The sequence below is a fragment of the Streptomyces sp. NPDC050448 genome (assembly GCF_040655295.1).
Lineage (GTDB): Bacteria > Actinomycetota > Actinomycetes > Streptomycetales > Streptomycetaceae > Streptomyces.
On the sequence record NZ_JBFAJR010000024.1, the window covers coordinates 1 to 110,402 of the forward strand.

Consider the following 110,402-nt stretch of genomic DNA (forward strand, 5'->3'; position numbering starts at 1 on the left):
CGCCCAGGTGATCACGTAGTTCGGGTAGATCTTCCGAGGACGGCCACCGCCACCTGGTGGAGATCGAGAAGCGGGCGCTGGTCTGCGCCTGCACCGCGTGCGCCCTCCTGTTCGACCGGCCCGGCGCCGCCGGCGGACGCTTCCGCGCCGTCCCCGACCGCTACCTCACCGACCCGGAGCACCGGCTCGACGAAGGTGCCTGGGAACAGCTTCAGATCCCGGTCGGCGTCGCCTTCTTCTTCCGCAACGCCGCCCTCGACCGCCTGGTCGCGCTCTACCCGAGCCCGGCCGGCGCCACCGAGAGCGAACTCGACCCGGCCACCTGGCACCACGTACTCGGCGACGGGGCGCTCGCCCCGCTGCTCGAACCCGACGTGGAAGCGCTGCTGCTGCGCCGGACCGAGGGCCGCACCGAGTGCTACCTCGTGCCCATCGACATCTGCTACGAGCTGGTGGGGCGGATGCGGCTGCTGTGGCAGGGCTTCGACGGCGGGGCCGAGGCGCGCGCCGCGCTGAAGACCTTCTTCGAGCAGGTGGAGCGCCGGGCCGGAGTCCCGGCCGCAGTGGGGGAGGGGCGGCCGTGACCGACTTCACCTTCGCCTGCACCGGGGTGCGCGCCGACCCGTACGCGGCCGGCCCCACCCTCGTGTTCCGGCTGCGCATCACCGCCTCCGCCGCCGTGCCCGGCGAGGCGGTCCGCGTCCACGCCCTCGCGCTGCGCTGCCAGATCCGCATCGAGCCGGCCCGGCGCGGCTACGGCACCGGCGAGGCCGCCGCGCTCCACGACCTGTTCGGTGAGCGGGCCCGCTGGGGAACCACCCTGCAGCCCCTCCAGTTCGCCCAGGTCGCGGTGATGGTCCCCAGCTTCACCGGGGAGACCGAGACCGACGTCGCCGTGCCGTGCACGTACGACATGGACATCGCCGCCGGCCGCTACCTCAGCGCCCTCGAGGACGGCGAGGCACCCCTGCTGATGCTGTTCTCCGGGACGGCCTTCACCGGGGCCGGGGGCTTCCACGTCGAGCCCGTCCCCTGGGACCGCGAAGCCCCGTTCCGGATGCCCGCCGAGGTGTGGCGGGAGATGGTCGAGCAGCACTTCCCGGGCTGCGGCTGGCTGCGGCTGCCCCGCGACACCATGGCGGACCTCCTCGCCTACCGCTCCCGCCACGCGCTCGCCTCCTGGGAGGCGACCGTACGCGCCCTGCTGGACACGGCGGCGCAGGCGCAGCCGTCGCCCCCGGACCCCGCCTGGACCGGCGCCGTACTGCCGCGGGCCGCCGGGAGGACGGCGCCATGACCACGACGGCCCTGCCCGAATCCCGGTTCGCCGTCGCCCGCCAGGTCGCCGACGCCGTCCTCTTCGAGGGCTACGTGCTCTACCCGTACCGGGCCTCGGCGGCGAAGAACCGGCTGCGCTGGCAGTTCGGCGTACTGGTCCCGCCCGCCTGGGGCGCCGCGCACGACGAGCACTCCTTCCAGCGCACCGAGCTGGTGATGGAACCGCGCGGTGCGGCCACCCTCGCCGTCGAGCTGCGCTTCCTGCACGCGCAGCGGCGAACGGTCGAGGAGGCCCGCGCGGACGGCTCGTTCGCGGCCGTGCCCGAGCTGCACCTGCCCGACCGGGTGCTCGTCCCCTGGGACGAGGGCACCGAGGAGCGGGTCGAGATGACCGTCCCCGTCGCGGAGCTGGAGGAGGGCGAGGTCACCCTGCCCTTCGTACGGCCCGCCCGCGAGGAGACCGAACCCGTCCTCGACGCCGCCGGCCGTGAAGTGGGCCGCCTGGTCCGGCACACCGAGCGCGCCGACGGCGTGCTACGGCTGCGCGCCGAGCAACTGGACGTCCCGTACCGGGCGTTCAAGCTCACGGCGGTGGTCGAGAACACGAGCGACTGGGCCCCGGACGCCGACGGCGCCGACCGCGACGCCGCCCTGCCGCGCTCGCTGGTCGCGGCCCACCTCCTGCTGGCCCTCAGCGCCGGATCCTTCCTCTCGATGACCGACCCGCCCGAGTGGGCCAAGGCCTCCGTCGCGACCTGCGCCAACCGGCACACCTGGCCCGTGCTCGCCGGCGAACCCGGCAGCACGGACGTGGTCCTGTCCTCGCCGATCATCCTCGAGGACCACCCCGGCATCGCCCCCGAGAGCATCGGGGCCATGTACGACGCCACCGAGATCGACGAGATCCTCGCCCTGCGCACGGCGGCCCTGACCGACCAGGAGAAGCGGGAGGCCCGCGGGACCGACCCCCGGGCGGCCGCCGTGATCGACCTGGCCGACACCATGCCCCCCGAGGTGCTGGAACGCCTGCACGGCGCCGTCCGGGCCCTCCGGGAGATCACCGGACCCGGTGCGCCGACCCCCGAGTCGTTCCCCGAACGCTTCGACGAGGACGCCGTGTTCAGGCCGGACACCCCCTGGTGGGACCCGGCGCACGCGGACCCCGCCGGCCCGGCGCGCGACCGGATCCTGATCGACGGGACCTCGGTGGGCCCCGGAAGCCGGATCCTCCTGCGGCCGGGCCTGCGGCGCACCGACGCCCAGGACCTGTTCCTCCGGGGCCGCACCGCCCAGGTCGAAGCCGTCCTCCACGACGTGGACGGCGGAGTGCACCTCGCCGTCACCGTCGAGGGCGACCCCGGCGCCGACATCAGGCGCGAACAGGGCCGGTTCCTGTACTTCCAGCCCGACGAGGTCGCCCCCCTGGAGGACGCGTGAGCGGCCGCATCCTGATCGCCGGCATCGGCAACGTCTTCCTCGGCGACGACGGCTTCGGCGTCGAGACCGTCCGGAGGCTGTCCGAGCCCGGGTGCCGGCCGCCCGACCACGTCGAGGTGGCGGACATCGGCGTACGCGGGGTCCACCTCGCCTACCAGCTTCTCGACGGCTACGACACGCTCGTCCTGGTGGACGCCACCGCGCGCGGCGGAGCCCCCGGCACCCTGTACCTGATCGAGGCCGCCGAAGCCGGCTCCATCGCCCCGCAGAGCCCCGTACTCGACGGGCACCAGATGTCGCCCGACGCGGTGCTGGCCCTGCTGGACACCCTGTGCGCCGGAACCGGCGGCACGCCGCCGAGGCGGATCTGGGTCGTCGGCTGCGAACCCGGCTGCCTGGACGAGGGCATCGGCCTGAGCGCCCCGGTGGCCGCAGCGGTCCCGGAGGCCGTACGGATGGTGCTGGACCTGGTCCGCCGCCCGGTCGGGGAACTGCTCGACGAAGAACACAACGCCGCCGCCAACTGAGGAGAACCCCATGAAGAAGGCCATCATCGGCGGCGCGGCCGCCGCCGTCCTCGCCGCCGCACTGACCATGGTGCTTCCCGACATCCAGCGCTATCTGAAGATCCGCCGCATGTGACCCGGCGGGCGGCCGCCCGGCCGCCCGCCGCTCGTAGTCCGCCGCCCCGGAGCCCGAATGGCGTACGGGGCGTCGGCGCGTCGGCGTGCCCGACCGCCCCGTACGGCGCAGGCCGGTCTAATGAGGCCCGGCAGGACGGAGTCCCATGCACGAGATGTCGATCGCCATGGCCGTGGTGGGCCAGGTGGAGGAAGCCGCCGGGGCCGGCGGCGCGACCGCCGTCACCTCCGTCCGGCTCCAGATCGGGGAGTTGGCCGGCGTGGTACCCGACGCCCTCGCCTTCTGCTTCGAACTGGCCTGCGCCGGAACGCTCCTCGAAGGAGCCGAGCTCGTGACGGAGCCGGTCGCCGCCCGCGCGCACTGCCGCGCCTGTACGGGTGACTGGGCGGTCGGCATGCCGCCCCGCCTGCTCTGCCCCGGCTGCGGGCGGGCGACGGAGGTCGAACTCCGCTCCGGGCGCGAGCTGCAGATCCTCAGCGTGCACTGGGAGGACGGCCCCGGCGGCGTCCGGCCCACCGCCCCCACCCGCGAACCGATCTCCGAGGAGCACTGAACCATGTGCCGTGTGGTCGACCTGAAGCAGGCGGTCCTCGCCAAGAACGACTCGGTCGCGCAGTCCCTGCGCGCCGAACTCACCGCCCGCGGCACGACGGTGGTCAATCTGCTGTCCAGCCCGGGGAGCGGGAAGACCGCCCTGCTGGAGCGTGAACTCGGCCTGGCGCGCGAGCGCGGCGTGCCCGTCGCCGCCCTGACCGCCGACCTCGCCACCGAGAACGACGCGGTACGGCTGGCGCGTTCGGGCGTCCCCGTCAAGCAGGTCCTCACCGACGGGCTCTGCCACCTCGAGGCCGGGATGCTGGGCCGCCACCTCGACGGCTGGATGCCCGAGGACACCCGGCTGCTGTTCGTGGAGAACGTCGGCAACCTCGTCTGCCCCGCCTCGTACGACCTGGGGGAGTCGCTGCGCGTCGTCCTGGCTTCGGTGACGGAGGGCGAGGACAAGCCGCTCAAGTACCCGACGGCGTTCGGGCTCGCCCACCTGGTCGTGGTGACGAAGACGGACATCGCGCAGGCCGTGGAGTTCGACGAGGCCGCCTTCCGCGCGCACGTCCAGCAGGTCAACCCCGGGGTGGAGGTGGTGCTGACCTCGGCCCGCGCGGGCGCGGGCGCGGGCGTGCTGCTGGACCGGGCGCTGGCGGTCGGCGACGGCGCCGCGGTGCACGCCCCGGTCATGGCCCGCCAGCACCACACGCACCACCATCACCACGCCCAGAGTCCCGGCCATGACCACGGCGCCGGCCACGACCACGACCACGGTCCCGGGCGCGGCCGCGGGCACGAACACGAGCACGGCCCCGGACAGGAGCACGGCCCCGCCTCCCGGCACACGCCCCCGCACTCCGGCGTGGTGCAGACCCGCTGATGGAAGCCGTACAGCGCCGCCGGGTCGTCGTGCGCGGAGTGGTGCAGGGCGTGGGCTTCCGGCCGTACGTGTACACCCGCGCGACCGGACTCGGCCTCGCCGGGCACGTCACGAACACCCCCGAGGGGGTCGTCGCCGAGGTCGAGGGCGCACCGGCGGCCGTATCGGCCTTCTGCGAGCGGCTCGCGGCCGATGCCCCGCCGCTCGCGGTCGTCGACACCGTCGACCACTGCGAGGTCCCCGTCGCCGGCGGCGCGGGCTTCACCATCGTCGCCTCCCGCTCCGGCGGACCCGCGCGCACCCTCGTCTCCCCGGACGTGGCCACCTGCGCCGACTGCCTCGCGGAGCTGGCCGATCCGGCCGACCGGCACCACCGCCACCCGTTCATCACCTGCACGCACTGCGGACCCCGCTTCACCATCGTCACCGGGCTGCCCTACGACCGGGCGCACACCACCATGGCCCGCTTCCCGATGTGCCCCGACTGTGCCCGCGAATACGCCGACCCCGCCGACCGGCGCTTCCACGCCCAGCCGGTGGCCTGCCCCGCCTGCGGACCCCGGCTGCGCCTCCTCGCCGGGTCGCCGCCGGGCGAGGCGGCCGGCGCCGACCCGGTGGCCGAGGCCCGCCGGCTGCTGGCCGGCGGGGCGATCCTCGCGGTCAAGGGCCTCGGCGGCTACCACCTCGCCTGCGACGCCACCCACGTCGGCGCCGTGGCCGAGCTGCGGCGCCGCAAGGCCCGCGGGGACAAGCCGTTCGCCCTGATGGCCCGCGACCTCGCCGACATCGAGCACCTGGTCCACCTCGGCCCGGCCGAACGGGACCTGCTCACCGGGCCCGTCCGGCCCATCGTCCTGCTGCGCCGCCGCCCCGGAGCCGCCGCGGGGGACCTCGTAGCCGACGCCGTCGCCCCGCGCTGCCCCGACCTCGGCGTGCTGCTCCCGTACACGCCCGTGCACCATCTGCTGCTCGGGCTCCCCGGCGACCCGCCCGGCCCGCGGCTGCTCGTCATGACCAGCGGCAACCTGTCGGGCGAGCCCATCGTCACCGACGACGCCGAGGCCCTGGACCGGCTCGGCCACCTCGCCGACGCCTGGCTCACCCACGACCGCCCCATCCACGTGCCCTGCGACGACTCCGTGGTGCGCGTCTGCGACGGCGAGCCGCTGACCGTGCGCCGCTCGCGCGGGTACGCCCCGCTGCCCCTGCACCTGCCGCTGTCCGTACCGGCCGCGCTCGCCGCCGGGGGAGACCTCAAGAACGCCTTCTGCCTCGGCGAGGGCCGCAAGGCCTGGCTGTCCGCGCACATCGGAGACATGGACGACCTGGCCACGCAGTACGCCTTCGAGCGCGCCGAGCAGCAGCTGGAGTCCATCACCGGCGTGAGCCCCGTCCTGCTCGCCGCCGACCGGCACCCCGGCTACCGCTCCGCCGGATGGGCGCAGCGCGCAGCCGGAGGCCGCCCGCTGGTCCGCGTCCAGCACCACCACGCCCACATCGCCTCCGCGATGGCCGAACACGGCCTCGGCGAAGGCAGCCGCGTCATCGGCATCGCCTTCGACGGCACCGGGTACGGGGACGACGGGGCCGTGTGGGGCGGGGAGGTCCTCCTCGCCGGCTACGGCGGGTACCGCCGGTTCGCCCACCTCGCCTACGTGCCGCTGCCGGGCGGCGACGCCGCCGTACTGCGGCCGTACCGCATGGCCCTGTCCCATCTGCGGGCCGCAGGCATCCCCTGGTCGCCGGACCTGCCCTGTACGGCGGCCTGTCCGCCCGAGGAACTGCGCGTACTGGAACGCCAGTTGGAGCTGGGCCTGCACTGCGCCCCGACCTCCAGCATGGGGCGGCTCTTCGACGCCGTCTCCTCACTGGCGGGCGTCTGCCACCTCGCCGGGTACGAGGCCCAGGCCGCGATCGAGCTGGAGTCCGCCGCCCTCGCGGTGCCCGGGGCGGAGGCGGACGGCCGGTACGCCTTCGCGCTGCACCGCGCAGAACCCGGCGGCGAGACGCCGGTCAGGGCCGACCCGGCCCCCGTCCTGGCGGCGGTCGTGGCCGACGTACGGGCGGGCACGCCCCCCCCGCTGATCGCCGTGCGCTTCCATGCCGCGGTCGCCGGCCTCGTGGGCGCCCTCGCCGCCCTGGCGCGCGAGCGGCACGGGCTCGAGACCGTCGCCCTCACGGGCGGGGTGTTCGCCAACACCGTGCTCTCCTGCGCCTGCGCCCGCGTACTGCGCGAGCGCGGCTTCACCGTACTGCGCCACCACCGCGTCCCGCCGAACGACGGGGGGCTGGCCCTCGGCCAGCTCATGGTGGCGGCCTGCGCCCCGCAAAACCCACAGCAAGGAGAGGGCCATGTGCCTGGCGGTACCCGGCAGAGTGCTTGACATCGGGGAGAAGGACGGCACCCGCATGGCGACCGTCGATTTCGGCGGGGTGGTCAAGGAGGTGTGCCTGGAGTACCTGCCGGACCTCCAGGTCGGCGAGTACGCCATCGTCCACGTCGGCTTCGCCCTCCAGCGCCTCGACGAGGAGTCGGCCCGGCAGACACTCGACCTCTTCGCCCAACTCGGCATGCTCCAGGAGGAGTTCGGCGACCCGTGGGAGCGGGCGGCGGCCGAGGCGGGCGCGCAGGACTGGCCCTTCGCCGACGACATCGCGCAGCAGCAGGCCGGGGACGCCGTACAGGAGGCGCAGCAGCAGTGAAGTACATCGAGGAGTTCCAGGACCCCGAGCTGGCCCGCCGCCTGCTCGACGACATCCACGCGACCGTCACCCGCCCCTGGGCGCTGATGGAGGTCTGCGGCGGCCAGACCCACACCATCATCCGGCACGGCATCGACCAACTGCTGCCCGAACAAGTCGAGTTGATCCACGGTCCGGGCTGCCCGGTGTGCGTGACCCCGCTGGAGGTGATCGACAAGGCGCTGGAGATCGCCTCCCGCCCCGAGGTGATCTTCTGCTCGTTCGGCGACATGCTCCGCGTCCCCGGGACCGGCCGCGACCTCTTCCAGGTGCGCAGCGAAGGCGGCGACGTGCGGGTGGTGTACTCCCCGCTCGACGCCCTGCGGATCGCGCAGCAGAACCCGGCGCGCGAGGTGGTGTTCTTCGGCATCGGCTTCGAAACCACCGCTCCGCCCAACGCCATGACGGTGTATCAGGCGAAGAAGCTCGGCATCGCCAACTTCAGCCTGCTGGTCTCCCACGTCCGGGTCCCCCCGGCCATCGAGGCGATCATGACCTCCCCGAGCTGCCGGGTCCAGGCCTTCCTCGCCGCCGGGCACGTGTGCAGCGTGATGGGCATGGGGGAGTACCCGGAGCTGGCCGCGCGCCACCGGGTCCCCATCGTGGTCACCGGCTTCGAACCGCTGGACATCCTCGAAGGCGTACGCCGGGCCGTACGGCAGCTGGAGCGGGGCGAGCACACCGTCGACAACGCGTACGCCCGTGCCGTCCGCCCGGAGGGGAACCCGGCCGCCCTCGCCATGCTGGAGGACGTCTTCGAGGTCACCGACCGCGCCTGGCGCGGCATCGGCGTCATCCCCGGCAGCGGCTGGCGGCTGTCCCCCCGCTATCGCGCCTACGACGCCGAGCACCGCTTCTCGGTGACGGACATCGCCACGCAGGAACCCGCCGAGTGCCGCAGCGGGGAGGTCCTCCAGGGCCTGATCAAGCCGCACGAGTGCGAGGCCTTCGGCACCACCTGCACCCCGCGCAATCCGCTCGGCGCCACGATGGTCTCCAGCGAGGGCGCGTGCGCCGCGTACTACCTCTACCGGCGCCTCGACCTCGCGCCGGCCCGGACCGCACCGCTGGAGGCGAGCCCCGTTGTCTGAGACCGTGTCCGACACCCTGTCCGACGACCTGTCCGACGCCGGGTCCGACGCCGGGTCCGGGGCCCCGCTCGACGTCACCGGCTGGACCTGTCCCGCCCCGCTGCGCGACCGCCCCCGGGTGGTGATGGGCCACGGAGGCGGCGGCGCGCTCTCCGCCGAGCTCGTCCAGCACGTCTTCGCACCCGCGTTCGGCGGCGAGGTCCTCGCCCGGCTCGGCGACTCCGCAGCGGTCACCCTGGGCGGGGCCCGACTGGCCTTCTCGACCGATTCGTACGTGGTGCGGCCGCTGTTCTTCCCCGGCGGCAGCATCGGCGACCTCGCGGTCAACGGCACGGTCAACGACCTGGCCATGAGCGGAGCCCGGGCCGCCTACCTCTCCTGCGGGTTCATCCTCGAGGAGGGTGTCGAGATCTCGGTCGTGGCCCGGGTCGCCGAGGCCCTCGGGGCGGCCGCGCGCGCCGCGGGCGTCGAGGTGGCGACCGGCGACACCAAGGTCGTGGAGGCCGGCCACGGCGACGGCATCTACCTCAACACCGCGGGTATCGGGCTCATCCCCGACGGGGTGGACCTGCGTCCGCAGCGTGTCGTACCGGGTGACGTGGTCATCGTCAGCGGCGAGATCGGCCTGCACGGCGTGGCCATCATGAGTGTCCGTGAGGGGCTCGGCTTCGGTGTGGAGATCGAGAGCGACTGCGCGGCGCTGGGCGGGCTCGTTCAGGCCATGCTCGCGGTCACCCCCGACCTGCACGTGCTGCGCGATCCCACGCGCGGCGGGCTGGCGGCCGCTCTGAACGAGATCGCGGCCGCCTCGGGCACCGGGGTCGTCGTCCACGAGCGCCGGGTGCCGGTCCCCGAGGCCGTGGGCAACGCCTGCGCGATCCTCGGCCTCGACCCGTTCTACGTGGCGAACGAGGGCAAGCTGGTCGCCTTCGTACCCCGCGAGCACGCCGACGCCGTCCTCGACGCGATGCGCGCCCACCCGCTGGGCCGCCGCGCCACGGTGATCGGCGAGGCGGTCGAGGCCCACCCGGGCCTCGTCGTGGCCCGCACCGGTCTGGGCGGCACCCGCGTGGTCGACCTGCCGATCGGGGAGCAGCTGCCCCGCATCTGCTGACGCCGGGCTGACCCCGGCACGACCCGGATGAGACGGCCCACGACCGCGACGGGGGCGGCCCGAGCACGTCCGGCGCCGCCTGACGGGCTGCTGGGTGGTCAGGCCGCCCGTCGTGCCGCGGTGGCAGCTTCATCCTGCGGCGGTGATCTGTGACATCACGGGAGCTCGGGGATGAACGGGTGATAGTCCTCCGTCTCCGGGGAGGGCAGGACGGCGTAGCTGGCCTCGGGGAGTTCGTTCCACACGCCCGGGAGGTCGCCCAGCGGTTCGGACACCACCAGCCGCGTCGCATCGGAGACCTGCCGCAGGAACGGCAGCTCCGGGTACAGCTGCCGTACGGTCTCGGCCTTGCTGCTGTAGTACAGCGAACGCGACCGGCCCGCGCTGGAGTAGCGGAAGGCCCATACGCGCTCGCCGTCGCTGACCGCGATCGTCATCTGCATCGGGTCGGCCACGCCGTGCTCCTTGCCGAGGCGTTCCACCAGGCCCGTCATCCGGGCGACCGCGCCGGGCACGTCCTGGTCGAGGCCGAACGTGACGGCCAGGTAGAACATCACCTCGGAGTCGGTGGAGCCCTCGATGCACGGGAACAGGGCGGGGTCGACGGCCATGCAGAGGTCGCGCTGCAGGCGGTGGAAGTCGGTGATCGCTCCGTTGTGCATCCACAGCCAGCGGCCGTGCCGGAAGGGGTGGCAGTTCGTCTGCTGAATGGCCGAACCGGTGGTGGCGCGCACATGGGCGAAGAACAGCGTCGAGCGGACGTGGGCGGCTAGCTCCCGCAGGTTGCGGTTGTTCCAGGCGGGGCCGATGTCCCGGAAGATCGCCGGGGTGGCGCCACCGTCGGCGCTGTACCAGCCGATGCCGAAACCGTCGCCGTTGGTCGACTCGACACCCATCTTCGCGTGGAGGCTCTGGTCGATCAGCGAGTGTTCCGGCTGGTAGAGGACCGCGTCGAGCAGCATCGGCGAACCGGAGTAGGCGAGCCATCGACACATCAGCATCATCCCTCTCCTGGGCCTCGTACGAGCCTATCGCGGCCGGGCTCCCACTGCCCCGCGGCCGGGTGCGCCGCAGCCGTCCTGTGTGCATCATCGGCACTGTGCCCGTGCTCGTCGGAACCTCCGGATGGCAGTACCGGGAGTGGGCGGGAGTCCTCTACCCCGCCGACCGGCCGCAACGGCTGTGGCTGGAGGAGTACGGCCGCCACTTCCGCACGGTGGAGAGCAACAGCGCCTTCTACCGGCTGCCCGCGCCGGAGACGTTCGCGGCCTGGCGCGAGCGCACGCCGGACGGATTCGTCTTCGCGGTGAAGGCCAGCCGCTTCCTGACCCACGTCAGACGCCTGCGCGAGCCCGAGGAGCCGGTCCGGCGGCTCATGGCCCACTGCAGCGCCCTCGGCGACCGGATGGGCCCGGTCCTCCTGCAGCTGCCACCCACTCTGCACGCCGACGCACCGGCGCTGGACGCCTGCCTCAGGTGCTTTCCGGCCGGCACGCGGGTGGCGGTGGAGCCCCGGCACGACTCCTGGTGGAACCCGGACGTGCGCTCGGTCCTGACCGAACGCGGGGCGGCGCTCTGCTGGGCGGACAGGGGATCGCGGCCGGTGGCCCCGCTGTGGCGCACCGCCGACTGGGGCTACGTCCGGTTCCACGAGGGCCGGGCGCGGCCGGCGCCGCGGTACGGGGCCACCGCGCTGCGGTCGTGGGCGGGCCGGATCGCCGGCACCTGGCCACGGGACGCGGACGTGTTCGCCTACTTCAACAACGACCGCGGCGGGGCCGCCGTCGAGGACGCCAGGGCCTTCCGGCGGCTGACCTCGCCCTGACGGGCCCGGTCCTCCGGGAGGCCCCGTGGCGGATCTGGTCATTGTCGTGCCCGGCCGCGCGTCGGGATGACGGGCCGGGGCGGGGGAGTGGGGCTGATGGGCGGGGGCGGGGACGGTTGCGGGGGATTGCGGAATTCGGCCAGGGCGTGCGGGCGGGGGGTGTTGTCCGTATCGCGTCCTTCCCAGCACGCATCCGCTGTGGTGGCATGTGCATGCCGAAATGGGAGCCGGTTTCGGTTTCGGTTCCGGTTCCGCAGGACGAAGGAATGGAGAAACGAAGATGTTGCTCCGCAGACTCACCGTCGGCGCGGCGGTGGCGGCGTTATCCGCCCTGGCCGTGCCCGCGCAGGCCAATAGCGCATACACGCCGCCCGGAAGAATCACCGTCGACGTCGTCGGCGTCAACGGCTCGGGATGCCCCCAGGGGACCGCGAGTGTCGCCGCGGCCTCCGACAACACGTCGTTCACCGTCACGTACAGCGACTACCTTGCCCAGGCCGGCTCCGGCTCCGGCGGTACCGAGTTCCGCAAGAACTGTCAGCTCGCCCTGCAGATCCACGTGCCGCAGGGGTTCACGTTCGCCATCGCCCGCGCCGACTACCGCGGCTTCGCCCACCTCCAGCGCGGGGCCTACGGCCAGGAGCGCGCGAACTACTACTTCCAGGGAATGGCGCAGACGGCCCGCACGAGCCACCAGTTCAACGGCCCGTACTCCGACAACTGGCAGGCGAGCGACCAGACCGAGTACGCGGACCTGGTCTGGGCGCCCTGCGGCGAGGAGCGCAACCTCAACGTCAACAGCGAACTGCGCGTCTACTCGGGGACGTCGAACCCGCAGGCCCTGAGCTTCATGAGCATGGACTCGACGGACGGCAGCGTCAGCACGGTCTACCACTTCGCGTGGAAGGAATGTCCCGCGGCCTGACGTGGCGTGAGCGCAGGAAACACCGATTGATGGTCAGGAGTGACAACGATGTCTCATCCCCTGTCTCGCACCCTGCTCACCGGCGGCGCGGCGGCCGTGCTGATCGCCACGGCGGCGACCTCGGCCGGAGCCACCGGCCATGCCCCGCAGATCACCGCACCCCCCGACAAGATCGTGATCGAACTCGCCACGGTGAACGGATCCGGCTGCCGGGAAGGCACCGCCGAAGTGGCCGTCGCGCCGGACAACACGGCCTTCACGGTCACCTACAGTGAGTACCTCGCGCAGGTGGGACCCAGTGCGCCGCCGACGGCATTCCGCAAGAACTGCCAGCTCAATCTCCGCGTCCACGTTCCTTCGGGATTCACCTACGCGATCGTCCAGGCGGACTACCGCGGATTCGCATTTCTCCAGCCCGGTGCGTGGGGGCAGGAGCGGGCGAACTACTACTTCCAGGGAATGCCCCAGACGACTCAGCGCACCCATCAGTTCAACGGGCCGCACAACGACAACTGGCAGGCGACCGACCGCACGGAGTATGCGGATCTGGTCTGGGCGCCGTGTGGTGAGAAACGAAACTTCAACATCAATACGGAACTGCGCGTGAATGCGGGCACGTCCAACCCGCAGACCTCCACCAGCTTCATGGCCATGGACTCCACGGACACGAGCGTGAGCACCCTCTACCACCTCGCGTGGCAGGTCTGCCCCACCCCGAAACGGCCCACCCCCTGACGGCCCGCTCCCGCTCGCGCCCCCGCCTGCGCCTCTGACGGCGTGCACTGTACCCGGCGGAATCGCCGGGTACAGCGCATGGGCCTCATGGTGCGCTCACGTCAGGGGGCGCAGCCGGGACGAGGCGTGGGGGGCCGTCGCCGGGAGGGCTGCGACGGGGACGGGGGCGGACGTGTGGGCGCTGCCCGCCTGCCAGGCCCGCCAGCCCAGATTCCAGTCGCCGAAGCCGTTGTCGAACGGCGCCATCGGCTCGCCGCCGCTGTTCACCACCTGCACGATGTCCCCCTCGCGTACCGTCTGGAAGAACCAGGCGGCGTCCGCCGTGCTCATGCCCGTACAGCCGTGGCTCACGTTCTCCTCGCCCTGCGCCTCGACCGACCAGGGTGCGGCGTGCACGTACTCGCCGCTCCACGTCACCCGCGTCGCGTAGAACACCGGCAGGTCGTAGAACTCGCTCGTGCCGGGCTTGATGCCGACGGTGTCCCCGCGCATCCGCACCTGGTACTCCTTGCCCAGCACGACCTTGACGCCGGTACGGGTCCGGAACCCCGCCTTGCCGGTGGTGACCGGGATCGTCCGGATGACCCGGCCGTTGCGGCGTACGGTCATCTTGTGGGCGGCGGAGTCGGTGACCGCCTCGATCCGGTCCCCGATGGTGAACTCCGCGGAGCCGGAGGGGCCGCCGTAGTCGTGGTCGCCGACCTCGACCCCGTCGAGACCGCTCGTCATGTGCACCTCGGCGTGCGCCGGCCAGTACGTACGCGGCCGGTAGTGCAGCGTCGAGTCGTCCACCCAGTGCCAGCCGCCCTCGACCGCCGGCTCCGAGGTCACCTGGAGTGCCCGCTCCACCCGCGCCCGGGAGGTCCGGTCGGCGGCGGGAACCGGCCGGCTCAAGGCAGCCGTCACGATCTGTCCCGCGCCGTACGTGCCGGGCCGCGGCCCGAACTCCACCGTGAGCCTGCCCTCGTCCGGGGCCGGGGAGGTCCGGAACGCCATGGTCACGCCGACCGGTGTGCCGGCCGCGTCCTGCGCGCCGACGCGGACGGTGTAGAGCTCGCCGGCCCGCAGCGGCTCGGTGTTGGTCCAGTGGCGGCTCCTCGGGGCGAGTTCGCCGCCCACGTAGCGCCCGTGCCCGTCGCGGACGGTGACATCGGTGAGCTGCCCCGCTTCGGCGAGCGCGATCTCGAGCGGACCTCCGGAGTTCGTGGGGAGGACGACCGTCCGCGCCGGCCCGCCGGCCTCGCGGGACGCGGGCCCCCGCAGCACCGACCCGGCTCCCCGGGCGGTGGCCCGTACGCGCTGCTGCCGCCAGCCGGTGCACAGGCCGTCCCGGAAGCCCTCCACCGCGCACCGGGCGGCGATGCCGCCGTCCCCCTCGTCCAGGGCCCGGCCGACCAGCAGGGTCACGGAGGCCTCGGGGCTGCCGTCCTTGGGCCCCTCGGCGTCCTGCTCCGGCGCCCGGCCCGGCGCCGCCGCGACGGCGAGGGCGGCGCCGGTCATGGCGGCCACCACACTCCACGCCCTGCTCCGTCGTGCCCGTCGTTCCTGTTGTGCACGGTGCGTCGATGACATCGCCACGCAGCCTTTCCCAGCTCGCCCACGGCCCGTTGGGAGCATCAAAACGATTGCGCGGCTAAATGATGATCATGCGCCCGGCCGGTGCGACCGAACGGGCACGCAAGAGAACTCGTACGGAGCAACGTCGGCGGCCCGGCGGCCACTTGCCGGTGCGGCCGCAGGCGCGATCAGGGCAGCGGCCGGACCCGGACCACGCGGGCCGGGTCCTGGCCGCCGCCGGAGGCCAGGATGCGTACCTCGTCCTGGTCGCTGATCTCCGCCCGGACGATGCCGGTCGCGTCCGTGTAGACCGGGTGGCCGCCCGGGCCGGCCTGGCCGGTGGCCGTCACCACGACGACGTCCTCGCTCGTGTCCGGTCCCTCGGAGAACACCAGCTCGTAGCGCTCGGAACTCATCCGTGCCCTCCTCTGCCGGGCGTAAGAGCGTCCCCCACCTCCATGATGCGCGCGGCGGCCGGTCCGCGCCGCTTACGCGTGGACGACGGCGTACCTGCCGCGGGCCTTCGCGCCGTCCGGCAGCGTCCAGTCCGCGGTGACGTGCCCCAGCGGCTGCCCGGCGGTGTCGGCCTCCTCCGGTGCGGGACGCAGGACGCGCTGCACGCTGATGGTCAGCTTCCCGGCAGGCGTCTGCACGAGCAGATCGGACGTGTCACGCCCGGCGGACACGTCCAGGAGCGCGACCGGCCCCGGGTGGCCGGCCCCGGCGGACCAGCCCGTGACGGTCGGGTCGGGCATGCCGCTCTCGCTCTGGGCCTGCGGTTCCGCCTCGCCGAGCACGAGCGCGTACAGCCGGTCCACGAGGACCGGGTCGTGGGTCCCGTCGTAGATCCACCGGCGCCCCAGCACCCCGTGCTCGGAGGTGCCGATGAGGGCGTGCTCCGCCCCGTCGAGCGGGGCTCCCCGGTAGGTGAGCGGTACGTGGTAGGTGACCGGCCGGTCTCCCGCACCGTCGGTGACCGCCATGAACTCGATCCCGACCTCGCCCTGCGGGTCGTCGAGACGGAAGCCCCCGGCCTTGGCCGGCTGGGGCGCGCTTCCCGCGTCCGGGCTCTGGTACCAGGGTTGAGCGGGAAGCCAGGAAGCGAGCAGCTCCAGCTTGCCGGGGGTCATCGTGGTCCGGTGGACGACGGCCATGGTGCGGCACCTCTCTCGGTTGACTGGTGATCATCCTGCCACCGGCGTCGCCGCGGCCTCAGGTTGCGTCCGGCTTAAGCGGCGGCGGCATCTGTGCCAAGTGCTGTACACCCCCGGTGAACAGGCAGGAAACTCAAAGGAGTTGGCGTTGACGGGCACTGCTCTACGCGCGTCATCATGGGCCGCATGAGAATCCCCCCACGCTTCGTGGCCCTCGCCGGCGCCGCGGCAGTCGCCGCCGCCCTCCTCGCCGGACCGGCCGCCTCGGCGGCCCCCGCTCCCGCCTCCGCGCCCGTCTCCGTCGCCGCGGCCGCCTCGGCCTCGGTCGGCAGCATCTGCTACTCGGCGCTGCCGTCCCAGGCGCACGACACCCTCGACCTCATCGACCAGGGCGGGCCGTTCCCCTACTCGCAGGACGGCGTCGTCTTCCAGAACCGCGAGGGGCTGCTGCCGATCCACGGCACCGGCTACTACCACGAGTACACCGTCATCACCCCCGGCTCGCCGACGCGCGGGGCACGGCGGATCATCACCGGACAGCAGTGGGAGGAGGACTACTACACCTCCGACCACTACGCGACGTTCCGGCGCGTCAACTTCGGCTGCTGAGCAGCCTGTCCGCACGCCGTCCCGGCGGGCCCTGGAGCGGGAACCCCCGCTCCGGGCGCCCGCCTCCGGGCGGTGTCATTCGAACCGCGTGGTGTCGCCCGCTCCCCGCCGTACGATCTCGGCGTCGCCACCGGAGAAGTCGATGACGGTGGTCGGCTCGGTGCCGCAGTCGCCCGAGTCGACCACGATGTCGACCAGGTAGTCGAGCCGCTCCTTGATCTCCCAGCCCTGGGTCAGCGGCTCGGGCTCGTCGGGCAGGAGCAGGGTGCTGGACAGCAGAGGCTCACCGAGGTCGGCGAGCAGGGCCTGGGTCACCGCGTGGTCGGGAATGCGTACGCCGACCGTCTTCTTCTTGGGGTGCAGCAGCTGGCGCGGCACTTCCTTCGTCGCGGGAAGGATGAAGGTGTAACTGCCGGGCGTGGACGCCTTGATCGCGCGGAACACGTCGTTGTCGATCTGTACGAACTGGCCCAGCTGGGCGAAGTTCTCGCACACCAGCGTGAAGTGGTGCCGGTCGTCGAGGTTGCGGATGGACCGGATCCGGGCGAGGCCCTCACGGTTGCCGAGCTGGCAGCCCAGCGCGTAGCAGGAGTCCGTGGGGTACGCGACGAGCGCGCCGGAGCGGATGCTGTCAGCGACACTGCCGATGGTGCGCTGCTGGGGGTTTTCGGGGTGCACGTCGAGGTACTTGGCCATTGGCCGAGCCTACGCGATCAGGCCACCGCCGGACGATCGACCGGCGACCCGCGGTACGGCATCACGGACCCGGCGCAAGATCACCGCCCGGTACGGGGCGGCCGGCCGGGCCGGACGTCCAGCCCTGCCGGTGGAGGCGTTCGAAGCCGTCCAGGAGGAGGTCCAGCGCGAACTCGAACTCGAACTGATCGTCGCAGCCGCGGCCCACGACGGAGTCCCCGTCGTGGGCCGCGGCCATGGCCAGTTCCGTGACGTGGGGGTAGGCCGCCGCGGCCTCCGGGGGAATGGTCGCCCGCCCCTGCGGATCCGGGTCCGGGGGGGCGTCGAACAGCTCCTGGGTGAACCCCAGGATGCGGCTGCCGAGCGCGTGCATCACGTGGTGGGTGAGATCGACCGAGAAACCGCCGGTGCGGAACATTCCGATCACCGAGTCCATGTACGCGAGCACCGCCGGGGTCGGGCCGGAGCGCGACCGGATCACCTGAGCCGCCCACGGATGCCCCAGCAGGGCCGCTCGCGCCGAGAGGATCCGCTGCCGCACCGCGCTCCGCCAGTCGGCCCCGGGGGCCGGGGGATCGATCTCGCCCACCACGGTCTCCACCATGCCGTCCAGGAGCTGTTCCTTGTTGGCGACGTGCTTGTAGAGCGCCATCGGCACCACCCCCAGCTCCTGGGCGAGCCTGCGCATGCTCAGTGCCTCGATCCCGATGCCGTCGGCCAGCGCGACGGCGGCGCGCAGCACCCGGTCCCTGCTCAGTGGCGCCCGGTGCGCTGCTTCCGTCTGCCGGGTCATTTCGATCAGCTCCCTCGTGGTCAATCCGCGGGCCGGACTCCCGGCTTGACGAGTGTACGGCGTACACCTAACGTACTCCTCAGGTGTACGCCGTACACCTGAGGAGAAGGGTCGGTTCCGCATGAGCTCAACCAGGAAGACCGCCGTCGTCACCGGTGTGCTGTTCCTCGTCACCGAGGCCGCCGCGATCGCCGGACTCACGCTGTACGGCCCTGTGCTGCACGACGCCGGCTATGTCGTCGGCCCCGGTGCCGACACCCGGGTGTTCCTCGGAGCGCTGTTCGAGTTCGTCCTCGCGCTGGCGGTCGTCGGCACCGGTGTCGCCCTGTTCCCGGTCCTCAAGCGACAGAACGAAGGCGCCGCGCTCGGCTACGTCTGCGGGCGCCTGCTGGAGGCCGCCGTCATCGTGGTCGGCATCATCAGCGTGCTGTCGGTGGTGACGTTGCGGAGGGAATCCGCGGGAGCGGCGAGCGGCGACGCCCCGTCTCTCGTCACGGCCGCCGACACGCTCGTGGCGATTCACGACTGGACGTTCCTCTTCGGGCCCAACTTCGTCCTGGGAGCGAACACCCTGGTACTGGCCTGCCTGATGTACCGCTCACGCCTCGTCCCGCGGCCCATCGCCGTGCTGGGACTGGTCGGCGGCGCCATGATCTGCGCCTCGGCGGCCGCCGTGCTGTTCGGCCTCTACGAGCAGGTCTCGGTCGCCGGATCGCTCGCCGCCCTCCCGGTGTTCGGCTGGGAGGTGACCTTGGCCGTCTGGCTCCTCGCCAAGGGGTTCACCCGGCCCGTTCAGCCCCCGAACACCTCCGAGAAGTGGGCGAGCAGCCCCGAAGAGGTCGGCGGGCACAGCCTGGCGCCGAGGTAGCCGTCCGGCCGGACCACGAACGCCGCAGGCTCCCGCACGCCGTACATCCGGGCGAACTCGCCCCGGCCGTCCCGGTACACGGGTACCGGCGTCGCCCGGTCGGCCTCGGTCTCGGCGAGGATCGCGCACACCCCGACCCGGCCCGTCGCGAAACCGCGCACCGCGGAGGTGAGTTCGGCGAGGCTGCCCAGCGCCGGGCCGGGCCCGTACAGCAGCAGCATGTGCTCGCGGCCGCGCAGCAGGTCGTACAGCCGCAGTGGATGGGCGGCGATGTGCCCGGCGAGCCCGCCGCAGTCCGGTGCCCGGTCGCCGGGCCGCGGCCCGGGCCCGCCGTCCGGCTCCGCCCGCTGCACCAGGGGGCTGCCCCGGTAGCCGACGAGCAGCTGCGCCTGGCGCATCATCAGCGTCTGCGCGTCCTCCGGATCGGCCTGGACGCCCTCGGCGGAGTGCCGCACGGTACGGCCGACGACCTCCTCGCCCACCGGCCGGCGCTCGGCGTCGTAACTCGCGAGCAGCCCCGGAGCCGCGGCACCCTCCACGGCCAGCGCCAGCTTCCAGGCCAGGTTCCAGGCGTCCTGGATCCCGGTGTTCATGCCCTGCGCACCGGTCGGCGGGTGGATGTGCGCCGCGTCCCCGGCCACGAAGACCCGCCCGTCCCCGTACCGGTCCACCAGCCGGTGGCTGATCCGGAACACGGAGGACCAGCGCATGGCCGACGCCGTCGTGGGCTGCGGCGACATCCGGTCCAGGACGGCCTGGATGTGGCCGAGTTCGGGCGCCCGGCCGCCCTCCAGGCCGTGCGCCACCGCGTCACCGCCCTGCGGCGGAGCGGCGGAGAGCTCGGGCGGCACCATCATCGACACCCGGTAGCGGCAGGCGCCCGGCAGCGGGATGCACACCAGCACGTCGTCGACGGCGCCCTCGGCATCGCGGTGCATGGCCCGCACCCCGTACCCGTACGGCAGGTCCCAGTCGACCTCCACGTCGGCGAGCATGAACTCCTCGGGGAAGGCGCCTCCCTCGAAGCTCAGGCCGAGCCCCTTGCGGACGATGCTGTGGGCGCCGTCGCAGCCGACCAGGAACCGGGTCCGGACCTCCTCCTCCCCGGAGGGAGTGGCGAGCCGGCAGGTCACCCCGTCGGCGTCCTGGGCGAACGACACCAGCTCGGTGCCCCGCTCGATGCGCGTCCCGAAGCGCTCCAGGAACTCCTCGATGATCCGCTCTGTTTCGTACTGCGGCAGCGCGGCGAAGCCGTACGGCACCTCGGGCGGCAGCACCAGGTCCAGCCGGGGCTGCTCGACGCCGTTCACGTACGTCAGCTGCCCGCGCATCGGGACGGCCGCCTCCAAGGCGGCCCGGACGAAGCCCATCCGGTCCCAGATCTCCAGGGTCCGCGGCTGGATACCCACCGCCTTCGCGTACGGCAGCCGCGCCGGGAGCCGGTCGACGACACGGCAGGCGATCCCGCGCCGCCGCAGCTCGGCGGCCGCCGTCAGCCCGACCGGGCCGGCGCCTGCCACCAGGACGTCCGCGGCCGCTCCATCGGTGTGCACCATCGGTTCCTCCCGGGCGGGGTCCCCGAACGAACGGATCTCTCTCCATGGTGGCCCGGGGGCCCGAACCCGGCGATCGCGGCGACCGCGGCCACGACGACGTCCTGCGCGGCGCCGCGGGCCGAGGGGATCAGGGTCGGCACATCGAGCGCCGCGCTCCGCAGGCGGGCGGGGATACCGGCCGGCCGGCGGACCGACCGGTACCGGCCCGTTCCTCAGTCGCCGATGTCCCGGCGGCGGAAGTCGTCCAGCGTCTCGCGGCGTACGAGCAGGCGGGCCGCGCCGTCGTCGACCGCGACGACCGGGGGACGGCCGACCATGTTGTAGCCGGAGGCCATGGACAGCTGGTACGCGCCCGCCACGGGGACGGCCAGGAGGTCTCCGGGGCGGACGTCGCCGGGCAGTCGTACGTCGGCGGCGAGGATGTCGCCCGCCTCGCAGTGGCGGCCGACGACGGTGGCCGTGCAGGGACCGGCGGTGGAGTGGCGGCCGATCAGGCGGGGTGCGTAGCGCACCCCGTACAAGGCGGGGCGGGGGTTGTCGCTCATGCCGCCGTCCACGGCCACGAACAACCGGTCCCCGGTGCGTTTCACGGAGAGGACCCGGTAGAGCGCCACCCCGGCGGGGCCGACGATGGCCCGGCCGGGCTCGATGGCGAGCCGGGGCACGGGCAGTCCGGCCGCCGCGCAGCTCTCGACGAGCTCGGCGCGGAGTCTGCGGGCGAGGGCGGTGAGGTCGAGCGCGGGCTCGCCGGGGCGGTACGCGATGCCGTGGCCGCCGCCCATGTCCAGCTCGGGGAGCGCGATGCCGTGGGCCTCGCGGATGCGGGCCATCAGGCCCACCACGCGGCGCAGCGCGCACACGTACGGTTTGACCTCGGTGATCTGGGAGCCGATGTGGCAGTGCAGGCCGACGAGTTCGAGCTGTGGCCGGCCGAGGATCCGGGTGATGGCGTGCTGCGCGGAGCCGTCGGTGAGGGACAGGCCGAACTTCTGGCCGTCGGTGCCGGTGCGGATCTTCTCGTGGCCGCCGGCCGAGATGCCGGGGACCACGCGGACCAGTACCTTCTGGTGCCCGTTCGGGCCGACGGCGGCGGCCAGGCGGGCGATCTCCGACGGGCCGTCGATGACGATCCGGCCGACGCCGAGCCGTAGCGCCGTTTCGATGTCGCGGGGCGATTTGGCGTTGCCGTGCAGGAGGATGCGGTCCGGCGGGAACCCGGCGGTGACGGCGAGTTCGAGCTCGCCGGCCGAGCAGACGTCGAGACCCAGGCCTTCCTCGGCGATCCGGTGGACCATGGCCCGGGACAGGAAGGCCTTGGCGGCGTAGAGCACTTCGGCGTCGGGGAAGGCGTGGCGATAGGTGCGGCAGCGCGCTCGCACCTCGCCCTCGTCCAGTACGTAGGCCGGGGTGTCGAAGCGGCTGGCGATCTCGGTCAGCGAGACCCCGCCGACCGCGAGGCCGCCGTGCGGCAGCCGGGTCGTCGACGCCGGCCAGACGGACAGCTCGTCCGCGTCGGCGGCGAGCTCGGACCGTGTGGCAGTGGTCATGGAACTCTCCCCCCTCAGACGGCCCGGGCCGGGAGCCGGCCCGGCTGGCGCGGTTCCGCCGGAGCGGCCGCCGGGGCGGCCGGCGCAGCCGAGAGCGTCGGATCGATGGTGACCAGGCCCGCGCCGAGCGGTTCGCACAGCTCGCGCAGCAGGGACTCCGACAGCCGGATGTACGGCCGGCCCTCGCCGAGCGTGGCCGCCAGCCGGTCCGTGCTGGTGAAACCGACGGCCGTCCGGGCGCCCAGCGGAGTGCGGAACAGCCGGATCACCGCCTCCGCTCCTCTTCCCGGCCGGACGGGTACGTACAGAAGCCCGGCCGGGACCCGTTCCTCGGGCTCGGGATCGTCTTCGTACCGGAACAGACACATGGGGCCCTCCCTGAGGAACCACGAGAAGCGACGGGTGACGCCCCGAGCGCGGGGAGGCGGTCCGGGGCGCGACACCGAAGCTATCCCCGCGCGCCCACCCTTCGCGTCGCTCCCTGACGCCACCTTGACGGCGAGCGGCCGACTTCATACACGCCGCTGACGCGCGCCGGGCCACGGCATAAGAAACCCGTCAGGGTTCCGGCTCCGGCTCCGGCTCCGGAACCCGAAGCCCGTCGGCAGGGCTCCCGACCCGTCGACGGCAGACGGCCCGCTCGGTGTTCACACCCTCCGAGCGGGGCCGGTACGTGCGCGGTCAGCTGCCGACGTAGGCGGCGAGGTGCTCGCCCGTGAGCGTCGAGCGGGCGGCGACGAGGTCGGCGGGTGTGCCCTCGAAGACGATCCGGCCGCCGTCGTGGCCGGCGCCGGGGCCGAGGTCGATGATCCAGTCGGCGTGCGCCATGACCGCTTGGTGGTGCTCGACGACGATGACCGACTTCCCGGAGTCGACGAGCCGGTCGAGCAGGCCGAGCAGCTGCTCGACGTCGGCGAGGTGCAGGCCGTTGGTGGGCTCGTCGAGGACGTAGACGCCGCCCTTGTCGGACAGATGGGTGGCCAGCTTGAGCCGCTGCCGCTCCCCGCCGGACAGGGTGGTGAGCGGCTGGCCGAGGCTGAGGTAGCCGAGCCCGACGTCGGCGAGCCTGACCAGGATGCGGTGCGCGGCCGGAGTGTGGGCCTCGCCGGCGCCGAAGAACTCCTCGGCCTCGGTCACCGACATCGCCAGCACCTCGCTGATGTCGCGTCCGCCGAGGTGGTACTCCAGCACCGACGCCTGGTACCGCTTCCCCTCGCACTCCTCGCACGGGGTGGCGACGCCGGCCATCATCGCCAGGTCGGTGTAGATGACGCCCGCGCCGTTGCACGTGGGGCAGGCGCCCTCGGAGTTGGCGCTGAACAGCGCCGGTTTCACGCCGTTGGCCTTCGCGAACGCCTTGCGGATCGGGTCGAGCAGTCCGGTGTACGTCGCCGGGTTGCTCCGCCGCGAGCCGCGGATCGCGGTCTGGTCGATCGACACCACGCCCTCGCCGGAAGCCCCCGACCGGACAGGCAGTGATCCGTGTACGAGCGAGCTCTTGCCGGAACCGGCGACGCCGGTGACGACCGCGAGCACCCCGAGCGGGATGTCGACGTCGACGTCCTTCAGGTTGTTCGCCGTCGCGCCGCGGATCTCCAGCGTGCCGGTGGGCGTACGCACCTTCTCCTTGACGCGGGCCCGGTCGTCGAGGTGGCGGCCGGTGAGCGTGCCGCCGGCCCGCAGCCCCTCGACGGTGCCCTCGAAGCAGACGGCGCCGCCCGCTTGACCTGCGCCGGGGCCGAGGTCGACGACATGGTCGGCGATCGCGATCATCTCCGGCTTGTGCTCCACGACGAGCACCGTGTTGCCCTTGTCCCGCAGCCGCAACAGCAGGCCGTTCATCCGCTGGATGTCATGGGGGTGCAGGCCGGCCGTGGGCTCGTCGAAGACGTACGTGACGTCGGTGAGCGAGGAGCCGAGGTGGCGGATCATCTTGACGCGCTGCGCCTCGCCGCCGGACAGCGTGCCCGCCGGCCGGTCGAGCGCGAGGTAGCCGAGCCCGATCTCCACGAACGAGTCGAGGGTCTGCCGCAGCGCGGCGAGCAGCGGCGCCACCGAGGGCTCGTCGAGGCCGCGGACCCATTCGGCCAGGTCGCTGATCTGCATCGAGCATGCGTCGGCGATGCTGATCCGCTCGATCTTCGACGACCGGGCCCCCTCGCTGAGCCGGGTGCCGTCGCATTCGGGGCAGGTGGTGAAGGTGACCGCCCGCTCCACGAACGCCCGGATGTGCGGCTGCATCGCCTCCTTGTCCTTGGACAGCATCGACTTCTGCAGCTTGGGGATCAGCCCCTCGTAGGTGAGGTTGACGCCGTTGACCTTCACCTTGACCGGCTCCCCGTAGAGGAAGTCCTGCATCTCCTTCTTGGTGTACTTGCGGATCGGCTTGTCCGGGTCGACGAAGCCGGACTGGGCGTAGACCTGCACGGTCCACTGGCTGTCCGACGTCCAGCCGGGGATGGTGAACGCGCCCTCGGCGAGCGACTTGGAGTCGTCGTAGAGCTGGGTGAGATCGATGTCGGAGACGCAACCGCGGCCCTCGCAGCGGGTGCACATGCCGCCGGTGCGGTTGAAGGTCGCCTTCACCGTCTTCCTGGCGCCGCGCTCGACGGTGATCGCACCGCTCGCCCGGACGGAGGGGACGTTGAAGGCGTACGCGCTGGGCGGCCCGATGTGCGGTGTGCCGAGTCGGCTGAAGAGGATGCGGAGCATCGCGTTGGCGTCGGTGGCGGTGCCGACGGTGGAGCGGGGGTCGGCGCCCATCCGCTGCTGGTCGACGATGATCGCGGTCGTCAGTCCCTCGAGGACGTCGACCTCGGGCCGCGCCAGCGTCGGCATGAAGCCCTGCACGAAGGCGCTGTAGGTCTCGTTGATCAGCCGCTGCGACTCCGCGGCGATCGTGTCGAACACCAGGGAGCTCTTGCCCGAGCCGGAGACGCCGGTGAACACCGTCAGGCGGCGCTTCGGGAGCTCGATGCTGACGTCCTTGAGATTGTTCTCGCGCGCGCCGTGCACGCGGATCAGGTCGTGGCTGTCGGCGCCGTGCAGCGCAGGCGACTGCGTATCCGTCCTCGTGGCCTTGCCCATCGTGTCTCCATCTGCTTCGCGGGCCCGCCTTCACGGTCTCTGCCGCCGTCGCCCGGCTCGATCCAACCAGCTTCCGGCACGTACGTCCGGTCCTTCTGCGCTTCGGCCCGTGCAGCCTCTGACGGCCCCGGCCACGCTGTCCTGTGACGGCCGGGGCCGTCAGAGGACAGCGGCGGTCATCGGTCCTGGAGCAGCCCGAGGACGTTGCCGTCGGGGTCGGTGACGGTGGCCACCAGGCGGCCGCCACCGACGTCGCGGGCGGGCTCCTTCACGGTGGCACCCGCGGCGGTCACCTCGGCGAGCTTCGCCTCGATGTCCGGCACGTGCCAGTAGGCCACCGGTGAGGTCATGCCCTGCGGTCCACCGGACGGCACCAGCCCGATGTGCTGGCCCGCGGTCTCGAAGCCGACGTAGTAGGACTCGTCGGTCTGGGGCGGTACGCCGAGCAGCGCGGCGTAGACCTCCTTGGCCTTCGCCAGGTCGGAGACGGGATGCAGCACGGTCTTGATTCCCTGGGTGGAAGAGCTGGTCATGGTCACTCCTGACGTCGCGGGGGTGCGGGGACGGTGACGTCCATGGCGATCACGCTAGCTGTGGCCGGCGGGCCCGCGCTTCTCGAATCCTGATCGGTCCGGTCGCCCGCTCCCCACCGTTCCCCACCGGTTCCCTGGTTCTCACCGGCCGCCGTGGTGGGCCAGGGCCGCGTGCGGGTCGCCGTGGTCGGCGGTGTGGTCGATGTGCACGGTGGCGGCGGTCAGCCGGGGCACGGCGTGGATGAGCGCGTGCTCGGCTTCGACGGCCAGGGCGTGCGCCTGCACCACCGTGAGGTGCGGGTCGACGACGATGTCGGCCTCGGCGCGCAGCGCGTGCCCGATCCACCGCATGCGCACCTGCCCGGTGCCCCGTACGCCGGTCACGGCGAGCAGCGCGTCGTGCGCGGCGTCGACCAGGGCCGGATCGACCGAGTCCATCAGGCGCCGGCAGACCTCGCGCGCGGCATCCCGCACCACCATGAGGATGGCCGCGGTGATGAACAGGCCGACGACCGGGTCGGCGCTCTGCCAGCCGATCGCGGCGCCGCCGGCGCCGAGGAGGACGGCGAGGGAGGTGAACCCGTCGGTGCGGGCGTGCAGGCCGTCGGCGACGAGCGCGGCGGAACCGATCCGGCGGCCGGTGCGGATCCGCTGCCGGGCCACCCATTCGTTGCCGAGGAAGCCGACCACCGCGGCGCCCGCGACGGCCCACAGTCCGGTGATCTCGCGGGGGTGGAGGAGCCGGTCCACGGCCTGGTAGGCGGCCAGGGCGCAGGAGGCGGCGATGGTGAGGACGACGACGATGCCGGCCAGGTCCTCGGCGCGGCCGTAGCCGTAGGTGTAGCGGCGGTTCGCCGCGCGCCGTCCGAGGACGAAGGCGATGCCGAGGGGTACCGCGGTCAGTGCGTCGGCGGCGTTGTGGACCGTGTCGCCGAGCAGGGCCACCGACCCGGACAGGGCGACGACTGCGGCCTGGACGGCCGTGGTCAGGCCCAGGACGCCCAGGGACAGCCACAGCGTGCGCATGCCCTGGCGGGAGGTCTCCATCACCGGATCGACCTTGTCCGTCGCCGCGTGGCCGTGTGGGGCGAACGCGTGGGCGAGACGGGCGAGCCGGCGGCGGAGCCCCGCCCGGGACGATCCGTCGTGGTGCTCGTGGTGCTCGTGGTGGTGGCTCACAGCGCGCTCGCTTTCGACGAGGACGACAGGGAAGGGGTGGACGCGGACACCCACCCGCCTATTGTGTGCGTATGAGCGCACGCATGCACCTATCACCTGCGCAGGATTCGCACCCGCAAGAACCGGGCCCGCGGGCCTTCGAGGCCGCGGCCGAGATCCTGGGGCTGCTGGCCGACCGCACCCGCCTCGCCCTCCTGCACGCCCTGGCCTCGGACGAGGCCGATGTCGGCACGCTGGCCGCGGCGGTGGGAGCGGCCCGGCCGGCGGTCAGCCAGCACCTGGCCCGGCTGCGGATGTCGGGGCTGGTGACCACCCGCAAGGAGGGCCGCCGCGTGGTCTACGCCCTGGCCGACGGCCACCTGCGGCGCCTGGTCGCCGAGGCGCTCGCCGCAGCCGAGCTTGGTCGTCCCGGCCGGCTCCGGGTGTGAGACCGGGTGGATGTCCGCAGGACACGGGGTCCTGGCTGGTGCGGTCACCGTCGCGGCACCGCTTGCGCCCGTCGCAGGCGGTGGCACGGTCACCGTCACGACGGCCACGGCCACGGCGACGACCGTGCCCCCGGACGGCCCTTCCGGGGATTTCGCGCGCATGGTGCCCATCGGTGGCGGCCGCGGCATCCGCCTGGAGTGCGGGGGAACCGGATCCCCGACCGTCGTGCTCGTGTCCGGACGGGAGGGGCCGCGGACGAGTGGACCCACGTCGTGGACCCCTCCCACCCCGCGGCCGGCCTGAAACCCGGTGCTGCGGCGGCGCTTCCGACGGTCGCCCGGTTCACCCGGGTGTGCGCCTACGACCGCCCCGGGAGCCATCCACGCGGTGGTGGACCAGGCGCGGAAACAAGTGCGGAGCCCGGCGGGCCCGGCTCGCCGGACAGGGCGGGCCGGGCCCGCCCGTCAGCGGGTGCGTACGACCGCGTCCAGCTGCTCCGCGGACCGGGCCAGGCCGGCCGCCGCCGTGGCGCAGCGGTCGGCCAGGGCCTCGATCCGCCACCGGAAGGCCTCGGCCTGCGGCCCCTTCCAGTCCAGCGCCACGGACCCCGCCCGCAGCCGTTCCGCGTGTCGGAGCAGCTCCACCGAGTGGGCCCGCAGCCCCTCCGCGGGCTCGTACCGCCGCTCCTGCCGCTCCGTGCGCGGCGGGGGAATCGCGCTCACAGGGCCCTCCAGGGGGCGAACGCGTTGGTCACACCGTCGAGGGCCGGGGCCAGTTCGGGGTGGTGGCGCAGGAGGACGGAGACCATGCCGCCCCGGTCCACCCACTCCAGGCCCTCCGCCGTGTAGACCTCGGGCCGGTAGTCGGTGGTGAAGAACCGGTCGCTCTTGAGCCGCCTGCTGGCCATCAGGATGAAGATCCGGAACAAGGAGTCGCTGAAGCCGAATCCGGCCGGCCGCGGCTCGGCGAGATTGCCGACCAGCGTGTCCACCCGGTCGAGGCGCCCCTCGTACAGCTCCTTCAGCAGCGGGGTGTCGCCCGGGTGCCCGCCGGTCAGCTCCTCGAAAGAGGTGACCGGGCGCTTGCGCAGCATCTGCCGGTACGCGTTGTAGCGGGGGATCCCGCGCTCGCGGTCGCGCAGGATGTCGACGGTGCCGAGGTCGATGTGCTCGCCGGTGAGCCGCGCCAGATTGCGCAGCGCGTCGGGGTGGTTGTGCAGGACGAGGGCGCCGGGGTGGGCGGTGCCGAAGCTGTAGAAGAGGTCGCTCATGCCGTACGCGTTGATCGCCGCACGGGTGGTCGCACCCTGCATGTCGTCGAAGCCGATGGTCGCCCGGAGGGCGCCCGCACGGTGGTCGCGGACGGCCAGCTCGTCGGGGATCAGCGGGTGCAGCCGGTACGCGGAGACGAACTCCTCCGTCATCGAGAAGGGCGCCGCGTGGTGGTCGGTCGGGGAGCCGAGGATGCCGCTGAGCATCTCGCCCTTGCCGAAGCGCCCGTACGTCCGGCTCACCCAGCGCGGCAGCACCCCGTACCAGTTGGCGTCCATCGCGCGGCGCAGGACCGGGGTGTCGAGGATGCCCGGCGTCCACTCCACCGTGTGGATCTTCGCCATGAGCGCGGTGTTGACCAGCCGCGCGGTGTGGAAGAGCCGTTCGTCGTCCCAGGTCGGGTAGTGGGCGCGCAGGTAGTCGCAGATCGCGTTGTGCTCCTTGGCGAAGAGCGTGTGCAGCAGTGACAGGCCGGTCCAGTAGTCGCTGTTCATACCGGTCCGGTCCAGGCAGGACATCCCGGGCCGCGGATCGGCGGGCAGCCTGCCGTCCTCGACGACGAGCCGCCCGTGTTCGCCCGTGCGCAGGGAGCGGCAGCGGGCCTCGTCGGAGCCGTAGATCTGCGAGCCGTCCCACCAGTGCGTGACGGTGTTCTCGTACGTGGGCGGCGCGTCGGCCGCGGTGTGGGCGACCGGGTCGGGGCGGGTGCGGTTCACGCGCATCGGGCAGCTGCCGCCGTGCTCGGCCCAGTCGTCGTCCCCGGCGAGCGGGACGGTGAACGGCTCGGCCTCCTCGTTGTCTCCGTGGTGGGCCCAGCCGTGGTTTTCGAACTGGATCCAGGCGGCGGCGAGGAGGTTGAGCGTGGGCGCGGGCACGAACCCCTTGCGGGCCAGCAGCTGCCTGCTGATCTCGCGCGGGCTCGGCGACATCAGCTCCTCGTCGGAGTCCGGGAAGACGAGGTGCAGCGGGGCGTTGCGGTCGAGCCGGGTGCCGACCCGGCCCATGTCCTCGTCGTACGGGTCGTAGCCCGAGCCGTCGTACGAGCGGAAGGGCGCGAGTGCGGAGGTCGGGCGCCGGCGGCGCTCCCCGCCGGCGCCGTACGTGTCGTACAGGTTCCGGCGGCGCAGGTCGTCGCGGAGCACCCGGAGGTTCAGCAGCCCCAGGGGGAGCGGCAGTTCGTGCCATTCGCGGGTGCGGTTGACGCGGGCGAAGGCGGCCGAGCCGAGGCGTTCGAGGAGCCCGGGCGGGCCGTACCCGGGGGCCTGGCCGGGGCGGGCGGCCTGCGAGGGGACGTCCGCGCCGGCCGGGGCCGCCGGGGTCCCCTCGCCCGGGGCCGCGGTCTGCTCGGTGGAGGTGGTGTCGGTCATGGTGTTCCTCAGCGGTCGGCGGGCAGGGGGCGGCGGTGCGCGGTCAGCGGTCGTAGAGCCGGAAGAAGCGGGCGGCGGTCACCCGGCCCCGGAACGGTGCGAGGTCCGCGTCCACGAGCGCGCTCGCCTCGGGGACCTCGTGCTCGAGGTTGTGCGCGTACCTCTCGGCGGCATGGCACAGCGGGAAGGCGTGCGTGTCGTCGGTCCAGGTGAACTCGGTGAACCGGTCCGGGAGCGCGTAAGGCGAGACCGAGGAGCGGCCCTCCAGGCTGGGCACCACGTCGTGCTCGTTGACCAGCGAGTACACGCGGGTCCGCGGGTCCGCGGGTCCGCGGGGCGCTTGCCGTCGATGGGGGAGCCGACCGCGACGACGTGCGTGACCTGGTGGACGGCGCAGAAGTCCCGGTCGGCGGCCAGGTTCATGGCGGTGATCCCGCCCAGGCTGTGGCCCACCAGGGCCAGTTCGGAGCCCGAGGGGATCAGCTGGCGCAGCGCCTTGGAGACGGCCCTGGAGTACGGGGTGGCAGGCCTCGCGACCGCGTGTACGGCGCCCAGCAGGTCCTGGGGGCTCTCGTCGCTGACGCCGGACATCCCGGCGAGCTGGACGACGTACCGCACCACTGCGTCGGGTCCCACGACCTGCTGGACGAGCAGCGTTCCGTCGGTGCCCACCGCGTCGATGTTGCGGACGTACCCGGCGATGGTGCCGGTGGTGTCGAGGCGTTCGGCGAGGGCGGGGGAGGGGACGAACGGTTCGGCCCGTCCGGGGCCGCGGTCGAGGAAGGCCCAGACCCGGGCGCTGACGCCGAGGATCGGTTCGGCGCCGGTCAGAGTGCGGCCGGTGGCGACCTCCCAGCCCGCCCCGTCGTTGAGGGGGTTCTCGTCGGTGAGGGCGTTCCACGCCAGGATGTCGGCGAACGAGGGGGCCAGCAGGGCGAAGGTGCGCTCGGCGCCCTTGCTGCCGAGGATGGAGCGGAAGACGCGGATCGCCTCCCGCTGACGGTCCGCCTCGATCGCTCTCAGCACGCGCCCGGTGTCGGGATCGCCGAGCAGCTCGGGGTGGGTCACGGCGGCGGCCCGGATCCGGGCCTTGAGGCCCGTCACGGCCAGGCTCACCGCGAGGCTCTCCCGGCTGGTGAACACCCCGGCGAGCCAGCCGATCCGTGCGAGGCCGCGGCCGCGCGGGGCCCAGCCCAGCCCCTTGGGGTCGGTGATGGTCCGCAGCAGGCTGCGCCGGACGGCGCCGCCGCGGGCGGCCAGCGGCAGCCGTGTGCCGAGGGCGAGTTCGGAGGCGTACCGGGAGGCCTCCCCCACTCCTTCGGCGGCCTCCGCGAGCAGGCGGCACAGGTGGTGCAGGGAGTCGATCTCCGGTTCGTGCCCGGTGACGGCGGTCGTGGCATCGGTCATGCAGGTGCCCTCCGGGGCATGGTGGGGAGGTGGGGGTGAGTGCGGGTGGGGTGCCCGCGGCGTGCGCTGGACGTGCGGTGCGGGCCCGGCGGCTGCCCCGCACCGCCCCGCCGCACGGGCTCAGCGCAGGGCGAGGGTGAGCCGGATGCCGGCCGAGGAGAGGATGCCGGGCAGCGGAAGACAGGGGTCCACCGCGGGCCGGCCGCCGCTGACCCGACGCCCCCGCAGCACCGCCGCGGTCAGCTCGGCCGCCGTCAGCACGCCCAGGTGCTCGCCGGGGCAGCGCCCGCCACCGTGGCTGAAGGGCGCCATCCGGACGTCCTGCGCCGCCCCGGGCCGCAGCCAGCGGGCGGGCACGAACTGGTGCGCCGCCGGGACGTGTTCGGGATCCCGCTGATGGAACAGGGCGGGGACCAGCACCGCTGTTCCCGCCGGATAGTGGACCCCGCGCCACTCGGTCTCGGCACGGGTGACCCGTACGAGGTCCGGCACGAGCGGGAACAGCCTCAGCGTCTCCTGTACGCAGGCCCGCATCCGGGGCAGGTCCGCGCCCCCGCCGTCCACCTCGGCCCGCAGGGCCTCCTGCTCGGCCGGATGCGCGGCGAGCAGCAGCAGGGTACGGGCCACGGTCGGGCCGACGGTGTCGAGGGCGAGCAGCCAGTGGTGAGCCTGGCCCACGGCGTCCAGTGCGGCGGCGCCCGGTCCCGCGGCGGCCGGGTGGCTGCGGGCGAGCGCGGCCAGGGTGTGCGGCTCCGCCCGGGCGGCGTACTCCTCGACGCGGGCGGCGGCCTTGCGGTACAGCGCCTCGGCGGCCGTGGCCCGACCCTTGCGCATCCGCATCCAGTTGGCCTCCTCGCGGATCGCGAGCAGCCACCGGGCGAGCTCCTCGTCGCCCGCGGCCGCGTCGCCGAGGACCATCCGGCGCCCGATCCGGGCCACCGTACGGCGCAGCAGCGGGAAGCCGAGCTCGCAGCGCTGGACCAGGGCGGGCGCCTCCTCGGCGATCAGGGCCTGGAACTCCTTGCACGAGGGGTGCACGGGCCGGTCGGCCGCGAGCACCTCGTCGTTGACGCGCCGGCGCTCCTCGCGGATGTCGCCGTGGGAGCAGATGACGCCCGTGGGCTCCAGCAGGGACAGCCCCCTGTACTTGTCGGGCGCGTCCATGGCGAGGGTGCGCACCGGCAGTTCGTAGAACCGCCGTACGTCGGCCTGGTCGAGCAGGACCAGCAGCGGCCCGGACAGGCCGCGCACCTCCACGGGCGCCCCGCCGTGCCGGGCCCGCATGGCCCGCAGGGTCGCGGCCGACCAGCCCTGCTGGCCGAGGGCCGCGTACGCCGCGACGACCCGGGGCCGCAGGTGGAAGGCCCCCCGGACGAACGCGGGCAGCGTGTGGGTGGCGGCGAAGCGGACGGTCTCGGCGCGCCCGGCCCGGGCGGGCTGCGGCACGGCGAGGGCTGCGGGGCCCGCGGCGCCGGCCGGGGCCCCGGCGGTGGAATCGGCGGCGGTGTTCGGCATGGCCTCGGTCATGCCTCCACGACCTTGCCGGGGTTGAGCAGGTTTTCGGGGTCGAAGAGCCGCTTGAGCCCGCGCTGCAGTTCCAGGCTGACCGGGTCGAGCTCGCGGGTCAGCCATTCCCGCTTGAGGGTGCCGATGCCGTGCTCGCCGGTGCTGGTGCCGCCGAGGGCGAGGCCCGCGGCCATGATGTCGTCGTACGCGGTCTGGGCGCGGCGGAACTCGTCCGCGTCCGATTCGTCGAAGACGACGGTCGGGTGCAGGTTGCCGTCTCCCGCGTGGCCGAGGGTGAAGATCCGCAGCCGGTTCCGTACGGCGATCTCCTCGATGGTGCCCATGAACTTGGCCAGTTCGGAGCGTGGCACGGCCACGTCCTCGATGAAGGCGGTCGGCTTCCCGCCGAGGGTCGCGGCGAACGCCCCCAGGGCCGGGGTGACCAGCCGCCGGGCCTCGATGATCTGCCGGGACTCCTCGGCTCCGGCGGCGGTGACCAGGTTCTGGGCCCCGGCCTCCTTGCACAGGAGGGCCATGGCCGCGAGGTCGTGGCCGGGATCGGCGGTGTCGCTCTCGATGATGAGGGTGGCGGCGGCGCCCGGGGCGAGCATGGGGTGCCCGTGGTCGGCGACGGCCTGGGAGGTGGCCCGGTCGAGGAGTTCGAGGGCGGACGGGACGTGGCCGGCCGCGGTGATCGCGGCGACGGCGTTCCCGGCCGCCGTGAGGGTCGGGAACTGGGCGAGCAGGGCCAGGGCGGGCGGCCGTACGGGACGCAGCGCGAGCGTGGCGCCGACGATGACGGCGAGGGTGCCCTCGGAGCCGACGAGCAGGCGGGTCAGGTCGTAGCCGGCGACCCCCTTGGCGGTGTCCCGCCCGGTCCGCATCCGGCGGCCGTCGGGGAGGACGAGGTCCAGGCCGCGGACGTAGTCGGCGGTGACCCCGTACTTGACGCAGCAGATGCCGCCGGCGCCGGTGGCGATGTTCCCGCCGATGGTGCAGTGCTCCCAGGAGGCGGGGTCGGGCGGGTAGGAGAGGCCGTGCTCGGCGGCCGCGTCGCTGAGGCGCTTGGTGACCACGCCGGGCTCGCAGCGCACGAGCCGGTTGGCGGGGTCGATCTCGAGGATGCGGTCCATCCGGGCGGTGCTCAGGACGACGCAGCCGTCGATCGCGTTCGCGGCGCCCGCGAGACCGGTGCGGGCGCCCTGCGGGACGACGGGGACGCCGAGCTCGTACGCGGTGCGCATGATGTGCCGCACCTGCTCGGCGGTGCGCGGGAAGGCGACGACGGCGGGGGTGCCGGCCTCGGAGAACGGCGCCGCGTCGCGTGCGTGCGCGGCGAGGGTCTCGGGGTCGGTGTGCAGGACGTCGGCGTGGTCGGTGAGGAGGGTGCGCAGGCGGGACAGCAGGGGGGTGTCGGGGGACATGTGGGCCTTCTGGTGGTGGAGGGGCTGGAGTCCGGGCTCAGAGGGAGGGGAGCTCGGTGGTCACGGGCACGTCGATGAGCACCGGTCCGTCCTGCTGGGCCGCGGAGTCCCGTACGAGCTTGGTGAGTTCACTCGCGCCGTGGGCCCGGTGGGTGCGCACTCCGTAGCCGTCGGCGACGGCCGTGATGTCGAGACCGGGGATGTCGAGGCCGGGGGCGCCCTGGGCGTGTTCGAGCTGCGCGAACCACTGGAGGATCGCGTATTTGGCGTTGCTGAGGACGACGAAGGTGACGGGGACCTTGTACGTGGCCGCCGTCCACAGGGCCTGGACGGCGTAGTGGATGGAGCCGTCGCCGATGACGCAGACCACGGGCCGGTCGGGCGCGCCGAGCTGGGCGCCGACGGCCGCGGCGGCCCCGAAGCCGAGTCCGCCGCCCGCGGAGAACAGGTAGGAGCCCGGGGTGCTGATCCGGGTGGCCTCGTGGAACTGCGGGACGTTGGAGGGCGATTCGTTGATCCAGAGGGTGTTCTCCGGGGCGCCCTGCGCGATGGCGGTCATGGCGGCGAGCGGGCTGAGGACGCCGTCGGCGGCCTCGGGGAACCGCACCTGCTCGTGCGGCGCGGGCGCGGTCCCGCCGCCGGCCGGGAGCCGGTCCGCGAGCGCCCGTACGGTCAGCGCCAGGTCCGCGACGACCGCATCCCCGACGGGGGCCTTGGCGGCCTCCTCGGCGTCCCGGGTGAGGAGGACGAGCTCGGCGCCCTCGGGCAGGTGGGAGCCGGGGATGTACGGGTAGTAGCGGAACACGGGCGCGCCGACCACGACGACCAGGTCGTGCCCCGAGAGCTGCCGGCCGAGCGGGTCGATCGCCGGGACCAGCTCCCCGCGGAACTGCGGATGGCTGCGGGGGAAGGAGACGCGGGCCGAAACGGGCGCCGCCCACACGGGCAGTCCGGTGCGCTCGGCGAGCGCGAGGACCGCGTCCCAGGCGCCGGAGGCGTCGACGTCGTCGCCCACGACGAGGACGGCGGAGCGGGCGCCGGAGATCCGGTCGGCGAGTGCGGCGACCGTGGCCGCGTCGGGCGCGGCGGCGTGCGTGATCCGGCGAGCTGCGGCCGCCTGGCCGGCCCGGTCCTGCGCCTCGGTGAGCTCCGCGTCGAAGTCGTCCATGGGGAGGGACAGGAACACCGGCCCGTGGGGCGGGGTTTCGGCGATCTGCACGGCGCGGGCCAGCGCGGCGGGGACATCCGCGGGGCGCGGGGGCTCGTACGCCCACTTGACGGCGGGCTGGGGGAGCAGCGTGGCCTGGGGGTTGGAGAGCAGGGCCTCCATGGTGAGCATGGCGCGCACCTGCTGGCCGGCGGTGACGACCATCGGGGTCCGGTTCGCGCGGGCATTGAGGATGGCGCCCATCGCATTGCCGGTGCCGGGACCGGTGTGCAGGTTGACGAGGGCGGTGGTTCCGGAGGCGAGTGCGAAACCGTCGGCCATACCGACGACGACGGCCTCCTGGAGGCCGAGCACGTACCGGAAGTCATCGGGGAACCGCTTGAGCATCGGCAGTTCGGTCGAGCCGGGGTTGCCGAAGACCGTGGTGACACCACGTGCTCGTAGAACGTCCAGGACTGATTCGCGAACCGTGCGCATGGGGTGTCCTTCCGCGCAGCCGGGGGCACTGTCGGTGATCAATCCAGCACACTGAGTTGATCTTTACAAAAGGCCTCCACGGTCCACCCGCGCCTGCTATGCCCCCGCTGCGGACCCGCCTCGGTACCGGCCGTGCGGCCGGGCGTGGTTGACGCCGCGTCCACGGGCCGGGCCGGATGTCCCCCCGATGGGTGGACGCGCGCATTCACCCCACGGCGGGGCGCGCCGACTTCGGCCGACGCGCGAGCCGGGTCATCGTGAGCCGTGGCCACTCATCGTGGTGACGTCGATCGGGCGCTCGTGCACGAGGTCGAGACCGGACGGCAGCGCGCGCAGCCGGGCCGGGTCGTGGTGCCGGCACACGGCGCCGTCACTGGTGGTGGACACCCCGCACGGGGTGCCGAACTCCGCGGCGTGGGCGGCGTAGCGGCCCGGTTGCGTGCGTCGTCCTGGAGGACCATGTCGCTGGCGTACAGCAGGCACCCGGGGGGCCTGCACCCGGACCGGCTCGGCGACCGGATCGCGCTGCGCGTCGTCGTCCGGGACGCAGGTCAGGACTTCCGCGGTGAAGGCTGCCGCGGGGCCGGCGGGGCTCAGGGGCGGAACCGCAGCGGATGGTCCGCCGGGACCTCCACCACGGCGATGCGGACACCGTCCGGATCGGCGATCCACATCTCGATCAGGCCCCAGGGCTCCCGCAGGGGCGGCCGCAGCACCTCGGCCTCCCGCATCCGCAGCTCCTCGTACACCGCCTGCACGTCGGCGACTTGGAGCCACAGCCGGAGCCCGGGCGACGGCGGGCTCTCCGCGCGGCCCGAGACCTCGAGGAAGCCGCCGCCGAGGAAGTAGACCGTGCCGCGTTCCGGCCCGGTGCCGAACTCCCGGTAGACCGCGAGCCCCAGCGTGCCGCCGTAGAAGGCGCGCGAGCGCTCCGGGTCCGTGGGGGTCAGCAGGATCCTGCTGCCCAGTACGTGCACCATGCCGGCGAACCTAAGGCCTCTCCGGAACGTGCGCCGCACGCAGGGGCCGCATGGCCCAGCGGATGCCCCCGGTCAGGGCGTGCCCGGCCGGCCGTATGCACGCCCGGTCCAGGAGCGGCAGGTACGGGACGCCGAGGAGATCGCGGGCCCACGGCGGCAGCATCCCCACGGCGTTCGCGGCCAGGACGGCGTACGGACCGCGGGCGGCCGGCGGCAGGGGCGGGCGGTACAGGATGAAGCGGGCGGCCTCGCGCGCCTCGCGGGTGGCCCGCAGCTCCGGCCGGTACGCCGCGAGCCGGGCGGTGAGCGCGGCCCGGTCGCGCGGCGGGTCGACCGCGCCCAGGGCCACGGCCACCCGGGCGGTGTCGGCGAGGTAGGCGTCGCAGCCGGCGCCGTCGAGGGGGTGGGCGCCGTACCGCTGGTGCGCCCGCAGGAAGGAGTAGACCTCGGCGATGTGGACCCAGCCCAGGAGATGCGGGTCGGAGGCCCGGTACGGCCGCCCGTCGGCGGACACCCCGCGCACCTGTTCGTGGACGGCGCGCACCTGGGCGACCGCCTGCTCGGCGTCGTCCGCGGTGCCGTACGTCGTCACGGCGAGGAAGGTGCTGGTGCGCTGGAGCCGTCCCCACGGGTCCCCGCGGTAGCCGGAGTGCGCGGCGACGGCAGCCATGGCCAGCGGGTGCAGCGACTGCAGCAGCAGGGCGCTGAGCCCGCCGATGAACATCGAGGCGTCGCCGTGGACGGTACGGATCGGGCGGTCCGGGCCGAACCAGCGGGGGCCGGGGGTGCCGTGGATGCGGGCGCGGTTCTCCGGGCCCGAGGGCCCGGCGACACGGGCGAACAGACTGCGGCCGAGTTGCTCCCGCAGCCGGTCCAGGGCAGGTGCCGGAACGTTCATCGGTCCATTGTCGTGCACCGGCCGCCCGCACATCCGGACTTTCGGGCATCCCGCAGCCGGGCGAGCGCGCGGGGCGCCTCGCGGGTCCGGGAGGGGGCGGGGAGCGGGATCCGGACCGGGTCCTGGCCCGCTTCGACCGAGTGCGGTGGCCGGCCCCGCCGGGCCGGCCGCCGCGTCACAGCTCCGGGACGGCGGCGTCGAGCGCGGCGGTGAGGCGGTGCAGCCGGGTCTGGAGGTCGCGGATCTCGGCGAGCTCGAAACCGGTGGCGGCCGCGATCCGGCGCGGTACCTCCGCCGCGCGTGCGCGCAGCGCCGTACCGGCCTCGGTGGGGCCGACGTGTACGGACCGCTCGTCCTCGGTGCTGCGCTCGCGGTGGACCAGACCCGCGGCCTCGAGGCGCTTGAGCAGGGGGGACAGCGTCCCCGAGTCGAGCCTCAGGTGGTTCCCGAGCTCCTTGACGGGCGTCGTGCCGTGCTCCCAGAGCACCAGCATCACCAGGTACTGGGGGTAGGTCAGGCCGAGGTCCTTGAGGACCACGCGGTAGAGGCCGCCGAAGGCCCTGCTCGCTGCGTTCAGCGCGAAGCAGATCTGGCCGTCCAGGCGGAGGAAGTCCTCCTCGCGGAGGGTTTCGGTGGGCTGCTCGGTCATGGACGCAAGTGTAGCCGGGCGCGACTTGCGAGTCATTTAGTTGTGCACAACTGAATTGTGTGCTCTAGTGGTGGAGGTCAGCCGATCACCGGCTGACACGGTCACCACCGCGAGAGGAACCCCCGATGGACGCGCTGTACACCGCTGTCGCCACTGCCAACGGCCGCGAAGGCCGCACGGTCAGCTCGGACGGCCAGATCGACCTCGCGCTCGCCATGCCTCCGGCGCTCGGCGGCAACGGCCAGGGCACCAACCCCGAGCAGCTCTTCGCGGCGGGCTACGCGGCCTGCTTCGCCAGCGCGCTCGGCCTGGTCGGCCGGCAGGCCAAGGTCGACACCGGTGAGGTGTCGGTCACCGCGGAAGCCTCGATCGGCAAGGACGACACGGGCTTCGGCCTGGCCGTCACCCTGCGCGTCGAGCTCCCGGAGTCCCTCGCCGGCGAGACGGGCGCGCTGCTGGTCAAGCAGGCCCACGAGGTCTGCCCCTACTCCAAGGCCACCCGCGGCAACATCCCGGTCGAGCTGGTGATCGAGTAGTCCCGATCGGGGGCCCTGTCATCAGGGCCCCCGGCCCGGCCGACGCCCTGTGAGGGCCGCCGCCGACGCGGCGGGCAGTCCTCCGGTGCGTCGAGGTCCCCGGGCGGGCACCGGCACCACCGGCCCGCACCGTTGAGCGGGGCCGACTCTCCTGTGGATCTCGGGGGCGCCTCAGGGGCGTATCAGGGCGTTCCCCGAGGGCGGGGCGATCCCGGCGCCGACATGATCAGGGCATGTCGAACACACCTTGGCAGCGGACGGCGTTCACAGCCGGTCCGCTCTGCATGACGGCCTACGGGCTCATCCGGCTGACCGACGAGGAACACGGCCCCGGATTCGCCTGGTCTCTGGGCCATCTCTGTTTTCTGGCCAGCGTGTTGTGCTTCATCCCGATCGTGCTGGAGATGCGGCGGATGGCGGTGCGGGGGCGCGGCCCGGCCGCCCGGGGGCTGGCCGGCGCCGGGGCGGTGACGGGCCTGCTCGGCACCGCGGCGGTCGTCGCGCAGGCGGTCGTCGATCTCTTCGTCGGGTTCCTCAGTGAGGACCACGAGGCCATGCGCGAGCTCTTCCGGCGCGTCAAGAGCCACACGGGTGTGGAGCCCGCCGTCTACACCGTCGGTCCGCTCCTGTTCTACGTCGGCCTGTTGCTGCTCATGGCCCAGCTCGCGGCGCTTCGGCGGATCGCCGCCTGGCAGCCCGCCGCGGTGGTGGCGGGCATCGTGGCCACGGGCGTCAGCCTGGACCTGCTGCCGCCGGCAGGGCTGTTGTTCCTCCTCGCGTTCGCACCCCTGGGGCGGCAGGCCGGTGATCCGGACCGCCGCCCCCTCACGGCTACGGCTCCATCAGGCAACTGACCGGGCACACCGGGTCCCGGTCCGGATCGCGCTCGGTGAGCCGGGCGGTCACCCGCCCCCAGGCCGCGGGATCCGTACCGAGCCGGTCCCCGACCAGGGCGGCGACCTCGTCCACGGCGGCGCGTATCTCCGCGGGCGCGTCGCCGCGCCGCCGCGCGGCATTGAGGTAGGACAGGATCCGGGCGGCCGGAGCGGCCTCGTGGACCAGGTCCCGTCCCGTGAGCCCGCCGGTTGTCAGCAGCCGGTCCACCCGCACGGTCAGCGGCTCGCGGTAGACGCCGCCCAGCGCGTGGCGGGCGCGGGCACGGCTCCGGGTCGTACGTCTGCCCGGACGCCGGCTCGGCGAGCTGCTCCGCGTACCGCAGCTTGAGATCGCGCGGGGCTTCCGGCCGGTTCACCAGCCGGTCCCGGTACGGGATCGGCTCGCGCAGGTGCTCGGCCTCCAGACCCGCCCAGTCCGGTTCGCGGGGAAGCTCCCGATCACCGAGTCCGTCTGCCAGAGCCCTTCGCTCCGGCGCAGCCGTTTGACACGGTCCGGACGGCGTCGGGGCCGCGGCGCTCCCACACCCGCAGCAGGGCATACCGCACTGCCATCCTGCGGGCACCGTCCGTCAGCGCCCTGGCCACGAGCTCCGGAGCACCGCAGCCAAGGAGCGGGCCGAGCCAGGTCTGGGGGACATACGAAGCCGGTGACGGTACCGCCGACCACTGACAACGCCGTCGGCTCCGGGCCGGAGCCCGGAGCCGACGGACAGGGCCACTGGGCCACCGGGCTATTGGACCCCGGGTATCTGCCGGGCCTTGAAGGCGGCGCGGACGGTGTCCCCGGCGCCCTGTCCGTACATGCGCTGCGCCGTTGCTATCGTCGTCAGCGCCGCGTCCTGGAAGGACGTGTCGGGGCGGAAGCCGAACTGCGCGTTCACGATGATCCGGTCGGCAGTCCGTGCGCCCAGCGCCCCGCGGATGTCGAAGAGGGCGCGGGACCAGATCTCACCGTCCGCGTGGACCTCGCCGACCCGGTCGGCGTACACCTTGTTCCCGTCCACCCGGCGCAGGCAGTGCGGAGCGGTGCTGTAGGAGCTTGAGTCCCAGTCGCCCACACAGGCCAGGTCCGCCTTGCGCGGCCATCCGTACGCCGCGTCCGCGTACGCACCGACCTCGACCGCCAGGTAGTCCCCGAACGCCTCGCCGATCGCCCCGGCCTCCGGCGACGTACCGAAGCCCGGGACCTGCGCGTTGTGCACCGCGTGGCCGTACTCGTGGACGATGACCTCGGCGTCCTCGGCGTCGTCGACCCCGCCCTTGCCGAAGCGGATCTCGGCCTTCGTGTCGCTGAAGAACGAGTTGTCGGCCCCCCATTGGTTGATGCGGACCGGCTGCGCGCGGTCGTTGGCGCCCGGCAGCTCGCTCCCGAAGCCCAGGCCCTGCAGGTACTCCTGCGCCTCGTTGACCCAGAAGTAGGCCATGACCTGCTCGAACTGGTCGTCGGCGCGGTTGTACGCACCCACGTCCGCGAGCTTCGCAGAGGTGCCGGTGTCCGAACGGACGTACGCCCACTTCCCCGAGAGCGAGCCGCTGCCGTCCAGGTTCCGCAGCGCGGCCAGGGTGTAGGCGGAAGCGGGCACGGCCCCGGCGGAGTCCTTGTCGTCGGCGAGCGTCTGATCGCCCGAGGACTGGACGGGGTTGACCATGAAGAGGCGGGCCTGGGGCAGCCCGGCCGCGGGGGTGGCGGCCGTCGAGGGCGCGGCCGAGACCGGGCCGGCCAGAGTGAACAGCGCTGCGGTGGTGGTGGCCGCGGCGATCAGGCCGCGGGATGTGCGGCGAGCCATGTGCATCCTCCCGTAGTGGGGATTGGCGGGGTTGCGGCCGTGATCCTTGCGCACCGACAGCCCCTTTGACCAGGCTCCGGACCAAACTTCGCGACCGCCCCTCGATCACCGCTGCTCACACCCGGCGCTGACCACCGGCTGCCAGCGGCGCGCCCGGACCCGGCCGCGCCCCGGGAACCCGGCCGGTGAACAGCTCGTCCGGGAGGGCGGTCAGGCCGAGAAGGCCCAGCGCGGTGTCGGTGGTGACCCGGTGCCAGGCGCGCGCCTGACGGAGCATCGTGTGCCGCCCGAACGGCATGACGATGCCTCCGGCCGGCGCCCCCCGCGCACGGGCGCGCCGCACGTAGTCCCACGACGCCTGCGCCCCGGTGACACGGTCCGCTTCGTCGTGCAGGAGCACCACGGCCGTGTCACCGAGATGCATGACCGGTTCACCCGGCGGGCACCACGGCGCGAGCCCGACCACGCCGCGTACCAGCGGGTCGGCTGCGGCCCGCAACGCGGCACGCCCTCCCATGGAATGCCCGACCAGCACCACGGGCAGCGGCCCCGCAACGCAGCGCAGTTCGCGCAGGGCCTGCCAGACATCGTGGACCGGGTCCGCGCGGTGGCCGTTCCAGCCCTGGTGCACGTAGCGGACCTCCGCCACCACCACGCCCCGCGCCGGCGCGGCGGCCGCGATCGCCCCCGCGAAGGGACGCATCCGCAGCCCCGGCAGGTTCGGCCGCGGCGGCGCTTCCAGCCCCACCGGACGGCCACCGTGCAGCAGGAGCACCGCGGCGGTCGCGTCCCGCGGCACCCGGCGCAGCGCCAGCGCGCCCGTCGGCTTCCTCATACGTGACCTCGCCGGGGCGGCAGCGGGAGGAACCCGCTGGTTCGGGCGATGTAGGCGCCGTAGCCGGGACGCTCTGCCATGTGGGCCTCCAACAGGCGTTTGCCGCTCCCCTTGGTCAGCAGCAGCGTCATGGCCACCGGGGACACCAGGCACAGCAGGGCAGCCTGCCAGGTGCCGCATGCCATCAGGTAGAGCCCCCACCAGACCAGGAAGTCGCCGAAGTAGTTGGGGTGGCGGGTCCAGGCCCACAGACCCCGGTCCATGACCGTGCCGCGGTGCGCGGGATCGGCCTTGAAGCGGGCGAGCTGAAAGTCCCCCACGGCCTCGAAGGCCAGGCCCAGCGCCCACAGCCCGCCGCCGAGCACCGTGATGACGCCGATGGGGGAGCCCGCGTACGAGGCGCCCTGGACGGGCAGGGAGACCAGCCAGACCAGGCCCGCCTGGAGCAGGTACACCTTGAGCAGGGCGCGCACATGCCGATGGCCCGGCCCCCGGGCGAGCAGCTTCGTGTAGCGGGGGTCCTCGCCGTGCCCGCGGCCGCGCCACGCGATGTGCACCGCCAGCCGCACCCCCCAGACGACGGTCGCGGCGGCGACCAGGAGCCGCCGGCCGCCGTCCCCGTACCCGGACGACAGGGCGTACGAGACCGTCGCGACCGCGGCGAAGGCGAGTCCCCAGGCGATGTCCACGGTCCGGTGCAGGCGTCGGGCCGTACCGACCGCGAAGGCCAGGAGCAGCACGGCGGCGGCCGTGGCGGCGGCAGCGGCCAGATTGCTCCGGAGGGCCTCCCAGGAGGCGGGGTTCACTGCCGTGCCCCCGTCGAGATGTCCTCCGTCAGGAGCAGTTGCCGGACATCGAGGTAGCGGGCCCGGAACCCGGCTTCGGAGTAGGCGAGGTAGAACTCCCACATGCGCCGGAACGTCGCGTCGAAGCCGAGCGCCGCCACGGCGTCCGCCCGTTCCGCGAAGCGTTCCCGCCACAGGCACAGGGTCTGCGCGTAGTGGTCGCCATACCCCTGGTCGGAGACGATCCGCAACCCCGCGCCGGCCGAGTGCGCCTCAATGGCCTCGCGGGAGGGAATGAGGCCGCCGGGAAAGACGTACTTGCTGATCCAGGTGTGCGTACGGGACGTGTGCAGCATCTGTTCGTGCCCCATGGTGATGGACTGGAGCGCGATCCGGCCGCCGGGCGCCACCGCATCGCGCAGGGCGGCGAAGTACGTCGGCCAGAAGTCCCTGCCGACCGCCTCGATCATCTCCACGCTCACCACCGCGTCGTACCGGCCCTCCAGGTCGCGGTAGTCCCGCAGTTCCACGTCCACCTGGTCGGCCAGCCCCGCGGCGGCGATACGGCGGCGGGCGAGGTGCTGCTGCTCGGCGGAGAGGGTCACGGTCGTCACGCGTGCCCCGCGGGCGGCCGCGCGCAGGGCGAGTTCGCCCCAGCCGGTGCCGATCTCCAGCAGGCGCTTGCCCGGGCCGACGCACGCGAGGTCCAGCAGCCGGTCGATCTTCCGGTGCTGCGCGGCCGCCAGGCTCTCGCGGCGCGCGGGGAACGCGGTGAAGACGGCGGACGAGTACGAGAGGGTCTCGTCGAGGAAGAGCGCGAACAGCTCGTTCGACAGGTCGTAGTGGCGGTGGATGTTCTGCCGGGCCCCCGCCCGGGAGTTCAGCTGCGCCTCGGGCCTGCGCTGCGCCCACGCTCCGCGCAGCCGGCGCAGCGGGGCGGGCACGAGGTCGTCCACGTGCGCGGCGAGGACGGTCAGCAGGCCGGTCAGGTCGTCGCTGTCCCATTCGCCCGCCATGTAGGACTCGCCGAAGCCGATCAGGCCGTGCGCCCCGATCCGGCGGAAGAAAGCGTCCGGGTCGTGGACGGTCAGCGACGGGCCGCTCCCGCGGGGCGGCTCGGCGCCGAACCGGCAGCGCAGGGGGAGCGCCGTCACGGCGCGGCGGACCAGCCGGCGGGCGGCCGCCGTGTGCCCGAAGGGAGCCGCCGGCGGCCGCGCCACGTCCGGCCACGCCTGTGCGTCGGCGGAGTACCGCTCCGCGGGTTCGTCGGCGGTGCGGGGAAGGGAAAGGGTCACGGGGCGATGCCTTCCTGGGGTGCGCGGTCGGGTCGGGGCTGGACGGGCAGCCCGCGGAGCAGCAGGCGGATGGCGTGGCGGCGGATCCCGGCCCAGACGGCGGCCGTGGACCACGGCCGCCGGGCGACCGCGCGCAGCAGGGCGAGGGAGGAGGCGGGGCGGTGCCGGCCGTGCAGGGTCGCGGTGAAGGGCCGCTGCCCGGCGCGCTCGAGCTGGACGGCGAGCTCGAGCCGCTCCCGCGGCTCCGGCAGGCGCATGCGGTAGTGGCCGTCGACGGGGAAGAACGGCGAGACGTACAGCTCCTTCGCCGCCTCGGCCCGGCCGGCGCCGTCGGTCCGCAGCAGGTAACAGTGCCGCTGCCCGTACGTGTTGTGGACCTCGGCCACGACGCAGACGAGAGTTCCGGCGCGGTCGTGGCACCAGTACAGGGTCAGCGGGTTGAAGACGTACCCGAGGACCCGGGCGTGGGCCAGCATCAGGACCCGGCCGCCGTCGAGGTGCACGTCCCGGGAGGCCAGGTACGCGTCGAGGCCGGCCCGGATGCCCGGTGCGGCGGCGGTGAAGTGGTCGCGGGCGTCGAAGCGGGCCAGGGGGCGCAGCGGCCACGGGAGCCGGGGGAGCGCGTCCAGGTCCACGAGCCACATGTACGTGCGGTGCCGGAAGGAGTGCCGCACCGGGGCCGTCCGCGCGTGCGAGACGACGCAGTCGTACAGGGCCGGCACGGCGACGGCCGGGAGGGCCGGGGCTGTCGGGGCCTCCGGGGCCTCCGGGGCTGCCGGGCCCGCCGGGCTCGTTCCCGGCGCCATGGCCGGGGTCACCATCGGACACCCAGCGCGGCGGCGGCCTGCACGCCCGAGCGGCAGCCGTCCTCGTGGAACCCCCACCCGTGGTACGCCCCGGCGAAGGCGGTGACGGACGTGTTGAGGCGGGGCAGGGCACGCTGCGCGGCCACCGATTCGGGCGTGTAGACCGGGTGCGCGTACTCCATTCGGGCGAGGACGCGCTCGGGGTCGATCCGCCCGCCCGCGTTCAGGGTGACGACGTAGCCGGTGTCGCCCGGCAGCCGCTGCAGCCGCGTCATGTCGTAGCTGACGCGGACCCCTTCCGCCCCCGGGCGGCAGTCGGGGAGGTGGTAGTTCCAGGAGGCCCGGGCGCTGCGCGAGCGGGGCAGCAGCGTGGTGTCGGTGTGCAGCACGGTCGGGTTCGCCTCGTACCGGAAGGCGCCGAGGATCCGCTGCTCGTCCCGCGTGGCGTCGGCCAGCAGCCGCAGGGCCTGGTCGGGGTGCGTGGCGATGACGACCGCGTCGTAGGCGTCGGTGATGCCGTCCTCGGTGCCCACCAGCACGCCGCTCGGTATGCGGTCCACCCGGACGACCGGGGTGGCGGTCCGGACGTTGCTGATCTCCTTGGCGGCCTTGTCCACGTAGGCCGCGCTGCCGCCGGTGACGGTCCGCCACCGCGGGGAGCCCGCCACGGACAGCAGCCCGTGGTGGTCGAGGAAACGGAACAGGTACGTGGCCGGGTACTCCAGCGCGGTGTCGGCGGGGCAGGACCACACGGCCGACACCAGCGGGGTGATGAAGTGCGTGACGAAGTACGGGGAGAACCCGCCGTCGGCGAGGAAGGCGCGCAGGGTGTACCGCTCCGGGCCGCCGCCGACCGGTCTGCCCCCGGCCAGCAGACGGCGCGCGCGTCGGTGGAAGAGCGGTACCTCCGCCAGCAGCCGCAGGTAGCGGGCGCGCAGGGCCGCCCGCCCGGTGAACAGGCCGGCGGGCCCGCGGGCGCCGGCGTACTCCAGGCCGCAGCCGTCGCACCGCACCGACATGCTCATCTCGGAGTCCTGCGTGGCCACGCCGAGCTCGCGGAAGAGCCGGAGCAGCAGGGGGTAGGTGCGCGCGTTGTGGACGATGAACCCGGAGTCCACGCGCACCGTTCCGCCGCCCCGGGCGGGCAGTTCATGGGTGTGGGCGTGGCCTCCCAGCCGGGGGTCCGCCTCGTACAGCGTGACGTCGCACGCCTTTTGCAGGACGTAGGCGGCGGTCAGTCCCGCCACCCCGCCGCCGATCACGGCCACACTCTTCGTACGCACAGTTCCACACTCCCCACCGGTCGCCACGCCGTCGTCCGTGACGGCGGTTCACCTTTGCTTCGCAGCCGGGGCGTCCGCGGATTGGTGGCAGTTGCCGAGACACGGAACCGGGAGCGGAAGGCAGGAGCAGGAGGGGAAGCGGAAGCGGAAGCCGGACGAGACGGCCGGCGGGCCGGGGCCCCGGCCGGAGCAGCGAGGCCGCCAACTCGGCGGCGGCAAGGGCTGCGCAACCCGACAGGAGGCCGGCAGCGGCACCTGCCGTGGTCCGTATCGACCATTGCGGGAAGGGCAGGCCAATCCGTACGGATGTCCGCTCCGAAGACCGGTCAAGAACGAGAATCTGGCACCATCCGGAGCGGTCGGCCCTCTTCGTGAAGGGCCGGTCCTTTCGACACCGAAGGACTGTCATGCGATGGACGGACCCCGGCGGACCATCCGCCACCACCGGGCGTCACTGCACCCCTCACCCGCACCCGCGGCTGCAACCGCATCCGCAACCGCAGGGAGGGGCGAGGACCCGGTGAGGCAACCGCTGCCCTTCGGCGTTCCCGACGCCGTGGGCCCCCGGCTCGAAGACCTGATGTCCCGGGTGGCCCGCGGGGACAAGGACGCGTTCTCCGCCCTCTACGACGCCCTGTCCGGGACCGTCTTCGGCATAGTCGTCCGGGTCGTACGCGACCGCGCCCAGTCCGAGGAGGTGGCGCAGGAGGTGATGATCGACCTGTGGCGGCAAGCCGCCCGCTACCGCCCCGAACAGGGCAGCGTGCGCACCTGGGCCGCCACACTGGCCCACCGCCGGGCCGTCGACCGCGTCCGCTCCGCCCAGGCCGCGATCAACCGTGAACACGACCAGGCCGCCCGTGACCAGGCGCGTCCGTTCGACGAGGTCGCGGAACAGGTGGAAACCCGTCTGGAGAGCGAACAGGTACGGCGCTGCATGCGCGGCCTGACCGAGATTCAGCGCCAGGCCGTCACCCTGGCCTACTACCAGGGCCTGACTTACCGCGAGGTCGCCGAGACCCTGCGCACTCCGCTGCCCACGATCAAGACACGCATGCGCGACGGGCTCATCCGGCTGCGCGACTGCATGGGGGTGACCACATGAAGCACGACGGGGAACTGCACACCCTCACCGGCGCGTACGCCCTCCACGCACTCACACCGGCGGAGCACGAGGCGTTCACGGCGCACCTCGCCGACTGCCCGTCCTGCGGGCAGGAAGTGGCAGAATTCTCCGCCACCGCCGCCCGCCTGGCCGCCGGGGCCGCCCTGCCGCCGCCCGCGCGCATGAAGGACGCGGTCCTGGACGGCATCGACTCGGTCCGCCAACTGCCGCCGCTGCTGCCCTCGGCGGCGGGCAAGCCGATGACGCTCACCGCCGTCCTGCGCCGCAGGGCCGTTTCGCTGGCCCTCGCCGCGAGCCTCGCCGCGGCGGCCGTGCTCGGGGGCGTCACCGTCTGGCAGAGCCAGCGCACCGATCAGGCACGGCAGCAGGCGGAGGCCTCCGAACAGCGCCTCCAGGACTTCAGCGCCGTGATGGCCGCCCCCGACGCCCGTACGGTGCACGGCCGCACCACCGGCGGCGCCACCACCTCCGTGGTCAGCTCCAAGCTGCAGAACAGGGCGGTGTTCATCGGTGCCGGGCTCCCCGACCCCGGTGAAGGCAGGACGTACCAGCTCTGGTTCGACGACCACGGCACCATGCGCCCCGCCGGGCTCCTCGCGCACGACGGGGCCACGCTCATGCAGGGCGGCATCCAGGGAGCCTCCGGGGTGGGGCTCACCCTCGAACCAGCCGGCGGCTCCGCCCAGCCCACCAGCCGCCCCCTGCTCCTCCTCGCCCTGCCGGCCTGACCGCACACCTCGATGACCGCGACGGCCGGCCCCCGGGCCGGCCGTCGCCGTGAGGGGAGCACGGGCTTGCGCAGTTCGACTGTGCGCCATCCCTCGATAGGGGCATGTTCATGTCGCCCTCCTACGGTCGGCGTGCCCGAGCAGCACTTCCGAGGGGGACCTCCCGCACATGCGTCGCAGTTCCGCAAATACAGCGAAGACACTGACCGTCCTGGCCCTTGCCGGCGCCGTGGCCGCCGGTACGGCCGTCGCCGCCAACTCCGCCACCCAGCAGGGCGATCAGGGGAGGGAGATCCACAACGTCATCTACCTCCTCGGCGACGGCATGGGCCGCACCCATGTCACCGCCGCCCGCGACCGCTACTACGGGGCCGGCGGCAAGCTCACCATGGAGACCCTCCCGTTCACGGGCGCGGTCGCCACGTACGCCGTGGAGAAGGGCAGCCAGAAGCCCGCGCTGGTCACCGACTCCGCCAGCTCCGCCACCGCCTGGTCCTCCGGCGTCAAGACGTACAACGCCGCCATCGGCGTCGACGCGTACGAGAAGAAGACCGCCACGCTGATGGAGCAGGCCAAGGCGGCCGGCTTCGCCACCGGCGACGTCTCCACCGCCGAGGTCACCGACGCCACCCCGGCGGCGCAGTTCAGCCACGCGCTGCTGCGCGGCTGCCAGGGCCCGGTCTACTCCGACGCCGCCTGCCTCCCCAAGAAGGAGGACGGCACGTACGAGCCGGCGCCCCAGGACAAGACGCTGATCACGCCGATCGCCGAGCAGATCGCCCGCAACGGCACCGCCGACGTCATCCTCGGCGGCGGCCTCGCCCGCTTCGAGCCGGACGACCAGAAGGCGCTGCAGGCCCAGGGCTACCAGGTCCTCGGCAGCTTCGGCGACCCGGCGCTGCCCGCCCAGACCGCCGCCAGCCAGAAGGCCGCCACCAAGAGCGACCTGGACAAGGCCAACGGCAAGAAGGTCGTCGGTCTGTTCAACCGCGGCAACCTGACCGTCGAGCAGGCCAAGGCCTCCCTGCCCGCGGACGCCCCGCAGAAGCAGGAGCCGACGCTCGCGGACATGACCAAGAAGTCGATCTCGCTGCTGACCGACCGCAAGCAGCAGGACCGCAGGAAGAACAAGGGCTTCTTCCTCCAGGTCGAGGGCGCCCAGATCGACAAGCGCTCGCACGCCAACGACGCCGCGCAGACGCTCGGCGAGGTCAAGGCCTTCGACGACGCGGTCAAGGCCGCGTACGAGTTCGCGAAGAAGGACGGCCACACCCTCGTGATCGTCACGGCGGACCACGAGTGCGCCGGCTTCAACATCATCGAGCACGGCACCTACACCAACGCCGAGGCCGTCGCGCCTCCGGCCAACGTGGACGCGGGCAACCCGGCGAACAACAGCGCCCCCTCGCGCACCGTTTCGGGTGCCAAGGACCCGGCCCGCTCCAGCGGTGCCGTCAACGGCGCGGGTTCGGGCGACGCGAAGAACTTCGCCCCGGCCACGTTCCGTACGCCCGACGACCCGGCGGGCGTCAAGGACGGCAGCACTGACGCGAGCCTGTGGCTGACGTACCTGTCCGGCAACCACACCGGCGCCGACGTGCCGATCTTCGCCTACGGCCCCGGCGGCAGCGCCTTCGCCGCCAGCCAGAACAACACGGAGCTGTACGGGAAGATGTACCGCGCTCTGTTCAACCGGGCTCCCCAGCAGCACTGACCCTCGGGCAGCCGGGGCCGGGAGGGCAGGTCCCTCCCGGCCCCGGCCCCTTCAGGAGCGTACCGATGAGAATCCTCCCCCGCGGAGCGGCCGCCGCGCTGGCCGCCACCGCCTTCCTCGTGTTCGCCGCCGGCTGCTCCGGCAGCCCGGACGCCGACGGCGCCAAGGGCGGCGCCGGGAAGCCGGCCGGCTCCGCCGCCCAGGTCGCGATGCCCGCGCCCAGCGGCGCACCCGCACCTGCGGCGGTCCTCGCCCCGCCGGCCAAGCCGGGTGAAATCCGCCTCGAGCCGGGCCCGTTCACCGACCGGGTGCAGCTGACGGCGCTCACGCTCGTGCCCGCCGGGAAGCCGGGCGTCACCGGGCACCTGGCCATCACCTCGGACGTCAGCGACGTACTGAGCCTGGACCTGCGCGCCGCGTACTACGACGCGGACGGCCGGCTCCTGGGGACCGGCACCTTCCACTACCAGGAGGAAGGCACGGACGGGCCCGGCGGTGACCACCACGACGGCCCGCGCGCGGCCGAGAACGGGATCGACTTCACCGTGCCCGCGGATCAGCTCACCGGCACCCCGTCCAGCGCCGTCCTCTCCCTCCCGGTCCTGGTCAACGAATAGGGACCGGCGCGCGGCGTCACGAACCGACGGCACGAGTACCCCGTACGGCCGCTTCCGCCGTGCGGGGCTTTCGCGTCCGGCCGCACCGGCCGGCCGCGACACCCGATCGGGCGCACTGCCTCCGGCCCGCGTTCACCGGCGCGCCCCCCGGGTAGACCGTGCGCATCGCGGACGGTTCCGGCCCGACCGGCCGACGCGGACGTCTCCCGGTGGAGGGATGCTGATGAAGGTGGAGGCCGCGGTGGCCGTCGGCGCGTACCTACGGCGGGAGCGGGACCGGCTGGTCTCACGGGAACCGCTCGTACGGCGGGACCGGCCGGGGGCGGTGAAGGCGATGCGCAGTGCCTCGCGCCGGCTGCGCAGCGTCTGGCACACGCTGACGGAGACGGAGACGGAGACGGAGGCAGGCAGCGGAGGCGCAAACGGCGGGCTGCTCGCCGAGTGCACCTGGCTGGGCGAACACCTGGGCGTGGTCCGGCATCTCGACGAGACCGCGCACCGCGTACGGCGGCACCCGGGGATGGCCGGCCCTCCCGCGCGCTGGGCGATCGAGCGCCTCGCGCGATCGCGGGACCCCGCGCGGCAGGAACTGCTGGGCGTTCTCGACGGGGCCCGCTACGCCTCGTTGGTCGCGGTCCTGGACGCGAAGGCCGACGCCCCGGTGCCGGAGTCGGCCGCCGTCGGACTCGGCGGCCGGTTCTGCGCGGCGTGGCCGCCGCTCCTCGACGAGCTCGCGGCAGCGGCGGCCATCACGGACGCCGAGGCGCGGGCGGACGCGCTGCACGAGGTCCGCAGGGCCGCCAAGCCCCTGCTGGACACCGGCCGCAGCGTGGCCCGGGCGTACCCGGACCTGCTCCGGCATCCGCTGCGCCGCCTCACCGCGCTCCACGACCTGCTGGGCGAGCACCAGGACAGCACCGTCTGCCGTCGTACGCTCGAGCCGTGGCCGGCCGAGGCGCCCGACCGGGTCGTACGGGAGGCCCTGCGCGCGCTGGCGGAGCACGAGTGGGTCACCGCCGCCGCGGCGGAATCACGCCTGCCGGCACTGCACGAAGAGCTCACCGCCCTGCGCCCCGGCAGCTGACCCCGCACACCGCGTCATGCCGTCACACCGTCATGCCGTCAAAGACGGGGCTTCGCGCGGACGTGCATGCGCTCGCCCTGTCTCCCGAAGAGGCTGAGGATCTCGACGGGCCGTCCATCGGCGCTGCTGAACCAGTGGGGCAGCCGGGTGTCGAACTCGGCGACCTCGCCGGGGCCGAGGACCAGATCGTGTTCGGCGAGCACCAGCCGCAGCCGGCCCTCCAGCACGTACATCCACTCGTAGCCCTCGTGCGTACGGAGGTCGGGCTCGGCACCCCGGTCTGAGATGACCATCTTGTACGCCTGGAGCGGGCCCGGGCTCCGCGACAGCGGGACGAACGTACCGCCGTTCGCCAGCGTACGGGGTGTCAGCCGGACCCGGGGATCGCCCACTTCGGGCGCGCCCACCAGGTCGTCCAGGGGCACGTGGTACGCACCGGCCAGCGGCAGCAGCAGCTCCAGGCTGGGGCGGCGCTGCCCGGACTCCAGCCGGGACAGGGTGCTCTTGGAGATGCCGGTCGCCTCGGAGAGCGCGGCCAGAGTGAGGCCGCGCTTGGCACGCAGCCGCTTGAGCCGGGGGCCGACCTCGTCGAGCACCGCCTGGTACGGCGGCGGTGTGTCCGATGGCGTGTCCGATGGTGTTTCCATGCGGGCATTCCACCTCGCCGTCCCGGAAACAGCAACAAGAATTGTCGTCACGGATCCGCGGGGGCAGGCTCCACGACATGAGCCCACACAGTGATTCCAGCCCCGCACATGCACATGCACACGGGCACAGACACGGTCACGACGACGGACGCCACTCCACCGACATCGACTGGGCCGTCATGGCAGCCCAGCTCGAGAGCAGCGGCGAACTGCAGCTCCCGGTCCTCCGCCGGACGGCGGCCCACCTGAGCGAGCTGCTCGGCCCCTCGACGGAGGTCCGGCGCATCCTCGACATCGGCAGCGGGCCGGGCGTGATGACCTGCGTGCTCGCCGAAACCTTCGCAGACGCCGAGACCGTCGCCGTGGACGGCACGCCCGGGCTGCTGGACCGCACCCTCGCCCGCGCCGAGCGGCTCGGCCTCGGCGGCAGGGTGACCGTACGGCACGCGGAACTGCCCGACGGCCTGGACGGCGGTGACGGGCTCGGCACGGCGGATCTGATCTGGAGCAGCAAAGCCGTGCACCACCTCGGCGATCAGGAGGGCGCACTGAAGGCCCTCGCCGGTCTGCTGAGGCCCGGCGGGGTGCTCGCCGTGGCGGAGGGCGGTCTGCCGATGCGCTTCCTCCCGCGCGAGATCGGGATCGGCAGACCGGGTCTCCAGGCCCGGCTCGACGCCGCCCAGGAGCACTGGTTCGAGATCATGCGCGCCGAGCTCCCGGGCAGCACCGACGTCGTCGAGGACTGGCCCGCGATGCTCGGCCGTGCCGGGCTCACCCGCTGCGGCGGATTCACCTACCTCCTCGACCTGCCGGCCCCGCTGGACGGGACGGCCCGCGCCTTCCTGCACGCCCAGCTGACCCGACTGCGGGAGGTCGCGAGCGACCTCCTGGACGCGGAGGACCTCGAGACGCTCGACGCACTGCTCGATCCCGAGGCGCAGCAGGGCATCCTGCGCCGGCCCGACGCCTTCCTCCTTTCCGCCACCACCGTCTTCACGGGCGTGCGCGCGGCCGCCGGCGAGCGGAGTGCACGATGAAACCGCTCGGTGCGGGGCGCGTCCAAGCGGTATCCGCGAGTGCCGAGAGGACGATGCCCTCGGTCCGGTGGGCCCTCGCCGGCCTCTCCTTGTCCATGCTGCTGTCCTCGCTTGGCACCAGCACCGCCAACGTCGGCCTGCCCACACTGGCGCACGCGTTCAGCGCCTCGTTCCAGCAGGTCCAGTGGATCGTCCTCGCCTATCTCCTCGCCATCACGACCCTGATCGTCAGCGTCGGCCGGCTCGGTGACATGATCGGCCGCCGCAGGCTGCTCCTGTCCGGGATCTCCCTGTTCACGGTGGCCTCGGTGCTGTGCGGCCTCGCGCCCTCGCTCTGGCTGCTGATCGCCGCCCGCGCGGCGCAGGGCCTCGGAGCGGCCACCATGATGGCCCTCACCATGGCCTTCGTCGGCGAGACGGTCCCGAAGGAGCGGACCGGCAGCGCCATGGGGCTGCTCGGCACCATGTCCTCGGTCGGCACGGCCCTCGGCCCCTCGCTCGGCGGCTTGCTGGTCGCCGGCCCGGGCTGGCGGGCGATCTTCCTCGTCAACGTGCCGCTGGGCGTCCTCGCACTCCTCCTGGCCCGCCGCCACCTGCCCGTCGACCGGCGGAACGCGCAGACAGGCCGGGGCCGGTTCGACCACGTGGGCACGCTGCTCCTCGCGCTGACGCTCGGGGCGTACGCGCTGGCCATGACCGTGGGGCGCGGCAGTTTCGGTCCGCTCAACATCGCTCTGCTGTCGGCCGCCGCCCTCGGAGTGGGCCTGTTCGTACGGGCCGAGGCGCGAGCGGCATCCCCGTTGATCCGGTTGGCCGTCTTCCGCGATCCGCTGCTGAGTGCGAGCCTCGCCATGAGCACGCTCGTCTCCACCGTGATGATGACGACGCTGGTGGTCGGGCCGTTCTACCTCTCCCGCGCCCTCGGGCTCGACGAGGCCCTGGTGGGACTCGTCCTGTCGGCCGGTCCGCTCGTCGCCGCGCTGACCGGTGTGCCGGCCGGTCGCATCGCGGACCGTTTCGGCGCACAGCGCATGACCATCGCGGGGCTCGCAGGCGTGGCCGCAGGCTGCTTCGTGCTGTCCCTCACGTCGGCGACGCTCGGGGTGGCCGGCTACATCGTTCCCCTCGTGGTCACCACCGCCGGGTACGCGGTGTTCCAGACGGCCAACAACACCGCCGTCATGGCGGACGTCAGCCCGGACCAGCGGGGCGTCATCTCCGGAGTGCTCAACCTGTCCCGCAACCTCGGGCTCGTCACCGGCGCATCCGTGATGGGCGCCGTGTTCGCGCTCGCGTCGGCGACGACCGACGTCACGACGGCGCAACCCGACGCCGTGGCCCACGGGATGCGGATCACGTTCGCCGTCGCGGCGGCGCTGATCGTCGCCGCGATCGCCCTCGCAGCGGGAGGCCGTTCTCTCGCACGGCGCCGCCCGGGTGGATGATCCGGCGTCAGCGAGGCCCCTCGCACCATTCCAGCGCCAGGCCGGCCACCATGAGTTCCATGGCACGAGCCTGCGCGCCGGACGCCGCGTCACACCAGTCGACGGCAGGCCGCACACCTACCCGTTGGCGTGACAGCAGCCGTCCCGCAGCATCAGGTGCCGTTCCCGGCGCCAGTCCACGCGGTCGGCCCATCGGTGGGCCGGGCCGTCGGCCTCCGGGGTGCAGGCGGCCACGAGGTCGCCGGTCGAGTGGGGTACGCCGCCCCTGAGCACGCCGGATGTCCGGACCAGCGTGTCGAAGTCGGTGAACGGGTCTCCGTCCACGACCGTGAGGTCGGCGATCCTGCCGGGCCGGACCGTGCCGAGTTCACCGCCGAGGCCGAAGAGCCGCGCCGGCAGGACGGTCACCGTGCGCAGGGCCTCGGCCGGGGACAGCCCGCCCCGGTGCAGGGCGCGCAGCCCCAGGTGCAGGGAGAGCCCGACCGGGACCAGCGGGGCGTCCGCGCCGAGGGCGACGAGGCCTCCCGCGGCCAGCAGCCTCCGGTAGATGTCGGTCTCCCTGCGCAGCGTCGCCGACTGGGCCGCCGTCGGGGCGGTCCCGGCGGACCGGCGCACCAGATCGGCGTCCCAGGGCGCCATGACCGCCGTGACCCGCCGGTCGTCGGCCAGCCCCGGATCGGCCCCGAGCAGCGCGGTCGCCGCGAACGGCCTTGCGGCCCGGGCCCCGGCCGCCGCCGCGGGTCCCGCCCCGAGGACCTCCGCGGCGCCGACGGCACCGCCGCCGCGAGCAGCCGGTGGCGGGACAGGGCCCGCGGGTCGATGCCGTCGTGCGCGTTCATCAGCTGCCACGTCTCCGCAGTCGGGGGCCGGGGGCCGGGGGCCGGGGGCCAGGGGTTTGCCGCCCGGCTCAACGACCGGCCGACCCCGCGGTCACCACGTGGGGGACGGGGGCCCGCGTGACACGGCGCACACGTGCGGGCCGAGTGCCGGTGCGGCGGTGCGGGCACGTTCAGGGGGCGACACAATGACCACTGTTGTTCTCTTTGATCCAGTACGGAGGAGTGGGCGGATGCTCAACGAAAGAGCGGGGCAGCAGGCGCGCCCGGAGGACCTGATCGACGTGGCCCGGCTCGTGACCGCGTACTACGCCCTGCACCCCGATCCGGCGGATCCCGGCCAGCGCGTCACCTTCGGCACGTCGGGACACCGCGGCTCCTCCCTCTCCACGGCCTTCAACGAGGACCACATCGCCGCGACCAGCCAGGCGATCTGCGAGTACCGGGCCCAGCAGGGCATCGACGGCCCCCTCTTCCTCGGCGCGGACACCCATGCCCTGTCCGAACCCGCCCGGGTGACCGCCCTCGAGGTCTTCGCCGCCAACGACGTGACCGTGCTCGTCGACGAAGCCGACGGCTACACCCCGACGCCCGCGGTCTCGCACGCCATCCTCACCCACAACCGCGGGCGCACCTCGGCCCTGGCCGACGGAGTGGTGGTCACCCCCTCGCACAATCCGCCGGCGGACGGCGGCTTCAAGTACAACCCGCCGCACGGCGGGCCCGCCGGCTCCGAGGCGACCGGCTGGATCCAGGAGCGCGCCAACGAGATCATCACCGGCGGCATGAAGGAAGTTCGGCGGCTGCCCTTCGCACGGGCCGCGGCGGCGCCGACCACGCGTACGTACGACTTCCTCGGCGCGTACGTGCGCGATCTGCCGTCCGTGCTCGACCTGGACGCCGTACGCGCCGCGGGCGTGCGCATCGGGGCGGACCCGCTCGGCGGGGCCTCCGTGGCGTACTGGGGGCGGATCGCCGAGGAACACCGCCTCGACCTGACCGTGGTCAACCCGCACACCGACCCCACCTGGCGGTTCATGACGCTGGACTGGGACGGCAAGATCCGGATGGACTGCTCCTCCCCGTACGCGATGGCCTCGCTGATCGAGGGCCGGGACCGGTTCCGGATCGCCACCGGCAACGACGCGGACGCCGACCGGCACGGCATCGTGACACCGGACGGCGGTCTGATGAACCCCAACCACTACCTCGCCACCGCGATCGAGTACCTCTACAGCCACCGCGGGCAGTGGCCGGCGGACGCGGGCATCGGCAAGACGCTGGTGTCCTCGGGCATGATCGACCGGGTGGCCGCCGACCTGGGCCGCGAACTGGTGGAGGTGCCCGTCGGTTTCAAGTGGTTCGTGGACGGGCTCCGCGCAGGCACCATCGGCTTCGGCGGTGAGGAATCGGCCGGGGCCTCCTTCCTGCGCCGCGACGGCTCGGTGTGGACCACCGACAAGGACGGCATCATCCTGGCCCTGCTGGCCTCCGAGATGCTGGCGGTGACGGGGCAGACCCCGAGCGAGCGGTACGCCGGCCTCACGGCCCGCTTCGGCGAGCCGGCGTACGCCCGGATCGACGCCCCGGCCACCCGGGAGGAGAAGGCGGTACTGGGCCGGCTGTCCCCCGAGCAGGTCACCGCCGACACCTTGGCGGGAGAGCCGGTCACGGCGGTGCTGACGGAGGCTCCCGGGAACGGAGCCGCCATCGGAGGCATCAAGGTCACCACCGAGCACGCCTGGTTCGCGGCCCGCCCGTCGGGCACGGAGGACGTCTACAAGATCTACGCCGAGTCCTTCCTGGGCCCCGACCACCTGGGCCGCGTACAAGAGGAGGCCCGGTCCGTCGTATCGGCGGCACTCGCCGACTGATTTCCGCCTGTGGGGAATCGGCCGGGAGGCGCCGAACGCGGACGTGGTGGACGTGGTTGGACGGGGGAAGCCCCCTCGGCCCCCCGGTGACGGCCCCCCGGTGACGGCCCCCCGGTGACGGCCCCACGGCTTCCGGCCACCCCGGCAGGGGACCCGGCAGTGCGGGGCGGCTGCGCCCGGTAGGGCGCGGTTCCACCCGCGCACCGGTCGGGTGTCCGGCATCGCACGAACCTCCCACCCCGGCCGGAAAGTCTCAGTAGGGTGGCGGACTCCGGGAGGTCGCGCGGAGGGAGCGGGTATGCGAGGCGGTACGGTCGCGGTGGTGGGCGGCAGCATTGCGGGCTGCGCGTTGGCGTCGGCGGCGGCCCGTGCGGGAGCCGACGAGGTGGTGGTGCTGGAGCGCACCCACGGACGGCTGGCGGACCGGGGACTCGGGCTGTGCATCCACGACGGGCGGGCCGCCGAACTCGCCGCCACCGGCGCGCTGCCCACGGGCATCGCCGCGCACCGGCTGACCCGCCGCAGCTGGGTGGTCCGGGACGATACGGCGGCCGGGCCGGCCGGGAGGGTGTTCTGGGAGCAGCCGTTCCTGTTCCACTCGTACCACTGGGGTCTGCTGTGGCGGGGGCTGCGGGCGGCGACACCCGCTTCGGTGGTCTACCGGCAGGGCGCGGCGGTGACGGGCGTCGCCGGCGCCGGCGAGCGGGCCGAGGTACGGCTGGCGCAGGGCACGACCGAGGCGTTCGACCTGGTCGTCGGCGCCGACGGGTACCGCTCGGTGGTGCGTGAGGCGGTCTGCCCCGAGTCCCGGCCGGCCTACGCCGGTTACGTCTGCTGGCGCGGGAACTTCGACGCCCGGCGGCTGGAGTCGCTCGGCGACGGCGGCTGGTCCCCCGAGTCGGTGACCACCGTCTGTTTCGCCGGCGGAAGCTGCGTCGTCTACCGCATCCCCGGACCGGACGGCCCCCGGGTGAACTGGGTCCTGTACGCCATGCCTCCGCAGACCGGGCGGCTGCCGTTCAACGATCCGACGAGCTTCCCCCCGGGGCAGGTCACCGAGGAACTCACCGCCCACCTGGGCGCGTTGCTCGACCGTGAGTTCCCGCCGTACTGGGCCCAGGTGATCGCGCTGACGGATCCGGCCGACACCTTCGTCCAGCCCATCTACGACCTCGAGACCGCGCGTACGACGGCCGGTCGCCTGCTGCTCGCCGGCGACGCGGCGACCGTGGTGCGCCCGCACAACACCAGCGGGGCGGCCAAGGCCCTCCAGGACGCCACCGCGTTCGAGGACGCCTGGCGGCGGGCCGGCACCTGGGACGAGCTGCTGCACGCGTACCAGGCCGCGCGGGGTGCGGCAGGGCGGGAGCTGGTCGCCCTCGCCCGTCGCCTCGGCCGGGGTCAGGTGGAGCAGCCGCCCGTCTGGGCCACGATGGACCGCCGAGAGGCGGAGTCGTGGTGGCAGGGGCAGCTCGGCGGGGCGGCCGACATAGGCGGCCAGGCCATGACCCCGTAGAGCGCCGCCGGCGGACCGCGGGCATGCCCCGGTCAGCCGGTCAGCCGGTCTTCGCGTATCCCGAGGCCTCGGTGATCAGGCCGTTCTCGACGCGCATCACGTTCACGCAGCGGACGTAGTCCTTGTCCCCGGGGCCGAACAGGAACCTCCAGCGGATCACGGACACCTCGCCCGCGACGAGTACGTCCTCGATCACGAAGGAGTGGGCGGGGTCGGTGGCGAACCCGGCCCAGAACCGGACGCAGTCCTCCGCGCCCTCCAGCCGACTGCCCTCGGGCGCGGGGGAGATGCCCTCCATCACGCAGTCCTCGGCGACGAGGGCGGCGAGACCGGAGGGGTCGTGGTGCTGGAAGACCTCGTTGAAGCGCTCGATGACCTCGGCGGTGGTCAGCGGTGCAGGTGCAGGCGCAGGCGCAGGTTCGGGTGCGGACACGGATGTGGATACGGATTCGGATGCCGACATGGTTCTTCCTCCTGGGCGCTGCCGGTCCGCCGTGGACGCGGGTGGACCGGGGTACGAGGGGATGCTGTACCGGACAGGTGGATCGTCCGCCGCACCGCACCCGCCCGGCAATTCCCTGGGAGGAATGACCTGCCCCGGCACGGCGGTCAGCGCACCCGGGCCGCGACCCCGTCGGGCATGCAGGCGCGCCCGAAGCCGAAGCGCTGACGTCAACAAGGTCGGCGCCGACGGACTCCACCACATCGCCGACGTCGTCCGCAAGCAGTACCACCAGGAGGCGGTGCGCATCTTCCGCGGCTCAGGCCAAGGCTTTCAAGTCCTGGTACTGGAACCCCAACGGATCAAGAACCGGGGCAGCCGCCGGGGCTCCAACCGTTCGACGCTCACCCGTCGCCGCGCCCTCGGTCAGCGGGCGCGGGCGACCGGGGGGCGCCCGTACGAGCGGCCGCCCGCCGGGTGGCCGACCCGTCCCGCCACGCTCCGGCGCCGGCCGATCCCGCTCGGCAACACGCCGGGCACTGAGCGGGGCGGCGGCTTCGCGGCCTACGCTGGAGACGGCGGCCGTCCGCGGTGAGCGGCCCGGGCGGCCGCCCCGGTGGCTGCGGGCACGTACCCCTCCTTGAATCCCGCGCCCGCGGCGCCGGCCCGGCGGGCCGGGGGAGCCGCCGCGGTGGGAGAGTGGATGCCATGTGCGGTCGATATGCCTCCAGCCGGGCCCCCGAAGACCTGGCCGGCTTGTTCGAGGCCCGCTGGGATCCCCGGGAGACGCTGGCGCCGAGCTGGAACGTGGCCCCCACCGACCAGGTATGGGCCGTCCTCGAGCGCCCCGACCGCGGGACCGGGGAGGTGGAGCGCCGGCTCCGCACCCTGCGGTGGGGCCTGGTCCCTTCCTGGGCGAAGGACCCGGACGGGGGCGCCCGGATGATCAACGCGCGGGTCGAGACGGTGCACGAGAAACCTGCCTACCGCCGTGCGTTCACCCGGCGCCGGTGCCTGCTGCCCGCGGACGGGTTCTACGAATGGCAGCCCGTGGCCGCCACCGCCACGGAGAAGGCGTACAAGCAGCCGTACTTCATCGCCCCCGAGGACGCCGGGGTGATGGCCATGGCCGGGCTGTACGAGTTCTGGCGCGACCCGGCCGTGACCGACGAGGACGACCCGGCCGCCTGGCTCACCACCGCCACGATCATCACGACGGAGGCCGTCGACGCGGCCGGCCGGATCCACCCCCGCATGCCCCTGGCGGTGGCCCCGGGAGACCACGATGCCTGGCTGGATCCCGGCCACCAGGACGTGCACGCCCTCAGGGCACTGCTTCACACCCCGGCCGACGGCCGCCTCGACGTACGGGCGGTCTCCACGGCGGTCAACAGCGTCCGTAACAATGGCCCCGAGCTGCTGGACGCCCCCGCCCCATCCTGAGCACGTCCCGTCCCGGGGCGGTCGGCGGGCCCGTACGGCCGGGCCGTGTGCTCCGGCGCCCTCGGGCCCCGGGGTGGTGGCCCTGCGGCTCCGCAAGCCCGCGCAGCGGAGGCCGGCCGAATCGCCCGCCTCCGCTGCGCTGCCTGATCACACCCCGGCGGCGGTGACGATCGCGTCGGTCGCGAAGCCGAGGAGCAGGCCGAGCAGGATGCACCAGGCGGTCAGTTCCTTGGTCGCCGCGCTGCGCCGGGCGACGGCCAGCAGCTCGATGACGACGTACAGGATCGATCCGGTGGCCAGGCCGAGGAAGGCGATCGACAGCGTGTCGTTGACGAGGTGCTGTCCGAGCAGGGTCCCGAGGAAGGTGGGTCCGCCGCCGACGACGCCCAGCAGTGCGAGTGTGCCCCACGACGGGCGTTCGCCCTCGGCGGCGAGCGGGGCGACGATGCCGAAGCCCTCGGTGGCGTTGTGCAGGCCGAAGCCGACCACGAGCAGGACGGCGAGCGAGATCTCGCCCTGCGCGGCGGAGTTCCCGATGGCGAGGCCCTCGGCGAAGTTGTGCAGGCCGATCCCGGTGGCGATCATCAGGGCCAGCTGGCCTGCCTGCGAGCGTACGGCGGGAGCGAGCTCGGTGGCTGCCGCTGCGCCCGGCCCGGCGGGCAGCGCCGCCTTCGCCCGCCGCCCCGCGGCCCACCGGTCGTAGTGCACGAGCCCACCCAGCCCGGCCGCCAGACCGGCGGCGAGCACCAGCCCTCCACTGACCGAGGAGCCCCACTTCCCATCGGCCAGCGCCCCGTCGATCGGCTCCCAGGCGTGGCTGAGTATGTCCCACACCAGGAAGATCAGAATGCCGATCGCGACGGCGTTCAGCCCGGCCTTGAGCCGGGGCGCCGCATTGCGCAGACGACCGATCGGCAGTCCGAGGAAGATGGTGAGACCCGCGATGGCGCCGAGCAGCGCGATCTGCGATCCGGACATGGAGACTCCACAGGAGAAGGGCAGCAAAAAGTTGACCCACCTCCGGAGTGAGGTAAGGCTGGGCTAACCATAGACCTCGCTCCAGCCCTCGTCTACGCGCTGTAGACGTTTTGTGTGCGGTTGCCGTTTGCGTCGTCCGGTCAGGCTCCGGTGGATCGGCGGGGGAGCGATGCCGTCGCCTTCATCAGGGCCGGGATCAGCCAGTAGGCCACGGTCGGGACCACGACCGCCGTGAGTATCAGGGTGCGCAGGACCAGCGGCAGGCCGTTCATGTACGGGCCCAGGAGGGCGAGGGTGAGCGTGATCGTCGGGTAGACGGCGAGCCAGGTGACGAAGGCGCGGCGGTGGGCGGAGGGCGGAGCGGGCGGAGTCGTCGGAACTGTGGACATGAGGTTCCCCCTGGGTGCGTGACGACTGGCGGATCGAATTTCCAACCAAGCGGTTGGAGTCTTGCACGGACTTGATCTTAAGTCCAACCATTGGGTTGGAAATTCGGTCGAGGGCACTACAGTGCGTGTCATGGCCTGGGACACAGCACGTACCAAACAACTCCTGCTCGACGCAGCGGTGGAAGAGTTCGCCGAGCACGGGTTCGACGGCGCCCGGGTTGCGCGCGTGGCCACTGGTGCAGGCGTCAACAAGGAGCGGATCTACCAGTATTTCGGCAGCAAGGAGAAGCTGTTCTGCGCGGTGCTGGAGACCGAACTGGCGAAGGTCGCCGCAGCCGTCCCGCTCACGGAGGCGCAGGCCCGTGACCTGGGCGATTACGCCGGCCGGGTCTACGACTACCACCGCGCCCACCCGCACTTCATGCGGCTCCTGGCCTGGGAGGGCCTCCAGTGCGCGGACCAGCCGGCCGCCCAGTGCGAGCGCACCGACCACTACGCCGAGAAGATCGCAGCCATCGCCGCGGCCCAGCGGGACGGCGGCATCACCGGCGAGTCCAGCCCGGCACGGCTGCTGCACACGGTGCTGTCGGTGGTCGCCTCGTGGTTCACGCTGCCGCAGCTCGCCCGTTTCCTGGTGCCGGAGAACCTGGACGCGGGGCCGGACGCGCAGCGGGAGGCGCTGGTGGCGACGGTCCGCAGGCTGACCGGCTGACCGGCTGACCGGCTGATCGGTGGACGTGAGGGAGCCGATCACACGGTGGCTCCCGCGGCGGCCGGACCCCGTACGGCCAGGGCCTGCGGAGCGCGGCCCGGATGCGCAGGCAGGCGCAGCGGACGGCTGCCCGGAGTGAGCGACCCCAGGACTCGCGGCCCGGCGGCTCCGGTGCACCCCGGGGCATTGCCTGGGAGGCCGTGCAGCGTGAGGTACCCGAGCACCGCGAACGCGTACGCCTCCTTCGCCTCAGCGGGCAGCCCCAGCTCCTGCGACACGCGTACCGCCGTGCTGCCCGCCAGCTCGTCGCGGAGCATCGCCATCAGCGTCGGATTGCGCACCCCTCCACCCGACACGAAGACCTCGGTGGCTGCGAGAGAGCGCAGCGCATCGGCCGCCGTGCGGGCGGTCAGACGCGTCAGCGTGGCGACGAGATCCTGCGGCCGGAGCTCACCGAACCCCGCGAGCCGCGCCCGGAGGTAGCCCACGTGAAACAGCTCCTTGCCCGTCGTCCGGGGAGCCGGCATCCGGTAGTACGGCTCCCCGGACAGCAGCCGGTCCAGCAGCCCCTCGTGGACGCGCCCGGCGGCAGCGCGCACGCCGTCCTCGTCGTACGCGAGCCGCCCGGCGGTCAGTTCACGGACCGCGGCGTCGATCAGCGCGTTGCCCGGGCCGATGTCGAACGCCACGGGATCGGCGCCCGCCGGCAGTACGGTGACGTTGGCGATGCCCCCGATATTCAGGGCCGCGGGCACCCCGGGGCGCCCGCGCAGGAGCATCAGGTCGATCAGGCTGACCAGCGGCGCCCCCTGCCCGCCCGCCGCCACGTCGCGCGTCCGGAAGCCGGAGACGACCGGGCAGCCGCTGCGCTCCGCGATCCAGGCCGGTTCGCCGAGCTGCAGTGTGCCGTGCACCTGGCCGTCCTCGGCCCAGTGGTACACCGTCTGCCCGTGGGAGGCGACCAACTCGGCCCGCCCTGCGCACAGTTCCCGGTCGGCGCGGGCGGCGAGAGCCGCGAAGGCCTGCCCGATCCGGGTGTCGAGGCGGCAGACGTCGGCCAGGGAGGTGGCCGCGGGCGGCAGGGCGGCGGCGAGGGCCTCCCGTACGTCGGCCGCGTACGGCTCGCTGACCATGCCGAGCGGCACGAGGTGCAGCGTGCCGTCCTCCGCGGACAGCTCGAGGTCGGCGGCAGCGGCGTCGACGGCGTCGTACGAGGTTCCCGACATCAGCCCGATCACCCTCATCGCAGCGGTTCCCGGTGGTCGCGGCCGCGCAGGGCCAGCAGCGCGGGACAGCTGAGGGCGCAGGCGCCGGCGGCGTAGTACGCGGGCACGGCGGTGTCTCCCGTCCTGGCGATGAGGGTGGTGATGACGAGTCCGGCGCAGCCGGAGAACACCGCATTGGCGAGGGCATAGGCCAGTCCGAGCCCGGTACAGCGGACCCTCCGCGGGAACATCTCGGCGAGCATGGCCGGCCCGGGTCCGGCCAGCAGGCCGACCAGCGCACCCGCGAGCAGCACGGCGCCGGCCCTGGCCCACGGCGACGCGCCGGGGGACTGGAGCAGGTGGACGAGGGGGAGGGCGAGCACCACGACGCCGAGGGCTCCGCACAGCATCACCGGGCGCCGGCCGATCCGGTCGCTGAGCGCCCCGGCGGGCAGGATCGACGCCGCGAACCCGGCATTGGCGAGGGCGGTGGCGATCAGGGCCTCGCGGAGGGAGGCACCGAGAGCCGCCTGCAGATAGGACGGCAGGACGACGAGGAAGGTGTACCCGGCCGCAGACCAGCCCATGATCCGCCCGATGCCGAGTACGACGGCGCGCGCCAGTTCCCGGGCGCCCACCGCCGGGACCGCCCCGACCGCACTCCCGGCCGCGCTGCGCGCCGGGGGAGCGCCGGGCGGCTCCTCCAGTGCCGTGCGCAGCCACAGCGCCACGGCACCCAGCGGCAGGGCCAGCAGGAACGGGATCCGCCAGCCCCACGTGTGCAGGGCTTCGGCGGGCAGGGCGGTCGCCAGGGTCGCGGCCGTACCGGCCCCGGTGAGCAGGCCGAGCGCGACGGTGAAGGACTGCCACGCGCCGTAGAGGCCGCGGCGGCCGACGGGTGCGTACTCCGTCATGAGGGAGACGGCCCCGCCGAACTCGCCGCCCGCGGAGAGTCCTTGCAGTACCCGCAGGAGCGTCAGAAGCCAGGGGGCGGCGGCGCCGATGGCGGCGCGGGTCGGCAGGAGGCCGATCGTCGCGGTGGCGAGGGTCATGAGGCCGACGACCACGATCAGGGTGGGCCGTCGCCCGAGGCGGTCGCCGAGCCGTCCGAACAGTACGGCGCCGACGGGCCGGAAGAAGAACGCCAGCGCGAAGGAGGCGTACGTCGCCACCAGCGCCTCGGCGCCGCCGGTCCCGGCGGCTCCGCTCGCGCCCGGCGTGAAGAAGTTCGCCGCGATGACGGTGGCCAGGCAGCCGTAGACGCCGAACTCGTACCACTCGACGAGGTTGCCGACCGAACCGGCGAGCAGTGCCCGACGGGACGTGGTGCGGCGGGCGGCCGCGGAGCGCAGCTCGAGAGGTCTCACCCGTGCTGCGTGCCCGCTCGCCGCCGCAGTGACGCCTGCGGCGGTGATGGTTCAGCAGATCGGCGGCGCCGCGAACGGGCGCCGCACCGGAAACCCGGGCCCGCTCGGATCACCGGGGTCCGGTACCGGGGTCAGAGGTGCTCGCCGGACAGCAGGGGTTCGCACGCGACTCCGGGGACAGGTACGGGGAGTCCGGCCGCCAGTCGCCGGAGAACTCGGCGTGCACCCCTTCGGTGCCACTCGCCCAGCAGGCGCGATCGCCCGCGTAGAGGACGAGGTTGCCGTCGTACTGCCGTCGTACTGCATCTCCGATACGTAAAGTCGCAACCCGTGGCGTCCCGTTGACGCGTCCCGGACCCTCCCTCTCACACCCAGCGGTCGACGCTGCGGAGGTGCGGACGGTCCGGACGCCGGTCCGGTTTGCCGAGGACCGTGGTGCCGAGCCATTCGGCGCCGACGAGCAGTTCGGCCGAGCGCAGTGCGATGTAGGCGTTGCGCTGGCCCATCAGGATGCAGAGCGTGTACGTGGCGTCGTCGAGCTCGTTGCGCACGTCGAGCTCGTGGGGCGCGGCCAGCGCGCGGCGGCGCAGGCCGCGGTGCCGTTTCAGCAGCTCGCCGATGGCCTGGGGGTCCGGGAGCAGCCGCGTGTACGGCTGCGTCACGGGCGCGGTGGCGGACCGGGCCGCGTCCATCGCGGCCTTCAGGGCCTTGCCGAGGGGGGCCGGCAGTTCGCGGCAGCCTCCCAGGGTGAGCACGGCCTCGGCCGTCTCGAGTGGGGTGACGCGGGTGGCCCGCGCGGTGTCCGCCAGGATCTGGCGCGCGGTGTCGGCGCCGCACGGCACCACCGCCATCAGGACCGTGACGGCCTGCTCCGCGGTGGCGTGCTCGGGTGGTGTCTCGCTCATCCGCCTGATTCCTCCGGCTGCTGGGCCGGCTTGCGCCGGTTGTGCGCGTCATTGCCTGGGACGGGGCACGGCCTCGTGCGCCGAAAGGTCCGGATCCCACCGAGGGCGGTGCCGCAGCCCGCCCCCCGCCGGCCCCACGGCCCGTGACCGGACCGGGCGTCCGTCGCCCCCGCGTTCCGGGGGCACCGCCCCCGTCGGCCGGGGCGGGCGGAGCCGTAGGCTGGCGGCAGGCAGTCCCTGCCGATTCCTCCCGGAAGGACGTACGTGATGAGTGGGAAGGCCCGCAAACTGTTCGAGGCGCTCGATCTCAACCATGACGGCATCCTGACCCGCTTGGAAGTGATCACCGCCCTGCGGACGAAGGGCCCGACCCTGGCCGCCGACGGCGACCTGCCGTTCTGGGGTCTGGGTGATGCCGACGCGTCCTCCGCGCTCTTCGACGCCGCCGACCGCAACGGTGACAACGTGCTGACATTCGAAGAATTCGCCCAGGAGGTCGACCGCCGCTTCGGCTGGTAGCCCCCGCGAGCCGGCGATGGCGGCTACGCCGTCTGCCTGTCTGCGTCCCGGCCCGGGCCGGACGCCTCCGCGGCGGCGAGCGTGGCGGCCCGCCGGTTGAGGACGACGGTGGCTGCGGCCGCACTGAGCGCGAAGGCCATCACCACCGTGGCCGGCCGGTCCAGCCGGTGCCGGGTGGCATGGTCGAGCGAGAAGCAACCGGGCCCGGAAAGGCCGAGGCAGGCCGCGACGAAGCCGAGGAAGGCCGGGTACTCGAAGCCGCCGCCCTGGGCGAAGAACCCGGCGGGCGCGTGCACCGCGGCGGCGCCCGCCATAGCGCCCGCCGCGGCGGCGCCGGCCGCCGGGGTCGCAAGCCCCAGCGCGAGCAGCGCGCCGCCGCCCGCCTCACCGAGTCCGGCCGCGATCGCGCTCTCCCGTCCCGGCGTGAATCCCATGTGCTCCATGGCGTGCGCGGTGCCCTCGATGCCGGCCCCGCCGAACCAGCCGAAGAGCTTCTGCGCCCCGTGGGCGATCAGCACACCGCCCGCCCCCAGGCGCAGGGCGAGCAGTCCGAGATCCTTGCGATGCGTGAGCGGCATGAGGACAGACCTTTCCGTAGGGCGCGGTGGCCACGACCTGGTACGTGCCGGGTGGTGCGTGTCGGCTGGTCTCAAGCTTCACGCGAGCACACCGCCTGCGCATGCGGTGTGCCGCCACCGGCGCGTCCCGGACCCCGTCCGGACGCGAGGAAGCCCGCGACGGCCGGGGTGAAAGGCCTGCGGACCGACCAGCCCGAGGTGGTGGCCGGCGTACGGCTGGATGGTCGGCCGGGCGTCCGGGAGGAGCGCCGCCGCCCGGGCGGCGGCGGCCGCGGTGGGCCACGGATCGCGTCCCCCGGCGAGCAACAGCACGGGCGCGCCGAGCCGGGAGAGTACGTCGTGCAGGGCTGTGGTGTCGGGGGAGTACCCGGCGTGGAAGGCCTCGCTGACCGGCGGCGAGCGCTGGGCCGCATCGGCCCGGCGGCCGCCGGGACGATGCCGGATCAGCTGTCTTCCATCACGGCATCGCACGAGGAGCACACCAGACTCGCCTCCTGCGGCGGGTACCACGGGGAGCCCGGCTGCCCGGACGGGGTCCACCGGGCCGCTTCCATCGCGAAGGTGTCCTTGCCGCACAGGGTCCTCGGGCCCGGCTCGGTGGACGTCCCCGGGGCGGCAGGCGCGGCATGCACCTGGCGGACGGGTGCCCCGGCGCCATGGTCCGGACCCTTGGCGGCGCGGGTCGGCCCCGGCACGTCGAGCTCGTGCACCACGATGATCCCGCTCATACCTCGACGGTAGGCGACCGTCCGGCAACCCGCTCCCTCGAGGCGGGGCGGACGCGTCCGGGCACGCCGCCTCGACCTCGGAGGGGCCAAGCGAGCGTAAGACATACAAAAGGCTATGTATTTCATTGCCTTAGAGGCATTTGCACCATATGTTCCCCAGGGATTCGAGCCCGGTTCCTTGGACGGCCGGAGCCGCCTTACCCATTCCAACCGGAGGTCTCCATGCCTTGTCGCACGACACTCACGATGCTGACCGCAGCCGCGCTGCTCTCCTTCGGGGTTCCGGCAGCGGCCGCCGACTCGGCTGCCGAAGCCACCTGCTTCGGGCGTCCGGCGACCATCACGGGGTCGGGCGCGATCACCGGGACGGAGGGCAACGACGTCATCATCGGGTCGGCGGATGCGGACACCATCGACGGGCGCGGCGGGGACGACCTGATCTGCGGCCTGGCAGGCAACGACACGATCGCCGGAGGCCTGGGCAACGACCAGGTGGACGGGGGCGAGGGCGCGGATCTCCTGCGCGGTGACCTGATCGCCACCGGGGTTCCCGTCGAGGGCGGGGGCGACGACATCCTCTTCGGCGGGCCGGGTGACGACCGTATGGGCGGGGACAGCATGGCCTTCGGCTCCAGCGCGTCCGGCGGGGGCAACGACGTCATGTTCGGCGAGGCGGGGAACGACGCCATGATCGGCGACAGCCGCGGCGGCATCAACGCGACGGGCGGCGGCAGGGACGTCATCGACGGTGGGCCCGGCAACGACAGCATCACCGGAGACTCCTCCGCCGAGGCCAGCGCGACCGGCCACGGCGCTGACGTACTTCTGGGCGGGCCCGGCGTCGACACCCTGATCGGAGACAGCAACTCGGGCCACGCCGCACACGGGAGGGGCGAGAGCGGCCAGGCCGCGAAGCCCGCGCGCCCGGGCCGCCAGAGCCGCCCGACCCCCTCGGCGAAGCCCGCCCAGAGCGCGCCGGCAGCGCCCGTCGCGGCAGCCGGCAGCGGCAACGACATCATGGACGGGGGCGACGACGCGACGGACACCTGCGACGGTACGGACGGAAGCGACGTCGCCGTTCGCTGCGAGACCACGACCAACATCCCGTAGCGGCCGACGCTCACGGGGACCGCGTGACCGCGTCGGCGTACCCGTCGTCCACGACGGCCCCCGGGGCGAGGACAGCCGTACGTGGCTTCGGGGCTTGCACCGCGACATCGACCGCTGTCAATGTCGCTACATGCCGAATGCGAGGGCCGAGGAGCCGCCCGTCCTCAAGGGCGAGCAGGCGGCACTGCGCTGCCCGCCGCTGCACGCGCACCCGCTGAGCGCCGAGGGGGCTGGGGGCCGAGCGGACGTCGAGGACGTTCAAGGCCCTCGGTGACCCCGTACGGCTGAGCCTGTTCTCGCTCGTCGCCTCCCATGCGGGCGGGGAGGCGCGCGTATGCGACCGCGGCTGCGGAGACCGTGGCGCCTCCGGTCGCCGCGGTCAGTGGATGCCGTACCGCGCGGCGATGCCGTCGACGACGATCTGCAGGCCCTCTTCGAAGTGCTCGTCGTACTCCTGGAACAGATGCGCACCGGCGGCCGCCGCGAGCGGGAAATCGGCAAGGCGCTCGCTGCGCTCCGCCACGTCGTAGCCCTCCCGGCGCTCGCCCGGGACGGGCTGGACACCCTGTTCCTCGATCACGAACCCGAGCGTGTACGAGAAGGCGGTCGTCATGGCCCGTACGGCCTGCGGCAGTTCGAACCCCTGTGCCAGCAGGGCCCGCAGATGGGCCTCGGACTGCTCCGCGTGGTCGGTTCCGGTGAAGCGCGACCCGGTGAACACACGGGCTCCGTCGCGATAGGCGAGCAGGGCCCGCCGCAGACCGCGATTGGCGACCAGCATCCGCTCGCGCCACGGCGTCGCGGAGCCGTCCTCCCCGGATCCGGCCGGGCCCGCGGCCATGCGCCGGAACATCTCGGTGGCCATCTCGTCGATCAGCTCTTGCTTGTTCTTGAAGTGCCAGTACAGCGCGGGCGCCTTCACGTCCAGCTCCTGCGCGATGGCGCGGAGCGTGAGTTTGTCGAGCCCGCTCTCGTTGAGCAGCCGCAGCGCGGTCTCGGCGACGGTCAAGCGACTGAGGGGCGGGACGCGGGGCGGCGTCTGCTGCGGCTTGGCGTTCATCGTCTGCCTGTCTCCCGGGACGGTGCACTCGTTCGAGGGTTGACAGCTTAACAACGTTAAGGGCATTCTTGCGATACGAGCTCCTTAACGCTGTTAAGGAGGGGTTGGGTTAGGGGAACGGGGAGATCGATGACGCAGCACGAGTACCGGCGCGAGCGCGAGCGTGGGCGTGGGCAGCAGCAGCGCGGTGGCGCGGCAGGGACCGCGGCCCTGGGCGGCGGGTGGAGCGACGTCCTGATCGTGGGCGCCGGTCCCACCGGCCTGGTCTTGGCCTGTGACCTCGCCCGGCGCGGAGTGCGCGCGCTGGTCGTCGAGCGGTCGCCGGAGCTGTTTCCCGGTTCCCGCGGCAAGGGCATCCAGCCGCGGACCCTGGAGGTCTTCGACGATCTCGGCGTCCTCGAGGAGGTCCTGAGGTGGGGCGGCCCGGCGCCGATCGGCATGACGTGGCAGGACGGCAGCCGCGCCGGGGAGTACCGCATGTTCGACGAGGCGGAGCCGACCGAGGACGCGCCCTATACGGGGCCCTGGATCCTGCCCCAGTGGCGCACCCAGCGGATCCTGCTCGACCGGCTCCGCGAACTGGGCGGTGACGTCGTGTTCGGCTTCGAGCTGACCGGCCTCGCCCAAGACGCCGACTCCGTCACGGCCGCCCTGATACCGGCGGGAGGCGGGAGCCCGGTGACCGTCCGCGCGGGGTACGCCGTCGCCGCCGACGGCGGCCGGTCCACGGTCCGCCGGCTCGTCGGCATCGAGATGACCGGTGAGCGCGTCGATGCCGCCCCGATGCTCGTGGCCGATGTGGTCATCCCGGCGCTCGACCGCGAGAACTGGCACATCTTCCCGCCCGCCGCGGACGGCACGGGCTTCGCGGCCCTGTGCCCCTTGCCGCATGCGCCGGAGTTCCAGTTCGTCGCCCAGTCGGCGGCGGCCGGTACCGAGGTCGAGGCGCAGGACGTGCGCGCTCTGGTTGCCGCATTCACCCACATGTCCGCCGAGGACGTCACCGAGGTGCGGTGGGCATCGGACTTCACCGTGAATGCCGCTCTCGCCGACCGCTTCCGTGACGGCAGGGTCTTCCTCGCGGGCGACGCCGCCCACATCCATTCGCCGGCAGGCGGCCAGGGACTCAACACCAGCGTCCAGGACGCCTACAACCTGGGCTGGAAGCTTGCCGCCGTCCTGCGTGACGGAGCTCCCGAGGCGCTGCTGGACACGTACGAGGAGGAGCGACTGCCCAACGCCGCCGCGATGCTCGGGCTGTCCACCCGGATCCACCGCGGCGAGGAGAGGCGCGGCGCCGCCACCCGCCAACTCGGCCTCGACCAGCGGGACTCGTCGCTCACCCGCGAGACACGCACAGGTCTGGCCGAGGACGCCCTCACCGCGGGAGACCGCGCGCCCGACGGCAACCGCGACGGGCTGCGGCTCTTCGACCTCTACCGCGGCCCCCACTTCACCCTGCTCGCGGTCGACACCCCGCTGCCGGACCGCCTGCCGCCCCTCCCAGGCCTGCGTACCGCGCGGACAGGCCCGTACGAGGCCTACGGGCGTGGCCTGTACCTGGTCCGCCCGGACGGCTACATAGCCTGGGCCGGCCACGCCACCGACTCGCTCGAAGATCCGGCCGACGACCTCCAGGCCTGGGCGGCCCAGGTCGCACAGCCGCACCGGGTCGTCGGGGTGCGCTGATCGCGCTCCTCGGGCGCTGTTCCGAGGGGGCGGCCGCCCCCGGCTGCTCAGCCGTGGCTCAGGAGCACCTTCAGCAGCTCCTCCGGGGCCTCCCGCATCACGTTGTGTCCGCTCTCGATGGCGTACGTCTGCCATTGCGGCGAACCGCTCAGCCGCTCGTACACCTCCGCGAAGGGAGACGGCGTGGGCCACTGGGTGGCGTAGACGTACGACTTCCGGTCGAAGCGGCTCAAGTCGCCCTCCAGGCGCACCGCCTGGAGCAGCGAAGCCAGCGGGTGCGGGGTGGCGCGCGGGTCGAAGAAGGGGAGCGGGGCGCTGGTATAGCCGTTCTCCGCGGTGCCGGACAGGTACCACTCGCGCTCGTTGTCGGTCACCAGGGACCAGGTGGACTGGCCGTCCTCCGGGACCATCGCGTCCACGTACACCAGCCCCTTCACCCGCTCCGGGACCCGGTCGGCCGCGCCTGTGATGACCATGCCGGCGTAGCTGTGGCCGACCAGTACGGCGTCGGTTATGTCCTCGTCCGACAACAGGTTCACCACGTCCTCGATGTGGGTGTCGAGGTTCACCGAGGCGGTCAGCAGGTGCTTGCGGCTGCCGAGGCCGGTAAGCGTCAGAGGGTAGGCCTCGTGTCCGCTCCGGCGCAGTTCGCGGGCGAGCGGTGCGAAGGTCCAGGCGCCGTGCCAGGCACCGGGGACAAGGATGTAGGTCGTCATCGTGGGTCGTCTCCCTGGATTCTTCAGAGTCGGGTGGTCAGGACGATCTTGCCGCTCGTGCGGCCGGACTGCGAAACCTCGTGTGGCGTGCCCGCCTGCGCGAGCGGCAGGATCTCCGCGATGTGCGGGAGCAGTTCGCCCCCAGCGCCGAGCGCGGCGGTCTCCCGCACGCCGGGGCGATCGGCCTCCACCGCCATGAACACGGCCCGGACCCCGAGCAGTTCCGTCTCCTCCGTGAGGGGGCCGCCGCCTCGGCCGGCGAGGCGGCGGCCCGGAACGCAATCGCGCCGACACCCGTCTACCTGACCACCTTCACCCTCACCCCCGACGGCAAGCTCACCGGCAGCCACCGTTGGGGCACCCGCTACGGGCGGATGTAGGGGCGGGTCAGGATTTCCATGTTGTGCCCGTCCGGATCGGCGAAGTACGCGCCGCGACCGCCGAACAGGCGGTTGATGTGGCCCGGTTCGGTGTGGTGGGGGTCGGCGTAGTAGGTCACGCCGACCGTCTCCAGGCGGGCGATCACGGTGTCGAACCGGGCGTCGGGTACGAGGAACGCATAGTGCTGCGGCTGAATCGGCTCGTCGGTCTTCGCGTAGTAGTCGAGCGTCACACCGTTGCCGAGATCGACGGGCAGGAACGGGCCGAACGGAGCGCCGACCTCCAGCCCCAGGATCGCGGCGATGAACTCGGCCGACAGCTGCCGGTCCCTGGCGTGGACGACGGTGTGGTTCAACTGGACGGCGTTCGCCGACGGTTCGGACGGGTACGGGTACGGGTACTGCTGAGTGTTCGGCATGAGGGGTGTGTCTCCGGGTTTCGGGATCCGCTGGAAAGGCGCCACACGCGGGCGCCTGGGCGCAAAAACGCGGAGAAGGGGCGGGCTCCTGGCCCGCCTCGTGCTCATGCCGAGGCCGGGAACCCCATTCGTGTGTGGCCCAAGGCCGACCCGGCAGTCACCCGGTCCACCTTAGTGATCACCACGGGCCGGGACAACGCGAATTTCCCGCCGTCCTCATCGGCGCGTCCTGGCCGCTGCGCGCACCAAGGCGCGCTCCTGCAGGCGGAGCCGGGGCACCGTCCCCAGCCCCAGCGGACCCCACGCCACGAGTGCCGCCACGGCTGCGGACGCCCCCGTGACGGCCGCGAGCGCGTAGGCCCCGGTGGGCGCCGTCCCGCTGGGCAGCACGATCACCAGCAGCCCCAGCATCGCCAGCCGCGCCGGGGCGCCCTCCAGCAGGCGCCAGGCGGCCGCCGCCAGCGGAACCGTCCCCCACAGCACGTACCACGGCTGCACGACCGGAGCGGTCACCACCAGACCCAGCATCGCCATGCCGGTCGCGTACTCGGGACCCGTACGCGGGGCACGCCACACGCAGAAGGCCACCGCGCACACGCCCAGCAGCATCCCCGCCGACCGCGCGGCGGCGATGGCATCGGCCGCCGTACCCACGCCGAAGCCCTCGGCGAACAGTCCGAGCACCCGGCCCACGTCCGTACTGGGTGAGAGCACCGTGTACACCTGCGTCGGGCCCCGCAGCGTCGACAGCCATCCCCAGCCCTGACCGCACACACCCACGCCCAGCACCAGCGCCGCGACGGCCACCAGCGAGATCCCCGCCGCCCGCGACCAGCCCGAACGCCGGTCCGGCCGCCCGCCGACGGACCACGCGCCGGCACACAGCAGAGCGACCGCGGCGGGAAGCTTGACCAGCGCGGCCGACGCGAGGGCGACGGTGCCCAGCACCCAGTGCCCCCGGCGGAAGGCCACCAGCCCCGCCACGAGCAGACCGAGCATCAGCGCCTCGTTGTGGGCCCCGCCCACCAGATGCACCAGGGCGAGCGGGTTGAGCACCGACGCCCACAGCGCCCCGGCCTCTCCGGCGCCCCACTGGGACGCGAGACGCCGTATGCCCCACACGATCAGCCCCAGCCCCACCAGGGCCACCAGCCGCATCCCCAACACCGCTGCCACCGTGTGGTGCTCGCCCGTGACGGCCACCACGGCCCGCGTCGCCGCGACGGCCACCGGCCCGTAGGGCGCCGGTGCGTCCTGCCACATCTCCGGCACGTTGCCCGCGAGCGGACCACCGAGCGCCGCCGGCCCCAGCCGGTACACGTCCCAGCCCCGGCCCGCCAGCGCGCCCTGCGCGACATAGCTGTACGCGTCGTTGCTGAACAGCAACGGGCCCGGTACGAGGGGCAGAACCCAAGACCACAGCACCGAGTGCAGCTGCCCGCGGCCGACGGACTCCCCGTCCCGCAGCAGCCCGCCCAGCCGCCACCAGGCGATCACGAGCAGCACCAGCCCGGCGTACGAGGCCGCGGCTCCCAGCACCGTGTGCGCCGGACTCCGCTGCGCCCACACCCCGTCGGGCACTCCGAGGGGCAGCGCACCGGCCGACCAGCTCCCGGCCGCCAGCAGCACCGACCCGAGTGTTCCGAGCAGTCGGCAACCCCGGACCGTGACCCCCACCTCCGCCATGGCGGCAGCCTAGGGTGGACGTGGCCGGTGACCGGCCCGCGCGAGGCGTCGGGGAAGTGAACTTCGGGGGTCGTTCCTCCCCCGCGCCGGCCGACTCCGCGTAAGCGGGCGGCGCCGGCTCCGCCGGGACGCGGTCAGCGGGTCATGCCGAGGGGCCGAGACGGACGGGCAGGGTCCGGTGGCCGTTGCTGATCAGGGAGGGGACGGGCAGCAGCTGGTCGGCGGGCACCGCCGGCTCGAGCGCCGGGAAGCGGTCGAAGAGCGCTTCGAGCGCGGCCGCGACCTCCAGCCGGGCCAGTGGGGCGCCGAGGCAGAAGTGGACGCCGTGCCCGAAGGCGAGGTGGTCCTTCGTGACCCTCGTGACGTCGAAGGCATCGGCATCCGGGCCGTGCCAGTCGGGGTGCCGGTTGGCGGCGGCGTACGAGGCGAGGATCGCCTCCCCCTTGGCGATGGTCCGCCCGTCGGGAAGGGGGATGTCGGCCAGCGCGAAGCGCATCGGCAGATGCTTGACGGCCGATTCGTGGCGCAGGGTCTCCTCGACGACGTCACTCCAGCTGCTGCGGCCGGCGCGGACGTGGCCGAGCTGGTCGGGGTGCGTGAGCAGGGCGGTGACCGCCTGGTCGATGACGTTGACGGTCGTCTCGTACCCGGCGCTGATCATCAGGATCAGGGTGTCGCTCAGCTCGGCGTCGGAGAGCGCGGAGCCGTCGCCCTCCTCGTCGCGGGCGGCGATGAGGAGCGAGGTCATGTCGTCGCCGGGCACGGCGCGCTTGGCGGCGATGAGCTGTTCGAGGACCTCGTAGACCCGGACCGTGTTCGCGGCGGCCTGTTCGGGGGTGAGGGTCGTGTCGAAGACCCCGTCCACCACGGTACGGAAGTCACCGCGCTGCTCGTCGGGGAGGCCCATGAGGTGCCCGATGACCGCGATGGGCAGCGGGTAGGCGAGCCGTTCGCGCAGGTCTGTCACCTCATCGGGCGGGAGGGCGGCGAGCTCGTCGAGGAGGCCGGTGACGATGGCCTCGACGGTGCTGCGGAGCAAGGCGACACGGCGCGCGCTGAACGCGGGAGCCACCATCCGACGGAGCCGCCGGTGGTCGGCTCCGTAGGCGGTGAACATGTTGTTCACGGCGACCCAGAGGGCGAGCGGCCAGGTCTGTACGGCCTGGTCGAACTCCGGCCAGTGCGCGCGGGCGTCCTTCGACACGTCGGGGCTGGTGAGCAGCTCCTTGAGGAGGGCCGGGTCGGTGACGGACCAGGCCGTCACGCCGAGGACGTCGACGCGGGCCGCGGGCCCCTGCGCGCGCAGCAGCCGGTGTTCGGCGTGCCGGTCGGCGCCGGCGGGATCGAGGACGAGTGGGGTGGTGGGTTCTTTCACGCGGGATTCCTTCGGAAGAGGTCATGGCGGTACGGAGGATCCTCCGCCTCCCCCACAACGCGCGTGGTGGGCAAGGTGTTCCACGTGCTGCGGGAACCCGGCTCCGGGGCGGGCACGGCAGCCGCGGCCGACGGGGCGGCGTGCGATACGGATGTCCGGGACGCCGCCCGTGAGAAGATCCTTTCCCCGGTGCGCTGGATCCGATCGTGGAAGGTGACGATGTTCGCGATATCCCTGGGCGACGACGGCGCGGAGCTGTGCCCGCTCGAACCGTGGCAGGCCGAGGAGTTCCTGTCCCACATGGACCGAGGGCGGGAGTTCATCGGGCAGTACAACGCGCTCCCCGATGTCGTCACGGATCTCGACTCCAGCCGGGCGTTCCTCCGGGCGTACGCGGAGAAGACCGCGGCCGACGCCGGGCGGCTCCACGGCATCCGGACCGACGGCAAGCTCGTCGGAGCGGTCCTCTTCCGCAGGTTCGACGTCGCGCAGGGCGTCGCCGAGGCGGGCTGCTGGCTGGAGCCGTCGGCGGCGGGCAGGGGGCTGGTGACCCGGGCCGTGCGCGTGATCATCGACTGGGCCGTCGAGGAGCGGGGCATCCACCGGGTGGAGTGGGTGGTCTCGGCCGGGAACGAGCCCAGCATCGCCGTGGCCCGGCGGCTCGGGATGACCAAGGACGGCGTGCTGCGCGAGAGTTACCCGTACCGCGGGAAGCGGCACGACGAGGAGATCTGGTCGGTCCTCGCCCCGGACTGGCGGGCGCACCGCACGGAGAGCTGAACGTCTCCCGGCGAGGGCCGTCGCCGGGAGACGTTCACGAGCCCGCCCCCGGGGTCAGGTGATCTGCCACCGCTGGTAGCCCGAACCGGAACTCGGCTGCTGGGTGACCAGGGCGCCGTCCGAACCGGACGCGGTGGTCAGCAGGAGCGCGCTCTTCTTGTTGGCCACCGAGTAGTCGCCGCCCCCGAGGGCGTTGATCAGCCAGCGCTGGCTGTCGCCGCCGGTGCAGGCGGCCTGGACGACGGCCGCACCGGCGGCGGTGGAGCCGCCCGAGACGTCCGCGCAGAGCCTGGACGAGCCGTTGACCATGGAGTAGGAGCCGTCGGCGTCGAGGGCCAGCTGCCACTGCTGGTTGGGTCCGCCGTGCGGTGTCCAGGTGATCAGCTGGGTGCCGGAGGCGCCGGAGCTCGCCGGGTCGTCGAGGGCCTTGCCGGCTGCGCCGAGGGTCCTGGTGCCGCTCAACGAGCCTCCGTACACCTCGAATTCGTACAGCGAATAGCCGTACGCGGTGCCGCGCCGCGTCCCGTACACACGGATGTAGCGGCCGGACCCGGACAGGCCGGTGAGCTCCTGGACCCCGCCCGCGCCGGTCGTGGTGGAGTACACGGTGCGCCAGGTGGCGGCGTCGTCGGAGAGCTGGATCTGGAAGGCCTTTCCGTACGCCGCCTCCCAGCGCAGCACCACACGGCTCACGGCCTGGCCGGAACCGAGGTCCACCTGGAGCCACTGCGGGTCGCTGTAGCCGCTGGACCAGCGGGTTCCGGGGTCGCCGTCGGTGGCCGAGGAGGCGGGGAAGTCCGCGGTCTCGGTGCTGGAGGCGGTGGTCGGCCGGTTGCGTGCGAGGTTGCCGGGCTGGGCGAGGCCCGGCCAGGCGGGATTGTGTCCGACCGCGGCCGCGATCGGGGTGAAGGCGGCGTACGTGCTCGCCGGCTTCGGCGATCCCCAGGTCTGTTGGGCCAGGGCGCGCAGCGGGTACATGATGCCCGCGGCGATCTGCTCCTCCGTCTCGGCGGTCGGGTTGTCGCACCACACGTGGATCAGCGAACCGGGGTTCTTCGAGGGGTCGGTGAGGGTGGCCCCGCCCTCGAAGCGGTCGGGGGTCCAGGTCTCGTACATCCACTTGGTGTCGGGTTTGGCGCCCCCGAGCACGTAATAGGTCGGCGTCCAGGACTCGTTGGCGACGGTGTGGCCGGCCGCGGCCAGCTGCTGCGGGGTGAGCCCGTAGCTGTACCAGTACTCGACGAGGATGCCGGCGTTCGGGGTGACGGTCCCGTCCCCGGCCTTGATGCCGTCGTTCCACATCCGGGTGGTCTTGCCGGCCGCCCGGACCAGGTCGTCGGCCCAGTTCACGAACCCGTAGTAGGTGTCCTTGGCGGTGGCGTTCGCGCCGTAGTGGGCGCGGGCGTAGCCGAGCAGCTGCGGGTACTTGGCGTAGTCGGTGACGTATTCGTCCGCGCCGATGTGCCAGTACGGGGCCGGGAACAGCGGCAGGTACTCGCCCACCAGGTCCTTGATCAGGGCGTACGAGGCGGGCAGCGAGAGGTCGATGAAGTCGGGGCTGGCCGTGCCGGAGCTGTTCTTGAGCCTCAGCTCGGGGTGGGCGGCCAGGATCGCGTTCATGTGCCCCGGGGTGTCGATCTCCGGAACGATCGTGACGTGGTACTTCAGCCCGAGCGCGACCAGGTCGGCGATGTCCTGCTTGGAGTAGTGGTCGGCGGAGACGATCTCCGGATGGGTGGAGCTCTCGAGGCGGAAGCCGAACGTGTCCGACAGGTGGAAGTGGAAGTAGTTGAGCTTGAGGTAGGCCAGTTCCTTGATGTGCTGCTTGACCCAGTCGACGGTGAAGAACTTCCGGCCCTGGTCGATCATGAGCCCGCGCTCCGCCTTGGCGGGCCAGTCCACCGCCGTGCCGGCGGGCACCGAGGCCGACTGGTGCAGGAGCTGGAGCACGGTGCGGGTGCCGTAGAACGCGCCGGTGTCGGTCCCGGCCCGGATGCCGACGGACTGCCCGACGGTCAGCCGGTAGCCCTCGGCGGGCAGGCCGGCATCACCGAGGCTCAGCGCGATGTCGCCGGGTGCGGCGCTCCCGGTGACGACGCCGACGGGACGCCCGGCCAGCGCGCCCAGATCCTCGGCGAGTGTGGCGGCCTCGTCGGAGAGCTGGGCGGTGTAGGCGGGGTCGACGACGATACGGCTCGCGGTGGTGAAGGCGTACGTACCGGTGCCGGCCGTCCACTGCCGCAGTGCCGGAACGGTCTGCGGCGGCCCGGCGGCGGCCTGCGCGGGCCCGGCGGCGGCGACACCGGGTAAGGAGAGTGCGGCCACCGTGCAGACGGCGGCGGTCAGCAATCTGAGCAGACGCATGGCAAGTCCCCAAGTCTTGGGAGGGAAGGGGAGTTCAGGCTTGCTCCTCCGTCCGGCGGTGGGCGCCGGGGGAGTGGGCCAAAGTGCAGCGCAGTGTCGGATGCATGTCAATAGGTGCTCGAAACCCCGGAGGTGCGAGCACGATCGCGCACTCCACCCTCCAGTGAAGGCAGTTCGGCTCCTGGTGCGACGAGTCCTGACCGAGGATCGATGCGACGGTGAGCGAACAGCGAACAGCGAGCCGCGCCTGTCGGCGGCAGCCGCCGCCGGCAGGCCCTCGGCGTCACCCCCCGTACGTCCGGCGCAGCGTGGCTTGTAGGGTCTCGTGCAGGGAGAGGGGGATCGCGTGGGACAGGTGCGGGTTCTGTTGCTGGACGCGGCTCCCGGCGGGCTGCTCGACCGGGAGCTGGAGCGGCTGACCGGCCACGGGCTGGCCGTCACGCTGAACCTCCGGCGGGTGGCCGACCAGGCCGCGGCGCGGGCCGCTTGGGCCGGCCGGGTCGACTTCACCGACTTCGACCCCTTCGACGAACCGGCGCTGATCGCCGAGACCGTCCGGGACGGGTCCGGCCACGACGCGGTCAAGTCCCGCGCGGGCGTACCGCTCCGCGCGGCCTTCCTTGCCGCGGCGACCGACCCCGCCTTGGCCCACCGGCTCCGGGTGATCGGCCGGGCCGGGGCGGGCACGGACCACGTGGAACTGGCCGCTGCCGCTCGTCACGGCGTCGCCGTGACCCACACCCCGGGGTCCAACGCCAACGCGGTCGCGGAGTTCGCCCTGGCCCAGCTCCTCGCCCTGACCCGAAACCTCCCGGCGTACAACGAGGCCGCACACCACGGTCGTTGGAGCTCACCGGACGGACCCGCGGTGGAGTTGCCGGACCTGACGCTGGGCATCGTCGGGTTGGGCCGGATCGGCCTCGCCCTCGCCGGACGGGCCGCCGCGCTCGGCATGGCGGTGCAGGGCCTCGCGCGGCGCCCGGCCGAGACTCCGGTGCCCCGGGCGGAGTCCCTCGCCGCCCTGCTCGCCACCAGCGACGTGGTCTCCCTGCACCTCCCGCTCACCCCGCAGACCCGGGGTCTGATCGGCCGGGCGGAACTGGCGCTGATGCGGCCGGGGTCGATCCTGCTGAACACCGCCCGGGGCGGGATCGTCGACGAGGAGGCGCTCGCGGACGCCCTCCGCGATCCGGCACACCCCATCGCGGCCGCCGCCGTCGACACCTTCGCGCACGAGCACGCCGCCTTCGCCTCGCCCCTCTTCGGCCTGCCGAACGCCCTGCTCACCCCGCATGTCGCCGGGATGACACGGAGCGCCATGGCGACAGCGGCGATCCGCTGCGCGGACCAGATCGCGTCCCTGCTGGCCGGCCGCCCGGACGGCGTGCCGGTCGTGACCGCCCGCGCCGACGCACCGCGGTGACCACGAGCACCAGGAGCACCGCGAGGCCGTACGCCGTGGCGCTCACCGCCTCGCGCGAGCCGAACACCTGGCCCGTGACGTAGACCGCGGGGCCCGCGACCGCGATGCCGAGCCACTCCCAGCGTCCGTCCAGCGCCACGAGTGCGACCAGCAGCAGGGCGTACCACGAATAGCCGGGCGTGAGCAGCGCGAACGCCCATCCCGTCACCAGCAGGGAGCCGCTCCACGGACGGCGGGGATCCCCGCGCCACAGGACGTAACCGCACACGCCCGCCATCGCGGCGAGCAGCACCGGCAGCGCCCAGTCGTCCGGCAGCACCAGCCGCAGCAGTGCGTAGCGGGAACCCGAGGAGGGGTCCTCGTACCCTTCCTCCTCCACGTAGCCGCCGAGGTAGCCGAAGACGGAGCCGCGCGACAGCAGGACGTACGGCAGGTACGCGAGCGCCGTGAAAGCGGCGGCCGGCAGCAGCACGGCGGTCGCATCGCGCACCCGCCGAACGCCGGACAGGGCGCCCGGGAGGACGATCGCCGGCATCAGCTTCGTGGCGACGGCGGCGCCGAGCACCAGCCCGCCGGCCGCCCGGCGCCCGAGGTTCTGCGCGGCGACCAGCCCGAGACCGGCCACGGCCAGCAGCACCCCCAGGACGTCGACGTGCGCGTTGTTCACCGCCTCGACCGGTACGGCGGGGCACCACGCCCAATACGCGGCCCTGCGCAGGTCCGAGCCCCGGCGGCGCAGGATCAGCAGCAGCGCGCCGGTCACCCCGAGGGACAGCACCCCGGCGCCGGTCTGGAGCGGCTTGTGCCGGGCGCCGTCGGGGGAGAGCCGGTCGACGGCCAGGAAGTACGCCTCGGCGACCGGAGGGTAGATGGTGTGCACGGCGGGCCGGTTGATCCGGGTGCAGTGCGGAGTGCCCCCGGTGCCTGCGGTGTTCTCGGCTTGCGGGATCCGGGCCCGGTCCGGGCCGGTGCAGGCGGCGGCGCCCGTGGGGAAGAGCCACGGATCGCGCAGCCGCCTCAGCGCGGGGTCCTGGGGAGCGTGGTCGTACGGGGAGATGCCGGCGGACTGGACCCGGCCGTCCCAGGCGTAGCGGTACGAGTCGGTGCTGGTCCGGGGCGCAGCCACCAGCCCCGTCGCCGTCACCGCGACGGCCCCCGCCAGCACCAGCGGTACGACGAGGGCGGCCGGGACCCGGCGCAGCGCGAGCAGGGCGACGGCGAACAGTGCCCAGCAGGCGGCGTACCGCCAGGACAGTCCGGCGGGGTCGGTGAAGTAGCCGTCGTAGCGGATGGTCCACACGAGGACGGCCGCGAGGGCGGCGAGGGCGGAGATGCCGAGAGCGGTGCGCAAGTTCACGTCCGCAGCGTTTCAGGGAACGGCCGCAATCGGGGTCCGGCGCCGCCCATGTCCGTGTTTCGTAAGGTGTCCGAACCGCCTCTGAGTGCCGTGTCCGGGGTGTCATGGGTCCATGCGCTTCCCTCTTCCTCCCGACCCGCCCGTCACCTTCAAGGCGCGGTTGCACGACGCCCGTACCGCGACCGCCATCGGCCGCTGGCTCGGGCTCGCCTTTGCCGTCTGCTTCGCGACCGGTGTGCTGAGCCACTTCTTCCAGCACCCGCCGCACTGGCTCGCCGACCGGCTGCCGAGCCGCCCGTACTGGGGATACCGGTTCACCCAGGGACTCCACGTGGTCTCCGGGATCGCGGCGATACCACTGCTGCTGGCGAAACTGTGGGCGGTGTACCCACGGCTGTTCGAATGGCCGCCGCTGAGGTCGGTGCGGCACGCGCTCGAGCGGGCCTCCGTGGCGGTGTTGGTGGCGTCCGGTGTGTTCGAGCTGTTCAGCGGGCTGCTCAACACCTTCCAGTGGTACCCCTGGCCGTTCTCCTTCGTGCCCGTGCACTTCGCGCTGTCCTGGCTCCTGCTGGGCGCGCTCCTGGTGCACATCGCCGTGAAGTGGCCGGAGATCCACGCCCATTGGACCCGCCGCTCCCCGGGGACGCTCGCGCTGCCCGAGTCCGACGGCCCGGACCGGCGCGCGCTGCTGGCCGCGGTCGCCGCGGGGGTGGGGGCCGTGACGCTGACGACCGCCGGGCAGTCCGTGTCCGCGCTCGGCCGGCTCGACCTGTTCGCCCCGCGCGATCCCGCCGCCGCACCGCAGGGGCTCCCGGTGAACCGTACGGCGAACGCGGCCCGGGTCAGCGCGGCTTCCGTCCAGGACTGGCGGCTGACCGTCGCCGGCCCGCGCCCGTACACCCTCACCCTGGACGAACTGCGCGCGATGCCGCAGTACGAGGTGACCCTGCCCATCGCGTGTGTCGAGGGCTGGAGCCGGTCCGCCCGGTGGACCGGGGTGCGGGTGCGCGACCTGCTGGACCGCGCCGGAGGCGGCCCGGGCGCACGAGCCCGGGTGGTGTCGCTGGAGGCGGTCGGCGCGTACCGGGTGATGGAGATGGGCCGCCAGTACGCCCAGGACCCGCTCACCCTGCTCGCGCTGCGCCTGAACGGCGAGGAGCTCTCCCTGGACCACGGCTACCCCGCGCGGATCATCGCCCCGAACCGGCCCGGCGTGCTCCAGACCAAGTGGGTCGGCCGACTGGAGGTGGCGTGATGGCGTACCGGTACGTGGTGGCCGGCCTCGGGCTGGTCATGATGGCCCTGGGCGGCGCCCTGCTGCTCGAGCAGCCCTCGCCGTGGCGGATCGGCCTGTGGCTCGCGGGCGCGGTCGTGCTGCACGACGGGCTGATCGCGCCGCTCGTGATCGCGGTCGCCGCGCTCACCGGCGCCGCCGGCCTGCGCCTGCGCGGGATACCGCGCGCCGCCCTGATCGTCGCGGGCTCCCTGACCGCGATCGCCCTCCCGCCGCTCCTGCGCCCCGGCGGGGTGGCCAACCCGACGGTGCTGCCGCTGGACTACCTGCGCAACTGGCTGCTGACGATGACGGCCATCGCCGTGGCCGCGGGCCTGTACGTCGGGACGCGGGCGGCGCTGCGCGGGGCGCGCCGGCGGCCCTGAGCGGCAGGACACACGAAACAGGACACACGAGAGCGGCTGACGCGGATCCATTCCGCGTCAGCCGCTTCCGCGTGTTCGCCGGCGCCGTCCGGCGCCGTCCAGCGTTCCGGTCAGCGTCGCAGCTGCACGAACGCGCGGCCCGAGGCATGCCATGTCACCGCTCGGGTCCAGCCCGCGGCTGCCGCTTCGGCACGGAGCGCGCGGGTACCGAGCCGGGCCCACAGGAACGCCGCCCCGCGGCCGCCCCGACCGTCCTCGACGTGGACCTCGACGCGCTCGTCGACGTCCACGGTGGCCACCTCGACCAGCAGCGAGCCGCCCGGGGCCGCGAGCCCGGCCGCGCGGCGCAGCAGCGCGCCGGGGTCGCCGCCGATGCCGATGTTTCCGTCGATCAGCAGGACCGTGCCCCAGCGGCCCTCGCTGGGCAGCGGGTCGAACACGGACCGGCACAGGGCGCTGCCGCCGGCGCGTACGGTACAGGCCACTGCCTCCGGGGTGACGTCCACGCCCAGCGCGGCATGCCCGAGGCGCGCCAACGCCGCGACCAGGCGGCCCGGTCCGCACCCTATGTCCAGGACCGGGCCGTGGCAGCGGGACAGGACGGTGGCGTCGGCGCTGTCGGGCTCGGCGCACCAGCGCTCCACGTCCAGCGGCAGCAGCCAGCCGTCGCTGCGGCGCAGGTAGAGCGGGCCCTGGCCGGCGCGCAGGGCGTCGGAGTACGGGTCGGCCCGCCAGGCCTGGGCGGGCTCCACCAGTTGCGCGGTCATCGTACGGCCGCGCACAGCTCGGCGTGCAGGGCGGCGAAGCGGGTCTCCGGCGCGGCGGCCGCGACCAGCGCCGCATCGTCCGGAGTGTCGACGTCGCGAAGCGCCGGGAGGTCCCGTACGGCCCGCCCGGACGCGGTCAGCCTCCGGCGCTGCACCTCCCCGGTGTGCGCTGCGGACATGGGGACGCCGAGCAGCAGCGCCGGGTCGGGTTCGGCGAGCCCCAGGGCCCAGAAGCCGCCGTCCACGGCCGGGCCGAACCAGGCGTTCGTACCGGTGAAGTCGAGGCCTTGGGCGAGGAGTTCCGGAGTGACCTGGGGGGTGTCCATGCCGATCAGGAGCGCGGGGCCGTCGTGCAGGGCGAAGGCCGCGGCCAGTCGGGCGTCGAGCCCGCCCGCGCACTGCGGGACGACCTCGATGCCGTCCGGCAGCCAGGGCCCCGGCGCCCCGTCGAGGTAGAGGACGCGGCGCCGGGCCGGCGTGGCGAGGACGGCGGCCAGCGTGTCCTGGAGCGCGGCGCGGGCCAGGCCGGCGGCCTCCTGCGGGGTGAAGTGCGGGGTGAGACGCGTCTTGACCCGGCCTGCGAGCGGGGCCTTGGCGACGACGAGGAGAGTGCCCGTGTGATTGCTGCCGTGCGTGCTCATGCGGAGACCTCGTCCGCCGGGACGGACCGCGTACCGGGCGCCTCGGCCAGCACCCGCCGCATGTCCCGCACCGCGTGCCAGGTGCCCCGCCAGGTGCCGGTGACCTTCGACTTCCCGGAGCGCGGCAGGTACGGCACGTCCGTCTCGGCCACGCGCCAGCCCGCGTCGGCGGCCCGTACGACCATCTGGAGCGGGTAGCCGCTGCGCCGGTCGGTCAGGTCCAGGCCCAGCAGTGCCTTGCGGCGCGCGACCCGCATCGGTCCGAGGTCGTGCAGCCGCAGCCCCGTACGACGGCGCAGCATCCCCGCCAGCGCGAGGTTCCCGGCGCGGGCGTGTGCGGGCCACGCACCGCGGCCCTGCGGACGGCGTCGGCCGAGCAGCAGGTCGGCCTCGCCGGCCGCGACCCGCGCCGCCATGGGGGCGAGTAGCCCGGGGTCCAGGGAGGCGTCGCAGTCGCAGAAGCACACGAGGTCGGCGCGCGCGGCCAGCAGCCCGGCATGGCAGGCGGCGCCGAAGCCGCGCCGGGGTTCGGACACCACGGTCGCCCCCAGGCTGCGGGCGATGTCGGCGGAGCCGTCGGTGGAGCCGTTGTCGACGACGATGGCCCGCCATCCGTCCGGCACCCGCGCCAGCACCCAGGGGAGCGCCTCCGCCTCGTCGAGGCACGGCAGTACGAGGTCCGCCCGGGGCGGCACAGAAGCAGATTCAGTCACGGTCCACACCGTAGGAAGCCGGAGCGGACGAAAGGGGCTTTCACTCCTTACGAAACGCGGACGCCGTACCGGTTCGGGGGAGGGCGCGGTACACGCCGGCCCGGGCGGATGTCAGGCTGGAGCCATGGCAGTCAGCAATGCGCAGAGTACGACGGACGAGGGCCAGAGCACCTTCGACACCGGCGGGCCGGGAACCCCGGACCGGGTCATGGGGAGCGTCCTGGTCGTGGACGACGACCCGACCGTCTCGGAGGTCGTGGCCGGATATCTCGACCGGGCCGGCTTCGCCGTGCGTCGGGCCGCCGACGGACCGGCCGCCCTGCGCGCCGCCGAGGAGCAGCGTCCGGACCTGGTGGTCCTCGACCTCATGCTGCCGGGCATGGACGGGCTGGAGGTCTGCCGGCGGCTCCGGGCCCGCGAGGGCGGCGCCGGTCAGCGCGGTGGCCAGGGCGGCGATCAGCGGGGTGATCAGGGCCGGGTCCCGCCCGTCCCGGTCATCATGCTCACGGCACGCGGCGACGAGGACGACCGGATCCTGGGCCTGGAAGTCGGCGCGGACGACTACGTGACCAAGCCCTTCAGCCCGCGCGAGCTCGTCCTGCGGGTGCAGTCCGTACTGCGCCGGGCCGTCCCCGCCCCGCCGGCCGAAGGCCCCCGTCTCAGTGCGGCGGGGCTGAGCCTGGACCCGGCGGCCCGCAGGGTCAGCAAGGACGGCAGGGAGCTCGCCCTCACCCTGCGGGAGTTCGATCTCCTCGCCTACTTCCTGCGGCACCCCGGGCAGGTCTGCGACCGGGAGCGGCTCATGCGCGAGGTCTGGGGCTGGGACTTCGGCGACCTGTCCACCGTCACCGTCCACGTCCGCAGGCTCCGCGGCAAGATCGAGGACGATCCGGCGACTCCCCGGCTGATCCAGACCGTCTGGGGCGCCGGCTACCGCTTCGACGCCCACCCCGCCCCGGCGACGCCCGCCACGGACCCGAGAACGGCGGATGGCCATGAACATGCGTGACCAGGATCTGCTGCTGATCGCCCTGTACGCGCTCCTCGGCGCGGGCGGCGCCGGAGCGCTGGGCGCCCTCCTCCTGCGGATGCTGCGTCGGCGCAGCGTCGCCGTATCGCTCGCCGTCGTGACCGCCGTCGCCGTGCTCGCGATGCTCGCCGGCACGCTGGCCGTGGCCTGGGCGATGTTCCTGTCCTCCCACGACCTGACCGTGGTGACGGTGGTCGTCGCGGTGGCCGCCGCCGTCTCGCTGGGTACCGCCCTGCTGCTGGGGCGCCAGGTGGTCCTGCGCTGCCGTGAGCTCGTCGCCGCCGCGCGGGTGTTCGGCGAGGACGGCACCTTCACGACTCCCTCCGTACCGGCCCCCGCCGAACTCACCGCGCTCAGCCGCGAACTGGCCTTGACCAGCGAACGTCTGAACGAGTCCCGGGAGCGCGAGCGGGCCCTGGAAACCTCACGGCGTGAACTGGTGGCCTGGATCTCGCACGATCTGCGCACCCCGCTCGCCGGGCTGCGCGCCATGTCGGAGGCGCTGGAGGACGGCATGGCCGCCGACCCCGCCCGCTACCACCGGCAGATGCGCACCGAGGTCGACCGCCTCAACTCCATGGTCGGCGACCTCTTCGAGCTCTCCCGCATCCACGCGGGCGCCCTCAGCCTCAGCCCCACCCGCATGTCCCTCTACGACCTGGTGGGCGACGTCCTGGCCGGCACCGACGCCCTCGCCCGCGAGCACGGCGTACGGCTGGTCGGCGACGGCATCGCACCGCTGCCGGTGGAGGTGGACGGCAAGGAGATGACCCGAGTCCTCTCGAACCTGCTGGTCAACGCCATCCGCCACACCCCGGCCGACGGTACGGTCGCGATCTCGGCGGAATCCCGTGAGGGGGCGGTGGTGCTGTCGGTCACCGATGCCTGCGGCGGCATCCCCGAGGAGGACCTCCCGCGCGTCTTCGACACCGGCTGGCGCGGCACCCAGGCCCGCACCCCTCCGGCGGGCGCGGGCCTGGGCCTGGCGATCGTCCGGGGCATCGTCGAGGCCCATGACGGGCACGCGCACGTCCGCAACGTCTCCGGCGGGTGCCGCTTCGAACTGACCCTCCCCGCCCCCGCCTAGAGGCTCAGGGGGTGTCCGCCCCGGCCGCCGGCTCCGTCATCCCGGCGGCGAACGGCACCTGCGGACGCCGGCCCGGTTCGCGGCGCAGGCGCGCCGAGTCGGCGGTGATGTGCCTGACGTCGCCCAGCCGGTACTCGCCGGTGACGACCGGGTCAGGGCCCCGCACGCGGCGGCCGGGGCCTCGGCCATGTCGCGGCCGGGCCGGTCGCGGGGCAGCGCGGCTCGAACCGGCCCGCCGCCGGATCGGCCTCGGCACGCGGGCCGGGCCGGACCACGCCGTGGGTGGAGCACGCCGTGGGCGGAGCACGCGTACCGCCTCTCGCCGTAGACGACCATCGCCCCGCGGAGCAGCGGCCTGCCCACCCCCGCCTCGGCCATGTGGGCCGGCGGTACCGCCGTACCGAGCTCGTTGGCCGACACGTGGCCGGGTGCGTCCCCGAAACCCGATTCGTGCTGCCGCACGGGCGCGTCGATGATGGGAGGGGGACCGAGGATCCGGAGCTGATCATGGCTGGTTGGCAGGTCAGGGACTATTCGGTGGACGATCTCGAAGCGGTGGTGCGCGTCGAGGCGGAGAGCGGAACCTCCGACGCGTCCCCGCTGTTCCGGCTCTCCGACGCCGTCGCTGCCCTCCAGTCCCTCGACCCGGCCGTCGTCGCCATCGCGGACGAGGTGATGGTCGGGGCCGCGGTGAGCCGGGTCGAAGGCGACAAGGCGTGGATCCTGCGGATCTGCATGCTCCCCTCCTGGCGGGGGCAGGGGCTGGGCAGCGCACTGCTGTCGGCGCTGGAGCGCCGGCTGTTCGACGATGGTGTCCGCACGGTGTACGCCGTCCTGCCCGGGGACGAGACCGGGGCCGTCGCGCTGCGCAACCGCGGCTTCGCAACCCGCTCCGGCCTGGTCTTCTTCGAGAAACACGCATCGGTGACGCCGCAGGCGATCAGCCTGCTGACCGCCATCGGGGCGGAGCTGCCCGCCAAGGGCCTGTGGAGCCGGGTCGCCGGCATGGAACGGGAGAAGCGGTTCATCGAGCGCCGCCTCGTACTCCCGCTCGCCCATCCCGAGCTGGCCGCCCAGCACGGCGTGGAACTCCCGCGCGCCGTCATGCTGTTCGGCCCGCCGGGGACCGGGAAGAGCACCTTTGCGCACGCCGTCGCGGGCCGCCTCGGATGGCCCTTCCTGGAACTGTTCCCGGCTCGCCTCGCCGCGGAGTACGGGCTGGCGACAGGGCTGAGCCGACGCTTCGACGAGATCGCCCGGCTCGAGCACGTCCTGGTCTTCATCGACGAGGTCGAGGAGGTCGCCGGCGAGCGCAGCGGAGCCGACGCGACCGCCGTCGGCGTCGTCAACGAGCTGCTCAAGGCGATCGTCCGGTTCCGCGCGCGGGACGGCAGGCTGCTCGTGTGTGCCACGAACAGCGTGACCACGCTGGACTCGGCCTTCCTGCGGCACGGGCGCTTCGACTACGTGGTCCCCATCGGCCCGCCCGACCGCGAGGCCAGGGCCGCCCTGTGGGAGAGCTACCTGGCACGGTCGGGAGCCGAGGCCGACGTGGCGGCCCTCGCCGCCGCGAGCGAGGGCTTCACCCCCGCGGACATCGCCCATGCGGCGCGGACCGTCTCCCAGGCCATGTTCGAGCAGTCGTACGACACGGGTACCCGGGTCGAACCCACGACGGCGGACTACCTGGAGGCGATCCGCTGCACGCAGGCCACGGTCAGCAGCGCCATGGCGGAGGAGTTCGCGCACCAGACCGAGAACTTCGCACGGCTCTAGCCCCCGGCCGGGCAGCCGTCGTCCGTCCGGGCACCCGGGCACCCGGGCACCCGGGCATCCGGCTTCCGTGACAAGGTGAACGGATGACGAAACACCGCGAGAGCTCCGCCCGTCACCACCCCGCCGTCGGCTCCGAACCGTGGTCGGACACGACCCGGGTCCCCGACGATCTCCTCGCGGCGAAGTCACGCCTCTACGACCCCTGCGGATTCACCTGCTCACAGCCGGTTCCCGAGGCCGAGGGCGCCGCGTACGCCGCGCATGGATTCACCGTGGACGGCCGCTTCGTCCGGTTCCGCGCAGCCAAGACGACGCCCACCAAGGTCGGCCAGTTCGTGACCGTGTGGAAGAGGTCCCCGGGCGGGCCCATCCAGCCCTTCGACGCCGCGGATCCCGTGGACCTCTTCGTCATCAGCAGCCGGGACGATGACGGCTTCGGCCAGTTCGTCTTCCCGATGGATGTGCTCCGCCGGAACGGTGTCGTATCGGTGGACGGTTCCGGCGGGAAGCGGGGCTTCCGCGTCTACCCGCCTTGGGTGACCACCGCCAACCGCCAGGCCGACCGGGCGCAGGCGTGGCAGGTGGAGCACTTCCTCCACCTGCCACAGGAGGGCCCCGTCGACCCGGACCGCGCCGGGGCGCTCTACCACCCGTAGGCGCGCGGGTCAGCCGGTGGCGGCGGGCGAACGCGTCGGGGCCTCGCGCTGGTGCGGGACGGGGTGAGGCCCGGACGTCTGGAGCTCGTCCCGGTGGAGTGCGACCGTCCGGGTGGGGGCGGGGATCGAGATGTCCTCCGCCCGGAACCGCTGGTGCAGGCGCTTGATGAACTCGTGCTTGATCCGGTACTGGTCGCTGAACTCGCCGACGCCCAGGATCACCGTGAAGTTGATCCTGGAGTCCGCGAACGTGTGGAACCGGACGGCCCCTTCATGGTCGGGGACCGCGCCGTTGATGTCGGCCATCACGCTGTCGACCACCTCGAGGGTCACCCGCTCGACGTGCTCCAGGTCGCTCTCGTAGCCCACGCCCACCTGGACCGGGATCGACAACTGCTGCTCGGGCTGCGTGAAGTTGGTCATGTTCGTCCGCGCGAGACGCCCGTTCGGGATGATCACCAGGTTGTTCGACAGGTTGCGGACCACGGTGTTGCGCCAGTTGATGTCGACGACGTATCCCTCCTCACCACTGCTGAGACGGATGTAGTCACCGGGCTGGACGGTCTTCGAAGCGAGGATGTGAACGCCGGCGAAGAGGTTGGCGAGGGTGTCCTGCAGCGCCAGGGCCACCGCCAGACCGCCGACGCCGAGGGCGGTGACCAGCGGCGCGATGGACACGCCCATGGTTTCGAGCGCGACGAGCACACCCATCACGAGCACCACGATCCGCGTGATGTTCACGAAGATGGTCGCCGATCCGGCCACTCCGGTCCGCGACCCCGCCACGGACTGGACGAGACCCGAGATGACCCGGGCGGCGCTGAGCGTGGCGATGAGGATGAGCAGAGCGGTCAGGGACTGGTTCACGAACCCCAGGACGCGCGTGGTGAGCGGCAGGGTCGACGCGGCCACCGCGACGCCCGCGATGACGGCTGCCCAGGGTGCGAGCGTGCGCAGCGCGTCGACGATGATGTCGTCCCCGCTCCACCGTGTCCGCTCGGCATGCCGGCCGAGCCAGCGCATCAGGGCGCGCAGCAGCAGCCCGGCCAGGGCACCCGCGGCGACCGCGATCCCGGCCACCAGCCAGTCGTGCAGGACGAGTTCCCGGTTCAACGGACGCCCTCCGCTTCGCGCCGGACCCGGGGAGCGGCGACGGGCGCTACGGGCCGTCGTATGAGGTGTGTCGTCACCTTGTCACCTGTCAGTTTGTCGTGCATGGAGCCGCGTTCGGGTGCGTGTACGCATTCCGGAACGGGCTGCCATCCTGCCCCATGGGCGAGGGGCCACTGCAGGCGGGCCGGTGTCGGGGGGAGTCGCGGCAGGGGGCGGTTCGCACGACATCGTCCGTCAACAGCGAGCGAACGTCCGCGCACGAGTCCGGGGACCGCTCACACCCTGTCCACCGGGGCGGTCAGCTCGTCCGTGGAGCTCGGTGGTACCGGCAGCGACCGGGTGTTGATCATGTCACCCGACTCGAGGTCCCCGTGCCCGAGAAGTCGACGTGGATGCGGAGGCCGTAGGAGCAGGAGGGGTCGAGATCGGGCACCTGCACGGTGAAGGGATCCGGCCGCCCGGAGACAGGCGGACGTCCGTCCGGATCTGGGCGCCACCACGGTGGAGGGCGCATCGGCCGCGGACACGTACCGGACCTCCACCAGGAGACGGGCCGCCACGGTCGGCGGGGTGTCCCGGCCGGCCCGCCGGGAGCGCGACCGGCCGCGGGGGCGGGGGCGGGGGCGGCTGACAGGAACATGCTCGTGGCCATCCGTTCCACGCCCCGCAGGTCATCTGTCATCCCCTACCCGTTCGGGTCTGCCACCCGGCCCGGCCGGCAGGCCTATCGGCGGCCGGCGGCCGCAATCGTGGCCGTCGGTGTGTTCCAGCCTGAGACCCTGATCCGGGGCGGGGCCCCGTGCAGATCGGCGGTGCGGTACGTCGCCGTCAGGGTCGCCGACTCACCGGGCCAGAGGCTGATCTGATTGTCGGACCACCGGACGGGGAGGACGGGGGTGTCCTTGCCGTCGACCAGATGGAGGTCGGTGAGGAGGGCCGGGGTGTTCCCGGTGCCGGTGTTCCGCACCGTGACGGTGGTCGTGGAGGTCGCCGGCACGTCGGGGCGAACGGCCGTCGCCGCCGTGGCGGACACGGAGGCCTGAGCCATGGACCGCAGGCCGGTGAGGTCGGCGTAGGCAGTGGTCGGGGTGTGGTACCAGTCGCTCTCGTCGTAGTCCAGGACATCGCGGCGTGTGGAGAGCCAGTACACGTTGCGGCTCACCTCGCGGCCGACGGCGTCCGTCAGGACCAGCCGCGCGAGATGGGTGGTGGACAGCCCCTCCACCGAGGCCGGGAGGGTCAGGGCGATCGCCTTCGCGCCGCCCCCGCCCACGCCGAGACCGGTCACGGTCCGGTCGTACTTCTGCGTCCCGTCGGTGTTGAAGAGGGACACCCGCGCGGTCAGCCCCGACACGGCCGCCGGGCGGCGGTTCACGACGGCCACCGTGCGGTCGTCGTAGGAGTACTGGACGTGCAGCGGCTCGTTCGCCTTCTTCGCGCCGAAGTAGGCGCCGCCCTGGTCGAGAAAGCGGTCCACCAGCTGCCAGTGCAGCGAGGTCCAGCCGCTGTTGAACATCCAGTAGACGACCCCCGTCGACGGCTTCGAGCCGTCGGTGGCGTTGCGCGCGTACGCCTCGTACTGCGCGCGGACGTTCTCGTACTGGGCGAGCTGCGCCTTGGCGACGTAGTCCTCGAGGCTGCGCGGGGCGCCGTACCGGGCGGTCAGCGCATCGTCGTACAGCCCCAGTGTGGCGTAGGTGCGGGAGGGGGACCGGTGGTACTGCGGCGCGGCCGGCTCCTTCCAGAGGGCGGTCAGCTCGGCCGGGGACATCATGCGGCGCAGGGTGTCGAGGGTGGGGATGTCGGGGCCCGCGCTGGTCTCGGAGTTGAAGCCGGTGGCTCCGCCCTCCCGTTTGTCGTACCAGTAGCCGGGCGGCACCCAGTCGTAGGGGCCGGGCATCCGCATGCCCGAAGGGCCGGTGAGCGGCGCCGACTTGGCGGACGCGGCGGAGACCACGGGGGTGGGCCAGTCGGCGGCCTTCAGCGCGTCGACGTAGCCCTTCTCGATCTCCGCGTCCGGAGCGAAATCGCTGCCGATGAGGAAGGAGATGACGCTGGGGTGATCGCGCAGGCGCGCGGCCTCGGCGGCCATGGAGGCCTTGGCGACCGGGTAGTCGGCCGCGGTCCAGCTCTCTCCCGCCTCGCTGCCGTTGACCTCGCCCTCCCATTTGGTACAGCACTGCCAGCCCGGCAGGGTGAGGATCCCGTACCGGTCGGCGAGGTCGAAGAACTCGTCCGGTTCGAGGTGCCCTTCCAGGCGCAGGGTGTTGAGGCCGAGGTCGCGTGCGTACGCCAGCCGGTCCTCGGTGTAGCGGCGGTCCCAGCGGAGCAGCTGGTCGGGGGACCAGCCGGCGCCCCGGATCAGCAGCGGGCGGCCGTTGACGGAGTACTGCCGGGCGCCGTCGTCGTTGAGCGGAGCCCGCACGCTGCGGATGCCGAAGTCGTGGCGGGAACGGTCGGACACGGCACCGGCACCGGCACCGGCACCGGCACCGGCACTGGCACCGGCACCGGCGGTGGCCCCGGACCCGGACACCGTCACCGCCAGGTCGAGTTCGTACAGCTCCTGCGCGCCCATCCCGGCGGGCCACCACACGCGCGGCGAGCCGAGATGCAGCTGCGGAGTGTCGGCCGGGGTGAAGGCCACCGTCTTCGTCTCGTGGGCGCGCAGGGACACGTCCTGGCGGAAGGCGATGCCGGTGCCGATGGTCCCGGAGACAGTGGCGGTGACGGCGTCCGCCGAGTCGTTGCGCACCTTCGCCTTGACGGTCAGGTCGGCGGTGGCCAGGGACGGCAGCGCCAGGCCGGTCAGGACGTGCGCGTCGCGCAGGGCGACGGGCCCGCCGCGCCGTACGAGCACGTCGCGGACGATGCCCATGTTCTCGTCCGGGGGCGGCTGCAACCAGTCGAGCCATCCCATGGTGAGGTTCTTGCGGGGGTTGTTGGGCTCGATGCGGAAGGCCACCGCATTGGCGCCGGCCCGCACCAGGCCGGTGACGTCGAGCTCGTGACGGGTGTACGCGCCGACGACCGCGGACGCCGTGGCGACCTGCTTGCCGTTGACGAACACGTCCGCTGCGGAGACGACCCCGCTGAAGTCCAGGTACGTGCGCGAGGAGGTGTCGTCGACGGTGAACTCGGCGCGGAACCACCACGGTACGGTGAAGTCGGCCGCCGGAATGCGCTGCTGATTGGTGGAGTAGAAGGGGTCGGGGTACTTGCCGCCCGCGACCAGGGCCGCGAGCACGGTGGACCGCGGTCCGGCCGGGTACCAGCCGGTCGTCCGGTAGCCCGGGGCGGAGACGACGGCCGCCGCGTCGGAGACCTCGGCCGTCGACCGGATGGCGTACCCGGACAAGGCCGTGGTGCTCCCCGGCTCCGCGGGGACGGCGGTCACCGCCCGTACGTGCGCTGCCCGAGGGGAGGGAGCCGCGGCCGGAGCACCCGCGATGAGTGCACCCAACAGGCCGAGTACGGCCAGGGCGGCGGTTTGCCATCGGGCGACCGGAAGAGCACGGACGGGAGAGGGGAACACGGTGGTCTCCGGGGAGGCTGGCCGGGAATCCGCGTCATGCGCGCTGGAGGAGCGGCCCTCAACCTAACCGACCCGACGCGGCGGATCGGCGAACGCGCCGTACGCGTCCTGACCATTCCCCCCGGACACCGCCTCGCCTGCCGCGCGCGGTCACTCCGGCGCCGGAGTTGGAGAGCGGCTGCCCGGATTCCTCCTCCCACCCGCGTGTGGGTGGTTCCGGTCTACTGGGCGAGTTCGTAGTCGAACCAGATCCGGTGGGTGCCGTCGGCGTCCACCGCCATGCCGCCCGCCCCCGTGATCCCGGCCAGTGCATCCGTACCACTGGCCGGGACGATGACGAAGAACTCGCTCTGTCTGCCTTCGCCGAGCGTGGTCGCCGAATGCGCGAAGTTGAAGGTGCCCGTCCGCCCGCCCAGGGTCCCTTCGAAGGACTCCATCGCGACGTAGGTCCCGGTTCCGCTGGACTGGTCGAACGCGGCGGTGAACAGCGTGGCGGAACACCCGGCCACCTGGCCCTCGTACTGCTTCTGCATGGTGGCGACACCGACGGGCATCGCGGTCTCGATCCCCGGGTCCGGCGTCGCAGCCGGGGTGAAGCCGGCAACGGTGAACGTTCCTGAAGCTCTCATGCCCGGATCGTATGCGCCGCCACTGACATCGGCCCCGAAGCGGCCGCGAGGGCGCACCCCGCCGGCCTCAGGCCGCCAGGGCGGATGTGATCACCAGCGGCGGTTCGGCCCGCTCCGCGGTCCACGCGTAGCGCTCCACGAGCGACGGGTCCGCGATGGCCAGAGCCTCGTCCACGGTCGGCCGGCGCTGGGTGACATCGCGGAAGCGGGCGCGTTCCAGCAGGGCCGCCAGCAGGTCGAGGGGCCAGGCGTGGTTGCGTACCTCCTGCCAGGAGCCGTCGGTGCGCCGCAGCCGCAGCGGCATCTCCTCGCCCGGCCGGTACGCGGCCCCCGCCGTGCCCACGCGCAGCGAGGCGTACTCCCGCCCCGTACAGGCGGGGTCGGTGGTCAGCAGCACGAGCGGGCATCCGGGCCGCAGCAGGCGGCGGATCTCGGCGAACACCCCGAGCACGGCCTCCTCGGTCGGGAGCGAGGCCAGGACGTGATTGCACATGACCGCGTCCGCACAGCCGTCGGGCAGGCCGGTCACCCGGCCGTCCCTGACCAGGTGGAACTCCGCGACCTCCGTCGCCGTACTCCGGGCCAGCGCCAGCATCTCGGCGGACGTGTCCACCCCCAGCACCCGTGCGCCCAGTACGCGGGCCGCCCGGTCGGCCACCCGTCCGGGGCCGCAGCCGTAGTCCACGAGCACCCCGTCCTCGCCGATCCGGTGGCGGGACAGGGCCTCGAAAACGAACGGATAGCCGAGCAGCCAGTCCGTGGCCGCCTCCACCGCCGCGAACGCCTCGGCCCCGGCAGGCCCGGACCAGGCGCCGCCCTCTTGCATGTGTCCCTCTGACCCGTTGCTCACAGCTCCCCACTATCGGCCCGGCGGGCCGGGCGACGGCAGCGGCGCGCCCGTCCGGTACGCGCCGCGGCGCAGGGCCGCGGGACCGGATCCAGCGGCCGATGCGCTCCAGCCGCGCACGACGGGTCGGCCAAGTGGGGCGACTGCGCCGTTCCCCCCGGGGCGGCTGATGTTTCCGGCCCCGGAGGCCGGGCAGTGTGGTGGACCCCGGCCCCTGGCCCCGGCCCAGGCTCCGGCTCCGTGGAGCCGCACCGTCTCGAAAGGCACGCCATGACCTCGCCTGTCGGCAGCGAGCTGCTCCCCAACGCCCGTGGGCTGTTCGACATTCCCGACGGCATCGCCTACTTCAACACCGCCAGCCTGGCACCGACCCTGCGCACCAGCCTCATTGCGGGCGAGGCCGCCCTCCTCAAACGCGCGCAGCCCTGGCGGATCCAGAGCGCCGACTGGTTCAGCGCGGCCGAGCAGCGCAGAGCGCTGTTCGCGGGGCTCATCGGGGCGGCCGCAGACGACATCGCCCTCGTACCGGCGACCAGCTACGGGTTCGCGGTGGCCGCCGCCGGCCTGACGGCGCGGGCCGGCAGCCGGATCCTGGTCCTCGCCGGCGAGTACCCGTCCGGGATCTACACCTGGTGGCGGTTCGCCGAGCGTACGGGGGCCTCGACGCTCACCGTCGGCCGAGAGCCCGGCCAGACGTGGACCGAGGCCGTGCTCGACGCTCTCGATGCACACGACGACAGCGTGGCCGTGGTCTCGGTGCCCCGGGTGCACTGGACGGACGGCGCCCTGCTCGACCTGGACCGGATCGCCGAGGCCACCCGGGCTGCCGGCGCCGCCCTGGTCATCGACGCCAGCCAGTCCGCCGGGGCGATCCCGATCGACATGGGCACGCTGCGGCCCGATTTCCTCGTCAGCGTCGGCTACAAGTGGCTGCTCGGCCCCTTCGGGCTCGGCTACCTGTACGTGGCTCCGGCACACCAGGAGGGGCGGCCGCTGGAGGAGAACTGGATCCTGCGCAAGGACTCCCAGGACTTCGCGCGGCTCGTCGACTACCGCACCGAATACCAGCCCGGAGCCCGCCGCTTCGACGCGGGCGCGCGCACCGCCTTCGAACTCACCCCGATGGCCATCGCAGCCCTGGAGCAGCTGTCGGCCTGGACCGTACCCCGCATTGCCGTCACCCTGGCGGCGACCACGGCCCGCATCGCCTCGGCGGCCCGCGAGCGGGGCCTGCCCGTCCCCGCGCCGCGCGGCCCGCACATGCTCGGCATCACGGTCCCCGCCGGGCTCCAGCAGCGCGTGGTGGCCGCGCTGGAGGTGGCGAACGTGTTCGTCGGGGCCAGGGGCCCGGCCATCCGCATCAGCCCGCATCTCCACACCACCGGCGCCGACATCGACCAACTGCTCACCGCGCTGGACGCCGCCCTGAACCGGCCGTGAAGGGCCGCCGTGCGAGGCCGTGAATGCCCGCCGCGGCGTGCCAGAGGAAGACGCACACCTGTGCGCAGGATTCCGACGCCTCATCGCACTCGGGTAAGCGTTCCGGCGGTTCGGCGATCGAGTGAATCCGCTTCTCGGACTGACACGCCACGGCATGGTGCCGGGCGGACGATGCAGGGCCGATACGGTCCGGTGCGACGCATCGAGGACGAGGAGGGCCGGACATGGCCATCGCAACCGTCAACCCCGCGAACGGCGAGACGCTCAGAACGTTCGACGAGCTGGGGGCCGAGCAGATCGAGCAGCGCCTGGCGGCCGCCGAATCGGCGTTCCGGAGCTACCGTACGACGGGGTTCTCCGAACGCGCCCGCCTCCTCGACCGCGCGGCCGACCTGCTGGACCAGGACCAGGACGACATCGCCCGCACGATGACGATCGAGATGGGCAAGCCGCTCGCCGCCGCCCGGGCGGAAGCGGCGAAGTGCGCAAAGGCCATGCGCTGGTACGCGCGCAACGCCGAGGAGCTGCTGGCCGACGAGCACCCCTCCCAGGACGAGGTGGCGGACGCCGGAGCCTCCCACGCCCGGGTCCACTACCGCCCCCTCGGTGTGGTCCTCGCCGTGATGCCGTGGAACTTTCCCCTCTGGCAGGTCGTCCGCTTTGCAGCGCCCGCTTTGATGGCGGGCAACGCGGGGCTGCTCAAGCACGCTTCGAACGTGCCGCAGACCGCGCTCTACCTGGGCGACCTCTTCCGGCGCGCCGGCTTCCCCGACGGGGTGTTCCAGACGCTGCTGGTGTCCTCCAGTGCCGTCGAGGGCATCCTCCGCGACCCCAGGGTCGCGGCGGCGACCCTCACCGGCAGCGAGCCGGCCGGTCGCTCGGTCGCCGCGATCGCCGGCGACGAGGTGAAGAAGACCGTTCTGGAGCTGGGCGGCAGCGATCCGTTCGTGGTGATGTCGTCGGCCGACATCGAACGGGCCGCGGCCGTCGCCGTCACGGCCCGGGTGCAGAACAACGGCCAGTCCTGCATCGCGGCCAAGCGCTTCCTCGTGCACGCCGACGTCCACGAGGAGTTCACCCGCAGCTTCACGGCCCGGATGGCCGCGCTGGCCGTCGGCGACCCGCTCGCGGAGTCCACGGACGTCGGTCCGCTCGCCACCGAGCAGGGCCGTGCCGACGTGGAGGCGCTCGTCGACGACGCCGTACGCCGCGGAGCCACGGCCCTGTGCGGTGGGCAGCGGCCGAAGCACCTGCCGAAGGACCTGTCGAAGGGCTGGTTCTACGAACCGACCGTCCTCACCGGGATCACCCCCGAGATGCGCATCCACCGCGAGGAGGCGTTCGGCCCGGTGGCCACCGTGTACCGGGTACAGGGCATCGACGAGGCGGTGGAGCTCGCCAATGACACTCCCTTCGGCCTGAGTTCGAATGTCTGGACCCGTGACAAGGCCGAACAGGAGCGCTTCGTACGGGACATCGAGGCCGGCGGGGTCTTCTTCAACGGCATGACCGCCTCCCACCCGGCACTTCCCTTCGGCGGGGTGAAACGCTCGGGTTACGGGCGCGAGCTCTCCGGCCACGGCATCCGCGAATTCTGCAACGCGACGACGGTGTGGCACGCGGCCGAGCCCGGCAACGGCTCGTAGCCGCTGCCGCTGCCGCTGCCGCTGCCGCTCCGGATCCCACGGTGCCCGCCCCTGGCAGTGACTGCCCTCCTGGCGGTGCCTGCCCGCGGCCCGGGTCAGGCCCGGTGTGACATGCCCCCGTAGTAGCCGCCCAGCACGCGGTGGTAGTCCGCGTCCCCTAGGTGCTTCTCCTCGTCGAATTCGGGGGCGGCCTTGATCTGGTCCTTCGTGAGGCCGACATGGATCCTGCCCTCGTCCGTGTCGATACGGGTGACGGTGCCCGCCGGCAGCAGTACGTGCTTGCCGAAGATCCACGGCCCCGTGTCGACGACCAGGTAGGAGGAGCCGACGTCGTCGGAATGCTTGTCGACCTTGCCAATGCTGCCGTCCAGCGCCTCGACCTTGTAACCGGTCAAGTCGGTTCCGGCCAGGCGTCCCGATGCCTCGCGGTAGATCCACACATTGATCACGGCGATTCACTCCTTCGTCCTGAGGGACGGGGTCCATCAGCGCGCCTGCCCAAACGGTCGCGGTCCACACCTCGCTCCGACCCGCACGGCCGCACCGGTGCCGACCGGTCCCCGGAGCAGCCACACCGCGCCGTAGTGGCCCGCCGACACGGCCATGGGGAGCGTCAGCGGCGACAGGGGGCGGCCGGCCGGCGCCGGAGCGGCTTCCGGAGGGCAGAGAGCAGGCCACACGAGTGGTGCGGTCGGCCGTGTTGCGGCGTGTGGAACCCCGCAGGCGACACGATGGACCGGCTCCATGCCCGTCCGTGTCTTCGTGGGAGGCCTGTCCATGCTGGAACGCAAGCTGCGCAAGGACCGTACCGAGGTGACGTTCGTCCTGCCGGGCGACGAGCCGCCCGGCCCGGTCAGCGTCGTCGGTGACTTCAACGACTGGAAGCCCGGTATGCACACGCTGACCCCGCGTGCCGACGGCTCGCGCGCCGTCACCGTCAAGCTGCCGACCAAGCAGGTGCACTCCTTCCGCTACCTGGCAGCCGGCGACTACTGGTTCGACGACGTGCACGCGGACGCCCACGACGGCACCAACGGCCGCCTCCACACCTGAGGCCCTTCTCCCCGGACCGAGGTCCGGGGAGACACCTACGCCTCCCGGCACCACAAGGGTGCTCGGGAGGCGGGGCCCCATGGCTGAGGGCGTCAGTCCTTGAGGGTGTCCTTGATCTTCTCCTTGGCCTGGCGGGCGTCGCCCTTCGCCTTCTCGGCGCGGCCCTCTGCGGTCAGCCGTTCATTGCCGACAGCCCGGCCCGCCGTTTCCTTGAGCTTTCCCCTGGCCTGTTCGCCCTTGGCCTTGGCCTTCTGTTCTCCGGACATGGTGGATTCTCCACTGGAGGGGAACTGCGGACGTTCATGCGCCTTACCCGCAACGGCCGCCGTAAACGTACTGATCCTGAATCCGTGCCCGGCGCGCATCTGGGCCGGATGGCGCAGGCCGCAGGCCGCAGGCGGCTTCCCGGCCGCGACCCGATGCCGAGTCGTGGAATCCGCCGCGGCCCGTCGGCCCGGACCTGAGGAGGTATCACCGTGCGCCCGCTGCACATCCCTGGCCGTACCGGCGCCCGTCTCCGACTCCGTCCGGTGTGCGGCTGTCGCCGCCCTGGCGGCGGCCGCATTCGCCGGCGGCCTCGGCCCCGTCACCGCGGCGGACGGCGCCGGCGGGCCGTCGCCCCGCGACCCGTCCCTGCAGCGGCAGCTCCAGGAGCTCGTCAGTGCCTCGGGCGGACCGCCCGGCGCCATCGCGGTGCTCCAGCGGGACGGCCACCGGGAGGTCTACCGGGCCGGCGTCGCCGAGATCGGTTCCCGGCGCGCGCCCGGCATCGACGACCACATGCGCATCGCGAGCGTGGCGACCGTCGCGCTGATGGCCGAGCAGGCGACCGGCCGACGGTACGAGGACCTGCTCGCGCAACTGCGCACCACCGAGGAGAACTTCGTCTGCCGGCTGCTCTGGCGCGCACTGACCGACACATCCCGCCACCCGGATGATCGAGGAGCCGGTCATGGTCCTGCCTCCCGCGATCCGGGAGACCCCGTCCGAGGGCGTCGGACGCCGTTCGCTGCTGCTGGGCACGGCTGCCTGGTGCGCGGGGGCGGCAGGCTGCTCGCCGGGTACGGAACCGCCGCCCCTGTCCCGGCGCGCCCCTGCTGCCGCAGGACGCATGCCTGCCGAGGCCACGCCCTCGGCGAGTCTTCCCGCCGCGGCTCCGTGGCGGCCCGGCCCGGGTGAGATCGAGCCCGCGGCCAAACTGGCCGCCGTACGGCTCGTCGAGGCGCTCGGGACCTGGCCGACGGGCCAGGGCGGCCCGCGCCACGCGGCGGAGCGGGCCGCCGCGCTCGGCATCGCCGGACCGCGGGCCGCCCGGCTGGCCGCCGAAGCGGGACCACTGACACCCCCGGCGGACCAGGCGGTCGTCCGCGTGATCGACGCGCAGTACGGCGGCATCCTGCCGGACACCGCGAGCGTCCTGGTGCCGTACGCCCAGTCCACCCGTACCGGCGGGGCCGTCCACGAGGGCGGAACCACCGTCGACGTCCGCCTGGACCGCACCTCCGCGGGCTGGGCCGTCACCGCTCTGCACCCCGGGCGCCCGGGGCCCGCGGTACCGCTCCACGCCTCGGCGCGGGCGGTGCTCGCCCAGTCCCGGATCGAGCTGCCGCCCGCCTCGGCCGCGGACATCCGCAGCGGGGCGGTGCACGAGAGCGTGCTGCGCGCGATGCTCCGGCTCGCCGACACCTACCGGGTATCGGTCAGCGTGGTCCGGTCGGGGCACCCGCTCAACGTGTTCGGCACCAGCCGGCCGAGCGACCACCCGGTCGGCCGCGCCTTCGATGTCTGGCGCATCGACGGCCATCCGGTCGTCGACCCCGCGACCCCGCGCAGTCTGATCGCCGCCTTCATGCGCTCGGCAGCGGCCGCGGGCTCGTACAACGTCGGCGGGCCCGTACGCCTTTCGGGTGGATCCCTGCCGAACCAGTTCTTCTCCGACGCCACGCACCACGACCACGTACACGTCGGCTTCTCCGGCTGACGCCGCCCCGCCTCGGCGCACGGGTGAACACGCCCGGGTTCCGGGGTGGATGCTTGTAGCATTCCTGCCCATGTCGAAGCCTGACGACCTGCTCGTTGCCATCGCCTCCGCTGTGGAGTCGCAGCAGACCAACCAGATGTCGTTGACCGTCCTGGTGCAGGGCGCGGTCATCACCGGCCGCCTCGCTCCCGAAAGCGCATGGCGGCGGCGGGTGGCCGAAGTCCTGGCGGATTCGGACCGGCTCGGTCCGTTCGCGAGCCTCTTCATGGATGCCGAAGGCACGGGTGGCGTTCCCCCGCGCAGCGAGCCACGGCCGCCCTCCTACCTGCACTTCCACGTCGCCAGGATCCTCCAGGGCACCGTGGGCATTCCCGAGACCGGCGGGATGTACCGGATCGCGATCAAGGACGTCAGCGCCTGGACGATGGGCGACTTCAGCTATTCGGAACCGTGAGGCCCGCTGGCGGCGTTCCTCCGCCCGGGCGGCCCGTCTGTGCCGCTGCCGCTCTCCGGCGGCGGCGGCCTCGCCGGCGCATCCGCATTCATTTACGAGCGCCGTCCAGGCATGAAATGCGGCATTCATGGTAAGCGCAGGGTGTCCTGGTGCACTCAGGTACCGGGGCACTGGGAGGTTGCCGTGATTGTGCTCGGAGTGATCCTGTTGATCATAGGATTCGTCACCGGAATCTCGATTCTGTGGACGATTGGTGTGATTCTCGTCGTGGTGGGCCTGGTTCTGTGGCTTCTCGGCGCTGTCGGGCATGCAGTGGGGGGCCGGAGGCACTACTGGTGACGACGGCCCGTACTCCCCGGCTGCCCACACTGCCGACGAGCGGCGAAGCCGCTGCGCCATATGGGTGAGCGGGCGGTATGCCGCCGGGACCGGGCGGGGCCTGCCGAGGCACTGTCGATCGCAGGCCCAGCCGAGACCGGCGGGCCGAGGCAGGGGCCACGGAACGGGAGCAGCGGACGGGGCAGCGGAACGCGCAGACGGCGATGGCGATGGCTGCGGCGGGCCTGGGGCTCCTGCTCCAAGGCCTGCCGGCCGCAGTGGCGGAGCCGCCACGGGCCCGGCCACGCCCGCCGCGGGCGCCCGGGTCCCGCACGTGAAGGGCGTGGTGGTCAGCCGCGCGCCCTTCACGTGCGGATCCAGCCGACGACCTCGGCGAAGGTGATCGGATCCCTGGGCCCCTCCTAGAAGGTCGAGCTGGCCTGTCAGACCAAGGGCTCCTGGGTGGAGGGCAACACCATCTGGTACCGGCTGCACGGCCGGCCCGGCTGGGTCTCGGCTCGCTTCGTACACCACTACACGCCGGTCCAGTGGTGCGGTTGGGCGGCCCGGCGTGCCCGCCGCGCCGGGTCGATCGTCCGCATCGGGCACCGCACGGCTCTACCGCCCTACCGGCGGCCTGCGGTCGAGCGGCCGCGCCACAGCCTCTGGAGCTGCGGGCGCCGGGCGCGCTGCGTGCGCGAGTGCCGGTCGAGCTCCTCCACGAGCCGTTCGGAGCGCTTCTCCACCCCCAGTTCGTCCAGTACCCGGTCGGCCTCCGCGAGCAGGGCCCCGCACAACTGCCACGTCCCCGGCCTCGAGCGCGCCTCCTCCAGCAGAAGACGCGCGGCCCGCTCGCGGCTGACCTGCGCTGCCGCGAGCTCCTGCGCCAGCCGGACCTCCGCCTCCTGCGCACTTGCGGTGATCTGCGCGGTGATCAGCACGGCGAAGTTCTCGACCGCGATCGCCATGTGCGCGAACAGCTCCCGCAGTGCCTCCGCGAGGTGGTCCGGGAAGAGAGGGCCGTCCGTGCGCGTCCTGGCCAGGTCGGTCAGCGTGCGGCAGCAGACCCGCAGGACCACGGCGCAGATCTCCAGCGTGTCGAGCCCCGTACGGAGCACCAGGCGGAAGAGGAGTGCCTCCTTCACCCGAGGATTGAGGCGCAGGCTGTCCTCGGCCTGCCGTAGCGCCGAATCCACGTGCGTGATGTCGTTGTCCAGCCGCCGCGCCTCGTGCAGCCGTGCTGCCGCCCGCTCCACGGGCGTGTGCTCCGCCAGCTCGTGGCCGAGGTGGACCAGCAGGTCGCTCATGCGGCCGGCCAGCGAGGTGATCGCCTCACTCGCCGGCGCCACCCATACGGGCGGTGCGAGGAAGACGTTGAACAGGAGCCCCACGACCGCCCCGATCAGCGTTTCCAGTACGCGGTCCCAGGCAACGGCCGCCACCTGCGTCACCCCGAGCACCAGCATCGCGCTGATCGCGACCTCGGGGACGAATTCGTCGACCCGCACGAGATGGCCGACGACGAGTGAGGTGAGGATGACCAGGCCCAGGCTCCACCAGGTGAGGCCGACGAGGGCGCTGAACCCGATGGCGACGAGGACACCCGCGACGACCGAATTGACCCGGCGGATGCCGGTGGTGAGGGTGGTGTAGAGGGTCACCTGTACGACGAGCAACGCCGTCAGGGGTGCGGTCAGGGGCGCCGGCTCGCTGCTCAGCCAGAGCGCGACGACGTAGGACACCACGGCCGCCGCCGTCGACCGGAAGGCCTGTACGACGACGGGCTCCCGGCGGCGGCGGACGAGGGAGCGTACGGTGACGATGACTTCCGGCATACGTGCCAGCCTTCCCGGACTCGGCGGCACCACGCGTCACACGGATCAAGTCGCCACGTCCGGACGCGGGGCCCGACCTCCTTCCGGACACGCGCGGCCCTGCCTCGGAGCCGGTCACGCGGGCCGGGGCTAGTGTGGGTCTGGGGGAGGTCGAGGGAGGTCGGTGCCGGTGTCGACGTCAAGCCATGAGGTGTTCGGCGCGCCGTGCTGGGTCACCCTGATGGCCCGCGATCTCGATTCCTCCCATCAGTTCTACGGCGCGGTGCTGGGCTGGAGTTTCCGCCCGACCCGCCTCGGAGAGGGTTTCTCGGTCGCGCTGCAGGACGGCGTGCCGGTCGCCGGAATCGGTGCGCTGGCCCCGCGCCTCGGGGTCCCGGTGGCGTGGACGCCGTACTTCGCCGTCGATGACGCGGACGACACCTCCGCCCGGGTGCGCGAGCGCGGTGCCACGATGGCGGTGGGCCCGCTGGCCTTCGGGACCGGGCGCGCCGCGCTCGCGGCCGACCCCGACGGGGCGGTCTTCGGCTTCTGGCAGGGCGAGGTGATCCCGGACTGGACGGCACATCCCGGCGGCGCTGCCGGATGGCTCGAACTGCGCACCCGTGACGCCTTCGCCGCGGCCGTGTTCTACGGCGAGGTGCTCGACTGGGCCTGTGAGCGCGCCGGGTGCTGCGACGTCTCGTACGAGCACGGCCACGTCGTCGTCCGCCGCGGCCGCGACACCGTTGCCCTGATCAGCGGCGGAGCCGTCGAAGAGGCCCCGGATCCGCAGGTCCGGCCCCGCTGGCACGTCCACTTCCACGTGCCGGACCTCGAAGCCGCCGTGGAGACCGCCATCCGGCTCGGCGGCCGGACCGTCTCGCCCGTCCACACCTCTGCCACGGGCCGCCGGATCACCCTGATGGACCCGGACGGTGCCCTCTTCACGGTGGTCACGACCCAGGACGCGCACGCCCCGCGCTAGCGCTGCGGCAGGGCGGGTTCACGGGGGAGGTGCGCAAATCCGTTCCGAGCGTGCTCGCGGTGCCTCTACCGTGGCGCGGTGATGACTCAGGTGATCGTTCTCAACGGTGGCTCCAGCTCGGGCAAGTCCGGGATCGTCCGGTGCCTGCAGGCGGTCCTGCCGGATCCGTGGCTGGCCTTCGGCGTCGACACGCTGGTCGATGCGATGCCCGCCTCCCTGCGGGCATCGGATGCCGGGATCGAGTTCGAGCCGGACGGCGAGGTGAGCGTCGGACCGGAGTTCCGGACGCTGGAAGCGGCCTGGATCGAGGGGATCGCCGCGATGGCCCGTGCGGGCGCCCGGATCGTGGTCGACGAGGTCTTCCTCGGCGGGGCGAACTCGCAGGAGCGCTGGCTGCGGGCCTTGGGTGAACTGCGGGTGCTGTGGGTCGGCGTCAGGTGTGACGCTGCAGTGGCCGCAGGCCGTGAGATCGCACGGGGCGACCGGACCTCGGGTATGGCCGTGTCCCAGGCGGATGCGGTCCACCGGGGCGTGGTCTACGACCTGGAGGTGGACACCTCGCGTGCCGAGTCGATGGAGTGCGCACGGACCATCGCGGCACACGTCAAGTGACCGGATCGCCGCCCGCGGTCGCACGGTTCCGTCGTCAGCGCAAACGCCTGGTCACGCGACGCGCGACGATGCCATCATGATCCTTTCTCGGAGGCCGAGCCGGGGGATCAGACCTGGGCTTCGCGCCCACTCGTCTGGTTCGGCTTCGACGTGCTGTGCGAAACCGCCACCGCGGTACCCGACTGTCTGGCGCTCGCCGAGCGGTTCCGCACCCTCGTACTGGACGGCGTACCCCCGCTGGCCGCGGCCTCCGCGGACGGACGGCAGCGGTTCGCGAACCTCGTGGACGTCGCCTGCGACCGGGACATCCGGCTGGTCCCCTCATCGGCTCCGACCCACTGGCCGGCCTCCCCGCCGATCCGGCGCTGACGCGCGACCTGGACCGCACGGCAAGCCGCCTCGCGATGCTCCAACGGGCGGCCCGAGTCCTCTGGGTCCTCCGTCCGGGTGACTGCGGAACGCAGCTCTCAAGTGGCCTCGTGAAACCGGGACCCTTGGAGTGAACACGTTGCCCGCCACCCACTCGTTCGGTCCGAACCGGAGAACCTTCATGCACGCGTTCACACGCCTGGGGCGGCTGCGAGGAGTTCCACAGCCGGATGCACCCCGGAGAGGCGAGGACCGTCCAGGACTCCGTCCCCACAGCATCATGTTCAGCTGAACAAGGGCTGCCGAACCGGGGATGTCGAAGTCCTGGGGTCTCGCGCGCCCCTCCGGGGTCGCAGACGGAACGACCTAGCCGCGGGCGGCGAAGGCCTTCGTGAAGGCCAGCGGTTCCTGGACGACGGACGAGCACGTCGCGTCGGCGGAGTTCTTCGCACCGCCCGGGCACTGCTTGTCACGGGCGCCCGACCACATCGCGAGCCAGCCGAGCCCCTTGGACCGGGCGAACTCCACGAGCCGGGTGGCGTCGTCCACCTTGAAGACCTCGCTGGAGACGTCGTTGACGCCGATCATCGGCGTCACGGCCACCGTCTTCCACGCCGCCGCGTCGCTCAGCCCCAGTACGCCCTTGATCTGCGCCTGCGTCGCGGTGGCCGCCTGGATGGCGTAGCCGCCCATGTCGCCGCTGTACGCCGGGCCGTAGTCCATCGCCATGATGTTGACGGCGGAGACCGCCACCCCGTTCTGCCGGGCATTGGCGATCAGGTCGACGCCGGGCTGGGTGAGCCCCTCGGGCATCACGGGCAGGGTGAACGAGACGTCGAGCTTGGGATGCGACTTCTGCAGCTGCGCTATGGCCTGCGCACGCCGGGTGTTCGCCGCGGTGTCGGGCAGGGCAGCGCCCTCGATGTCGAAGTCCACCTTGGTCAGCCCGTACGTGTCCACCACCTTGCCGTACGCGGCGGCGAGACTCGCGGGGGAGGTGCACGCCAGGCCCAGCTCGGAGCCGGCCGCACCGCCGAACGACACGCGGACGTCCCCGCCCTTGGCCCGCAGCGCGGCGATCTGCGAGGCGACCCGGTCGTCTCCGAGGGCCGTGACGCCGCCCCAGAGCGGGGAGCAGCCGCCGCCGGAGGTGATGAAGGCGAGGTTGAACTCCTTCACACCCGTCTTGGCCGCCGTGTCCAGCAGGTCGAAGGCCGGGTAGAGCGAGGTGTCCACGTACGGCGCGAACCCGGCGGACGTGGTGGTGCCGCCGCCCGGAGGCACGGTCGGGGTCGGCTTCGCAGTGGCCGTCGCCGTTGCGGTCGCCGTTGCGGTCGCCGTGGCAGTCGCGGTGGGCGTGGCCGTCGGCTTGGAGGTGGGCGAGGCGGAGGCCGTCGGCGCGGTGGTGGGCCGGCCGCTCGGGCTGGGCGTCGGCCCGGTGGCCGGGGAGCACTTCTCCTTGTTGATCAGGCAGCCCGTCGGAGTGCCCGCGTTCCCGCTCGCGTTGGTCACGAACCCGACGGTGACCGAGCTGCCGGCCGCGAGCCCGGCCGTGTCCCACCGGGCCGGCTTGACCGTCACATGCTGCCCGTTGACGGTGTGTTCGCCGTTCCAGAGGGAGGCGAGGGCAGTGCCGGCGGGCAGGTCGAACTCGAGGGTCCAGTCCTTGAGCGTCCCGCCGCTGCGGTTGGTGATGACGTACTGCCCGGTGTAGCCCGTGGTCCAGCTGCTCGCCTTGGTGAAGGTCGCGCCGACCGAGGCTGCCTGTGCGGTACCGGTCAGCACCAGGGCGGTGCCCCCGACGGCCGCCGCGACGGCCAGTGCCGCGGCCGTCTTCGCCTTGGCGCTCGTCGTACGGCGATGGGAATTGCCAGCCATGAGGACCTGCCTCTGTGTGGGGATGAGGTTCGAGCAGCACGCTAGCGACCGGAAAACGGACAAACGTGCGGTTCGGGCCCCACTGCCGAGATCTTGAGGTCGGCTTAAGGAACGGATCGGGGAGGGTTAATGACCGCCTCAGCGTTTCAGGTAGGCCAGCACCGCCAGGACCCGGCGGTTGTCGTCCGGCGACGGTCCGATGCGGAGCTTCGAGAAGATGCCGGCCGTGTGCTTGGCCACGGCGCTCTCGCTGATGTGCAGCCCGCCGGCTATCGCCGCGTTCGACCGGCCCTCGGCCATCAGCTCCAGGACCTCGTGCTCGCGCGGAGTCAGCCCGTCCGTCAGCCCCCGGGCGTCACCGCGCGCCAGCAGCTTCGCGATGACCTGCGGGTCCATGACCGTACCGCCGGCCGCGACACGGCGGACCGCATCGACGAACTGCCCGGTGTCGGTCACCCGGTCCTTGAGCAGATAGCCGATGGCGCCGGCGCCGTCCGCCAGCAGCTCGTTGGCATAGAGCTGCTCGACGTACTGGGACAGCACGAGGACGGGCAGGCCAG

The 110,402-nt window shown here is 73.1% G+C and carries 108 protein-coding genes and 4 pseudogenes (1 of these 112 running past the window's edge); 51 read left to right on the forward strand and 61 right to left on the reverse strand.

Going from position 1 to position 110,402, the window contains the following annotated elements; genetic code table 11:
* Nucleotides 1–53: 53 nt before the first annotated feature.
* From AB0I68_RS25480 to hypE, 10 genes are all read left to right on the forward strand, one after another.
* A complete protein-coding gene (locus AB0I68_RS25480) occupies nt 54–584 on the forward strand; it encodes a DUF5947 family protein (RefSeq protein ID WP_363179774.1) in 531 nt (176 codons plus the stop codon).
* A complete protein-coding gene (locus AB0I68_RS25485; RefSeq protein ID WP_363179676.1) occupies nt 581–1,297 on the forward strand; it encodes a DUF6084 family protein in 717 nt (238 codons plus the stop codon). The genes AB0I68_RS25480 and AB0I68_RS25485 overlap by 4 nt, the downstream gene beginning before the upstream one ends.
* Nucleotides 1,294–2,715, forward strand: a complete 1,422-nt coding sequence (locus AB0I68_RS25490) for a hypothetical protein (protein ID WP_363179677.1) — start codon at nt 1,294–1,296, stop codon at nt 2,713–2,715. The genes AB0I68_RS25485 and AB0I68_RS25490 overlap by 4 nt, the downstream gene beginning before the upstream one ends.
* Nucleotides 2,712–3,242: a hydrogenase maturation protease gene (locus AB0I68_RS25495; protein ID WP_363179678.1), complete on the forward strand. Its 531-nt coding sequence runs from the start codon at nt 2,712–2,714 to the stop codon at nt 3,240–3,242. Before AB0I68_RS25490 ends, AB0I68_RS25495 begins: the two co-directional genes overlap by 4 nt.
* A gap of 260 nt (nt 3,243–3,502) precedes the next feature.
* Entirely contained in the window at nt 3,503–3,910 is a 408-nt protein-coding gene (locus AB0I68_RS25500) for a hydrogenase maturation nickel metallochaperone HypA (RefSeq protein ID WP_363179679.1), read from the forward strand.
* A gap of 3 nt (nt 3,911–3,913) precedes the next feature.
* Entirely contained in the window at nt 3,914–4,780 is an 867-nt protein-coding gene (gene hypB, locus AB0I68_RS25505; protein WP_363179680.1) for a hydrogenase nickel incorporation protein HypB, read from the forward strand.
* A complete protein-coding gene (gene hypF, locus AB0I68_RS25510) occupies nt 4,780–7,164 on the forward strand; it encodes a carbamoyltransferase HypF (protein ID WP_363179681.1) in 2,385 nt (794 codons plus the stop codon). The genes hypB and hypF overlap by 1 nt, the downstream gene beginning before the upstream one ends.
* On the forward strand, nt 7,133–7,483 hold the full coding sequence (locus AB0I68_RS25515) for a HypC/HybG/HupF family hydrogenase formation chaperone (RefSeq protein ID WP_352212733.1): 351 nt from the start codon (nt 7,133–7,135) through the stop codon (nt 7,481–7,483). Before hypF ends, AB0I68_RS25515 begins: the two co-directional genes overlap by 32 nt.
* On the forward strand, nt 7,480–8,613 hold the full coding sequence (gene hypD / locus AB0I68_RS25520; protein WP_363179682.1) for a hydrogenase formation protein HypD: 1,134 nt from the start codon (nt 7,480–7,482) through the stop codon (nt 8,611–8,613). The genes AB0I68_RS25515 and hypD overlap by 4 nt, the downstream gene beginning before the upstream one ends.
* 124 nt (nt 8,614–8,737) lie before the next feature.
* Nucleotides 8,738–9,727, forward strand: coding sequence for a hydrogenase expression/formation protein HypE (gene hypE / locus AB0I68_RS25525; protein ID WP_363179775.1), 990 nt, complete (start codon nt 8,738–8,740; stop codon nt 9,725–9,727).
* 155 nt (nt 9,728–9,882) lie between these two features.
* Here the strand turns inward: hypE and AB0I68_RS25530 are convergent, their stop codons facing one another.
* On the reverse strand, nt 9,883–10,722 hold the full coding sequence (locus tag AB0I68_RS25530; RefSeq protein ID WP_363179776.1) for a class II glutamine amidotransferase: 840 nt from the start codon (nt 10,720–10,722) through the stop codon (nt 9,883–9,885).
* A gap of 104 nt (nt 10,723–10,826) precedes the next feature.
* On the opposite strand from AB0I68_RS25530, the gene AB0I68_RS25535 reads away from it, so the two are divergent.
* From AB0I68_RS25535 to AB0I68_RS25545, 3 genes are all read left to right on the forward strand, one after another.
* On the forward strand, nt 10,827–11,552 hold the full coding sequence (locus AB0I68_RS25535; RefSeq protein ID WP_363179683.1) for a DUF72 domain-containing protein: 726 nt from the start codon (nt 10,827–10,829) through the stop codon (nt 11,550–11,552).
* 280 nt (nt 11,553–11,832) lie between these two features.
* Nucleotides 11,833–12,477, forward strand: a complete 645-nt coding sequence (locus AB0I68_RS25540) for a DUF4360 domain-containing protein (protein WP_363179684.1) — start codon at nt 11,833–11,835, stop codon at nt 12,475–12,477.
* A gap of 60 nt (nt 12,478–12,537) precedes the next feature.
* Nucleotides 12,538–13,212 (forward strand): DUF4360 domain-containing protein, encoded by a 675-nt coding sequence (locus tag AB0I68_RS25545; protein WP_363179777.1) that lies wholly within the window; start codon nt 12,538–12,540, stop codon nt 13,210–13,212.
* A gap of 96 nt (nt 13,213–13,308) precedes the next feature.
* Here the strand turns inward: AB0I68_RS25545 and AB0I68_RS25550 are convergent, their stop codons facing one another.
* The 3 genes from AB0I68_RS25550 to AB0I68_RS25560 form a co-directional block, all read right to left on the reverse strand.
* Nucleotides 13,309–14,712 (reverse strand): Ig-like domain-containing protein, encoded by a 1,404-nt coding sequence (locus AB0I68_RS25550; RefSeq protein ID WP_363179685.1) that lies wholly within the window; start codon nt 14,710–14,712, stop codon nt 13,309–13,311.
* 245 nt (nt 14,713–14,957) lie between these two features.
* Entirely contained in the window at nt 14,958–15,185 is a 228-nt protein-coding gene (locus AB0I68_RS25555) for a DUF6296 family protein (protein ID WP_363179686.1), read from the reverse strand.
* 72 nt (nt 15,186–15,257) lie between these two features.
* A complete protein-coding gene (locus AB0I68_RS25560; protein ID WP_363179687.1) occupies nt 15,258–15,923 on the reverse strand; it encodes a 1,4-alpha-glucan branching protein in 666 nt (221 codons plus the stop codon).
* 186 nt (nt 15,924–16,109) lie between these two features.
* On the opposite strand from AB0I68_RS25560, the gene AB0I68_RS25565 reads away from it, so the two are divergent.
* Nucleotides 16,110–16,532, forward strand: a complete 423-nt coding sequence (locus AB0I68_RS25565) for a ribonuclease domain-containing protein (protein WP_363179688.1) — start codon at nt 16,110–16,112, stop codon at nt 16,530–16,532.
* 75 nt (nt 16,533–16,607) lie between these two features.
* Here AB0I68_RS25565 and AB0I68_RS25570 read toward each other — a convergent pair whose 3' ends face one another.
* Both AB0I68_RS25570 and AB0I68_RS25575 read right to left on the reverse strand, forming a co-directional pair.
* Nucleotides 16,608–17,228, reverse strand: coding sequence for an L-threonylcarbamoyladenylate synthase (locus AB0I68_RS25570; protein ID WP_363179689.1), 621 nt, complete (start codon nt 17,226–17,228; stop codon nt 16,608–16,610).
* A gap of 61 nt (nt 17,229–17,289) precedes the next feature.
* A complete protein-coding gene (locus AB0I68_RS25575) occupies nt 17,290–18,021 on the reverse strand; it encodes a TetR/AcrR family transcriptional regulator C-terminal domain-containing protein (RefSeq protein ID WP_363179690.1) in 732 nt (243 codons plus the stop codon).
* Nucleotides 18,022–18,142: 121 nt separating this feature from the next.
* On the opposite strand from AB0I68_RS25575, the gene AB0I68_RS25580 reads away from it, so the two are divergent.
* Nucleotides 18,143–18,889 (forward strand): DUF4386 domain-containing protein, encoded by a 747-nt coding sequence (locus tag AB0I68_RS25580; RefSeq protein WP_363179691.1) that lies wholly within the window; start codon nt 18,143–18,145, stop codon nt 18,887–18,889.
* Here AB0I68_RS25580 and AB0I68_RS25585 read toward each other — a convergent pair.
* From AB0I68_RS25585 to AB0I68_RS25610, 6 genes are all read right to left on the reverse strand, one after another.
* Nucleotides 18,814–20,445, reverse strand: a complete 1,632-nt coding sequence (locus tag AB0I68_RS25585) for an FAD-dependent monooxygenase (RefSeq protein WP_363179692.1) — start codon at nt 20,443–20,445, stop codon at nt 18,814–18,816. The two genes, AB0I68_RS25580 and AB0I68_RS25585, sit on opposite strands and share 76 nt — an antisense overlap.
* Before the next feature lie 212 nt (nt 20,446–20,657).
* On the reverse strand, nt 20,658–21,992 hold the full coding sequence (gene lysA / locus AB0I68_RS25590; RefSeq protein ID WP_363179693.1) for a diaminopimelate decarboxylase: 1,335 nt from the start codon (nt 21,990–21,992) through the stop codon (nt 20,658–20,660).
* A gap of 14 nt (nt 21,993–22,006) precedes the next feature.
* Complete coding sequence (locus AB0I68_RS25595; protein ID WP_363179694.1) at nt 22,007–22,360, reverse strand: SAV_915 family protein; 354 nt, start codon at nt 22,358–22,360, stop codon at nt 22,007–22,009.
* A gap of 313 nt (nt 22,361–22,673) precedes the next feature.
* On the reverse strand, nt 22,674–25,079 hold the full coding sequence (locus AB0I68_RS25600; RefSeq protein ID WP_363179695.1) for an excinuclease ABC subunit UvrA: 2,406 nt from the start codon (nt 25,077–25,079) through the stop codon (nt 22,674–22,676).
* 176 nt (nt 25,080–25,255) lie between these two features.
* Complete coding sequence (locus tag AB0I68_RS25605) at nt 25,256–25,612, reverse strand: VOC family protein (RefSeq protein ID WP_363179696.1); 357 nt, start codon at nt 25,610–25,612, stop codon at nt 25,256–25,258.
* 141 nt (nt 25,613–25,753) lie between these two features.
* A complete protein-coding gene (locus AB0I68_RS25610) occupies nt 25,754–26,791 on the reverse strand; it encodes a cation diffusion facilitator family transporter (RefSeq protein ID WP_363179778.1) in 1,038 nt (345 codons plus the stop codon).
* Between the two features lie 71 nt (nt 26,792–26,862).
* Between AB0I68_RS25610 and AB0I68_RS25615 the strand changes: the two genes are divergently transcribed.
* Nucleotides 26,863–27,219 carry a metalloregulator ArsR/SmtB family transcription factor gene (locus tag AB0I68_RS25615; RefSeq protein WP_363179697.1) on the forward strand — a complete coding sequence of 119 codons (357 nt, stop codon included), beginning with the start codon at nt 26,863–26,865 and terminating at the stop codon, nt 27,217–27,219.
* A 465-nt stretch (nt 27,220–27,684) separates the two neighbouring features.
* On the opposite strand, the gene AB0I68_RS25620 is transcribed toward AB0I68_RS25615, so the two are convergent.
* The 10 genes from AB0I68_RS25620 to AB0I68_RS25665 form a co-directional block, all read right to left on the reverse strand.
* Nucleotides 27,685–27,942 (reverse strand): hypothetical protein, encoded by a 258-nt coding sequence (locus AB0I68_RS25620; RefSeq protein WP_363179698.1) that lies wholly within the window; start codon nt 27,940–27,942, stop codon nt 27,685–27,687.
* Nucleotides 27,939–29,858, reverse strand: coding sequence for a peroxidase family protein (locus AB0I68_RS25625; protein WP_363179699.1), 1,920 nt, complete (start codon nt 29,856–29,858; stop codon nt 27,939–27,941). Before AB0I68_RS25625 ends, AB0I68_RS25620 begins: the two co-directional genes overlap by 4 nt.
* 78 nt (nt 29,859–29,936) lie before the next feature.
* Nucleotides 29,937–31,265, reverse strand: coding sequence for an alpha/beta hydrolase (locus AB0I68_RS25630; protein WP_363179700.1), 1,329 nt, complete (start codon nt 31,263–31,265; stop codon nt 29,937–29,939).
* A gap of 120 nt (nt 31,266–31,385) precedes the next feature.
* The gene (locus tag AB0I68_RS25635; RefSeq protein WP_363179701.1) at nt 31,386–32,792 is read right to left on the reverse strand and encodes a cytochrome P450; all 1,407 of its coding nucleotides are present in this window, start codon (nt 32,790–32,792) and stop codon (nt 31,386–31,388) included.
* Complete coding sequence (locus AB0I68_RS25640; RefSeq protein ID WP_363179702.1) at nt 32,789–34,195, reverse strand: FAD-linked oxidase C-terminal domain-containing protein; 1,407 nt, start codon at nt 34,193–34,195, stop codon at nt 32,789–32,791. The genes AB0I68_RS25635 and AB0I68_RS25640 overlap by 4 nt, the downstream gene beginning before the upstream one ends.
* A gap of 37 nt (nt 34,196–34,232) precedes the next feature.
* The gene (gene mdlC, locus AB0I68_RS25645; RefSeq protein ID WP_363179703.1) at nt 34,233–35,840 is read right to left on the reverse strand and encodes a benzoylformate decarboxylase; all 1,608 of its coding nucleotides are present in this window, start codon (nt 35,838–35,840) and stop codon (nt 34,233–34,235) included.
* A gap of 252 nt (nt 35,841–36,092) precedes the next feature.
* Nucleotides 36,093–36,227, reverse strand: coding sequence for a hypothetical protein (locus AB0I68_RS25650; RefSeq protein ID WP_363179704.1), 135 nt, complete (start codon nt 36,225–36,227; stop codon nt 36,093–36,095).
* Between the two features lie 206 nt (nt 36,228–36,433).
* Nucleotides 36,434–36,820 carry a VOC family protein gene (locus AB0I68_RS25655; RefSeq protein WP_363179705.1) on the reverse strand — a complete coding sequence of 129 codons (387 nt, stop codon included), beginning with the start codon at nt 36,818–36,820 and terminating at the stop codon, nt 36,434–36,436.
* A gap of 10 nt (nt 36,821–36,830) precedes the next feature.
* A complete protein-coding gene (locus AB0I68_RS25660; RefSeq protein WP_363179706.1) occupies nt 36,831–37,718 on the reverse strand; it encodes an oxygenase MpaB family protein in 888 nt (295 codons plus the stop codon).
* A 175-nt stretch (nt 37,719–37,893) separates the two neighbouring features.
* Entirely contained in the window at nt 37,894–38,367 is a 474-nt protein-coding gene (locus AB0I68_RS25665) for a MarR family transcriptional regulator (RefSeq protein ID WP_363179707.1), read from the reverse strand.
* 125 nt (nt 38,368–38,492) lie between these two features.
* Here AB0I68_RS25665 and AB0I68_RS25670 point away from each other — a divergent pair, with 125 nt between their 5' ends.
* Entirely contained in the window at nt 38,493–38,903 is a 411-nt protein-coding gene (locus AB0I68_RS25670) for an organic hydroperoxide resistance protein (RefSeq protein WP_054220897.1), read from the forward strand.
* Nucleotides 38,904–39,136: 233 nt separating this feature from the next.
* The gene (locus AB0I68_RS25675; RefSeq protein WP_363179708.1) at nt 39,137–39,757 is read left to right on the forward strand and encodes a hypothetical protein; all 621 of its coding nucleotides are present in this window, start codon (nt 39,137–39,139) and stop codon (nt 39,755–39,757) included.
* On the opposite strand, the gene AB0I68_RS25680 is transcribed toward AB0I68_RS25675, so the two are convergent.
* From AB0I68_RS25680 to AB0I68_RS25710, 7 genes are all read right to left on the reverse strand, one after another.
* A complete protein-coding gene (locus tag AB0I68_RS25680) occupies nt 39,735–40,013 on the reverse strand; it encodes a hypothetical protein (protein WP_363179709.1) in 279 nt (92 codons plus the stop codon). The two genes, AB0I68_RS25675 and AB0I68_RS25680, sit on opposite strands and share 23 nt — an antisense overlap.
* A gap of 517 nt (nt 40,014–40,530) precedes the next feature.
* Nucleotides 40,531–41,586 carry a M4 family metallopeptidase gene (locus AB0I68_RS25685; RefSeq protein ID WP_363179710.1) on the reverse strand — a complete coding sequence of 352 codons (1,056 nt, stop codon included), beginning with the start codon at nt 41,584–41,586 and terminating at the stop codon, nt 40,531–40,533.
* A gap of 115 nt (nt 41,587–41,701) precedes the next feature.
* Complete coding sequence (locus AB0I68_RS25690) at nt 41,702–42,421, reverse strand: alpha/beta hydrolase (RefSeq protein ID WP_363179711.1); 720 nt, start codon at nt 42,419–42,421, stop codon at nt 41,702–41,704.
* Nucleotides 42,418–43,227, reverse strand: a complete 810-nt coding sequence (locus tag AB0I68_RS25695) for a DUF1295 domain-containing protein (protein WP_363179712.1) — start codon at nt 43,225–43,227, stop codon at nt 42,418–42,420. Before AB0I68_RS25695 ends, AB0I68_RS25690 begins: the two co-directional genes overlap by 4 nt.
* Complete coding sequence (locus AB0I68_RS25700; protein ID WP_363179713.1) at nt 43,224–44,501, reverse strand: cyclopropane-fatty-acyl-phospholipid synthase family protein; 1,278 nt, start codon at nt 44,499–44,501, stop codon at nt 43,224–43,226. The genes AB0I68_RS25695 and AB0I68_RS25700 overlap by 4 nt, the downstream gene beginning before the upstream one ends.
* Nucleotides 44,498–45,307 (reverse strand): DUF1365 domain-containing protein, encoded by an 810-nt coding sequence (locus AB0I68_RS25705; protein WP_363179714.1) that lies wholly within the window; start codon nt 45,305–45,307, stop codon nt 44,498–44,500. Before AB0I68_RS25705 ends, AB0I68_RS25700 begins: the two co-directional genes overlap by 4 nt.
* An 8-nt stretch (nt 45,308–45,315) precedes the next feature.
* Nucleotides 45,316–46,590 (reverse strand): FAD-dependent oxidoreductase, encoded by a 1,275-nt coding sequence (locus AB0I68_RS25710; protein ID WP_363179716.1) that lies wholly within the window; start codon nt 46,588–46,590, stop codon nt 45,316–45,318.
* A 580-nt stretch (nt 46,591–47,170) separates the two neighbouring features.
* On the opposite strand from AB0I68_RS25710, the gene sigK reads away from it, so the two are divergent.
* The 5 genes from sigK (at nt 47,171) to AB0I68_RS25735 (ending at nt 51,859) form a co-directional block, all read left to right on the forward strand.
* Nucleotides 47,171–47,695, forward strand: a complete 525-nt coding sequence (gene sigK / locus AB0I68_RS25715) for an ECF RNA polymerase sigma factor SigK (RefSeq protein ID WP_363179779.1) — start codon at nt 47,171–47,173, stop codon at nt 47,693–47,695.
* A complete protein-coding gene (locus AB0I68_RS25720) occupies nt 47,692–48,444 on the forward strand; it encodes an anti-sigma factor (RefSeq protein WP_363179717.1) in 753 nt (250 codons plus the stop codon). The genes sigK and AB0I68_RS25720 overlap by 4 nt, the downstream gene beginning before the upstream one ends.
* Nucleotides 48,445–48,613: 169 nt before the next feature.
* Nucleotides 48,614–50,158, forward strand: coding sequence for an alkaline phosphatase (locus AB0I68_RS25725; protein WP_363179718.1), 1,545 nt, complete (start codon nt 48,614–48,616; stop codon nt 50,156–50,158).
* A gap of 65 nt (nt 50,159–50,223) precedes the next feature.
* Nucleotides 50,224–50,775 carry a hypothetical protein gene (locus AB0I68_RS25730; protein ID WP_363179719.1) on the forward strand — a complete coding sequence of 184 codons (552 nt, stop codon included), beginning with the start codon at nt 50,224–50,226 and terminating at the stop codon, nt 50,773–50,775.
* Nucleotides 50,776–50,992: 217 nt separating this feature from the next.
* Complete coding sequence (locus AB0I68_RS25735; protein WP_363179720.1) at nt 50,993–51,859, forward strand: CHAD domain-containing protein; 867 nt, start codon at nt 50,993–50,995, stop codon at nt 51,857–51,859.
* A 38-nt stretch (nt 51,860–51,897) separates the two neighbouring features.
* Here AB0I68_RS25735 and AB0I68_RS25740 read toward each other — a convergent pair whose 3' ends face one another.
* Nucleotides 51,898–52,506 (reverse strand): XRE family transcriptional regulator, encoded by a 609-nt coding sequence (locus AB0I68_RS25740; protein ID WP_363179722.1) that lies wholly within the window; start codon nt 52,504–52,506, stop codon nt 51,898–51,900.
* A gap of 179 nt (nt 52,507–52,685) precedes the next feature.
* On the opposite strand from AB0I68_RS25740, the gene AB0I68_RS25745 reads away from it, so the two are divergent.
* Together AB0I68_RS25745 and AB0I68_RS25750 are read left to right on the forward strand one after the other, a co-directional pair.
* Nucleotides 52,686–53,543 carry a class I SAM-dependent methyltransferase gene (locus AB0I68_RS25745; protein WP_363179723.1) on the forward strand — a complete coding sequence of 286 codons (858 nt, stop codon included), beginning with the start codon at nt 52,686–52,688 and terminating at the stop codon, nt 53,541–53,543.
* A 53-nt stretch (nt 53,544–53,596) separates the two neighbouring features.
* Nucleotides 53,597–54,988 (forward strand): MFS transporter, encoded by a 1,392-nt coding sequence (locus AB0I68_RS25750; protein ID WP_363179724.1) that lies wholly within the window; start codon nt 53,597–53,599, stop codon nt 54,986–54,988.
* 225 nt (nt 54,989–55,213) lie between these two features.
* Here the strand turns inward: AB0I68_RS25750 and AB0I68_RS25755 are convergent.
* Nucleotides 55,214–55,702, reverse strand: a pseudogene (locus tag AB0I68_RS25755) (amidohydrolase family protein); the annotation flags it as partial.
* 355 nt (nt 55,703–56,057) lie between these two features.
* Between AB0I68_RS25755 and pgm the strand changes: the two are divergent.
* Nucleotides 56,058–57,698 carry a phosphoglucomutase (alpha-D-glucose-1,6-bisphosphate-dependent) gene (gene pgm, locus AB0I68_RS25760; RefSeq protein ID WP_363179725.1) on the forward strand — a complete coding sequence of 547 codons (1,641 nt, stop codon included), beginning with the start codon at nt 56,058–56,060 and terminating at the stop codon, nt 57,696–57,698.
* Between the two features lie 298 nt (nt 57,699–57,996).
* Entirely contained in the window at nt 57,997–59,214 is a 1,218-nt protein-coding gene (locus AB0I68_RS25765; RefSeq protein WP_363179726.1) for an FAD-dependent monooxygenase, read from the forward strand.
* 40 nt (nt 59,215–59,254) lie between these two features.
* Here AB0I68_RS25765 and AB0I68_RS25770 read toward each other — a convergent pair whose 3' ends face one another.
* Nucleotides 59,255–59,677 carry a nuclear transport factor 2 family protein gene (locus tag AB0I68_RS25770; protein WP_363179727.1) on the reverse strand — a complete coding sequence of 141 codons (423 nt, stop codon included), beginning with the start codon at nt 59,675–59,677 and terminating at the stop codon, nt 59,255–59,257.
* Between the two features lie 687 nt (nt 59,678–60,364).
* On the opposite strand from AB0I68_RS25770, the gene AB0I68_RS25775 reads away from it, so the two are divergent.
* Nucleotides 60,365–61,099, forward strand: a complete 735-nt coding sequence (locus AB0I68_RS25775; RefSeq protein ID WP_363179728.1) for an SOS response-associated peptidase — start codon at nt 60,365–60,367, stop codon at nt 61,097–61,099.
* 147 nt (nt 61,100–61,246) lie between these two features.
* Here the strand turns inward: AB0I68_RS25775 and AB0I68_RS25780 are convergent, their stop codons facing one another.
* Complete coding sequence (locus AB0I68_RS25780; protein ID WP_363179729.1) at nt 61,247–62,077, reverse strand: ZIP family metal transporter; 831 nt, start codon at nt 62,075–62,077, stop codon at nt 61,247–61,249.
* 140 nt (nt 62,078–62,217) lie between these two features.
* Nucleotides 62,218–62,466 carry a hypothetical protein gene (locus tag AB0I68_RS25785; protein WP_363179730.1) on the reverse strand — a complete coding sequence of 83 codons (249 nt, stop codon included), beginning with the start codon at nt 62,464–62,466 and terminating at the stop codon, nt 62,218–62,220.
* 130 nt (nt 62,467–62,596) lie between these two features.
* On the opposite strand from AB0I68_RS25785, the gene AB0I68_RS25790 reads away from it, so the two are divergent.
* A complete protein-coding gene (locus tag AB0I68_RS25790) occupies nt 62,597–63,178 on the forward strand; it encodes a TetR family transcriptional regulator (protein WP_363179731.1) in 582 nt (193 codons plus the stop codon).
* A gap of 38 nt (nt 63,179–63,216) precedes the next feature.
* On the opposite strand, the gene AB0I68_RS25795 is transcribed toward AB0I68_RS25790, so the two are convergent.
* The 3 genes from AB0I68_RS25795 to AB0I68_RS25805 all read right to left on the reverse strand — a co-directional run bounded on the left by AB0I68_RS25795 (nt 63,217) and on the right by AB0I68_RS25805 (nt 66,655).
* Nucleotides 63,217–64,422, reverse strand: coding sequence for an anhydro-N-acetylmuramic acid kinase (locus AB0I68_RS25795; RefSeq protein WP_363179732.1), 1,206 nt, complete (start codon nt 64,420–64,422; stop codon nt 63,217–63,219).
* Nucleotides 64,419–65,750 (reverse strand): MFS transporter, encoded by a 1,332-nt coding sequence (locus AB0I68_RS25800; RefSeq protein WP_363179733.1) that lies wholly within the window; start codon nt 65,748–65,750, stop codon nt 64,419–64,421. Before AB0I68_RS25800 ends, AB0I68_RS25795 begins: the two co-directional genes overlap by 4 nt.
* 365 nt (nt 65,751–66,115) lie before the next feature.
* Nucleotides 66,116–66,655 (reverse strand): DUF5133 domain-containing protein, encoded by a 540-nt coding sequence (locus AB0I68_RS25805; protein WP_363179734.1) that lies wholly within the window; start codon nt 66,653–66,655, stop codon nt 66,116–66,118.
* A 267-nt stretch (nt 66,656–66,922) separates the two neighbouring features.
* Between AB0I68_RS25805 and AB0I68_RS25810 the strand changes: the two genes are divergently transcribed.
* Nucleotides 66,923–67,174 (forward strand): EF-hand domain-containing protein, encoded by a 252-nt coding sequence (locus AB0I68_RS25810; protein ID WP_363179735.1) that lies wholly within the window; start codon nt 66,923–66,925, stop codon nt 67,172–67,174.
* 23 nt (nt 67,175–67,197) lie between these two features.
* Here AB0I68_RS25810 and AB0I68_RS25815 read toward each other — a convergent pair whose 3' ends face one another.
* The 3 genes from AB0I68_RS25815 to AB0I68_RS25825 form a co-directional block, all read right to left on the reverse strand.
* Complete coding sequence (locus AB0I68_RS25815; protein WP_363179736.1) at nt 67,198–67,752, reverse strand: DoxX family membrane protein; 555 nt, start codon at nt 67,750–67,752, stop codon at nt 67,198–67,200.
* A gap of 78 nt (nt 67,753–67,830) precedes the next feature.
* Entirely contained in the window at nt 67,831–68,232 is a 402-nt protein-coding gene (locus tag AB0I68_RS25820) for a hypothetical protein (protein WP_363179737.1), read from the reverse strand.
* Nucleotides 68,196–68,480 (reverse strand): hypothetical protein, encoded by a 285-nt coding sequence (locus tag AB0I68_RS25825; protein ID WP_363179738.1) that lies wholly within the window; start codon nt 68,478–68,480, stop codon nt 68,196–68,198. The genes AB0I68_RS25820 and AB0I68_RS25825 overlap by 37 nt, the downstream gene beginning before the upstream one ends.
* Nucleotides 68,481–68,726: 246 nt before the next feature.
* Here AB0I68_RS25825 and AB0I68_RS25830 point away from each other — a divergent pair, with 246 nt between their 5' ends.
* Both AB0I68_RS25830 and AB0I68_RS25835 read left to right on the forward strand, forming a co-directional pair.
* Nucleotides 68,727–69,590, forward strand: a complete 864-nt coding sequence (locus AB0I68_RS25830) for a calcium-binding protein (protein WP_363179739.1) — start codon at nt 68,727–68,729, stop codon at nt 69,588–69,590.
* Nucleotides 69,591–69,720: 130 nt separating this feature from the next.
* A pseudogene (locus AB0I68_RS25835) lies at nt 69,721–69,931 on the forward strand (transcriptional regulator); the annotation flags it as partial.
* A gap of 38 nt (nt 69,932–69,969) precedes the next feature.
* Here AB0I68_RS25835 and AB0I68_RS25840 read toward each other — a convergent pair.
* Nucleotides 69,970–70,650 (reverse strand): TetR/AcrR family transcriptional regulator, encoded by a 681-nt coding sequence (locus tag AB0I68_RS25840; RefSeq protein ID WP_363179740.1) that lies wholly within the window; start codon nt 70,648–70,650, stop codon nt 69,970–69,972.
* Between the two features lie 129 nt (nt 70,651–70,779).
* Here AB0I68_RS25840 and AB0I68_RS25845 point away from each other — a divergent pair, with 129 nt between their 5' ends.
* Nucleotides 70,780–72,339: an FAD-dependent monooxygenase gene (locus AB0I68_RS25845; protein WP_363179741.1), complete on the forward strand. Its 1,560-nt coding sequence runs from the start codon at nt 70,780–70,782 to the stop codon at nt 72,337–72,339.
* Nucleotides 72,340–72,386: 47 nt separating this feature from the next.
* Here the strand turns inward: AB0I68_RS25845 and AB0I68_RS25850 are convergent, their stop codons facing one another.
* The 5 genes from AB0I68_RS25850 to AB0I68_RS25870 all read right to left on the reverse strand — a co-directional run bounded on the left by AB0I68_RS25850 (nt 72,387) and on the right by AB0I68_RS25870 (nt 76,915).
* Nucleotides 72,387–73,055: an alpha/beta fold hydrolase gene (locus AB0I68_RS25850; RefSeq protein ID WP_363179742.1), complete on the reverse strand. Its 669-nt coding sequence runs from the start codon at nt 73,053–73,055 to the stop codon at nt 72,387–72,389.
* Between the two features lie 23 nt (nt 73,056–73,078).
* Nucleotides 73,079–73,252, reverse strand: coding sequence for a zinc-binding dehydrogenase (locus tag AB0I68_RS25855; RefSeq protein WP_363179780.1), 174 nt, complete (start codon nt 73,250–73,252; stop codon nt 73,079–73,081).
* Between the two features lie 167 nt (nt 73,253–73,419).
* Nucleotides 73,420–73,854, reverse strand: coding sequence for a VOC family protein (locus tag AB0I68_RS25860; protein WP_363179743.1), 435 nt, complete (start codon nt 73,852–73,854; stop codon nt 73,420–73,422).
* A 216-nt stretch (nt 73,855–74,070) separates the two neighbouring features.
* Nucleotides 74,071–75,540, reverse strand: coding sequence for a polyprenol phosphomannose-dependent alpha 1,6 mannosyltransferase MptB (gene mptB, locus AB0I68_RS25865; RefSeq protein ID WP_363179744.1), 1,470 nt, complete (start codon nt 75,538–75,540; stop codon nt 74,071–74,073).
* Nucleotides 75,541–75,682: 142 nt separating this feature from the next.
* Entirely contained in the window at nt 75,683–76,915 is a 1,233-nt protein-coding gene (locus AB0I68_RS25870; protein WP_363179745.1) for a cytochrome P450, read from the reverse strand.
* 219 nt (nt 76,916–77,134) lie between these two features.
* On the opposite strand from AB0I68_RS25870, the gene AB0I68_RS25875 reads away from it, so the two are divergent.
* Entirely contained in the window at nt 77,135–77,695 is a 561-nt protein-coding gene (locus AB0I68_RS25875) for a GNAT family protein (RefSeq protein WP_363179781.1), read from the forward strand.
* A gap of 54 nt (nt 77,696–77,749) precedes the next feature.
* Here AB0I68_RS25875 and AB0I68_RS25880 read toward each other — a convergent pair whose 3' ends face one another.
* Nucleotides 77,750–80,059, reverse strand: coding sequence for a family 20 glycosylhydrolase (locus AB0I68_RS25880; protein ID WP_363179746.1), 2,310 nt, complete (start codon nt 80,057–80,059; stop codon nt 77,750–77,752).
* A gap of 457 nt (nt 80,060–80,516) precedes the next feature.
* Between AB0I68_RS25880 and AB0I68_RS25885 the strand changes: the two are divergent.
* Nucleotides 80,517–81,377 (forward strand): annotated as a pseudogene (locus AB0I68_RS25885) (NAD(P)-dependent oxidoreductase); the annotation flags it as partial.
* Here the strand turns inward: AB0I68_RS25885 and AB0I68_RS25890 are convergent.
* Nucleotides 81,343–82,839, reverse strand: a complete 1,497-nt coding sequence (locus AB0I68_RS25890) for a glycosyltransferase family 87 protein (RefSeq protein WP_363179747.1) — start codon at nt 82,837–82,839, stop codon at nt 81,343–81,345. The pseudogene AB0I68_RS25885 and the gene AB0I68_RS25890 overlap by 35 nt on opposite strands.
* A gap of 112 nt (nt 82,840–82,951) precedes the next feature.
* Here AB0I68_RS25890 and AB0I68_RS25895 point away from each other — a divergent pair, with 112 nt between their 5' ends.
* Both AB0I68_RS25895 and AB0I68_RS25900 read left to right on the forward strand, forming a co-directional pair.
* Nucleotides 82,952–84,094 (forward strand): molybdopterin-dependent oxidoreductase, encoded by a 1,143-nt coding sequence (locus tag AB0I68_RS25895; RefSeq protein ID WP_363179748.1) that lies wholly within the window; start codon nt 82,952–82,954, stop codon nt 84,092–84,094.
* Nucleotides 84,094–84,498 carry a hypothetical protein gene (locus AB0I68_RS25900; protein ID WP_363179749.1) on the forward strand — a complete coding sequence of 135 codons (405 nt, stop codon included), beginning with the start codon at nt 84,094–84,096 and terminating at the stop codon, nt 84,496–84,498. Before AB0I68_RS25895 ends, AB0I68_RS25900 begins: the two co-directional genes overlap by 1 nt.
* Before the next feature lie 110 nt (nt 84,499–84,608).
* Here AB0I68_RS25900 and AB0I68_RS25905 read toward each other — a convergent pair whose 3' ends face one another.
* From AB0I68_RS25905 to AB0I68_RS25915, 3 genes are read right to left on the reverse strand one after another with little or no spacing between them, the layout of a single operon-like run.
* Nucleotides 84,609–85,265, reverse strand: coding sequence for a methyltransferase domain-containing protein (locus AB0I68_RS25905; RefSeq protein WP_363179750.1), 657 nt, complete (start codon nt 85,263–85,265; stop codon nt 84,609–84,611).
* Nucleotides 85,262–85,906: a TIGR04282 family arsenosugar biosynthesis glycosyltransferase gene (locus AB0I68_RS25910; protein ID WP_363179751.1), complete on the reverse strand. Its 645-nt coding sequence runs from the start codon at nt 85,904–85,906 to the stop codon at nt 85,262–85,264. The genes AB0I68_RS25905 and AB0I68_RS25910 overlap by 4 nt, the downstream gene beginning before the upstream one ends.
* Nucleotides 85,903–86,619 (reverse strand): glycosyltransferase family 2 protein, encoded by a 717-nt coding sequence (locus AB0I68_RS25915; RefSeq protein WP_363179752.1) that lies wholly within the window; start codon nt 86,617–86,619, stop codon nt 85,903–85,905. The genes AB0I68_RS25910 and AB0I68_RS25915 overlap by 4 nt, the downstream gene beginning before the upstream one ends.
* Before the next feature lie 208 nt (nt 86,620–86,827).
* Between AB0I68_RS25915 and AB0I68_RS25920 the strand changes: the two genes are divergently transcribed.
* Nucleotides 86,828–87,628 (forward strand): response regulator transcription factor, encoded by an 801-nt coding sequence (locus AB0I68_RS25920; RefSeq protein ID WP_363179782.1) that lies wholly within the window; start codon nt 86,828–86,830, stop codon nt 87,626–87,628.
* Nucleotides 87,615–88,736 carry a HAMP domain-containing sensor histidine kinase gene (locus tag AB0I68_RS25925; protein ID WP_363179753.1) on the forward strand — a complete coding sequence of 374 codons (1,122 nt, stop codon included), beginning with the start codon at nt 87,615–87,617 and terminating at the stop codon, nt 88,734–88,736. Before AB0I68_RS25920 ends, AB0I68_RS25925 begins: the two co-directional genes overlap by 14 nt.
* A gap of 4 nt (nt 88,737–88,740) precedes the next feature.
* Here AB0I68_RS25925 and AB0I68_RS25930 read toward each other — a convergent pair.
* Nucleotides 88,741–89,177, reverse strand: a pseudogene (locus AB0I68_RS25930) (hypothetical protein); the annotation flags it as partial.
* A gap of 66 nt (nt 89,178–89,243) precedes the next feature.
* On the opposite strand from AB0I68_RS25930, the gene AB0I68_RS25935 reads away from it, so the two are divergent.
* Both AB0I68_RS25935 and AB0I68_RS25940 read left to right on the forward strand, forming a co-directional pair.
* Entirely contained in the window at nt 89,244–90,512 is a 1,269-nt protein-coding gene (locus AB0I68_RS25935; protein WP_363179754.1) for a bifunctional GNAT family N-acetyltransferase/ATP-binding protein, read from the forward strand.
* 83 nt (nt 90,513–90,595) lie between these two features.
* Nucleotides 90,596–91,168, forward strand: coding sequence for a MepB family protein (locus AB0I68_RS25940; protein ID WP_363179755.1), 573 nt, complete (start codon nt 90,596–90,598; stop codon nt 91,166–91,168).
* A gap of 9 nt (nt 91,169–91,177) precedes the next feature.
* On the opposite strand, the gene AB0I68_RS25945 is transcribed toward AB0I68_RS25940, so the two are convergent.
* The 4 genes from AB0I68_RS25945 to AB0I68_RS25960 form a co-directional block, all read right to left on the reverse strand.
* The gene (locus AB0I68_RS25945; protein ID WP_363179756.1) at nt 91,178–92,281 is read right to left on the reverse strand and encodes a mechanosensitive ion channel family protein; all 1,104 of its coding nucleotides are present in this window, start codon (nt 92,279–92,281) and stop codon (nt 91,178–91,180) included.
* Nucleotides 92,282–93,005: 724 nt separating this feature from the next.
* Nucleotides 93,006–95,816, reverse strand: coding sequence for an exo-beta-D-glucosaminidase (locus AB0I68_RS25950; RefSeq protein ID WP_363179757.1), 2,811 nt, complete (start codon nt 95,814–95,816; stop codon nt 93,006–93,008).
* Nucleotides 95,817–96,037: 221 nt separating this feature from the next.
* A complete protein-coding gene (locus AB0I68_RS25955; RefSeq protein WP_363179758.1) occupies nt 96,038–96,445 on the reverse strand; it encodes a DUF3224 domain-containing protein in 408 nt (135 codons plus the stop codon).
* A 67-nt stretch (nt 96,446–96,512) separates the two neighbouring features.
* The gene (locus AB0I68_RS25960; protein ID WP_363179759.1) at nt 96,513–97,295 is read right to left on the reverse strand and encodes a class I SAM-dependent methyltransferase; all 783 of its coding nucleotides are present in this window, start codon (nt 97,293–97,295) and stop codon (nt 96,513–96,515) included.
* 267 nt (nt 97,296–97,562) lie between these two features.
* Between AB0I68_RS25960 and AB0I68_RS25965 the strand changes: the two genes are divergently transcribed.
* Together AB0I68_RS25965 and AB0I68_RS25970 are read left to right on the forward strand one after the other, a co-directional pair.
* Nucleotides 97,563–98,732 carry an aminotransferase class V-fold PLP-dependent enzyme gene (locus tag AB0I68_RS25965; protein ID WP_363179760.1) on the forward strand — a complete coding sequence of 390 codons (1,170 nt, stop codon included), beginning with the start codon at nt 97,563–97,565 and terminating at the stop codon, nt 98,730–98,732.
* Nucleotides 98,733–98,956: 224 nt separating this feature from the next.
* Nucleotides 98,957–100,378, forward strand: a complete 1,422-nt coding sequence (locus AB0I68_RS25970; RefSeq protein ID WP_363179761.1) for an NADP-dependent succinic semialdehyde dehydrogenase — start codon at nt 98,957–98,959, stop codon at nt 100,376–100,378.
* 95 nt (nt 100,379–100,473) lie between these two features.
* Here AB0I68_RS25970 and AB0I68_RS25975 read toward each other — a convergent pair whose 3' ends face one another.
* Nucleotides 100,474–100,827 carry a PRC-barrel domain-containing protein gene (locus AB0I68_RS25975; protein WP_363179762.1) on the reverse strand — a complete coding sequence of 118 codons (354 nt, stop codon included), beginning with the start codon at nt 100,825–100,827 and terminating at the stop codon, nt 100,474–100,476.
* A gap of 328 nt (nt 100,828–101,155) precedes the next feature.
* Here AB0I68_RS25975 and AB0I68_RS25980 point away from each other — a divergent pair, with 328 nt between their 5' ends.
* Nucleotides 101,156–101,431 (forward strand): isoamylase early set domain-containing protein, encoded by a 276-nt coding sequence (locus AB0I68_RS25980; RefSeq protein WP_363179783.1) that lies wholly within the window; start codon nt 101,156–101,158, stop codon nt 101,429–101,431.
* A gap of 92 nt (nt 101,432–101,523) precedes the next feature.
* Here AB0I68_RS25980 and AB0I68_RS25985 read toward each other — a convergent pair whose 3' ends face one another.
* The gene (locus tag AB0I68_RS25985; RefSeq protein ID WP_363179763.1) at nt 101,524–101,697 is read right to left on the reverse strand and encodes a CsbD family protein; all 174 of its coding nucleotides are present in this window, start codon (nt 101,695–101,697) and stop codon (nt 101,524–101,526) included.
* A 163-nt stretch (nt 101,698–101,860) separates the two neighbouring features.
* On the opposite strand from AB0I68_RS25985, the gene AB0I68_RS25990 reads away from it, so the two are divergent.
* From AB0I68_RS25990 to AB0I68_RS26005, 4 genes are all read left to right on the forward strand, one after another.
* Nucleotides 101,861–102,610, forward strand: coding sequence for a hypothetical protein (locus tag AB0I68_RS25990; RefSeq protein ID WP_363179764.1), 750 nt, complete (start codon nt 101,861–101,863; stop codon nt 102,608–102,610).
* Nucleotides 102,543–103,412 carry a hypothetical protein gene (locus AB0I68_RS25995; protein WP_363179765.1) on the forward strand — a complete coding sequence of 290 codons (870 nt, stop codon included), beginning with the start codon at nt 102,543–102,545 and terminating at the stop codon, nt 103,410–103,412. Before AB0I68_RS25990 ends, AB0I68_RS25995 begins: the two co-directional genes overlap by 68 nt.
* A gap of 70 nt (nt 103,413–103,482) precedes the next feature.
* The gene (locus AB0I68_RS26000) at nt 103,483–103,866 is read left to right on the forward strand and encodes a hypothetical protein (protein WP_363179766.1); all 384 of its coding nucleotides are present in this window, start codon (nt 103,483–103,485) and stop codon (nt 103,864–103,866) included.
* Between the two features lie 183 nt (nt 103,867–104,049).
* Nucleotides 104,050–104,205: a DUF6131 family protein gene (locus AB0I68_RS26005; RefSeq protein WP_363179784.1), complete on the forward strand. Its 156-nt coding sequence runs from the start codon at nt 104,050–104,052 to the stop codon at nt 104,203–104,205.
* Between the two features lie 605 nt (nt 104,206–104,810).
* Here the strand turns inward: AB0I68_RS26005 and AB0I68_RS26010 are convergent.
* Nucleotides 104,811–106,019: an aromatic acid exporter family protein gene (locus AB0I68_RS26010; protein WP_363179767.1), complete on the reverse strand. Its 1,209-nt coding sequence runs from the start codon at nt 106,017–106,019 to the stop codon at nt 104,811–104,813.
* Between the two features lie 220 nt (nt 106,020–106,239).
* Here AB0I68_RS26010 and AB0I68_RS26015 point away from each other — a divergent pair, with 220 nt between their 5' ends.
* From AB0I68_RS26015 to zapE, 3 genes are all read left to right on the forward strand, one after another.
* Entirely contained in the window at nt 106,240–106,983 is a 744-nt protein-coding gene (locus AB0I68_RS26015) for a VOC family protein (RefSeq protein ID WP_363179785.1), read from the forward strand.
* Nucleotides 106,984–107,061: 78 nt separating this feature from the next.
* A complete protein-coding gene (gene cpt, locus AB0I68_RS26020) occupies nt 107,062–107,595 on the forward strand; it encodes a chloramphenicol phosphotransferase CPT (protein ID WP_363179768.1) in 534 nt (177 codons plus the stop codon).
* Nucleotides 107,596–107,745: 150 nt separating this feature from the next.
* Nucleotides 107,746–107,964, forward strand: coding sequence for an AFG1/ZapE family ATPase (gene zapE / locus AB0I68_RS26025; protein ID WP_363179769.1), 219 nt, complete (start codon nt 107,746–107,748; stop codon nt 107,962–107,964).
* Between the two features lie 366 nt (nt 107,965–108,330).
* Here the strand turns inward: zapE and AB0I68_RS26030 are convergent, their stop codons facing one another.
* Together AB0I68_RS26030 and AB0I68_RS26035 are read right to left on the reverse strand one after the other, a co-directional pair.
* Complete coding sequence (locus tag AB0I68_RS26030) at nt 108,331–109,842, reverse strand: cellulose binding domain-containing protein (protein WP_363179770.1); 1,512 nt, start codon at nt 109,840–109,842, stop codon at nt 108,331–108,333.
* A 138-nt stretch (nt 109,843–109,980) separates the two neighbouring features.
* On the reverse strand, nt 109,981–110,402 hold the 3' portion of the coding sequence (locus AB0I68_RS26035) for a response regulator transcription factor (RefSeq protein ID WP_363179771.1). 223 nt of this gene lie beyond the right edge of the window; the window shows 422 of its 645 coding nt (coding positions 224–645); the start codon falls outside the window, past its right edge; its stop codon occupies nt 109,981–109,983.

Excerpts from the sequence above, each read along its gene's own strand:
- AB0I68_RS25500 (WP_363179679.1), top strand. The coding sequence starts at position 3,503 with ATGCACGAGATGTCGATCGCCATGGCCGTGGTGGGCCAGGTGGAGGAA.
- AB0I68_RS25860 (WP_363179743.1), bottom strand. The coding sequence starts at position 73,854 with ATGCCGAACACTCAGCAGTACCCGTACCCGTACCCGTCCGAACCGTCG.
- AB0I68_RS25530 (WP_363179776.1), bottom strand. The coding sequence starts at position 10,722 with ATGTGTCGATGGCTCGCCTACTCCGGTTCGCCGATGCTGCTCGACGCG.
- AB0I68_RS25690 (WP_363179711.1), bottom strand. The coding sequence starts at position 42,421 with ATGAGGAAGCCGACGGGCGCGCTGGCGCTGCGCCGGGTGCCGCGGGAC.
- AB0I68_RS26015 (WP_363179785.1), top strand. The coding sequence starts at position 106,240 with ATGGCCCGCGATCTCGATTCCTCCCATCAGTTCTACGGCGCGGTGCTG.
- AB0I68_RS25970 (WP_363179761.1), top strand. The coding sequence starts at position 98,957 with ATGGCCATCGCAACCGTCAACCCCGCGAACGGCGAGACGCTCAGAACG.
- AB0I68_RS25940 (WP_363179755.1), top strand. The coding sequence starts at position 90,596 with ATGACGAAACACCGCGAGAGCTCCGCCCGTCACCACCCCGCCGTCGGC.
- AB0I68_RS25655 (WP_363179705.1), bottom strand. The coding sequence starts at position 36,820 with ATGGTGCACGTACTGGGCAGCAGGATCCTGCTGACCCCCACGGACCCG.
- AB0I68_RS25880 (WP_363179746.1), bottom strand. The coding sequence starts at position 80,059 with ATGCGTCTGCTCAGATTGCTGACCGCCGCCGTCTGCACGGTGGCCGCA.
- mdlC (WP_363179703.1), bottom strand. The coding sequence starts at position 35,840 with ATGCGCACGGTTCGCGAATCAGTCCTGGACGTTCTACGAGCACGTGGT.
- AB0I68_RS25810 (WP_363179735.1), top strand. The coding sequence starts at position 66,923 with ATGAGTGGGAAGGCCCGCAAACTGTTCGAGGCGCTCGATCTCAACCAT.
- pgm (WP_363179725.1), top strand. The coding sequence starts at position 56,058 with ATGCTCAACGAAAGAGCGGGGCAGCAGGCGCGCCCGGAGGACCTGATC.
- AB0I68_RS25625 (WP_363179699.1), bottom strand. The coding sequence starts at position 29,858 with ATGACCGACACCACCTCCACCGAGCAGACCGCGGCCCCGGGCGAGGGG.
- AB0I68_RS25805 (WP_363179734.1), bottom strand. The coding sequence starts at position 66,655 with ATGAGCGAGACACCACCCGAGCACGCCACCGCGGAGCAGGCCGTCACG.
- hypF (WP_363179681.1), top strand. The coding sequence starts at position 4,780 with ATGGAAGCCGTACAGCGCCGCCGGGTCGTCGTGCGCGGAGTGGTGCAG.
- AB0I68_RS25900 (WP_363179749.1), top strand. The coding sequence starts at position 84,094 with ATGGCGTACCGGTACGTGGTGGCCGGCCTCGGGCTGGTCATGATGGCC.
- AB0I68_RS25585 (WP_363179692.1), bottom strand. The coding sequence starts at position 20,445 with ATGGTGCACACCGATGGAGCGGCCGCGGACGTCCTGGTGGCAGGCGCC.
- AB0I68_RS25895 (WP_363179748.1), top strand. The coding sequence starts at position 82,952 with ATGCGCTTCCCTCTTCCTCCCGACCCGCCCGTCACCTTCAAGGCGCGG.
- AB0I68_RS26010 (WP_363179767.1), bottom strand. The coding sequence starts at position 106,019 with ATGCCGGAAGTCATCGTCACCGTACGCTCCCTCGTCCGCCGCCGCCGG.
- AB0I68_RS25765 (WP_363179726.1), top strand. The coding sequence starts at position 57,997 with ATGCGAGGCGGTACGGTCGCGGTGGTGGGCGGCAGCATTGCGGGCTGC.
- AB0I68_RS25515 (WP_352212733.1), top strand. The coding sequence starts at position 7,133 with ATGTGCCTGGCGGTACCCGGCAGAGTGCTTGACATCGGGGAGAAGGAC.
- AB0I68_RS25855 (WP_363179780.1), bottom strand. The coding sequence starts at position 73,252 with ATGGCGGTGGAGGCCGATCGCCCCGGCGTGCGGGAGACCGCCGCGCTC.
- AB0I68_RS25685 (WP_363179710.1), bottom strand. The coding sequence starts at position 41,586 with ATGGCTCGCCGCACATCCCGCGGCCTGATCGCCGCGGCCACCACCACC.
- AB0I68_RS25875 (WP_363179781.1), top strand. The coding sequence starts at position 77,135 with ATGTTCGCGATATCCCTGGGCGACGACGGCGCGGAGCTGTGCCCGCTC.
- AB0I68_RS25640 (WP_363179702.1), bottom strand. The coding sequence starts at position 34,195 with ATGTCCCCCGACACCCCCCTGCTGTCCCGCCTGCGCACCCTCCTCACC.
- AB0I68_RS25815 (WP_363179736.1), bottom strand. The coding sequence starts at position 67,752 with ATGCCGCTCACGCATCGCAAGGATCTCGGACTGCTCGCCCTGCGCCTG.
- AB0I68_RS25615 (WP_363179697.1), top strand. The coding sequence starts at position 26,863 with ATGAGCGCACGCATGCACCTATCACCTGCGCAGGATTCGCACCCGCAA.
- AB0I68_RS25540 (WP_363179684.1), top strand. The coding sequence starts at position 11,833 with ATGTTGCTCCGCAGACTCACCGTCGGCGCGGCGGTGGCGGCGTTATCC.
- AB0I68_RS25830 (WP_363179739.1), top strand. The coding sequence starts at position 68,727 with ATGCTGACCGCAGCCGCGCTGCTCTCCTTCGGGGTTCCGGCAGCGGCC.
- AB0I68_RS25740 (WP_363179722.1), bottom strand. The coding sequence starts at position 52,506 with ATGGAAACACCATCGGACACGCCATCGGACACACCGCCGCCGTACCAG.
- AB0I68_RS25985 (WP_363179763.1), bottom strand. The coding sequence starts at position 101,697 with ATGTCCGGAGAACAGAAGGCCAAGGCCAAGGGCGAACAGGCCAGGGGA.
- AB0I68_RS25780 (WP_363179729.1), bottom strand. The coding sequence starts at position 62,077 with ATGTCCGGATCGCAGATCGCGCTGCTCGGCGCCATCGCGGGTCTCACC.
- hypE (WP_363179775.1), top strand. The coding sequence starts at position 8,738 with ATGGGCCACGGAGGCGGCGGCGCGCTCTCCGCCGAGCTCGTCCAGCAC.
- AB0I68_RS25725 (WP_363179718.1), top strand. The coding sequence starts at position 48,614 with ATGCGTCGCAGTTCCGCAAATACAGCGAAGACACTGACCGTCCTGGCC.
- AB0I68_RS25730 (WP_363179719.1), top strand. The coding sequence starts at position 50,224 with ATGAGAATCCTCCCCCGCGGAGCGGCCGCCGCGCTGGCCGCCACCGCC.
- AB0I68_RS25565 (WP_363179688.1), top strand. The coding sequence starts at position 16,110 with ATGAGAATCCCCCCACGCTTCGTGGCCCTCGCCGGCGCCGCGGCAGTC.
- AB0I68_RS25635 (WP_363179701.1), bottom strand. The coding sequence starts at position 32,792 with ATGACCGAGGCCATGCCGAACACCGCCGCCGATTCCACCGCCGGGGCC.
- sigK (WP_363179779.1), top strand. The coding sequence starts at position 47,171 with ATGTCCCGGGTGGCCCGCGGGGACAAGGACGCGTTCTCCGCCCTCTAC.
- AB0I68_RS25905 (WP_363179750.1), bottom strand. The coding sequence starts at position 85,265 with ATGACCGCGCAACTGGTGGAGCCCGCCCAGGCCTGGCGGGCCGACCCG.
- AB0I68_RS25665 (WP_363179707.1), bottom strand. The coding sequence starts at position 38,367 with ATGACCGAGCAGCCCACCGAAACCCTCCGCGAGGAGGACTTCCTCCGC.
- AB0I68_RS25770 (WP_363179727.1), bottom strand. The coding sequence starts at position 59,677 with ATGTCGGCATCCGAATCCGTATCCACATCCGTGTCCGCACCCGAACCT.
- AB0I68_RS25595 (WP_363179694.1), bottom strand. The coding sequence starts at position 22,360 with ATGTGTCTGTTCCGGTACGAAGACGATCCCGAGCCCGAGGAACGGGTC.
- mptB (WP_363179744.1), bottom strand. The coding sequence starts at position 75,540 with ATGGCGGAGGTGGGGGTCACGGTCCGGGGTTGCCGACTGCTCGGAACA.
- AB0I68_RS25795 (WP_363179732.1), bottom strand. The coding sequence starts at position 64,422 with ATGAGGGTGATCGGGCTGATGTCGGGAACCTCGTACGACGCCGTCGAC.
- AB0I68_RS25980 (WP_363179783.1), top strand. The coding sequence starts at position 101,156 with ATGCTGGAACGCAAGCTGCGCAAGGACCGTACCGAGGTGACGTTCGTC.
- AB0I68_RS25750 (WP_363179724.1), top strand. The coding sequence starts at position 53,597 with ATGCCCTCGGTCCGGTGGGCCCTCGCCGGCCTCTCCTTGTCCATGCTG.
- hypB (WP_363179680.1), top strand. The coding sequence starts at position 3,914 with ATGTGCCGTGTGGTCGACCTGAAGCAGGCGGTCCTCGCCAAGAACGAC.
- AB0I68_RS25675 (WP_363179708.1), top strand. The coding sequence starts at position 39,137 with ATGTCGAACACACCTTGGCAGCGGACGGCGTTCACAGCCGGTCCGCTC.
- AB0I68_RS25910 (WP_363179751.1), bottom strand. The coding sequence starts at position 85,906 with ATGAGCACGCACGGCAGCAATCACACGGGCACTCTCCTCGTCGTCGCC.
- AB0I68_RS25935 (WP_363179754.1), top strand. The coding sequence starts at position 89,244 with ATGGCTGGTTGGCAGGTCAGGGACTATTCGGTGGACGATCTCGAAGCG.
- AB0I68_RS25605 (WP_363179696.1), bottom strand. The coding sequence starts at position 25,612 with ATGACCAGCTCTTCCACCCAGGGAATCAAGACCGTGCTGCATCCCGTC.
- AB0I68_RS25735 (WP_363179720.1), top strand. The coding sequence starts at position 50,993 with ATGCTGATGAAGGTGGAGGCCGCGGTGGCCGTCGGCGCGTACCTACGG.
- AB0I68_RS25670 (WP_054220897.1), top strand. The coding sequence starts at position 38,493 with ATGGACGCGCTGTACACCGCTGTCGCCACTGCCAACGGCCGCGAAGGC.
- lysA (WP_363179693.1), bottom strand. The coding sequence starts at position 21,992 with ATGACCACTGCCACACGGTCCGAGCTCGCCGCCGACGCGGACGAGCTG.
- AB0I68_RS25745 (WP_363179723.1), top strand. The coding sequence starts at position 52,686 with ATGGCAGCCCAGCTCGAGAGCAGCGGCGAACTGCAGCTCCCGGTCCTC.
- AB0I68_RS25575 (WP_363179690.1), bottom strand. The coding sequence starts at position 18,021 with ATGACCCGGCAGACGGAAGCAGCGCACCGGGCGCCACTGAGCAGGGAC.
- AB0I68_RS25580 (WP_363179691.1), top strand. The coding sequence starts at position 18,143 with ATGAGCTCAACCAGGAAGACCGCCGTCGTCACCGGTGTGCTGTTCCTC.
- AB0I68_RS25925 (WP_363179753.1), top strand. The coding sequence starts at position 87,615 with ATGAACATGCGTGACCAGGATCTGCTGCTGATCGCCCTGTACGCGCTC.
- AB0I68_RS25850 (WP_363179742.1), bottom strand. The coding sequence starts at position 73,055 with ATGACGACCTACATCCTTGTCCCCGGTGCCTGGCACGGCGCCTGGACC.
- AB0I68_RS25660 (WP_363179706.1), bottom strand. The coding sequence starts at position 37,718 with ATGAACGTTCCGGCACCTGCCCTGGACCGGCTGCGGGAGCAACTCGGC.
- AB0I68_RS25825 (WP_363179738.1), bottom strand. The coding sequence starts at position 68,480 with ATGAGCGGGATCATCGTGGTGCACGAGCTCGACGTGCCGGGGCCGACC.
- AB0I68_RS25965 (WP_363179760.1), top strand. The coding sequence starts at position 97,563 with ATGACCTCGCCTGTCGGCAGCGAGCTGCTCCCCAACGCCCGTGGGCTG.
- AB0I68_RS25630 (WP_363179700.1), bottom strand. The coding sequence starts at position 31,265 with ATGACCGATGCCACGACCGCCGTCACCGGGCACGAACCGGAGATCGAC.
- AB0I68_RS25705 (WP_363179714.1), bottom strand. The coding sequence starts at position 45,307 with ATGGCGCCGGGAACGAGCCCGGCGGGCCCGGCAGCCCCGGAGGCCCCG.
- AB0I68_RS26030 (WP_363179770.1), bottom strand. The coding sequence starts at position 109,842 with ATGGCTGGCAATTCCCATCGCCGTACGACGAGCGCCAAGGCGAAGACG.
- AB0I68_RS25775 (WP_363179728.1), top strand. The coding sequence starts at position 60,365 with ATGTGCGGTCGATATGCCTCCAGCCGGGCCCCCGAAGACCTGGCCGGC.
- AB0I68_RS25995 (WP_363179765.1), top strand. The coding sequence starts at position 102,543 with ATGCCTGCCGAGGCCACGCCCTCGGCGAGTCTTCCCGCCGCGGCTCCG.
- AB0I68_RS25720 (WP_363179717.1), top strand. The coding sequence starts at position 47,692 with ATGAAGCACGACGGGGAACTGCACACCCTCACCGGCGCGTACGCCCTC.
- AB0I68_RS25955 (WP_363179758.1), bottom strand. The coding sequence starts at position 96,445 with ATGAGAGCTTCAGGAACGTTCACCGTTGCCGGCTTCACCCCGGCTGCG.
- AB0I68_RS25790 (WP_363179731.1), top strand. The coding sequence starts at position 62,597 with ATGGCCTGGGACACAGCACGTACCAAACAACTCCTGCTCGACGCAGCG.
- AB0I68_RS25570 (WP_363179689.1), bottom strand. The coding sequence starts at position 17,228 with ATGGCCAAGTACCTCGACGTGCACCCCGAAAACCCCCAGCAGCGCACC.
- AB0I68_RS25490 (WP_363179677.1), top strand. The coding sequence starts at position 1,294 with ATGACCACGACGGCCCTGCCCGAATCCCGGTTCGCCGTCGCCCGCCAG.
- AB0I68_RS25785 (WP_363179730.1), bottom strand. The coding sequence starts at position 62,466 with ATGTCCACAGTTCCGACGACTCCGCCCGCTCCGCCCTCCGCCCACCGC.
- AB0I68_RS25845 (WP_363179741.1), top strand. The coding sequence starts at position 70,780 with ATGACGCAGCACGAGTACCGGCGCGAGCGCGAGCGTGGGCGTGGGCAG.
- AB0I68_RS25550 (WP_363179685.1), bottom strand. The coding sequence starts at position 14,712 with ATGACCGGCGCCGCCCTCGCCGTCGCGGCGGCGCCGGGCCGGGCGCCG.
- AB0I68_RS25555 (WP_363179686.1), bottom strand. The coding sequence starts at position 15,185 with ATGAGTTCCGAGCGCTACGAGCTGGTGTTCTCCGAGGGACCGGACACG.
- AB0I68_RS25840 (WP_363179740.1), bottom strand. The coding sequence starts at position 70,650 with ATGAACGCCAAGCCGCAGCAGACGCCGCCCCGCGTCCCGCCCCTCAGT.
- AB0I68_RS26000 (WP_363179766.1), top strand. The coding sequence starts at position 103,483 with ATGTCGAAGCCTGACGACCTGCTCGTTGCCATCGCCTCCGCTGTGGAG.
- AB0I68_RS25920 (WP_363179782.1), top strand. The coding sequence starts at position 86,828 with ATGGGGAGCGTCCTGGTCGTGGACGACGACCCGACCGTCTCGGAGGTC.
- AB0I68_RS25560 (WP_363179687.1), bottom strand. The coding sequence starts at position 15,923 with ATGGCCGTCGTCCACCGGACCACGATGACCCCCGGCAAGCTGGAGCTG.
- AB0I68_RS25600 (WP_363179695.1), bottom strand. The coding sequence starts at position 25,079 with ATGGGCAAGGCCACGAGGACGGATACGCAGTCGCCTGCGCTGCACGGC.